106 protein-coding genes and 5 tRNA genes (2 of these 111 only partly in view) are annotated in these 114504 nt (G+C 58.6%); 51 read left to right on the top strand and 60 right to left on the bottom strand.

What is annotated here, in order from left to right; genetic code table 11:
• The 3 genes in view from gspM to D1224_RS15770 are tightly spaced (at most 6 nt apart) and all read left to right on the top strand, a layout consistent with a single transcriptional unit that may run on beyond the window.
• Positions 1 to 136, top strand: the 3' end of a protein-coding gene (gene gspM, locus D1224_RS15760) for a type II secretion system protein GspM (RefSeq protein WP_119380883.1). The gene continues 356 nt to the left of window position 1, outside the view; only the last 136 of its 492 coding nucleotides appear in the window; the start codon falls outside the window, past its left edge; it ends in the stop codon at positions 134 to 136.
• A gap of 6 nt (positions 137 to 142) precedes the next feature.
• Positions 143 to 892, top strand: a complete 750-nt coding sequence (gene gspN / locus D1224_RS15765; protein ID WP_119380884.1) for a type II secretion system protein N — start codon at positions 143 to 145, stop codon at positions 890 to 892.
• Positions 892 to 1419, top strand: a complete 528-nt coding sequence (locus D1224_RS15770; protein ID WP_119380885.1) for a hypothetical protein — start codon at positions 892 to 894, stop codon at positions 1417 to 1419. Before gspN ends, D1224_RS15770 begins: the two co-directional genes overlap by 1 nt.
• Before the next feature lie 41 nt (positions 1420 to 1460).
• Here the strand turns inward: D1224_RS15770 and D1224_RS15775 are convergent.
• The 5 genes from D1224_RS15775 to D1224_RS15795 form a co-directional block, all read right to left on the bottom strand.
• A tRNA-Asn gene (locus D1224_RS15775) sits at positions 1461 to 1536 on the bottom strand.
• Positions 1537 to 1935: 399 nt separating this feature from the next.
• The gene (locus D1224_RS15780; protein ID WP_119380886.1) at positions 1936 to 2730 is read right to left on the bottom strand and encodes an enoyl-CoA hydratase/isomerase family protein; all 795 of its coding nucleotides are present in this window, start codon (positions 2728 to 2730) and stop codon (positions 1936 to 1938) included.
• A gap of 19 nt (positions 2731 to 2749) precedes the next feature.
• Positions 2750 to 3523: an SDR family NAD(P)-dependent oxidoreductase gene (locus D1224_RS15785; protein WP_119380887.1), complete on the bottom strand. Its 774-nt coding sequence runs from the start codon at positions 3521 to 3523 to the stop codon at positions 2750 to 2752.
• Positions 3520 to 4779, bottom strand: a complete 1260-nt coding sequence (locus tag D1224_RS15790) for an acyl-CoA dehydrogenase family protein (protein WP_119380888.1) — start codon at positions 4777 to 4779, stop codon at positions 3520 to 3522. The genes D1224_RS15785 and D1224_RS15790 overlap by 4 nt, the downstream gene beginning before the upstream one ends.
• Before the next feature lie 18 nt (positions 4780 to 4797).
• Positions 4798 to 5919: an acyl-CoA dehydrogenase family protein gene (locus D1224_RS15795; protein WP_119380889.1), complete on the bottom strand. Its 1122-nt coding sequence runs from the start codon at positions 5917 to 5919 to the stop codon at positions 4798 to 4800.
• 203 nt (positions 5920 to 6122) lie between these two features.
• Between D1224_RS15795 and D1224_RS15800 the strand changes: the two genes are divergently transcribed.
• Positions 6123 to 7154, top strand: a complete 1032-nt coding sequence (locus D1224_RS15800; RefSeq protein WP_119380890.1) for a phosphotransferase family protein — start codon at positions 6123 to 6125, stop codon at positions 7152 to 7154.
• A 12-nt stretch (positions 7155 to 7166) separates the two neighbouring features.
• Here the strand turns inward: D1224_RS15800 and D1224_RS15805 are convergent.
• A tRNA-Cys gene (locus tag D1224_RS15805) sits at positions 7167 to 7240 on the bottom strand.
• A gap of 150 nt (positions 7241 to 7390) precedes the next feature.
• Between D1224_RS15805 and D1224_RS15810 the strand changes: the two genes are divergently transcribed.
• The 9 genes from D1224_RS15810 to D1224_RS15850 all read left to right on the top strand — a co-directional run bounded on the left by D1224_RS15810 (position 7391) and on the right by D1224_RS15850 (position 18073).
• On the top strand, positions 7391 to 8044 hold the full coding sequence (locus D1224_RS15810) for a protein-L-isoaspartate O-methyltransferase family protein (RefSeq protein WP_119380891.1): 654 nt from the start codon (positions 7391 to 7393) through the stop codon (positions 8042 to 8044).
• A gap of 127 nt (positions 8045 to 8171) precedes the next feature.
• Positions 8172 to 9467, top strand: coding sequence for a TolC family outer membrane protein (locus tag D1224_RS15815; protein ID WP_119380892.1), 1296 nt, complete (start codon positions 8172 to 8174; stop codon positions 9465 to 9467).
• Positions 9468 to 9585: 118 nt separating this feature from the next.
• Positions 9586 to 10683: a DUF2497 domain-containing protein gene (locus tag D1224_RS16805; RefSeq protein WP_325051438.1), complete on the top strand. Its 1098-nt coding sequence runs from the start codon at positions 9586 to 9588 to the stop codon at positions 10681 to 10683.
• Positions 10684 to 10774: 91 nt separating this feature from the next.
• Entirely contained in the window at positions 10775 to 13735 is a 2961-nt protein-coding gene (locus tag D1224_RS15830) for a valine--tRNA ligase (protein ID WP_119380893.1), read from the top strand.
• Positions 13736 to 13776: 41 nt separating this feature from the next.
• Entirely contained in the window at positions 13777 to 13908 is a 132-nt protein-coding gene (locus tag D1224_RS16785) for a hypothetical protein (RefSeq protein WP_267897104.1), read from the top strand.
• A 92-nt stretch (positions 13909 to 14000) separates the two neighbouring features.
• Positions 14001 to 15083, top strand: a complete 1083-nt coding sequence (locus D1224_RS15835) for an isoaspartyl peptidase/L-asparaginase family protein (RefSeq protein WP_119380894.1) — start codon at positions 14001 to 14003, stop codon at positions 15081 to 15083.
• Between the two features lie 77 nt (positions 15084 to 15160).
• Positions 15161 to 15697 carry a GNAT family N-acetyltransferase gene (locus tag D1224_RS15840; RefSeq protein ID WP_119380895.1) on the top strand — a complete coding sequence of 179 codons (537 nt, stop codon included), beginning with the start codon at positions 15161 to 15163 and terminating at the stop codon, positions 15695 to 15697.
• A gap of 186 nt (positions 15698 to 15883) precedes the next feature.
• A complete protein-coding gene (gene ilvD / locus D1224_RS15845) occupies positions 15884 to 17611 on the top strand; it encodes a dihydroxy-acid dehydratase (RefSeq protein ID WP_119380896.1) in 1728 nt (575 codons plus the stop codon).
• A gap of 93 nt (positions 17612 to 17704) precedes the next feature.
• Positions 17705 to 18073, top strand: coding sequence for a hypothetical protein (locus D1224_RS15850; protein WP_147372420.1), 369 nt, complete (start codon positions 17705 to 17707; stop codon positions 18071 to 18073).
• Between the two features lie 6 nt (positions 18074 to 18079).
• Here D1224_RS15850 and xth read toward each other — a convergent pair whose 3' ends face one another.
• Complete coding sequence (gene xth, locus D1224_RS15855; RefSeq protein WP_119381000.1) at positions 18080 to 18859, bottom strand: exodeoxyribonuclease III; 780 nt, start codon at positions 18857 to 18859, stop codon at positions 18080 to 18082.
• A 145-nt stretch (positions 18860 to 19004) separates the two neighbouring features.
• Between xth and D1224_RS15860 the strand changes: the two genes are divergently transcribed.
• Positions 19005 to 21734, top strand: a complete 2730-nt coding sequence (locus tag D1224_RS15860; RefSeq protein ID WP_182482337.1) for a M1 family metallopeptidase — start codon at positions 19005 to 19007, stop codon at positions 21732 to 21734.
• Here D1224_RS15860 and D1224_RS15865 read toward each other — a convergent pair.
• On the bottom strand, positions 21683 to 22903 hold the full coding sequence (locus D1224_RS15865) for a CaiB/BaiF CoA transferase family protein (RefSeq protein WP_119380899.1): 1221 nt from the start codon (positions 22901 to 22903) through the stop codon (positions 21683 to 21685). The two genes, D1224_RS15860 and D1224_RS15865, sit on opposite strands and share 52 nt — an antisense overlap.
• 115 nt (positions 22904 to 23018) lie before the next feature.
• Between D1224_RS15865 and D1224_RS15870 the strand changes: the two genes are divergently transcribed.
• Positions 23019 to 24191, top strand: a complete 1173-nt coding sequence (locus D1224_RS15870; protein ID WP_119380900.1) for a DUF2336 domain-containing protein — start codon at positions 23019 to 23021, stop codon at positions 24189 to 24191.
• On the opposite strand, the gene D1224_RS15875 is transcribed toward D1224_RS15870, so the two are convergent.
• Positions 24188 to 24877, bottom strand: a complete 690-nt coding sequence (locus tag D1224_RS15875) for an EAL domain-containing protein (RefSeq protein ID WP_119380901.1) — start codon at positions 24875 to 24877, stop codon at positions 24188 to 24190. The genes D1224_RS15870 and D1224_RS15875 overlap by 4 nt on opposite strands.
• A gap of 119 nt (positions 24878 to 24996) precedes the next feature.
• On the opposite strand from D1224_RS15875, the gene D1224_RS15880 reads away from it, so the two are divergent.
• Positions 24997 to 25803 (top strand): NUDIX hydrolase, encoded by an 807-nt coding sequence (locus tag D1224_RS15880; protein ID WP_119380902.1) that lies wholly within the window; start codon positions 24997 to 24999, stop codon positions 25801 to 25803.
• On the opposite strand, the gene D1224_RS15885 is transcribed toward D1224_RS15880, so the two are convergent.
• The 6 genes from D1224_RS15885 to D1224_RS15910 form a co-directional block, all read right to left on the bottom strand.
• Entirely contained in the window at positions 25804 to 27069 is a 1266-nt protein-coding gene (locus D1224_RS15885) for an amidohydrolase family protein (protein WP_119380903.1), read from the bottom strand.
• Complete coding sequence (locus D1224_RS15890) at positions 27066 to 28484, bottom strand: amidohydrolase (RefSeq protein ID WP_119380904.1); 1419 nt, start codon at positions 28482 to 28484, stop codon at positions 27066 to 27068. Before D1224_RS15890 ends, D1224_RS15885 begins: the two co-directional genes overlap by 4 nt.
• Before the next feature lie 118 nt (positions 28485 to 28602).
• Positions 28603 to 29508, bottom strand: coding sequence for a hypothetical protein (locus D1224_RS15895; protein ID WP_119380905.1), 906 nt, complete (start codon positions 29506 to 29508; stop codon positions 28603 to 28605).
• A 108-nt stretch (positions 29509 to 29616) separates the two neighbouring features.
• Entirely contained in the window at positions 29617 to 31614 is a 1998-nt protein-coding gene (parE, locus tag D1224_RS15900) for a DNA topoisomerase IV subunit B (protein WP_119380906.1), read from the bottom strand.
• Positions 31615 to 31709: 95 nt separating this feature from the next.
• Positions 31710 to 32369, bottom strand: coding sequence for a uracil-DNA glycosylase (locus tag D1224_RS15905; protein WP_119380907.1), 660 nt, complete (start codon positions 32367 to 32369; stop codon positions 31710 to 31712).
• A complete protein-coding gene (locus D1224_RS15910) occupies positions 32356 to 32934 on the bottom strand; it encodes a LabA-like NYN domain-containing protein (protein ID WP_119380908.1) in 579 nt (192 codons plus the stop codon). The genes D1224_RS15905 and D1224_RS15910 overlap by 14 nt, the downstream gene beginning before the upstream one ends.
• A gap of 130 nt (positions 32935 to 33064) precedes the next feature.
• Here D1224_RS15910 and rpoZ point away from each other — a divergent pair, with 130 nt between their 5' ends.
• Genes rpoZ through recO form a run of 7 tightly spaced genes read left to right on the top strand, consistent with a single transcriptional unit; the run spans position 33065 to position 39113 of the window.
• Positions 33065 to 33415 (top strand): DNA-directed RNA polymerase subunit omega, encoded by a 351-nt coding sequence (rpoZ, locus tag D1224_RS15915; RefSeq protein WP_119380909.1) that lies wholly within the window; start codon positions 33065 to 33067, stop codon positions 33413 to 33415.
• Between the two features lie 7 nt (positions 33416 to 33422).
• A complete protein-coding gene (locus D1224_RS15920) occupies positions 33423 to 35666 on the top strand; it encodes a RelA/SpoT family protein (RefSeq protein ID WP_233350585.1) in 2244 nt (747 codons plus the stop codon).
• Positions 35663 to 36244, top strand: coding sequence for an orotate phosphoribosyltransferase (gene pyrE, locus D1224_RS15925; protein WP_119380911.1), 582 nt, complete (start codon positions 35663 to 35665; stop codon positions 36242 to 36244). Before D1224_RS15920 ends, pyrE begins: the two co-directional genes overlap by 4 nt.
• Before the next feature lie 14 nt (positions 36245 to 36258).
• A complete protein-coding gene (acpS, locus tag D1224_RS15930; protein WP_119380912.1) occupies positions 36259 to 36672 on the top strand; it encodes a holo-ACP synthase in 414 nt (137 codons plus the stop codon).
• 47 nt (positions 36673 to 36719) lie between these two features.
• Entirely contained in the window at positions 36720 to 37439 is a 720-nt protein-coding gene (gene rnc, locus D1224_RS15935; RefSeq protein WP_182482339.1) for a ribonuclease III, read from the top strand.
• Positions 37429 to 38376: a GTPase Era gene (gene era / locus D1224_RS15940; RefSeq protein ID WP_119380914.1), complete on the top strand. Its 948-nt coding sequence runs from the start codon at positions 37429 to 37431 to the stop codon at positions 38374 to 38376. The genes rnc and era overlap by 11 nt, the downstream gene beginning before the upstream one ends.
• Entirely contained in the window at positions 38376 to 39113 is a 738-nt protein-coding gene (gene recO / locus D1224_RS15945) for a DNA repair protein RecO (protein ID WP_119380915.1), read from the top strand. The genes era and recO overlap by 1 nt, the downstream gene beginning before the upstream one ends.
• Here the strand turns inward: recO and D1224_RS15950 are convergent.
• A complete protein-coding gene (locus tag D1224_RS15950; RefSeq protein WP_119380916.1) occupies positions 39110 to 39808 on the bottom strand; it encodes an extensin-like domain-containing protein in 699 nt (232 codons plus the stop codon). The genes recO and D1224_RS15950 overlap by 4 nt on opposite strands.
• Before the next feature lie 78 nt (positions 39809 to 39886).
• On the opposite strand from D1224_RS15950, the gene parC reads away from it, so the two are divergent.
• Positions 39887 to 42121 (top strand): DNA topoisomerase IV subunit A, encoded by a 2235-nt coding sequence (gene parC / locus D1224_RS15955; protein ID WP_119380917.1) that lies wholly within the window; start codon positions 39887 to 39889, stop codon positions 42119 to 42121.
• 66 nt (positions 42122 to 42187) lie between these two features.
• Positions 42188 to 42748 carry a LemA family protein gene (locus tag D1224_RS15960; protein WP_119380918.1) on the top strand — a complete coding sequence of 187 codons (561 nt, stop codon included), beginning with the start codon at positions 42188 to 42190 and terminating at the stop codon, positions 42746 to 42748.
• Positions 42749 to 42828: 80 nt separating this feature from the next.
• On the opposite strand, the gene D1224_RS15965 is transcribed toward D1224_RS15960, so the two are convergent.
• The 6 genes from D1224_RS15965 to D1224_RS15990 are packed head-to-tail and all read right to left on the bottom strand — an operon-like array spanning position 42829 to position 49564.
• Positions 42829 to 44409 (bottom strand): TRAP transporter large permease, encoded by a 1581-nt coding sequence (locus tag D1224_RS15965; RefSeq protein ID WP_119380919.1) that lies wholly within the window; start codon positions 44407 to 44409, stop codon positions 42829 to 42831.
• Positions 44399 to 45064: a TRAP transporter small permease subunit gene (locus D1224_RS15970; RefSeq protein ID WP_119380920.1), complete on the bottom strand. Its 666-nt coding sequence runs from the start codon at positions 45062 to 45064 to the stop codon at positions 44399 to 44401. Before D1224_RS15970 ends, D1224_RS15965 begins: the two co-directional genes overlap by 11 nt.
• A gap of 9 nt (positions 45065 to 45073) precedes the next feature.
• Entirely contained in the window at positions 45074 to 46195 is a 1122-nt protein-coding gene (locus D1224_RS15975; RefSeq protein WP_119380921.1) for a TRAP transporter substrate-binding protein, read from the bottom strand.
• 57 nt (positions 46196 to 46252) lie between these two features.
• Complete coding sequence (locus tag D1224_RS15980; RefSeq protein WP_119380922.1) at positions 46253 to 47017, bottom strand: arginyltransferase; 765 nt, start codon at positions 47015 to 47017, stop codon at positions 46253 to 46255.
• Between the two features lie 12 nt (positions 47018 to 47029).
• On the bottom strand, positions 47030 to 48865 hold the full coding sequence (locus D1224_RS15985) for an SLC13 family permease (RefSeq protein WP_119380923.1): 1836 nt from the start codon (positions 48863 to 48865) through the stop codon (positions 47030 to 47032).
• A 45-nt stretch (positions 48866 to 48910) separates the two neighbouring features.
• Complete coding sequence (locus D1224_RS15990) at positions 48911 to 49564, bottom strand: OmpA/MotB family protein (protein WP_182482340.1); 654 nt, start codon at positions 49562 to 49564, stop codon at positions 48911 to 48913.
• 178 nt (positions 49565 to 49742) lie between these two features.
• Between D1224_RS15990 and D1224_RS15995 the strand changes: the two genes are divergently transcribed.
• From D1224_RS15995 to D1224_RS16005, 3 genes are read left to right on the top strand one after another with little or no spacing between them, the layout of a single operon-like run.
• On the top strand, positions 49743 to 50642 hold the full coding sequence (locus D1224_RS15995; RefSeq protein ID WP_407647477.1) for an NAD(P)-dependent oxidoreductase: 900 nt from the start codon (positions 49743 to 49745) through the stop codon (positions 50640 to 50642).
• Position 50643: 1 nt separating this feature from the next.
• Complete coding sequence (locus D1224_RS16000; RefSeq protein WP_119380926.1) at positions 50644 to 51645, top strand: TIGR00341 family protein; 1002 nt, start codon at positions 50644 to 50646, stop codon at positions 51643 to 51645.
• Positions 51646 to 51705: 60 nt separating this feature from the next.
• Positions 51706 to 52140, top strand: a complete 435-nt coding sequence (locus D1224_RS16005) for a DUF1801 domain-containing protein (RefSeq protein WP_119380927.1) — start codon at positions 51706 to 51708, stop codon at positions 52138 to 52140.
• Between the two features lie 30 nt (positions 52141 to 52170).
• Here the strand turns inward: D1224_RS16005 and dacB are convergent, their stop codons facing one another.
• From dacB to D1224_RS16025, 4 genes are read right to left on the bottom strand one after another with little or no spacing between them, the layout of a single operon-like run.
• Positions 52171 to 53649 (bottom strand): D-alanyl-D-alanine carboxypeptidase/D-alanyl-D-alanine endopeptidase, encoded by a 1479-nt coding sequence (gene dacB / locus D1224_RS16010; protein WP_119380928.1) that lies wholly within the window; start codon positions 53647 to 53649, stop codon positions 52171 to 52173.
• Positions 53642 to 54646, bottom strand: a complete 1005-nt coding sequence (gene hemB / locus D1224_RS16015; RefSeq protein WP_119380929.1) for a porphobilinogen synthase — start codon at positions 54644 to 54646, stop codon at positions 53642 to 53644. Before hemB ends, dacB begins: the two co-directional genes overlap by 8 nt.
• Positions 54647 to 54652: 6 nt before the next feature.
• Positions 54653 to 55201, bottom strand: coding sequence for a GNAT family N-acetyltransferase (locus D1224_RS16020; protein ID WP_119380930.1), 549 nt, complete (start codon positions 55199 to 55201; stop codon positions 54653 to 54655).
• Between the two features lie 36 nt (positions 55202 to 55237).
• Positions 55238 to 55522 carry a PilZ domain-containing protein gene (locus tag D1224_RS16025; protein ID WP_182482341.1) on the bottom strand — a complete coding sequence of 95 codons (285 nt, stop codon included), beginning with the start codon at positions 55520 to 55522 and terminating at the stop codon, positions 55238 to 55240.
• A gap of 293 nt (positions 55523 to 55815) precedes the next feature.
• On the opposite strand from D1224_RS16025, the gene D1224_RS16030 reads away from it, so the two are divergent.
• Together D1224_RS16030 and D1224_RS16035 are read left to right on the top strand one after the other, a co-directional pair.
• The gene (locus D1224_RS16030; protein WP_233350586.1) at positions 55816 to 56310 is read left to right on the top strand and encodes a MarR family winged helix-turn-helix transcriptional regulator; all 495 of its coding nucleotides are present in this window, start codon (positions 55816 to 55818) and stop codon (positions 56308 to 56310) included.
• A 44-nt stretch (positions 56311 to 56354) separates the two neighbouring features.
• Positions 56355 to 57053, top strand: a complete 699-nt coding sequence (locus D1224_RS16035) for a hypothetical protein (RefSeq protein ID WP_119380932.1) — start codon at positions 56355 to 56357, stop codon at positions 57051 to 57053.
• On the opposite strand, the gene D1224_RS16040 is transcribed toward D1224_RS16035, so the two are convergent.
• Positions 57024 to 57464, bottom strand: coding sequence for a c-type cytochrome (locus tag D1224_RS16040; protein WP_233350587.1), 441 nt, complete (start codon positions 57462 to 57464; stop codon positions 57024 to 57026). The genes D1224_RS16035 and D1224_RS16040 overlap by 30 nt on opposite strands.
• A 452-nt stretch (positions 57465 to 57916) precedes the next feature.
• Here D1224_RS16040 and D1224_RS16045 point away from each other — a divergent pair, with 452 nt between their 5' ends.
• A complete protein-coding gene (locus tag D1224_RS16045; RefSeq protein WP_147372421.1) occupies positions 57917 to 58879 on the top strand; it encodes a hypothetical protein in 963 nt (320 codons plus the stop codon).
• Positions 58880 to 58945: 66 nt separating this feature from the next.
• On the opposite strand, the gene tig is transcribed toward D1224_RS16045, so the two are convergent.
• The 6 genes from tig to D1224_RS16700 form a co-directional block, all read right to left on the bottom strand.
• Positions 58946 to 60280 (bottom strand): trigger factor, encoded by a 1335-nt coding sequence (tig, locus tag D1224_RS16050; RefSeq protein ID WP_119380935.1) that lies wholly within the window; start codon positions 60278 to 60280, stop codon positions 58946 to 58948.
• Between the two features lie 168 nt (positions 60281 to 60448).
• Positions 60449 to 60533 (bottom strand) — tRNA-Leu (locus D1224_RS16055).
• A 49-nt stretch (positions 60534 to 60582) separates the two neighbouring features.
• Complete coding sequence (locus D1224_RS16060) at positions 60583 to 61428, bottom strand: NAD(P)H-hydrate dehydratase (RefSeq protein ID WP_119380936.1); 846 nt, start codon at positions 61426 to 61428, stop codon at positions 60583 to 60585.
• Positions 61429 to 61529: 101 nt separating this feature from the next.
• Positions 61530 to 62126, bottom strand: a complete 597-nt coding sequence (locus D1224_RS16065; protein ID WP_233350588.1) for a histidine phosphatase family protein — start codon at positions 62124 to 62126, stop codon at positions 61530 to 61532.
• 45 nt (positions 62127 to 62171) lie between these two features.
• Positions 62172 to 62501, bottom strand: coding sequence for a hypothetical protein (locus D1224_RS16695; RefSeq protein WP_233350589.1), 330 nt, complete (start codon positions 62499 to 62501; stop codon positions 62172 to 62174).
• On the bottom strand, positions 62491 to 62943 hold the full coding sequence (locus tag D1224_RS16700; RefSeq protein WP_233350590.1) for a ubiquinone biosynthesis protein COQ4: 453 nt from the start codon (positions 62941 to 62943) through the stop codon (positions 62491 to 62493). Before D1224_RS16700 ends, D1224_RS16695 begins: the two co-directional genes overlap by 11 nt.
• A 236-nt stretch (positions 62944 to 63179) precedes the next feature.
• Between D1224_RS16700 and D1224_RS16075 the strand changes: the two genes are divergently transcribed.
• The 6 genes from D1224_RS16075 to D1224_RS16100 all read left to right on the top strand — a co-directional run bounded on the left by D1224_RS16075 (position 63180) and on the right by D1224_RS16100 (position 69912).
• Entirely contained in the window at positions 63180 to 63518 is a 339-nt protein-coding gene (locus D1224_RS16075) for a P-II family nitrogen regulator (protein ID WP_119380937.1), read from the top strand.
• 50 nt (positions 63519 to 63568) lie between these two features.
• Positions 63569 to 64972, top strand: a complete 1404-nt coding sequence (gene glnA, locus D1224_RS16080; protein WP_119380938.1) for a type I glutamate--ammonia ligase — start codon at positions 63569 to 63571, stop codon at positions 64970 to 64972.
• A 185-nt stretch (positions 64973 to 65157) separates the two neighbouring features.
• Positions 65158 to 65784, top strand: coding sequence for an ATP-dependent Clp protease proteolytic subunit (locus tag D1224_RS16085; protein ID WP_119380939.1), 627 nt, complete (start codon positions 65158 to 65160; stop codon positions 65782 to 65784).
• A 120-nt stretch (positions 65785 to 65904) separates the two neighbouring features.
• Positions 65905 to 67170 (top strand): ATP-dependent Clp protease ATP-binding subunit ClpX, encoded by a 1266-nt coding sequence (gene clpX, locus D1224_RS16090; protein WP_119380940.1) that lies wholly within the window; start codon positions 65905 to 65907, stop codon positions 67168 to 67170.
• Positions 67171 to 67333: 163 nt separating this feature from the next.
• On the top strand, positions 67334 to 69736 hold the full coding sequence (gene lon, locus D1224_RS16095; RefSeq protein WP_119380941.1) for an endopeptidase La: 2403 nt from the start codon (positions 67334 to 67336) through the stop codon (positions 69734 to 69736).
• 100 nt (positions 69737 to 69836) lie between these two features.
• Positions 69837 to 69912: transfer RNA gene (locus D1224_RS16100), tRNA-Val, on the top strand.
• A 181-nt stretch (positions 69913 to 70093) separates the two neighbouring features.
• Here D1224_RS16100 and D1224_RS16105 read toward each other — a convergent pair.
• Both D1224_RS16105 and D1224_RS16110 read right to left on the bottom strand, forming a co-directional pair.
• A complete protein-coding gene (locus D1224_RS16105) occupies positions 70094 to 70645 on the bottom strand; it encodes a thioesterase family protein (RefSeq protein WP_119380942.1) in 552 nt (183 codons plus the stop codon).
• A gap of 20 nt (positions 70646 to 70665) precedes the next feature.
• Positions 70666 to 71925: an FAD-dependent oxidoreductase gene (locus D1224_RS16110; protein ID WP_267897106.1), complete on the bottom strand. Its 1260-nt coding sequence runs from the start codon at positions 71923 to 71925 to the stop codon at positions 70666 to 70668.
• Positions 71926 to 72120: 195 nt separating this feature from the next.
• On the opposite strand from D1224_RS16110, the gene D1224_RS16115 reads away from it, so the two are divergent.
• Positions 72121 to 73815, top strand: a complete 1695-nt coding sequence (locus tag D1224_RS16115; RefSeq protein WP_182482343.1) for a sensor histidine kinase — start codon at positions 72121 to 72123, stop codon at positions 73813 to 73815.
• A gap of 11 nt (positions 73816 to 73826) precedes the next feature.
• Here the strand turns inward: D1224_RS16115 and rlmJ are convergent, their stop codons facing one another.
• Positions 73827 to 74606 (bottom strand): 23S rRNA (adenine(2030)-N(6))-methyltransferase RlmJ, encoded by a 780-nt coding sequence (rlmJ, locus tag D1224_RS16120; protein ID WP_119380945.1) that lies wholly within the window; start codon positions 74604 to 74606, stop codon positions 73827 to 73829.
• 3 nt (positions 74607 to 74609) lie between these two features.
• Positions 74610 to 77405 (bottom strand): M28 family peptidase, encoded by a 2796-nt coding sequence (locus tag D1224_RS16125; protein ID WP_119380946.1) that lies wholly within the window; start codon positions 77403 to 77405, stop codon positions 74610 to 74612.
• A gap of 110 nt (positions 77406 to 77515) precedes the next feature.
• On the opposite strand from D1224_RS16125, the gene D1224_RS16130 reads away from it, so the two are divergent.
• The 3 genes from D1224_RS16130 (at position 77516) to D1224_RS16140 (ending at position 80137) form a co-directional block, all read left to right on the top strand.
• Positions 77516 to 78040: a uracil-DNA glycosylase family protein gene (locus tag D1224_RS16130; protein ID WP_233350591.1), complete on the top strand. Its 525-nt coding sequence runs from the start codon at positions 77516 to 77518 to the stop codon at positions 78038 to 78040.
• A gap of 68 nt (positions 78041 to 78108) precedes the next feature.
• A complete protein-coding gene (locus tag D1224_RS16135; RefSeq protein WP_233350592.1) occupies positions 78109 to 79026 on the top strand; it encodes an alpha/beta fold hydrolase in 918 nt (305 codons plus the stop codon).
• Between the two features lie 64 nt (positions 79027 to 79090).
• Positions 79091 to 80137 (top strand): Glu/Leu/Phe/Val family dehydrogenase, encoded by a 1047-nt coding sequence (locus D1224_RS16140; protein WP_119380949.1) that lies wholly within the window; start codon positions 79091 to 79093, stop codon positions 80135 to 80137.
• A gap of 116 nt (positions 80138 to 80253) precedes the next feature.
• Here D1224_RS16140 and D1224_RS16145 read toward each other — a convergent pair whose 3' ends face one another.
• Positions 80254 to 82812: a ribonuclease E/G gene (locus D1224_RS16145; protein ID WP_119380950.1), complete on the bottom strand. Its 2559-nt coding sequence runs from the start codon at positions 82810 to 82812 to the stop codon at positions 80254 to 80256.
• A 444-nt stretch (positions 82813 to 83256) separates the two neighbouring features.
• On the opposite strand from D1224_RS16145, the gene D1224_RS16150 reads away from it, so the two are divergent.
• The 3 genes from D1224_RS16150 to prfB all read left to right on the top strand — a co-directional run bounded on the left by D1224_RS16150 (position 83257) and on the right by prfB (position 88253).
• On the top strand, positions 83257 to 84390 hold the full coding sequence (locus D1224_RS16150; protein WP_182482344.1) for an N-acetylmuramoyl-L-alanine amidase family protein: 1134 nt from the start codon (positions 83257 to 83259) through the stop codon (positions 84388 to 84390).
• A 104-nt stretch (positions 84391 to 84494) separates the two neighbouring features.
• Positions 84495 to 87077 carry a penicillin-binding protein 1A gene (locus D1224_RS16155; protein WP_119380952.1) on the top strand — a complete coding sequence of 861 codons (2583 nt, stop codon included), beginning with the start codon at positions 84495 to 84497 and terminating at the stop codon, positions 87075 to 87077.
• 62 nt (positions 87078 to 87139) lie between these two features.
• Positions 87140 to 88253, top strand: a protein-coding gene (gene prfB, locus D1224_RS16160) for a peptide chain release factor 2 (protein ID WP_119380953.1) whose coding sequence is annotated in 2 segments (ribosomal slippage) — positions 87140 to 87208 and positions 87210 to 88253 — 1113 coding nt in all. Because the reading frame shifts where the segments join, the coding sequence is not laid out codon by codon here.
• 53 nt (positions 88254 to 88306) lie between these two features.
• On the opposite strand, the gene D1224_RS16165 is transcribed toward prfB, so the two are convergent.
• The 3 genes from D1224_RS16165 to D1224_RS16175 form a co-directional block, all read right to left on the bottom strand.
• On the bottom strand, positions 88307 to 88852 hold the full coding sequence (locus D1224_RS16165; protein WP_119380954.1) for a bactofilin family protein: 546 nt from the start codon (positions 88850 to 88852) through the stop codon (positions 88307 to 88309).
• Positions 88836 to 90053 (bottom strand): peptidoglycan DD-metalloendopeptidase family protein, encoded by a 1218-nt coding sequence (locus tag D1224_RS16170; protein WP_119380955.1) that lies wholly within the window; start codon positions 90051 to 90053, stop codon positions 88836 to 88838. Before D1224_RS16170 ends, D1224_RS16165 begins: the two co-directional genes overlap by 17 nt.
• Before the next feature lie 192 nt (positions 90054 to 90245).
• Positions 90246 to 90704, bottom strand: coding sequence for a peroxiredoxin (locus D1224_RS16175; RefSeq protein ID WP_119380956.1), 459 nt, complete (start codon positions 90702 to 90704; stop codon positions 90246 to 90248).
• Between the two features lie 80 nt (positions 90705 to 90784).
• Between D1224_RS16175 and D1224_RS16180 the strand changes: the two genes are divergently transcribed.
• Positions 90785 to 94204, top strand: a complete 3420-nt coding sequence (locus D1224_RS16180; RefSeq protein ID WP_233350598.1) for a DUF3971 domain-containing protein — start codon at positions 90785 to 90787, stop codon at positions 94202 to 94204.
• Between the two features lie 12 nt (positions 94205 to 94216).
• Here D1224_RS16180 and mazG read toward each other — a convergent pair whose 3' ends face one another.
• The 8 genes from mazG to D1224_RS16810 form a co-directional block, all read right to left on the bottom strand.
• Positions 94217 to 95026 (bottom strand): nucleoside triphosphate pyrophosphohydrolase, encoded by an 810-nt coding sequence (mazG, locus tag D1224_RS16185; protein ID WP_119380958.1) that lies wholly within the window; start codon positions 95024 to 95026, stop codon positions 94217 to 94219.
• Positions 95027 to 95308: 282 nt separating this feature from the next.
• On the bottom strand, positions 95309 to 96121 hold the full coding sequence (locus D1224_RS16190; protein ID WP_119380959.1) for an MBL fold metallo-hydrolase: 813 nt from the start codon (positions 96119 to 96121) through the stop codon (positions 95309 to 95311).
• Complete coding sequence (locus D1224_RS16195; protein WP_119380960.1) at positions 96118 to 96891, bottom strand: TatD family hydrolase; 774 nt, start codon at positions 96889 to 96891, stop codon at positions 96118 to 96120. The genes D1224_RS16190 and D1224_RS16195 overlap by 4 nt, the downstream gene beginning before the upstream one ends.
• A 10-nt stretch (positions 96892 to 96901) precedes the next feature.
• A complete protein-coding gene (locus D1224_RS16200) occupies positions 96902 to 97852 on the bottom strand; it encodes a DNA polymerase III subunit delta' (protein WP_119380961.1) in 951 nt (316 codons plus the stop codon).
• Positions 97849 to 98472, bottom strand: coding sequence for a dTMP kinase (tmk, locus tag D1224_RS16205; protein WP_119380962.1), 624 nt, complete (start codon positions 98470 to 98472; stop codon positions 97849 to 97851). Before tmk ends, D1224_RS16200 begins: the two co-directional genes overlap by 4 nt.
• On the bottom strand, positions 98469 to 99626 hold the full coding sequence (locus D1224_RS16210) for a D-alanyl-D-alanine carboxypeptidase family protein (RefSeq protein WP_119380963.1): 1158 nt from the start codon (positions 99624 to 99626) through the stop codon (positions 98469 to 98471). Before D1224_RS16210 ends, tmk begins: the two co-directional genes overlap by 4 nt.
• A gap of 90 nt (positions 99627 to 99716) precedes the next feature.
• A complete protein-coding gene (locus D1224_RS16570; protein ID WP_182482345.1) occupies positions 99717 to 100343 on the bottom strand; it encodes an SPOR domain-containing protein in 627 nt (208 codons plus the stop codon).
• A 510-nt stretch (positions 100344 to 100853) separates the two neighbouring features.
• Positions 100854 to 101873 (bottom strand): septal ring lytic transglycosylase RlpA family protein, encoded by a 1020-nt coding sequence (locus D1224_RS16810; protein ID WP_119380965.1) that lies wholly within the window; start codon positions 101871 to 101873, stop codon positions 100854 to 100856.
• 280 nt (positions 101874 to 102153) lie between these two features.
• Here D1224_RS16810 and D1224_RS16225 point away from each other — a divergent pair.
• A tRNA-Ser gene (locus D1224_RS16225) sits at positions 102154 to 102243 on the top strand.
• Positions 102244 to 102595: 352 nt separating this feature from the next.
• Here the strand turns inward: D1224_RS16225 and D1224_RS16230 are convergent.
• The 7 genes from D1224_RS16230 to D1224_RS16250 all read right to left on the bottom strand — a co-directional run bounded on the left by D1224_RS16230 (position 102596) and on the right by D1224_RS16250 (position 105973).
• Complete coding sequence (locus D1224_RS16230) at positions 102596 to 103228, bottom strand: hypothetical protein (RefSeq protein ID WP_147372423.1); 633 nt, start codon at positions 103226 to 103228, stop codon at positions 102596 to 102598.
• A gap of 95 nt (positions 103229 to 103323) precedes the next feature.
• The gene (locus tag D1224_RS16790; RefSeq protein WP_267897107.1) at positions 103324 to 103449 is read right to left on the bottom strand and encodes a hypothetical protein; all 126 of its coding nucleotides are present in this window, start codon (positions 103447 to 103449) and stop codon (positions 103324 to 103326) included.
• Positions 103449 to 103688 (bottom strand): DUF3489 domain-containing protein, encoded by a 240-nt coding sequence (locus D1224_RS16355; protein ID WP_147372424.1) that lies wholly within the window; start codon positions 103686 to 103688, stop codon positions 103449 to 103451. Before D1224_RS16355 ends, D1224_RS16790 begins: the two co-directional genes overlap by 1 nt.
• A gap of 145 nt (positions 103689 to 103833) precedes the next feature.
• The gene (locus tag D1224_RS16360; protein ID WP_147372425.1) at positions 103834 to 104046 is read right to left on the bottom strand and encodes a hypothetical protein; all 213 of its coding nucleotides are present in this window, start codon (positions 104044 to 104046) and stop codon (positions 103834 to 103836) included.
• Between the two features lie 117 nt (positions 104047 to 104163).
• A complete protein-coding gene (locus D1224_RS16240) occupies positions 104164 to 104961 on the bottom strand; it encodes an ImmA/IrrE family metallo-endopeptidase (protein WP_119380968.1) in 798 nt (265 codons plus the stop codon).
• On the bottom strand, positions 104958 to 105377 hold the full coding sequence (locus D1224_RS16245) for a hypothetical protein (RefSeq protein ID WP_119380969.1): 420 nt from the start codon (positions 105375 to 105377) through the stop codon (positions 104958 to 104960). The genes D1224_RS16240 and D1224_RS16245 overlap by 4 nt, the downstream gene beginning before the upstream one ends.
• A complete protein-coding gene (locus D1224_RS16250) occupies positions 105374 to 105973 on the bottom strand; it encodes an RNA polymerase sigma factor (protein WP_119380970.1) in 600 nt (199 codons plus the stop codon). The genes D1224_RS16245 and D1224_RS16250 overlap by 4 nt, the downstream gene beginning before the upstream one ends.
• A gap of 162 nt (positions 105974 to 106135) precedes the next feature.
• Here D1224_RS16250 and D1224_RS16255 point away from each other — a divergent pair, with 162 nt between their 5' ends.
• The 3 genes from D1224_RS16255 to D1224_RS16900 are packed head-to-tail and all read left to right on the top strand — an operon-like array spanning position 106136 to position 108812.
• Positions 106136 to 107041 carry a multiubiquitin domain-containing protein gene (locus D1224_RS16255; protein WP_119380971.1) on the top strand — a complete coding sequence of 302 codons (906 nt, stop codon included), beginning with the start codon at positions 106136 to 106138 and terminating at the stop codon, positions 107039 to 107041.
• The gene (locus tag D1224_RS16260; RefSeq protein ID WP_119380972.1) at positions 107041 to 108429 is read left to right on the top strand and encodes a ThiF family adenylyltransferase; all 1389 of its coding nucleotides are present in this window, start codon (positions 107041 to 107043) and stop codon (positions 108427 to 108429) included. The genes D1224_RS16255 and D1224_RS16260 overlap by 1 nt, the downstream gene beginning before the upstream one ends.
• A 2-nt stretch (positions 108430 to 108431) precedes the next feature.
• Positions 108432 to 108812, top strand: a complete 381-nt coding sequence (locus D1224_RS16900) for a DUF6527 family protein (protein ID WP_407647474.1) — start codon at positions 108432 to 108434, stop codon at positions 108810 to 108812.
• A gap of 186 nt (positions 108813 to 108998) precedes the next feature.
• On the opposite strand, the gene D1224_RS16265 is transcribed toward D1224_RS16900, so the two are convergent.
• On the bottom strand, positions 108999 to 110126 hold the full coding sequence (locus tag D1224_RS16265; RefSeq protein WP_182482347.1) for a DUF3500 domain-containing protein: 1128 nt from the start codon (positions 110124 to 110126) through the stop codon (positions 108999 to 109001).
• A 96-nt stretch (positions 110127 to 110222) separates the two neighbouring features.
• Positions 110223 to 110858 carry a hypothetical protein gene (locus tag D1224_RS16270; RefSeq protein ID WP_119380974.1) on the bottom strand — a complete coding sequence of 212 codons (636 nt, stop codon included), beginning with the start codon at positions 110856 to 110858 and terminating at the stop codon, positions 110223 to 110225.
• Positions 110859 to 110976: 118 nt separating this feature from the next.
• Between D1224_RS16270 and D1224_RS16275 the strand changes: the two genes are divergently transcribed.
• Positions 110977 to 111189, top strand: a complete 213-nt coding sequence (locus tag D1224_RS16275; RefSeq protein ID WP_119380975.1) for a helix-turn-helix domain-containing protein — start codon at positions 110977 to 110979, stop codon at positions 111187 to 111189.
• A 95-nt stretch (positions 111190 to 111284) separates the two neighbouring features.
• Here D1224_RS16275 and D1224_RS16280 read toward each other — a convergent pair whose 3' ends face one another.
• Together D1224_RS16280 and D1224_RS16285 are read right to left on the bottom strand one after the other, a co-directional pair.
• Positions 111285 to 112403 (bottom strand): DUF5681 domain-containing protein, encoded by a 1119-nt coding sequence (locus tag D1224_RS16280; protein ID WP_119380976.1) that lies wholly within the window; start codon positions 112401 to 112403, stop codon positions 111285 to 111287.
• Positions 112400 to 113695, bottom strand: coding sequence for a site-specific DNA-methyltransferase (locus D1224_RS16285; protein WP_119380977.1), 1296 nt, complete (start codon positions 113693 to 113695; stop codon positions 112400 to 112402). The genes D1224_RS16280 and D1224_RS16285 overlap by 4 nt, the downstream gene beginning before the upstream one ends.
• A gap of 607 nt (positions 113696 to 114302) precedes the next feature.
• On the opposite strand from D1224_RS16285, the gene D1224_RS16290 reads away from it, so the two are divergent.
• Positions 114303 to 114504 carry the 5' portion of a DUF2946 family protein gene (locus tag D1224_RS16290; protein WP_119380978.1) on the top strand. 137 nt of this gene lie beyond the right edge of the window, so only the first 202 of its 339 coding nucleotides appear in the window; it begins with the start codon at positions 114303 to 114305; its stop codon lies off the right edge, out of view.

Consider the following 114504-nt stretch of genomic DNA (forward strand, 5'->3'; position numbering starts at 1 on the left):
AGCTGATGCGCGCCAGCTATATTACTGGATGAATGAAGTGGAAAACCGCCTCGGCGGACGGATAGATCGTATGAGTATTGAGCAGTCTTCAGATGATCGCGTGCGCGCGACAATCGATGTGGTGTCAGGAGGCTGAACACATATGCGGGTATTTCTTATCGTTGCTGCACTCATCGCGCTCATCTGGGCTGGCGTGTCTCAAATTCCGCTCGGCTTTGCGCTTCGCCAGCTTCCGTTGAACGCGATGGGCGTGAACTGGACCCAGTCTGAAGGCACCATCTGGAATGGCCGGATCATGGGGGTCTATCTCAACGGCCAGCCAGTCGGCGATATAGATGTCGCGCTCCAGCCGATGTCCCTTGTTACCCTTCATCCGAAGGTCGACTTTCAGTGGGGCGGCGCAGGCGGGCGCGGTGCCGGTACCGTCGGCATGAGCGGTGATACGATCAGCGCCTCCGACCTACGCATCGAGCAACGCATTTCAGCGATGGAGAGCCTGTCTCCGGAAGTGCGTGCGGCCGGCGGTGTTTTCCGACTCTCCCAGGGCGCTCTGCGTATCGAAGGCAACCAATGCATCTCGGCGACCGGGCGATTGAGTTCTGATACGCTATCCATTGCAGCCGAGCAGTTCGGCCGTGAGTTCTCCGACCTGTCAGGCACGCTGGATTGTGTCGACGGCGCGTTCAGCATCGACCTGAATGGCTCTGCGCCAACCGGCGATACTGTGGCTGTCGCTGCGGAGGCAACGCTCTACGGACGGTCTGAAATCAGGATCGTCGCGAACACCAATGATGATGAGATCGAATCGCTGCTCGCGAGTGCAGGCTTCAATCGCCGCGATGGCGTCTGGACCTTTATTCGCGAAACGAGCGCATCGGGGCAGGGGACATAATGAAACGAATCGTATCCTCCATCGTAGCTCTGGCAGCGCTTGCCGCATGCGAAAGCGTCGGCGCCGCGGACAGTACCAAGGTACCAGAAACGCCTCGAGCGGAGCGCTCCGCTGCTGACCAGGCGCTCGCCGCGCAGGGGCTCGCCCCTGCTGTCAGCGTTATCCCCCAGTCCGGTCTTCAGGCGCAGACGCTCGCAAGCAATGAGTGTGGCCTCTTCCTGTGGAGCAAGACCCAGCCAGACCGGCTCATCTTCTTCCAGCGCGCCGCGAGCGGTCAGGCACGCATGATCATCGCCAATGAAACCATCGATGCGGTGCAGACAGCGAATCGCGGTGGCATTTTCGGACAGTTCATGACCAAGCAGGTCTTTCTCACGCCGTCAGGCCAGCAAGTGCTTGTCAGTTTCGAGCCCGGCGAAGAGCTGCAGGGCGGCCAACGCATCGATAATGGGCGCCTGACCATCACGGCCGAAGAAGGCTGGCGCACGGTCATTCCAGTGCTCGGCGTAAGCGCCTGCAAGCCCTGAAGGGCGCTGCAACAACATCAACTTGATTGTCTGGGGGGAAGTGGCTCCGCGAGTAGGACTCGAACCTACGACCGGGCGATTAACAGTCGCCTGCTCTACCAACTGAGCTATCGCGGATCACTTGCGAGACGGCTCCAATACCAGAGCAAACGCGCGTGTCAAACACCCTGCTGCAGCGTCTGACAAAAAAAGGGCGGGAGACTGAAAATCTCCCGCCGAGGCGTTGGGTGATGGTGGGTGTCTCCAAAGAAGACGAGTGTAGATATGAGTCGGAATGGTTAATGCGCCGTAAAAGGATTAACGAAAATCCCGCTGGGATTCACAATAGACCAGTGACTATCGCCAAACCCTGTCTGCAGTGGGTTTTCGCAAGAGCGTTTCCGACTTCGACGGAAACGCGGAAGCGAGCAAGGCGAGCCCGGCGCGAATGCGCCGCCCCCGCGGAGCCGCCCGCATCAGCGGGCTGGCGTGAGCGCAAACACACCGACGACCGATCCCGCTGAAAGCGGAATTGGTCTAGGCGTCCTTGTAGACAGGCTTCCGCTTCTCGATGAAGGCCTGCATGCCTTCCTTGACGTCTTCAGTGCCGGCGCAGAGCACCTGATTCCGGTTCTCGATCGCCATCGCCGCCTCAAGGCTGGCAGCATCGACGGCCATGTTGAGCCCTTCCTTGGTGAGGCGGAGGCCCATAGGGGAAGTGGCCAGCATCTCTTCGACAAAGACCTCGCCCGCCGAATCAAGTTCGGCGTCCGGCACAATCTGGTTCACAAGGCCAACGGCCAGCGCGCGGTCTGCATGGATGAACCGGCCGGTCATCATCAGCTCTGACGCAATCGTCACCCCGACAAGGCGCGGCAGGAAATAGCTCACACCCATATCGCAGGCCGAGAGACCGAGTTTGATGAAAGCGGCGTTCATTTTCATGCTTTCACCGCCAATGCGGATGTCGGAGGCGAGCGCGAACGCAAATCCACCGCCGCAGGCTGCGCCCTGGACCAGCGAGATAATCGGCTGCGGACAACGGCGCATCTTGATGTAGACGTCCGCCAGATATCCCTGGAAGCCGAACCCGCCCCCGAAGGGCGTCTCGTTTTCGCCGCGCGCCTTGATGTCGAGACCGGCGCAGAATGCGCGCCCAGCGCCCTTCATCACCACGATCCGGCAATCGCGGTTGTGGAACAGGCCGCCGAAATAATCAGACAGCTCACCCACCATCTCTGTGTTGATGGCGTTCAGCATGTCCGGGCGGTTGAGCGTCAGGTAATGGACGCCGCCGCGCACCTCGACGCTGATCGTCTTGTAATCGTGCATGGAGTTTCTCCCTTTGGCCCTAGCGTGAACCCTGGCCGTCATCGACGCGGATGCAGGTGCCCGTGACGGCATCCGAAGACGGGCCGACCAGGAACAGGAGCGCGGCGTCGAGCTGAGCCGGGTTGCCGATTCGCTTGCGCGGGAAGTGCTGGGCAATGTCGCCCATCCGCTCCAGCATGCCGTCCATCATCTCGGACTCGAAGGCACCTGGGGCGATGGCGTTGACGTTGATGTGATTGCGGCTCCACTCCACCGACAGCGTCTCTGTAATCCGCACGACAGCGGATTTTGACACCGAATAGAGCGCGGCACCGTTGCCAGCATAGTGATAGGCTGCCGCGGATGCGATATTGACGATCCGACCGGGCTTGTCCGCAGCCATGAGGCGGCGAGCCACTTCACAGCTGAGCACGAACGGGGCGCGGACATTGATGTCCAGCACGCGGTCGATCAGCTCGATATCCATCTTGTGGGCGCGCTGGGCGTCGGGGATACCGGCATTGTTGACGAGGATCGTAACAGTGCCGAGGGCCTCTTCAGCCTTTGCAATTGCGGCAACCATCTGGTCGGCGTCTGTCGCATCCATCTGCACGGGCAGGGCGGTGCCGCCAGCGTCCTTGATTTCCTTCGCCAGTGTTTCCAACCGGTCCAGGCGCCGGGCCGCGATGGCGACCTTGGCGCCCTGACTGGCCAGAACCTTGGCGAAGCGAAGACCAAGCCCGGACGATGCGCCGGTGACCAGCGCGACTTGTCCGGAAAGGTCAGTCGAATTGTTGGGTAGGGGATAGCTCATGCTTTCGCCTTTCCGCTTGTCGGGATTTCCTTGAATGGCACGTCTTTGTCGACGCGGATATCGCCCGGCAGGCCAAGCACGCGCTCGCCAATGATGTTGCGCAGGATTTCGTCAGAGCCGCCCTCGATCCGGGTAGCAGGAGAGCGCATCAGCATGGCCTGGAAGCGGCCATTCTGTGGGCTGTCCTCATCCCAGACGACGCCAGCCTCGCCTTGCAGGTCGAGCGCATACATGGCGAGTTCCTGCATCGTTGCGCCAGCGACCAGCTTGCCGATGGAGTTCTCCGGTCCCGGCGTCTCACCTTTCGAAAGTGCCGAGATTGCGCGCATGCCGGTATATTTCAGGCCGCTTTGCTTGACAGCAAACTGGGCGAGCTTGGAGCGCACGCCAGAATCGGCCGTCGCCGCTTCGCCGTCGATTTCCATGTCCATGCAGAACTTGAACAGCTCTGGAAAGCCGGTCGACATGCCAGAGCCAATGGACAGGCGCTCATTCATCAGCGTTGTGAGCGAGACTTTCCAGCCATTCCCGACATCGCCAAGGCGCTGGTCATCAGGGATGCGGACATCATCGAAATAGACCTCATTGAAGCCCGATGCGCCGTTGGCCTGTTTGATCGGCACGACTTTCACGCCGGGGCTGTCCATGCGCAGGAAGAACATGGTGAGGCCCTTATGCTTCGGCACGTCCGGGTCTGTGCGGGTGATCAACAGACCCCAGTCGGAGTTCTGTGCGCCGCTGGTCCAGATCTTCTGGCCATTGATGATCCAGTCGCCGGAGCCGTCGTCGGCCTTCACCGCCTTGGTGCGTAGGCCAGCAAGGTCAGAGCCGCTGGCAGGCTCAGAGAAGAGCTGACACCAGACTTCCTCGCCGCTTGCGAGTGGGGGCAGCAGGCGCTCTTTCCATTCTTCATTGGCCCACTCCATAACAGTCGGGCCGCACATGCCGTGACCGATCGTGAAGAGGCCCGAAAGCACAGAATAGGGGCCTTCTTCCTGGCTCCAGATCACGCGCTCCATGGCAGAGCGTGCGCCGCCGCCATATTCCTTTGGCCAATGAAGACAGGCCCAGCCGGCTTCGGCTTTCTTCTTCTGCCATGCCTTGGACGCCTTGATCGGGTCTTCGCTTTCGAGGCCATTCGAGCCGAAGCTCGCACGCTTCAGTTCGGCTTCGAGGTGTTTCGGCGCATTCGCGTCCAGCCAGCTGCGGACCTCTTTGCGAAATTCAGCTTCTTGCGGTGTATCGTTGAAATCCATGATGTTTTCCCTTCCCTTCTAGGCGGCCGCTTCGACGTTGCCGGCGCTCATCCGTTCGATGAGCAGGCTCTCCCAGGTGGAAAGCGAGCCGATTGTCAGGGCCAATGCATTGGAGCGGCGGTAATAGAGGTGGCAGTCGAACGCCCAGGTGAAGCCCATGCCGCCATGGACCTGGATGTTGTTCTTGGCGCAGTGTTGGAAGGCATTCGTCGCCGAAACACGAGCGGTCGCCGCCGCAATCGGTAGCTCTGCCGCGCTGGAGGACAGCGCCCAGGCACCATAGTAGCAATTTGAACGCGCCAGCGTGGCCGACACGTACATATCTGCCAGCATGTGTTTGATCGCTTGGAATGAGCCGATCTGTCGACCAAAGGCCATACGCTCCAGCGCATAGTCGCGGCCGATCTCAAGCGCGCGGTCTGCGCCGCCCAGCTGTTCAAAACCAATCAGGATAGCCGCGCGGTCCATGACTTGCGTCGCAATATGCCAGCCATCACCGGCGCTGCCGATACGGGTCGCAGGCGTACCTTCGAAAGTGAGCTTTACCTGTCCGCGGGTCGGGTCAATCGAATCGAGCGTTTCGCGGCTGACACCACTACCGGACAGGTCGACGAGGCAGAGCGACAGGTCGCTGCCTTCGTTGGCCAGAACGATAGCGAAGTCTGCAATTCCGCCATCGGTAATCGGGGCCTTGGTGCCAGACACCGTCTTACCGTCAAAAGTCAGGGCGACTTTCGCAGGTTTCATCCTGCCAGTGCCTTCACTGATGGCCCAGCAACCAATTGCTTCACCGGCAGAGATCTTCGGCAGCCATTCCTGCTTCTGGTCTTCGCTGCCGGCCTGCATCAGGCATTCAGCGCCAAGATAGACCGTCGATGCGACGGGCACCGGCGCAAGGACGCGGCCGAGTTCTTCTGCGACGACGCAAAGCTCTAGATGGCCAAGGCCAACACCACCATATTCTTCCGGGATTGCCGCGCCCAGCACACCAAGGTCAGCCAGCCCCTGATACAGTTTGGCGTCATACTGGTCATCGCCTTCCAGGATCGCGCGAACCGCTGCCGGTGGGCAATTCTCCTTCAGGAAGCGTCGCACCTGATCGCGCAACTGTTTCTGTTCATCTGAAAAATCGAGATTCATCGGTGTTGTCCGTCCCTTTCTGGCCGCGGCTTTGGCGCACGCTGATTTGATTATGGACGGAAATGAGGGCCATGCGGCCGGGTCAGTCAATCATGCCGCCACGTTACGGGGCGCGGTGAGCTTCAAGCCTCCCGTGGGGAAGGCTTGTCATTCGGGTTTCTGACCGTCAGCGCTAGGAGGCAAACGGTTTAGGGAGAGGAAGCATGGACACAGGTGTAGACCTCGAGCGGCTCGAATCCTGGATGAATGAGCAATCGCTTGGAACCGGCCCAATCGAGAACGCCGTGCGCCTCGCGGGAGGTACGCAGAACATCCTCCTGAAGTTCGACAGGGCAGGGCGCACCTATGTCCTCCGCCGTCCGCCGCTGTCACTGCGTGGTAACTCCAATGAGACGATGCGGCGAGAAGCGCGCGTACTTGCGGCAATAGCCAATTCCGATGTTCCACATCCCGGTCTCATTGCGGCTTGCGGCGATGATAATGTGCTTGGCGCGGCGTTCTACCTGATGGAGCCCGTCGATGGGTACGCCCCATCACAAGGCCTGCCAGAGCCATTCGTCAGCTCACCAGACCTTCGCCACCAGATGGGGCTCTCTCTTGTCGATGGCATCGCGGCGCTCGGCGCAATCGACTATGAAGCGGTCGGCCTTACCGGCCTTGGCAAACCGGACAATTATCTTGAGCGTCAGGTCAGCCGCTGGAAGTCTCAACTCGAGAGTTATGCTGAGGTCCCCGAATGGGACGGGCGCAAGGACATAGAGGGCGTGAACCGCGTCGGCGACTGGCTGGAGGCGAACCGGCCAGGCACGTTCCAGCCCGGTATTATCCACGGTGACTACCACCTCAACAATGTCATGTACCGCTATGACCGCCCAGAGCTCGCCGCCATCGTCGACTGGGAACTGACCACGATTGGCGATCCGCTTCTTGACCTTGGCTGGTTGATGGCGACCTGGCCAGATGAAACCGACCTCGAAGAAGGTGGCACTGTCACTGTCCGGCCTTGGGACGGCTTTCCAACAGCAAACGAACTCATCGCCCATTATGAGGCGCAATCAGATCGCGACCTCTCTAACATCCATTGGTATGGCGTGCTGGCATGTTACAAGCTGGGTATCATTCTGGAAGGAACGTACGCACGGGCATGCGCAGGAAAGGCGCCGAAAGAAATTGGCGACGCACTTCATGCCAGCACAATCAGGCTGCTGAGGCGGGCGCTGCGCTGGATCGATTGAAACGGAAAACTCTGGAGGCCCCGGCCGGAATCGAACCGGCGTACACGGATTTGCAATCCGCTGCGTCACCACTCCGCCACAGGGCCGTGCCGAGAGAAGGAGCGTCGAATAGCAGTGCTCCGGGCAGCATGCAATGTGCGATTGCGGCGTTTCGCACATAGGCCCGCCGTTGCACCTTCAAGCGGGCTAAGATAAGGCGACTGCAAGCAGCACTTATTGCCTGAAAGGTTGCGCCAATGGACTTTGCGAAGATGCGCCGGATCATGGTGGATTCACAGATCCGCCCGAATGATGTGACCGACCCCGAGGTCGTCTCTGCCTTTCTGCGTACCCCGCGCGAAGCCTTCGTACCCAAGAGTGAGCAGGCAATTGCCTATGCCGAGTATGAGATCGAGACGAGCGAAGGCCGCTCGCTCTGGACCCCGCGTGACATCGGCAAGATGATCCGCTCGCTCGACCCTCAGCCGAACGACATCGCGCTCGTGATTGGTGCAGGTGCAGGCTATGAAACGGCCATTCTCTCCCATCTTTGCGAGACCGTGATCGCGCTTGAAGAAGACGAGGCTCTTGTTGATGAGCTGACATCGCGGCTCGCCAGCCTTGATTATGACCGCGCCGTCGCGGTTCAGGGCGATCTTCGTGACGGTCTTGCAGACCAGGCACCTTTCGACATCATCCTCGTCTGCGGCCTGATCGAGCAGGCCCCGGAAGCCTGGTTCAACCAGCTCGCAGAAGGTGGCCGTCTCGGCGCGCCGGTCCTGGCTGGCCGTGACCTTGGCCGCGCGCGCATCTGGACGAAGGCAGGTGAAACCGTCTCTTTCCGCGAGGTCTTTGACTGCTGCCCGCCGCGCCTTCCGGGTTTCGAAAAGCCGCAAAGCTTCGTTTTCTAGCGCCCCGAAAACACGGATCCGACCAGTGCTCGGCTTCCCTTGGGCGAACGTCGCTCAGGAAGTGAACACTGTTCACTTTTTCTGAAAAGACGTATAGGGTCATCCCTGCCGAGGGAGGGCACGACCGATGCGTCGCATAAGAAAAACGGCGTCACTACTGGTATCCGGACTGGCGATCGCCGCCTTGCCGGCTGGCGCAGAAACACTGCAGGACGCCTTGTCAGCGGCCTGGCTGAACAATCCGGCGCTGGAGGCCGAGCGCGACTCCACCGAAATCGCGAGTGAGCGGATCGAGCAGGCGCGTGCACAGAGAAAGCCGCGCGTCACGCTCTTCGGCAGCTATGTCTACGAATCGATCGATTCCAACAGGCCATTCGCTTTGAATCTCGGAGACCGCCCCGTCGCCTCGGCGCAGCTTGAGGCGCGGCTGCCAGTCTATACAGGCGGCCGCCTCAGCGCCGGGATCGCGCAGGCCGAGACCGGCGCGCTCGCCGCCGTCGCGCAGCTTGAATCCGCCAGTCAGTCCATCCTTCTCGATACGCTGATCGCCTATGTCGACATCATAAGGGCGCGGGAAGTCATCGCGATCCGGCTGAACAGTATCCGCCTTCTGGAAGGTCAGTTCACCGCTGCATCTGACCGGTTCGAAGTCGGTGACACCACCCGGACCGATGTGTCGCTCGCCCGCGCGCGGCTGGAGGGTGGCCGGGCCGCACTCGCATCGGCAGAAGCAGACCTCGAAGGCGCGCTTGCCCAGTACGCGCTGCTGACCGGACTGGAGGCGTCGGAGATGCTCGCACCGGTCCCGCCGCTGCCAGAGCTGCCGGACACATTCGAAGCCGCGCTCGCCCGCGCACTCGACGCCAATCCCGATATCGAAGCCGCTCGCCTTGGCGAACAGGCCGCCAGGCAGGGCATTGAGGTTGCCCGTGGCGCGCTAAAGCCCGAAGTCTCTGTCATCGCGCAGGCCGGCGTTCAGGAATACCACACGGACGGCTTCACCGATTCGAGTATCGTCGCCGGGGCCCAGGCCAGCGTGCCACTATTCACCGGTGGGCTGAACACATCGCTCGTCCGTGAAGCCCAGATCGCGCGCCGTCAGGCAAACAGCCAGATCGCGCTCAGTGAACGAATCGTTCGTACACAGGTCGCCCGCGCCTGGTACAGTTTTCAGGCGGCCGACCGCGCCGTCGACGCGTCCGCTCGTCAGGTCGAGGCGGCGGAACTGGCCTATGAAGGCGCGCAGGAAGAACTCAGCGTCGGCGTGCGCACAACGCTCGATGTGCTCGATCAGGAACAGCAACTTCTGGAGGCGCGGCTGTCACGCGTGACAGCAGAACGCGACCGCTATGTCGCCGCGCATGCGCTTCTCGCCGCGATGGGGGATTTGACACCCACCCGTCTTGGCCTCCAGCATGGTTAAGAGCTGATACGAAAGTTCGCCTGACCGGTGTAATCACGTTCGAATCCGTCATAACATCATGTTAACTGGCGCGGTATAGCCGGATCAGGGCATAAATTCTTTTCTGCGGGAGCTGAAAATGGCTGACAAAGCGCAATCCGAGCCGACGATGGAGGAAATTCTTGCGTCTATCCGCAAGATTATTGCCGACGATGGTCCTTCTTCGTCGACAGGTGATGGGGACGCGCCGCAGGCCGCCCGCTCGGTTGATGTAAACGTTTCAGATGATGATGATTTCGGTGACCTTTCGCTGGACGACGTCGTGGCCGAAACCGAATCGGATGAAGTCAACAATCCTGAGGACGATTTTTTCGCCCAGCAGGAGAAAGCCCACGGCGATGCTGACTTCGACCTGATGGAAGGTCAGGACGCGTCGGGCAGCCTTCTTTCAGACGCTGATGACGACATGTTCGAAGACCTGACGGCGGAAGTCGGCACATCGAGCGAGCCCGAATTCGCGCCGGAAGCGCCGCAGCCTTTCGAAGCCGAACACGACGACCTGGAAGATTTCGGTCTTGAGACGTTCGACGAAAAGCCAACTGTCGATGCGCCCGCCTTCGAGGAAGCCGCAAGGTCGCCCGGCGCCACCTGGTCGCCACAGGAACTGGCGGCGCCGCGGACAGAAGCCGATAGCTCGACATATGCCCGTGAAGAAAGCGGTCATGAGGTATCGAGCGAGGATGACGGCGACTGGTCGACGGAAGAAAGCTTTGAAGACAACTCGTTTGAGCCTGTCGCACCACTCGAAGGTGTCGCGCCACAGCCGGAACCGACCGAGCAGGGCTTGACGCCAGAGCCGCAGGCCGCCGAATTCACCGCCAGCTTCGATGCCGCGCCACCCGTCGAGGTGGAGCCGGAGACTGAGCCATCCATTGCTGATTTCAGCCCGCCACAACCAGAGCCGGAGCCTCAGATGACCGAACAGACAACTTCGTCAGACCCAACGGGCGGCGACGCGCTTACCGATGAGCGTATCGCTGGAGCGGCCGCGACGGCGCTCGGCAAGCTCATGGTCAAGCGCTCCGCTGAGGAAGAGGCCAACCCGAACACGCTCGATGGCCTGATGCGCGAACTTCTGCGCCCGATGATCAAGGAATGGCTCGACGCCAACCTGCCAACGATCGTTGAGCGCAAGGTCGAGGAAGAAGTACAGCGCATCGCCCGCATGGCGCGCTAGACCCTCGTTCTTACCCTGATATAGAGACGAGGCGCGCCCTGAACCGGCGCGCCTTTTCTTTTGTAAACTGACCTGATGATGGACCGACGACATGCTTGACCAACGCTTCGATCCCAAGAGCGCCGAAGGGCGCATCTATGAGCGCTGGGAAGAGGCGGGCTGCTTCCGCCCTTCCGGCGATACGAGTGCTCAGGCCTATTCGGTCGTCATCCCGCCGCCAAACGTCACCGGCGTCCTGCATATGGGCCACGCGCTCAACAATACGCTTCAGGACATCCTGATCCGGTTTGAGCGCATGCGCGGCAAGAATGTCCGCTGGCAGCCGGGCACCGACCATGCCGGTATCGCGACACAGATGGTGGTTGAGCGCCAGCTTGCAGAAGCCGGCAATGAAAGCCGTGCCAGCCTTGGCCGCGAAGCGTTTGTCGACCGCGTCTGGGAATGGAAAGAGAAATCCGGCGGCCAGATCATCCAGCAGCTGAAGCGTCTTGGCGCGTCCTGCGACTGGGAGAATGAACGCTTCACCATGGGCGACCGGGACAATCCCGACGACCAGATGCAGGAAGCGGTCCGCAAGGTCTTCGTCGACCTCTACAATCAGAAGCTCATTTACCGCGACAAGCGCCTCGTAAACTGGGATCCGCATTTCCAGACAGCCATCTCAGATCTCGAAGTCGAGCAGAAAGAAGTGCAGGGCGCTTTCTGGCACCTTCGCTATCCGCTCGCGGATGGCGTCACCTATGAACACCCGGTCAAGGACGAAGACGGCAATCCGGCTGGCACCGAGACGCGTGATTATATCGTCGTTGCGACAACGCGGCCCGAGACGATGCTCGGTGATACAGGCGTTGCCGTTCATCCCGATGATGAGCGCTATAAAGGCCTCATCGGCAAGTTCGTCGACCTGCCCATCGTCAACCGCCGCATCCCGATTGTTGCTGATGAACACGCCGACCCTGAAAAGGGCTCGGGCGCTGTGAAGATCACGCCAGCCCACGACTTCAACGACTTCCAGGTCGGCGAGCGCGCGGGCCTGCCGCGCCTCAATATCCTGACTAACATCGCGGCCATCGTCGATGGTGGCGAAGCCGATGCGGCCGGCGTCCCCGACGCCTATCGCGGTCTCGACCGTTATGAGGCGCGCAAGAAAATCGAGGAAGATTTCGACGCGCTCGGCCTTTTGGTCGAGATCGAGAAGAAAAAAGTCGAGCAGCCCTTCGGCGACCGCTCCGGCGTCGTCATTGAGCCGTGGCTGACGGACCAATGGTATGTGAATGCCGAAGAACTGGCCAAACCTGCGATCGCGGCTGTCCGCGAAGGCCGCACCAAATTCGTGCCCGAAAACTGGACCAAGACCTATTACAACTGGATGGACAACATCCAGCCATGGTGCATCTCCCGCCAGCTCTGGTGGGGGCACCGGATTCCGGTGTGGTACGGCATTGATCGGAAAATTGTCGGTGGCGAAGGCTCAGTGGGTGCCGTTGGTTGGGCTGAGGAATATATTGACGAAGAAGGCAAGACTTCAACTCGACCGGCGCTGTCTTACTTCGTGAAGTTGACCGAGGCAGAAGCCGTCGATGCTGCTTTAAATGCTGCGAAGTCAATGCACGCCGGCTTCGAAAGCGTTGTTTTAGTTTCTAGTCGTAAGGAAGCCGAAGAGATCTTTGAGCAGCAGGTTTCAAAAGTGAGAACTGAGGCTGATCCAACGCTTGTGTACCCGGTGTGGCAGGACGAAGACGTCCTCGACACCTGGTTCTCGTCCGCGCTCTGGCCATTCTCCACACAGGGCTGGCCGGAGAAGGCAGACGACCTGCAAACCTATTACCCGACCAGCGTGCTGATCACCGCGCATGACATCATCTTCTTCTGGGTCGCCCGGATGATGATGATGGGCATTCAGTTCATGGACGGCGAAATCCCGTTCCACGATGTCTATATCCACGCCCTCGTCCTCGACGAGAAGGGCCAGAAGATGTCGAAGTCCAAGGGCAATGCCATGGACCCGCTGGAGCTGATCGACCAGTACGGCGCCGACGCGCTCCGCTTCACCTTTGCCCGTCAGGCCGCACAGGGGCGCAATATCCGCCTCTCGCCGCAGGCGGTCGAAGGCTATCGCAACTTCACGACCAAGCTTTGGAACGCGGCCCGTTTCGCAGAGATGAACCAGTGCGAGTTCGGCCACGACCTCGAGCCGGGCGATCTCAAACTGCCGCTCAATCGCTGGATCGCGGCAGAGCTAGGCAAGGCGGCGGCGGCGGTCACCACGGCGCTTGAAGCCTACAAGTTCAATGAAGCCGCCGAAGCACTCTACCAGTTCATCTGGAACGTGCTCTGCGACTGGTACATCGAACTCATCAAACCGGTCATGAATGGCGAGGATGAAGCCGCCAAGGCCGAGACCCGCAAGGCCTGCGGCTGGGTCATCGACCAGACGCTGAAGCTGCTCCACCCGTTCACGCCTTTCGTCACCGAAGCTCTCTGGAGCCAGACCGAGCAGGAAGGCCGCAAGCGCCCTGACTTCCTCATGGTTCAGGACTGGCCGGCCTTTGCGGACGCGTGGGCCGACAGCGATGCCGAGGCAGAGCTTCAATGGGTGCTCGATACCGTGTCAGAGATTCGCTCCACGCGGGCCGTCCTCAACGTGCCGGCTGGCGCGCAGGTCGCTGCCTCGCTCATCGGCGCCTCCGACAAGGTGAAGGGCTGGGCCAAGGAGAACGAGACGCCGATCCGGCAACTCGCTCGCCTGTCTGCCTTCGTTATCGCTGCTGAAAAGCCCGCCGGCGCCGTCACCATCGCGTCTGGCGAAGAAACGATCGCGCTTGAAGTGCAGGAGTTCATCACCCTGTCTGATGAGGTTGCGCGTCTCGACAAGGAGATGGCGAAACTCTCCAAGGACATTGAGGGTACCGAAAAGAAACTCTCTAATCAGAACTTCGTCTCGAAGGCCCCGCCAGAGGTCGTCGAAGAAAACCGCGAACGGATTACTGAGTGGACGGCGACGCTTGCAAAGCTCCGGTCGGCCCGCGATCAGCTCGCTGATCTTTCTTGAGCATGAGGCCTGAGCTTGAGGCCAGAAGGTGAGGTAAGAGGATGAACTGGTTGATTTTCGTTGGCATCGCCGCCTTCGTAATCTTTGACATCGGCATTCTCTTTTACCTGCTTCGCAAGGCGAACCGGCCGGGCGGCCTCCACGGCCGGTCCGGTCCTGGGCCGCGCGAATAGGTCGAGCCCTTGGGGGCTGCCCTTGCCAATGGCCACCCGAAGCTTGCACATTGGCGACCAGAGAACGCCCCCAGTTTCAGCGAGGAATTGCCATGTACCGCGCCGCCGCCAGCTTTTGTCTTGGTCTCACACTTGTCGCCTGTGCGCCCGAAGCGCCAGAACAGTCAGAGCTGAATGCCGCTGTAGAAGCAGATTCCGAAGCGGCGACGGAGGCCACCCCGTCAGCGGATACGGAGACCGAAATGGCGGCAGCTGAGCGCCCAGACTGGCGGATCGTGATCCATGGCGGGGCAGGGGTCATCCTGCGAGAGAACCTCTCCGATGAGCAGGAAGCAGCCTATACCGCCGCCCTCGAAACCTCGCTCCGTGCTGGCGCCGACGTGCTCTCAAACGGTGGCAGCTCGCTTGATGCTGTCCAGGCTGCCGTCCTCACAATGGAAGACGATCCGCTCTTCAATGCGGGTTTCGGCGCGGTGATGACCGCCGACCGCATGCATGAGCTTGATGCCTCCATCATGGAAGGCAGCCAGCGTGATGCCGGCTCTGTCGCGGGCGTAACCCGGGTCAAGAACCCGATCCTCGCCGCCCGCGCTGTGATGGATCAGTCGGAACACGTCATGTTTGCAGGCGACGGCGCCGACAGCTTTGCTGAATCGGTTGGCCTCGACATGGTCGAGAATTCCCATTTCACCACGGACCGCCGCCGCGAAGCGCTTGAGCGCGTCCTCGACACACAGCAGCGCACCGACGCGGATCGCCACGGCACGGTCGGCGCCGTAGCTATTGATCAGAATGGTAATCTCGCTTCGGCCACGACAACAGGCGGCATGACCGCCAAGATGCACGGCCGCATCGGCGACTCGCCTCTCATCGGCGCGGCGACCTATGCCCAGAACGGCGTGTGCGCCGTTTCCGCCACCGGTCACGGCGAATACTTCATTCGGGTGGGCGTCGCCAAGACAATCTGTTCGCGCGTCGAACTGGCAGGCGAAGACATTCAATCAGCTTCAGAAAACACGCTCGGCCAGGTTGCTGATCTTGGCGGCGATGGCGGCGTGATCGTTATGGGCGGCGAAGGTGAGTATGCCTACGTCTTCAATTCCGCCGGCATGTATCGCGGCATGATGGACGCCGACGGCACACTGGAAACGGCTATCTTCGAGGCTGACGAGTAATTACGCTGCCGGGATGAGCTGTCCGCCAGTCAGCGCCGCAGCTTTGCAACGCAGCCTGTAAGGAGGGGACCGTAGGAATGGCAGCTGATCTCACAGGCGTTACCATCCGCGCTGCTGTGCCGGGTGACGCCGCCGCGCTGGAAGAACTTGGCCAGCGCACCTTTCTTGAAAAGTTTGGTCATCTTTATGCCAAGGCCGATCTCGACACCTATCTCGAAGAGGCTCATGCCCAGACGTTCTACGCTCATATGATCGACAGCCCGGACTACCTCGTCCGGCTCGCCGCTCTGCCAGATGGTGCGCTTGGGGCCTATCTCGTCTGCTCGCCGCTGGAGTTGCCCGCAGATGATGCGAAGGAGGGGGCGGTGGAGCTGATGCGGCTCTATGTTGATACGCCGTTGCAGGGCAGGGGGCTCGGTTCGCACTTTATTGGCGAGGCCGTGGACTGGGCGAAGATCTCTAGAGCGCCGGAACTCTATCTGAGCGTCTTTTCCGAAAACGAAGATGCGCGCAGGCTGTATGAGCGGCATGGCTTCGAGAAAGTGGGAGAGTTCGACTTCCCTGTCGGGAATCACCTCGATCTTGAATTCCTGATGCGCCTGAAATTGGAATAAAATTGCGCAGGGTATGCGCTGCATCGGCAAAAACACCGTCAGTACACCGTCACTGCACTGTGTTTTGAGGGCTAAGGGGCAGAATTTTTCGCACACTTTCCGGCGGAAATTCGTCGTCGCCCCCTAGCCTCAACCCGGCCGGGCTTCTATCAGATCAGCGAAGATCAAGCTTTAGGAGCCAGCGAAATGAGCAAGACCTGGGACAAGTCACGCCTGCCGTCGCGCCATGTGACCGAAGGCCCGGCCCGCGCCCCGCACCGCAGCTATTATTACGCGATGGGCCTCTCGACCAAGGACGTCAAAAAGCCCTTCGTCGGGGTCGCCTCCTGCTGGAATGAAGCGGCCCCCTGTAACACCGCCCTGATGCGCCAGGCGCATGCAGTGTCCGAAGGCGTAAAGGCCGGCGACGGCACCCCTCGCGAATTCTGTACGATCACCGTCACAGACGGCATCGCCATGGGCCATGAAGGCATGCGCTCATCGCTGGTTTCGCGCGAGGTTATTGCAGATTCCGTCGAGCTCACCATGCGCGGTCATGGCTACGACGCGCTGGTCGGCGTGGCTGGCTGCGACAAGTCTCTGCCTGGCATGATGATGGCTATGCTGCGCCTCAATGTTCCATCTGTTTTTCTCTATGGCGGCTCGATCCTGCCGGGCCGGTTCGAGGGCAAGGACGTCACGGTTCTTGACGTTTTCGAAGCTGTTGGCGCCCATGCGGCTGGAAATAATGACATGACCGAGGAGAAGCTCCACGCGCTGGAGAAGATTGCCTGTCCGGGTGATGGCGCCTGCGGCGGTCAATTTACCGCAAATACAATGGCTTGCGTGTCCGAGGCGATTGGTCTCGCGCTGCCGCTGTCATCGGCCCTGCCAGCGCCTTATGCCAACCGCGATGAGTACGCCGTTGCCTCTGGTGAGGCTGTCATGCGCCTCATCGAGAGCAATCTCCGCCCGCGCGATATCTGCACGCGCGAGGCGTTTGAGAACGCAGCCGTTGTGGTGGCGGCAACTGGCGGTTCGACCAATGCAGCCCTTCACCTTCCAGCCATGGCGAATGAGTGCGGCGTCGATTTCGAGTTGAAGGACGTCGCCCGAATCTTCGAGAAGACGCCATACATCGCCTCGCTCAAGCCGGGCGGTGAATACGTCGCCAAGGATTTTGGCGAGGCTGGCGGTGTACCGATGTTGATGAAAACCCTTCTGGAAGAAGGCCTTGTCCATGGGGACTGTATCACGGTCACGGGTAAGACCTGGGCGGAGAACCTCGAAGAAGTGACCTGGAACCCGGAGCAGAAAGTCATCTCACCTGCCAGCAAGCCGATCACCAAGACGGGTGGTGTAGTCGGCCTATGGGGCTCGCTCGCCCCGGATGGCGCGATCGTGAAGGTTGCAGGTCTCCATTCGCTCCAGTTCCGCGGCCCGGCGCGCGTCTTCGATGGCGAAGAAGCCTGCTTCAAGGCCGTCGAGTCGAGGGATTACAAGGAAGGCGACGTGCTGATCATCCGCTATGAAGGTGCCAAGGGCGGCCCCGGCATGCGTGAGATGCTGTCGACCACAGCTGCGATCTACGGGCAGGGCATGGGCGACAAGGTTGCGCTGATCACCGATGGCCGCTTCTCTGGCGCGACGCGCGGCTTCTGTATTGGCCATGTCGGCCCGGAAGCGCAGGAAGGCGGGCCGATCGGTCTCATCAAGGATGGCGACATGATCTCCATTGATGCGGCCAAAGGCACAATCGATCTCGAAGTCAGCGAAGCAGAGCTCGCAGAGCGCCGCAAAAGCTGGGCTCCGCGGGAGACGAAGTATGCGTCAGGCGCACTGGCCAAGTTCGCGAAGTTGGTCGGCCCGGCCTATCAGGGGGCTGTCACCCACGAAGGCTTCAAGGCCGAGCGCCATGTTTACGCAGATCTCTAAATCGTCGTAAAAGCTGCAGATTGCGGCCATGGAATGGTCACGCCGTTCACCGAGGCTTCAGGCTCGCACCTTTAGTCTCAGAGGATGATCAAGATGACCCACTCCCTGACTGTCGCTGCCCTGTCACTGACCGCTGTCGTGGCGGCGCCTTTCGCGGCCGCCTCTGAAAGCTGCGTTCAGCAAGCCAAGAGCATCCGAACAGCTCAACAAACTGTTCTTGAGTTGAAAGCCGAGCGCGACGCGCTCGTGCCGAAGGTCGAGGATGCGGGTGATAGCTGGCAGAATGATCAGGCCCTGCGCAATTTCAGTGCCGAGCAGGCCCAGCAAGCTGACAGGTCCAGGACGGCCTATGAAGACCTGAAAGCACGATTGCGGGCGGTCGAGGCTGACCTACAAGAGAAGGCAGCAAGCGCTAATGCACGCGTCAACGCCTATAACACCCACTGCGTCCCGAAAGACTAGGCCGGATTAGTCCGACAGGGTTGCGATTACCGGTACATGGTCTGACGGTTTTTCCAGCCCGCGCGCCTTCTTGTATATCTCGACACCAGTGAGCCGGTCTGCAGCCTGGGGCGACAGCAGAAGGTGATCGATACGGATGCCGTGACCCTTCTGCCAGGCGCCGGCCTGATAGTCCCAAAAGCTGTACTCATGTGCGCGGCCATCAGCGGCCTCATAAGCTTCTGTCAGGCCCAGCCACTTTAGCTCGCGGAAGGCCGCGCGCGTTGTCGGCAGCGCCAGCGCATCGTCGCGCCAGACAGCGATATCCCAGCAATCCTCGTCGCGTGGGATGACGTTGTAATCGCCCGCCAGCACGAAGGATTCTTCCAGCCTCAGCTGCGCCTCGGCATGGGCCTTGAGGTGTTTCATCCAGCCAAGCTTGTAGTCGTATTTTGGTCCTGGCGCCGGATTGCCATTGGGCAGGTACAGGCCGCCCACACGTACGGGCCTGTCAGCAAGGACGAGCGCTTCAATATAGCGGGCCTGATCATCGTCTTCGTTGCCGGGCAGGCCGGTTACAATGTCTTCAAGCGGATACCGCGAGAGGAGCGCCACGCCGTTATAGCTCTTCTGCCCGTGAACAGCGCAATTATAGCCGAGCTCTTCTATCTCCATATAAGGGAAGTTCTCGGTCTCGCATTTGATTTCCTGAAGGCAGATGACGTCTGCATCGATGGTTTTCAGGACATCAAGAACCGTCGCCATGCGGGCCTTGATGGAGTTCACATTCCAGGTCGCGATTTTCATGGCGTCCTTATAGGGTCGATTCAGGCCGTGCGCCATGCGCAGTCAGAGATCGGCGCGGCTCGAAATACAGCTGGCAGTCCAATTTCAGGGTGACGCCCAAGGCGGCTGGCTCATATGGATTGTTACACGTAATTCAGGGTTCTCCATGCAACGTCTTATTCTTGTTTGTGCACTCGTCGTCGGGCTTGCTGCCTGCGGGCCCACGCCGCGCCAGGAGCAACCCGAACTTGCCGACCTCTATGAGCGCGCACCTCGCGGGCCGCTGCCCGATGGGGTGCGGCCGACCGCTTATACGATGGATCTGGAAATCGACCCGCGCCGGAGCCGGTTTGGCGGCACTGTGATGATCGATGTCGAGTTCGATCAACCAGCACAAGGCTTCTGGTTGCACGGGCAGGGGCTGGAAATTCGTGAGGTCACCGTCACCAGTGACAATATGCAGGATGAAACAGCGACTTGGCGCGATGTCCTAAGCTCAGGCGTGGCCTGGATACATTTTCCACGCCGCACCGGCGCAGGGAATGTCAGGGTCGCGATTGATTACACGGCACCGTTCGATGCCAACCTCACAGGCCTGTTCAAAGTCGATGAGCAGGGTAACGCTTACGCGCTTGCCAAATCAGAAAGCATTCAGGCGCGCCGGTTCATGCCCGGTTTTGACGAGCCGCGCTTCAAGACCCCGTTTGATTTGACGCTGACCGTGCCGGGAACCGACACCGCGATAGCGAACACGTCCATTGCGATCGAAGAATATCTGGAGGAAGAGGGTCTCAAGCGGATCAGCTTTAAGCAGACCCGTCCACTCCCGACTTATCTCCTGTCGTTGGCAGTTGGACCTTTCGACCGGCTGGACGGTCCATCGCTTTCGCCAAACGAGGTCAGGGATTTTTCAGTGCCGCTCACGGGTTACACGCGCGCGGGCAAGTCAGATGAAATTTCTTATGCGTTGACGATGACCGAGCCGATGGTGGCCTTTTTCGAGAAGGAACTTGGCGTTCCATATCCATACGAAAAGCTGGACATCATTGCCGCGCCGCAATGGCCAAGCGGTGCAACGGAACTCGCCGCTGCGATCACATACCGTGAGAGCCGTATTCTTTATGGTCCCTCAAGCGGGCCGGCGATGCGCCGCGCGCTTCTTAACATTCACAGCCATGAGATCGCGCATATGTGGTTTGGCGATCTGGTAACGCCGCCATGGTGGGATGACCTCTGGCTGAAAGAAGCGTTCTCTAGCTGGGCCACCGGGATTGTACTTTCCGAAATGGAACCTGAAGGCGGTTATGAGCTGGACGCTGTCGCCGACAGTATCAGCGCCATGTCGCTCGACAGCCTGCGCAGCGCCCGGGCGGTGCGAGAGCCAATCACGCTCAATGAGGACATTCGCAACGCCTACGACTCCATCACGTATGACAAGGGCCTCGCCGTTATCGCGATGGTCGATTCCTATTTCGGCGCCGAGACATTCCGCCCTGCGCTGGGGCGTTATATTTCGCGCTTCGAAGACTCCGTAGCTGACAGCCCTGACTTCTTCGAGGTCATCGCCGATGAGACAGACGAGCCAGATCTGACCACAGCGTTCCGCAGTTTCGTAGAGCAATCAGGTCTGCCGCTTGTGAGCGCAGATTTGCAGTGCCGTGAAGGCCGCACGCCGGAAGTGTTGCTTTCGCAGAGCCGCTACCAGCCGCTGGGAAGTCCGATCGAAGAAGGCCGTCGCTGGACAATTCCCTATTGTCTCGTTGCTGCGAGCGGGGACAATCGTGAGCGCGTCTGCACCATGATGAGTGAGCAGACAGCTACGCTTGTGCTCGACCAGTTCGAGACCTGTCCTGACTGGATCATGCCGAATGCGCGTGGTGCCGGATACTGGCGGTTCACACTGCCAGATGCGCAATGGGCGCTACTGGCCATTAATTTCGGTTCGCTGGAGCCGGGCGAAGCGATGACAGCCGTCGACAGCGCGCGAGCAGGCTTCGAAGCAGGCGAGCTGGCCCTGCCGACCTTAATGGCGATTGCGAACGCCGCTGCCCGACATGAGGAACGACAAGTGGTCAATGGCGCGGTGCGTTCTTATTCTGCGCTCTACCGGACGGTATCCGGTAGCGCTGCAGCAAAAGCTGGCATGGAAGCGGAGATTGCCCGCGTGTTCGGGCCTCGCCTTGAACAGGCGCGAGCGTCAGAGCGAGAGAGCGATCTTATTCTGACCTCGAGACTTGAATCCTTCCTCGCCCGGACCGGGAATGATGCTGCGCTTCGCAGTGAATTCGCACGCGCGGCGAATGCCTATGTCGGTCTTCCCGTGAGCGGCGACGTGCGCGGGCTGACGAGTGATGACTTCTCAACAGCGCTTGCAATCGGCATGCAGGAGGGCGGTGAGCCGTTCCTCAACGCCATGATGGCTTCGCTTTCGGACATTGACGACCCCACCTTCGAGCAGGCCGTAGCTTATGCCATCGGCCAGAACAATGATCCTGAGCTTCTGCCGGTAATCATGGATCTGTCCATGTCTGGCCAGCTCGGCACCCGTGAGACCTATTCCATCATGTCCGGCCAGATGCGCCAGAGCGAGACCATGCAGGATGCCTGGACGTGGCTACAGGCTAATTACCCGGAATTCGTGCTCCGCATCCCCGGACAGCGCCCGCGCTCAACGCCGCGCCTGGCAGGGAATCTCTGTTCTCCGAAGGCCGAGGCCGAGCTCGAAGACCTGTTCGCTGAATATGGTGAACTGGCCCCCGGCTACGAACGTGCCTTGGCTGAAGCGCGCGAAAGCATTGGACTTTGCGTCGCGCTTGAAGCCGAACGGGGTGATGATATCCGCAGCTATTTCGCTGGTTTCGCACCGTCCGAGACGGCGCCCGACGACAGCAATTGAGCAATTTCGTCCTCGCTGCGCCCAAGCGATGCGAGGACTTCGCGGCTGTGCTGGCCAAATTGCGGTGACGGGCCTTTCGGGCCATCATTGGCGCCCGGGAACCGGACCGGCGAGGCGGGTGACTTGAATGATGTGCCATCGCCAGCGGCCGATGGAACATCGACGATGCCGCCAGCTGCCTGAACCTGCGGGTCGGCAGCTGCTTCGGCCATCGTCTGAACCGGCGCCCAGGCGATGGACTGCTCATCTAGACGTTTTGCAGCTTCGTCTTTCTTCATCTCGCCGAAGCCTGCGTCGAGAATACCAACACATTCGACGCTGTTCTTGCGACGCGCCTTTGGTGAAGAGAAGCGCTCATCTTCGATAAGGTCTTCGCGGCCAATAACCCGGCAGATCGGTGCCCAGTCGGAATTACCCTGTCGTGCAACGATGCAAAGCCAGTGGTCATCGCTGGTGCGGAAGAAGTTCATGATCGGCACGGTCTGCTCATGGCGCTGCTTGGTAGAGCCAAGCCGCCCGAAAAAGAGCTGGATCGCGAAGTCGGAGCCGAGCGTGAAGAGGGCGGTGCGAAGGAGCGAGGCCTCTACAAGGCGTCCCTTGCCAGTCTTGGTGGCTTCGACGAGTGCGGCGCAGATGCCGGCGGCTGCAGCAATACTGGTCGTATGGTCGCCAAAGGCAGTCCGGCAGGGGAATGGCTCTCCGCCTTTCGGGATCGTGGTACGGGCTGCGCCGGAGCGTGCCCAGAAGCTAGCCACGTCGAAGCCGGGCTTGTCCGCATCTGGGCCATCGAGGCCGTATCCGGTCAGGCTGCAATAGACGAGCTTCGGATTGACCGATTTCAGACCTTCATAGTCGAGACCAGAACGCGCGAGGCCGCCGGGGCGAACATTGGTCAGGAAGACGTCGGCGCTTTCGGCGAGTTCGCGGAGAATTTTGCGGCCTTCATCGGTCGTGGTGTCGAGCGCGATGGACTTCTTGCCGCGATTGTCGAAATCAAAGACCGGATTGTCCTGAATATCCGTGCCGATAGTTGCAAAGAATTTGCGGATCGGGTCGCCGCCGGGCGGTTCGACCTTGATCACTTCGGCGCCCCAGTCACTCAGGATACTGCCTGCGCCAGGGGCGGCCATATAAGTTGCGTATTCGATGACGCGAATGCCTTCGAGCATATCTACTCCCAGATTTATTTCAGGTCTGCTGCCGGACCCATTGGTAAACCGGACATTAACCGGCACAATACAATTCTCAGCAAATTGATTCCTCGGCTGAGGGAAGGCGCTATCGATGGGTATTTCAAGCATGCGGCCGCAATTGTCCGAAGGGGACATTGAGCGGCTCATGAAAGGTGAGACACCGGACGAACGGGCTGGCATTGCGCACAAGCTCTGCCGCCGCATTGCGACTGATCCGCTGACCGACACCGAACGCCGCCATGCAGAAGAGATTATCGCCATCCTCGCTCAGGATGCTGCTGAGCTTGTGCGTAAGACATTGGCTGTCGCGCTGCGCAATTCGCCGCGCCTGCCGCGCGATGTGGCACTGAAACTTGCAAGAGATGTCGAGACAGTCGCCCTGCCTGTGCTTCAGTATTCGCCATCGTTGACGGACCAGGACCTGATCGAACTGGTCCGCGCCGTGGAAGGCGCCAAGCAGATTGCGATTGCCTCTCGCGACCGGATTGCCGCTGAGCTCTGCGAAACCATCGCTGGCGAAGGCATCGCTGACGCTGTTGCCGCGCTGGCGCGCAATCGCGGCGCAAGCTGGACCAATAAGGCCTTCGACCGCTCCATCGACCGGTTTGCAGAAAATGAAGGCGTGAAGACCGCGCTCATCGCGCGCGAACACATCCCGGTCCATGTGGCAGAGAAGCTTGTCTCTCTCGTCTCAGGGCAGGCTTTCGACATGCTGGTGAACCGGCATGAGCTACCAGCTCAACTGGCCATCGACCTTGCCTCAGGCGCCCGGGAACGCGCGACTGTGGATCTGGTAGAGCAGGCGGACCGCAGCCAGGACATGGGCTACTTCGTGCACCAGCTGGACCTTAACGGCCGCCTGACCAACTCTCTCATCATGCGCGCGCTCTGCCTTGGGCAAATGAAGTTTGTCGAGCATGCTGTGGCAGAGCTGGCCGGGGTCACCCATGGCAAGGCTTGGCTGATGATCCATGATGCGGGCCCGCGCGGTCTGGCAGCGATCTTCGACCGGGCCGGCCTGCCGCGCAAGCTGCTGCCAGCCTTCAAGGCTGCCGTGAATGTCTTCCACGAAACCGAAGTCGATGGCGGGCCGAACGACAAGGCGCGGTTCCGGATGCGGATGATTGAGCGCGTGCTGACGCAGTTCCAGGCCATCCCGAAGGGCGACCTCGACTATCTGCTAGAGAAGCTGGATTTCTATTCAGAGCAGGCGCGCGCCATGGAAACGCCGCCGTCTGAAGAGGCGGCGCGCCGTTTCGGCTAGCCGTCGACTCGGGGGGCACGGGCAAGTTCAATGCCCACTGCGGCCAGCTTTTCACCATCGCGGTAGCGTGCATTTTCAGCGATGACGGCCATGCCGCAGGCGCTCGCCGCTTCGATGCGATTCAGAAGGTCTGCTTCGCTCCAGACTTTCAACGCGTCGATGCGAACCGAATCCAGCAGCAGGCGGAGATGCGTGTCGAGCGGGGTGCACCACGAACGGGTCGCATTCACGCCCACGCGGAAGCCGCGGCGGCGAAGCGCTTCGATGCTCTTCAGGATGTCAGACCGGGATTGAGACAGCGTCGCATCGTCGACCTCGATGCAGATTTCCTGCGGGCAGATACGGCTGCGGGCGGCTGCGGCCTCACAGGCGATTGGCGTGTCGGGATGCATCAGGGCTGCGATGGGCGCTTCGATGATGATCGGGCGCGCTGTGGCTTGCGGCATTTCGTTGGCGAGGCGGGCAACGCTCTCGACCTGATGTGCAAGCCAGAGAGCAGGGCTGATGCGGTTCACGAACAGGCTGCCGGCACCAAAGGACACGCGGTCGTCAAACGCAAACTGTGTTTCGGCAACCTGATTGACGATATCGCCAGTGACCAGATGGATGACAGGGGATAGCCGCAGCTCACCTTCGCCTGGAATAATTGATGGCTGAGCCGATGTGCGTGTCCGTACCTGTTGCATGCCGCATTCCTGTCTGTGAATGTACCGATACAAAAACAATGACAGACGCTCGTTGAGATCACGCGGATTGGAACGAGTGGATTTGCAGCAAATTTGCTGGATCTGAGGGAGAATTCGTTATGACCGATGCCGCGCCAAGACTTTCCGCTACCGTTCTCCTGCTGCGCGATGCACCGGACCTGCAGGTTTTGATGGTGAAGCGCCATTACCAGATCGACTTCGCTGCTGGCGCGCTGGTTTTCCCAGGCGGCAAGACCAATGAGGAAGATGCGTCCGACGCATGGGACGCGCTCAGCGATGGTGATTACGAAGGCAAGGCGCGGATTGCACGGGTTGCCGCGCTTCGGGAAGCCTTTGAAGAGTCGGGTATTATTCTGGCGCGCCCAGCTAGCGCGCGGGGTGAGGGCGCCGCGCTGGTTGGCGTCGATATCGCCGACAGACTAGCCCCGTTCCGGGAAGCCGTCGATCGTCGTGAAAAGAGCTTCGTCGAACTGGTGAAGGAGCATGATCTTGTTCTGGCGCTCGATACGCTTGTGCATTTCGGACACTGGATCACGCCCGACATGATGCCGAAGCGCTTCGACACGCATTTCTATCTGGCGCCGACCCCGCCGCAGCAGCTTGCGACCCATGACGGGCGCGAGACAACGGATGCTGTCTGGCTGTCGCCACAACTGGCCCTCGACATGGAAGCTTCGGGCGAAGCTACAATCATCTTCCCGACCAAGATGAACCTTGGAAAGCTCGCTGAAGCGCAAAGTGTGCCGACCGCCATCAACCGTTTCAGAGACGGAAATGTCGTCACGGTCCTGCCAGTTGTGGGCAAGGATCAGAATGGCAAACCTTGTCTGCATATCCCGGCTGAAGCAGGCTATCTGCAGACGATTGAACCACTCGAAAAGGTGGAGAATGTCGCCAAACGCTGATCAGCGTTTGTAGGCCGAAGGCCGTTCGCTCTCGTCGATAGTGAGGTAGCGGTCGCGCAGCTTTGTCTGCCGGCTCTCGAGCGGCTGTTCGACGCCATCAATGAAGATCCGGACGGGCGCACTTCTGACTTCAAGCGGATCGCCGTCCCAGATGACGAGGTCGCCGAGGCCGCCTGCGGTCAGACGACCAGCGCCATCAATGCCGAATATTTCAGCCGGCACGGATGTGATCGCGCGCAGGGCGTCGGTGTGATCAACACCGCTGCCGACGGCGTTGCCGGCACTTTGCAGCACGAGGCGTGCCTGATGGCTGCTGCTGTCCAGATGGGCGAAGGCTGTCGTGACGCCTGCATCAATAAGCCGTGCAGCGTTCTGTTGCGTCGCGCCCAGCTGGGCGAAGCTGCTGGGCAGGTTGTCATAGGGATCAATGATAACCGGGATGTTTGCTTCGGCCAACTCGTCAGCCGCCATCCAGCCTTCCTGAGCACCGACCAGCACGATCTGAAGATTGGACATCGTTTTTTTGAGCGAAATGACTTCGCGGATGTCGCTCTCACGGCTGACTGCAATCAGCATCAGCTGATCGCCGCGGGCCGCCCGTGTGAAGGCCTCGGCATCCATACGGCCGAGCGCGTCGCCTTCGCTATGCGCGAGATAGCGTGTCGGAAAGGCTCTGGCGTCACCGAAGGCCGCGCGGAGTGTCGCCCACGCTGCAGGCCGTGAGCCGCCAGACACGCTGGCACCGGCCTCACCGAGATTGATGAACGTGAAAGCGCGGCGGTCTATTACTGAGCCGGGCTCACCGGTTGTCGTCGCAATGAAGCCCTGGCCACCGAAGAGAGAGGCGCCAAGACTCGGTGCGACAGCCATTCGCGTGACGCCTTCGATACGGGTAATGTCGATACTTGTCGCACGGGGATTGAAGCCGTCGCTGAGATCAAGGGCAGCGCCGAAGCCCGACTGACCTGCTGAGGTATCGTTCGTTGAATCTTCTGCGCCAACCTCGACGATGCCAATCTGCGAAAAGGCAGAAAAGATACCGGGCGTAACCCACGCACCTTCTGCGTCGATGGTCTCAAGGCCCGATGGAAGCTGGTCTGCATCGGCCCAGGCAACGACCGTCCCGTCCCGGATGACGAGGGTCGCATTCTCGCGAACCGTCTCACCATCGAAAAGAGTGGCGTTCTGAATGGCGAGGTTCTGCGCAAGCGCACTAGCGCAGAGGAGCGAAGTGGAAGCGGCAATCGCTGCAAACTTGAAGATCATTTCAGGTCTCCTTCGCCGGGTTGGCCAAGCTCGAAATCGGTAACGGGGGTGAAGTCTGGCTTCTCTAGGTCAAACATGAGCGCGCCGTCGATATAGACACGCTCGGCATTCGAATAGGAGCTGAACGGGTCGCCATTCCACAGAACGACGTCTGCATCCTTGCCAATCTCAAGAGAGCCAGTCTGATCGAAGATACCGAGCGACTTGGCCGGATTGGCGGAGAGCCATGTCCACGCATCAGCGTCAGAAATCTCGATACCTGCGCGACGGCCGTCTGCGAGCGCCTTGGCGGCTTCCTGATTCAGCCGCTGGATGCCGATATCGCTGTCAGAGTGAACGATCGCGCAAGCGCCGGCCTGATGAACGAGCGGGATGTTCTCGCGGATGCCGTCATAGGCTTCCATCTTGAAGCCCCACCAGTCGGCCCACATGGAAGAGCAGATGTTCTTCTCGGCTAGCAGGTCGGCAATCTTGTAACTTTCCACCGCGTGGTGGAAGGAGGTGACGTCGTAGCCAAATTCCTCGGACATATCGATGACCTGCGCCATTTCGTCGGCGCGGTAGCAATGCATGTGGACGAGGATATCGCCTTCTAGCACGCCCGAAAGCGTATCAAGCTCAAGGTTACGGGTTGGCATGTCGCCGCCATCTGCTTCCCACGCGTTCCACTTTTCCTGATAGGCCTTGGCCTCGATCCATGAGTTTCGATAGCCGGCAACATTACCCATACGCGAGTAAGGGGCCCCGCCCGGAAAGCGGCCGCCGCCATAACCATAGACGCGCTTGGGGTTCTCGCCGCAGGCCATTTTGAGCGTGTAGGGCGCGTCCGGGAATTTCATCCCCTGTACCGTGCGGGACAGTACATTCTTCAGGGTAACACCCCGACCGCCAAACAGGTTCGCTGAACCGGGCAGGATCTGCATGGAGGTGACGCCGCCAGCAAGCGCGCGGGTAAAGCCCGGATCTTGCGGCCAGACGCCATGCTCGGCCCAGACTTCTGCAGTCACAGGGCCCGATATTTCGTTGCCGTCCTGATGGGCGCTAACGCCTGGCGACGGATAGACGCCGAGGTGGGAATGGTTGTCGATGATGCCTGGGGTCACGAACTTGCCCGACGCGTCGATTACTTCAACATCGTCGCCAGCGTCCAGATCCTCGCCCAAGCCAGCAATATTGCCGCCTTCCAGCAGGACGTCGTAGTTCTCAAAGACGTTCCCGACCCCGTCATAGACAGTTGCGTTCTGAAGAAGCACTGCACCGGACGGGTAGGGAGAGTAGGTAGATGGGTAAGGGTCGCGGTTGAAGGCTTCAGCCTTTTCGCCGGTGGTGTCATTCTCGCTGCTCTCTCCGCCGCCACACGCGGTAAGGAAGGTCGCAGCGGACAGAGCCACTGCCAGACGCATCGCAATTTTCATATCAGCCCCTCAGCCGGAATTTCCGTATCTGGAGACTATTGTGACCTGTTTGCATGTTCTTTCAATGCTGGCGAAAACATTGATCTGGAAATTCGCCCCATTGGGGATGGCATCCTGATCAGATCGGGCGGACAGCGCCCGGACAATTGGGATCAAGCGCAAAAGCAGGACGACGCGGCAGGGACACCGCTTCGGTGCGTTCAAACTTCTTGAGAACGCGGGCGAGCGCCACCTTTCCGAACGTCGCCGGAACGACGCCCTGCGGACGACCTGGCTTTGCCCCGAACGCGCGGCGCAAACGCCCATTGGCGTAAAGAGCGTTGGCCCGGAACAGGGCCGGCCATGTCATGAATTCACACGAAAGTGAAACATTCATCATGTCGCCATTCTGGACCCGGTGCGGCGCATTCTGAGGCCACGAGATGCCTTGGCCGGGTTTTAACTCAAATGGCTGGCCGTGCTGATCAAAACTGTTTTCGAAGTAGAGGCTTTCGTCGCCATCGCCGAGCGCAATTGCTTCCAGGCGTTCTGTCGGCGCGAAACTCTCTGTTTCGGGATAGAGATGAAGTGTCTTCGAGCCACGCACCTGAAGCAGCGCAACCAGCGGAATATCCAGATGATAATGAACGTGGATTTCGGGTGACGAGATCAGAACGCTCATATCGCGCTTGATGATACGCTGGCCCATACGCGATTGCAGGCTGTCGAAGATATTCTGCGCGGTGTCAGTATAGTCGGTGACAAGTTCGTTGGTGGCGCGAAGATTGAGCCAGATGCGCCCTTTCTTCACGGCCTCGAGAATGTCTTCGCCGCCAAGATCATTCGCAGTGCCGGATATGGGCTTTTGATCGCCTTCCGCATGCTCTCCAAAAGTCCAGATGCCGAGCTTGTCACGCGGATAGGCGTCGAGTAGCGCCGCAAGTGATGCGTCGCAGAACAGCGGCGACTGATGCAGGCTGTGTTCAGCCTCCAGAAGGTTCGCGTCCAGCTTGTCGTGCCGGACATACTGCCAGTGAATACTCATTTGCCTGCGTCCAAACCAGGGTCACCCATCGGTCCGGCCTATACCGGAGGGTCGTGAAGAAACCCTTGTCCGGCCCGCAAGATTTACGCCAGTCGGGCGCTGGACACGTCAGATATCGAGTTCAGAGGCGAACTGGGCATTGTCCTGAATGAACTTGAAGCGGTGCTCGGCCTTGCGTCCCATCAGAGTGTCGATGAGTTCCGCGGGCCTCATCTCTGTCAATTCGTCCATGGAATCTGGCAGGGTGATCCGCGCGAGTGTGCGTGATTTCGGATCCATGGTGGTCTCTTTAAGCTGTGAGGCATTCATCTCACCAAGACCCTTGAAGCGACCGATTTCGACCTTTTCGCTATTCTTGAATTCCGAGGCGATGAGCTCTGCCTTCTGCGCGTCGTCCATCGCATAGACGGACTTGCCCTTATGGCTGAGGCGGTAGAGCGGCGGCATCGCCATATAGAGACGACCGCTTTCGATGAGGCCCGGCGTCATCTGATAGAAGAAGGTGATGAGCAGCGAGGCAATGTGCGCCCCGTCGACATCAGCATCGGTCATGATGATGACGCGCTCATAGCGAAGGTCATCGAGACTGAAGCGCGTCTTGAGCCCCGTGCCGAGCGCCAGCATCAGGTCTGCGAGCTCTTGGTTCTTTTCCAGTTTGTCGACGGACGCGGACGCGACGTTGAGGATCTTGCCGCGCAGCGGAAGAATGGCCTGCATCTTCCGGTCGCGCGCCGTCTTTGCCGTGCCCCCAGCAGAATCGCCTTCGACGATGAAGAGCTCTGTATCGCCCGAATTTGCTGAACAGTCGGCGAGCTTGCCCGGAAGGCGAAGCCTGCGGGTCGCTGACTTGCGGGCGACTTCCTTGTCCTTGCGGCGCTTGGCGCGCTCATCGGCGCGCTCCATTGCCCAGTTAAGAAGCTTGTCCGCCTCTTTCGGGCTGCCTGCAAGCCAGTGATCGAACCGGTCGCGCACGGCGTTCTCGACCAGTCGGAAGGCCGCTGCGGTCGATAGTTTGTCCTTGGTCTGGCCGACGAATTCGGGCCCGCGAATAAACACCGATAACAGGATGCCAGCATAGGACATGACATCATCGGCGGTGATCGCAGTCGCCTTCTTCTGGCCCGTCAGTTCCCCGTAATTGCGCAGGCCCTTTGTAATAGCTGAGCGAAGGCCCGCTTCATGCGTGCCGCCATCCGGTGTCGGGATGGTATTGCAGTAGGAGCGCGAGAAGCCGTCGGCTTCGCCAAAGCCGGCAGCCGTCCAGGCGATCGCCCATTCGACCTTGCCTTCATCGGTCTCAACAAGGCCCGAGAAGGCTTCATTCGTAATGGTCGCCTTGCCCTTGAAGACCTCCTCCAGCTGGTCAGCGAGACCATTCGGATAGGTGAGGGTGGCTTCGGCCGGGATCTTGGAGTCCTCAGGCAGGAGCGACGGGTCGCAGGACCAGCGCACTTCGACACCGCGATAGAGATATGCCTTGGACCGGGCCATCTGGAACAGGCGGGACGGGCGGAAGCGGAGCTTGTCGCCGAAGATTTCGACGTCAGGGCGGAAGCGCACACTTGTGCCGCGACGGTTCGGTGCAGCACCTTTCAGCTCGACCGGAGACATGACCTGCCCACGCTCAAAGACCTGAACGTAGAGCTTGCGGTCACGGGCGACCTCGACCTCGACCCGCTCCGAGAGGGCGTTCACGACCGAGATGCCGACCCCGTGCAGGCCGCCAGCCGTCGCATAGGCCTTGTCAGAGAACTTGCCGCCCGCATGAAGCGTACACATGATGACCTCAAGAGCCGACTTCTCGGGGAACTTCGGATGCGGATCGATCGGGATGCCGCGACCATTGTCGGTGACCGTCAGGAAGCCGTCCGCATCGAGGCGTACCTCGATCCGGTTGGCGTGGCCGGCCACGGCCTCGTCCATCGAATTGTCGAGAACTTCGGCAAAGAGATGGTGGTAGGCGCGCTCATCCGTGCCGCCTATGTACATGCCCGGACGTTTGCGGACAGGTTCGAGCCCCTCAAGGACTTCGATATCCTTGGCTGAGTAGCCGGATGTGTCTGCTGGAACGTCGTCGAACAGTTGTGCTTGATTGGAGCCTGTCATGACCACCTCGTCTAGACCGAATCAGGCCGATCATACGAGGGCGAACATCAGCTCTCCTAGTCCTGCGCAGCGATTAGCTGTTGAAGGATTGCCACTTAGCGGGCGAGAAGCTCATTCGCCCGCGCAAAGACGGCTTCAAACATCTCTGTCGTCAACCGTCCGGTATTCGTGTTGTAGCGGGAGCAGTGGTAGCTCGACAGAATAATGCGATTGTCGGGAAGCCGATACTCGCTGCCATGGCCGAACGGATGATCTTTCAGCTTCAGATCAAAGGCGCGCAGTGTTGAGTCGTGCGAAATCTTGCCGAGGCAGAGCAGGACCTGCGCGTTTGGCAGCGCGTCGATGCGCGACGTCAGATAATTACGGCAGGTATTGATTTCAGCGCCGACGGGTTTGTTCTGCGGCGGTACGCACCTCACAGCATTGGTGATCATCGCACCTTTCAGGACCAGTCCATCATCTGGACGGGCCTGATACTCGCCTTCGCTGAAGCCGAACTTGTCGAGCGTCGCGTAGAGGAGGTCTCCAGCCCAGTCGCCAGTGAATGGGCGCCCCGTCTTGTTGGCGCCGGTCACGCCGGGGGCGAGACCAATAACGAGAAGACTCGCATTCTCATCCCCGAATGACGGCACGGGTGCATTGAACCAGCCGGGATGGTTGAGCCGGTTCTGTGAACGATAGGCCACAAGGCGCGGGCAAAGTTCGCAATTGGGTGGGGCTTCAGGCAGAACGGCGGTCTGATCAGTCATCGGCATCATCTGAATAAGCCACCGAGCGCTCAGACGTTCCAGAGCGCGGCCGGCCAATCAGGTCTGACAGGTCTTCAAGGTCGATGAAAACGTCGGCTTCGCGGCGGAGTTCATCCCCGATGGTCTGGGGTTGTGTCTTGGCGGACGAGACTACAGTGATGCGGCATCCCTGTGCCTTGGCCATTTCGACAAGCCTTCGAAAATCACTGTCTCCGGCAAAGAGAACGATATGGTCGACCGTGCTGGCGGCCGCCATCATATCGACGGCGATCTCGACATTCATGTTGCCACGAACCCGGCGACGCCCTTCGCGGTCCGTGAACTCACGCGCCGCCTTGTGAATGACATTGTAGCCATTGTAGCTAAGCCAGTCGACGAGCGGCCTGACAGGACTGTAGTCTTCGCCATCAACGATAGTCGTATAATAATTGGCACGAAGCAGCCGTCCGCGATTACGGAACTCTGCAAGTAGTTTACGGAAGTCAATTTCGATCTCGAGCGATCGCGCGGTGGTGTAGAGGCTTGCGCCATCAATGAACAACATCAGTCGTTCGTCTTTATAGAATGCCATTTTTAAACCAGAAATCAAAGTCATAAGGAAATAATTGCGAGGCTAGCGCTGGACTGCAGCGACCGCAAGTGACGGGTTGTATCGGTGTGCTGCAACGCATATAAAGAGCAGCTATCAGGAGATTTCCCATATGGCACGAGTAACTGTCGAAGATTGCATCGAGCAGGTCCCGAACCGGTTTGACCTGATCCTTCTGGCTGCGCAGCGCGCACGCATGATCCGCGAAGGTTCGCCGATCACTGTCGAGCGCGACAATGACAAGGATCCAGTCGTCTCTCTTCGTGAAATCGCTGATCGCTCCGTCAGTCTCGATGTGGTGCGCGAAGGCCTTATCGCCAACCTCCAGGAAGTCCGTCCTGGCGAGGAAGAAGAGCGTGAGGCAGACCGCGCAGCGCTTGAGACGGCGCCTGCAGCTACTGAAGAAGACGTGATGCGCGCCTACCAGGCCGAACTGGAGTCGGGCCGCGACGACCGTTTCTGATACTGCAATGAGCAGCGCGGCCGCCACTCACATTGATCGGTCGCCCCCAAATATGGAGCGGCGCGACGCTGGTGCGCGCGCCGTTATTCCAACCCGCGAAGATCTGATCGACGCGGTCCGGGCCTACTATCCTGAAGTAGACTCGAAGCGCCTTGGTGAGGCTTATGACTTTGCCAAGGAAAAGCACGGCGAACAGCTGCGTAAGTCAGGCGACCCATACTATTCCCATCCAGTGCAGGTCGCGATGCTTATTGCCGGCATCCAGCTCGACCAGTGCACAATCATGGCCGGGCTTCTGCACGACACGGTCGAAGACTGTGAAGTTTTGCTGGACGAGATCGAGACCCGGTTCGGCAGCGATGTTGCTGAACTGGTCGATGGCGTCACGAAACTCGGCAAGCTCGACTACAAGTCCGAGCAGTCCAAGCAGGCAGAGAACTTCCAGAAGTTCATTCTTGCGACGGTAAATGACATCCGCGTCTTGCTCGTGAAGCTGGCCGACCGGCTTCATAATATGCGCACGCTTCACTTCATCCCGAAGGAAGAATCACGGCGGCGGATTGCGGGCGAAACGCTGGAAATCTATGCGCCGCTGGCCCGCCGCGTGGGTCTTTACCAGGTTGCCTCCGAACTGGAAGATCTCGGCTTTCATCACGTAAATCCGGAAGCGCGCGCCAGTATCGTTGCAAAGCTCGAAGAGCTAATGTCGGAGAACGCCGACGACCTTGAACGCATTCGCTTTGCCATCAAGCAGGTCGTCGTTGAGCAAGGGCTTACTGCACGCGTGAAGGGCCGCCGCAAGCAACCCTATTCGATCTGGCGCAAGCTGGAGCGCAAGTCGATTTCATTTCGCGACGTCGCAGACATTTTCGGCTTCCGCGTAATCGTTCGCGAAACCGGCGAGTGCTATCAGCTATTGGGCGCATTTCACACGGTCTGGGCCTGTCTGTCTGATCGGTTCAGGGACTTCATTTCTGTTCCGAAGCCGAACGGTTACGCATCTATCCACACCACCGTCCGCGCCTCTGGCAACCGCCTCGTTGAGTTGCAAATCCGTACTGAGGAAATGGACCGGACCGCCGAGCATGGCGTTGCCGCGCACTGGACATACAAGAATAGCGAATACGGCTTCGATATTGAATCGTCAAAGGCTGCAGGCCTCGACCCCGGCGTGAACTTGCGCGCATTCGGTGAGCTTCTGGCCGATGGCGCAGAACCCGATGAATTCCTCGAGCACGCCAAGCTCGAAATGTACCGCGAGCATGTGTTCGTCTTCACGCCCAAGGGCCGGCTCATCATTTTGCCGAAGGGCGCGATGCCGCTCGACTTTGCGTATGCAGTTCATACGGCCGTCGGAGACACTTGCGACGGCGCAAAGATCAATGGTGTCGACCGTACGCTTCGTACGCAACTCAAGAATGGCGACGTTGTAGAAATCCTTCGGCGTTCTGACTCCCGGCCCACGGTCGGCTGGGAGGCGCTTACGGTAACCGGGCGTGCGCGATCTGCTATCCGCAGGCTGATCAGGGGGCGGGAACAGATTGAGTTTGTCCGCCTGGGCCGGGCGTTGATGGACAGGGACCTCAGACGTGCAGGCATCGAGCCGCTCGAAATTGACATGGTGCGTGTGGCCCGGCGCGCGGAGTTCGAAACCGCCGAGGATCTTGCCGAGGCGGTCGGGCGCGGTCGCTATGACACGGGGGACTTCATTCGCGCCGCATTCCCCGGTCATGAGCCGGTACACGCGAATGCCAATGATCGCACCTTGATCGATGACCAGCACGCCAGCCAGATGATCGCCGGCGAAGACCTGACGCCGGGTGTTACATTGCATCTCGGCGAATGCTGTCACCCGATCCCCGGTGACCGCATCATCGGTCTGCGGGAACCCGAGAAGGGCCTCGTCGTCCATACGATTTTTTGCCGTCAGGTTGCCGCGTTCGAGGACAGACCAGATCTCTGGGTTGATTTGCGCTGGAATGAGCTTGCCAAACAGGGCGTCGTTGCCGTTGGTCGGATTAGCGTTCAGGCGGTGAACAAGCCTGGCGTCATGGCGCTACAGTGCTCGGCGGTCGCACAGGCTGGCGGCAATATCACGCGTGTCGAGACCGGCGAACGCGCCTCTGACTTTCTTCAGCTTGTCTTCGATATCGAGGTTGAGGACTTGCGTCATCTCGAGCACATAAGGGCCGCATTGCGGGCGCTCGCCGTCGTGGAGAGTGTTGAGCGGATCGAGGAGACGACAAATTGACCAATGACGAGGTGCTGGACTGTTTTCGCGAAGCTGGTGCGTTGCTTGAAGGTCATTTCATTCTCTCCTCCGGACGCCGCAGCCCCGTCTTCCTGCAGAAGGCGCTCGTCTTCTCCCAGCCCGAACTGGCGGAGCGTCTCTGCAAGGCGCTCGCGAAGAAAGTCACCGAGACATTCGGCAAGATCGACGTCGTGGCCGGACCAGCTGTTGGCGGCATCATTCCGGGATATGAGCTCGCGCGTCAGCTTGGGTGCCGCTCCATCTTTGCAGAACGCGTCGATGGTGAGCTTCAGTTCCGGCGCGGCTTTTCCATTACCGAAGGTGAGAAGATCCTGATCGCCGAAGATATCGTGACGACAGGTCTGTCATTCCGTGAAACTGTAATCGCGCTCGGCAAACTGCCCGGCGAAGTCGTCGGCGGTTCATGCGTTATTGATCGGTCGAATGGCCGCGCCGATGTCGGCTGCAAGCTCGTTTCACTCGCCCAGGTCGACTTTCCGGACTATGATCCTGGCAACCTGCCGGACCACCTGAAAGCGATTCCGCCGGTCAAACCCGGTAGCCGCGGGCTTGCCTGAAGGAGTGATCGCTCATGATCATTGGTATGGGCAATGACCTCTGCAACATTGAGCGGATCGAGAAGTCGATCGAACGCTTCGGTGAGAGGTTCAAACAGCGCTGCTTCACTGAAACCGAAATCGCGCTGGCCGAACGTCGACGCCGCTCGGCTGAGACTTATGCGAAGCGGTTCGCGGCCAAGGAGGCCTGCGCAAAGGCGCTGGGCACAGGGGTGCCGCGCCGCGGTGTGCACTGGAAACATATGGGTGTCGTAAACCTGCCAACCGGTAAGCCGACCATGGCTCTGACCGGCGGCGCGGCAAAGCGGTTGGCTGAAATGCTGCCAGACGGACATGAGGCGGTGATCCATCTCACGATTACTGATGATCATCCATGGGCATCGGCTGTTGTCATTATTGAGGCGCTGCCTGTACAAGCGCGCTCATGAAACCCGCCCGGCCAAAACGTACAAGATTGCGCGCCTCCGGACGGACGGTGAAACGCAAGCGCCCCGAGCTGTCTGCCGACGACCGTATGGAGCTTGAAGCCCGGCTGGGATATACATTCAGGACGGTTGAGTGGCTGAACCGGGCGCTAACCCATCCAAGTCTCATCGACAATTATGACGGCGACGCGCAGTTCTCGAACCAGCGTCTTGAATTCCTTGGTGACCGGGTACTGGGCCTCATCATGGCCGAGTTGCTCATCGCCAAGTTTCCGTCCGAGCGTGAAGGCTATCTGACACGTATTTTCCACCAGCTTGTCAGCGGCGAAGCCTGCGCAGAGGTTGGCGAAGCCATGAAACTTCGACCCTTCCTGTTCCTAGATGCGTCCATGGAGAACAATAAGCGTGGCAGCTACGACAAATCAGTGGCCGATGCCGTCGAGGCCATCGTGGCGGCTATCTACCGCGATGGGGGACTGGAAGCGGCGCGTGCCTTTATCAGCCGACACTGGATCATGGAGCTTGTGGATCGGGAAATCTCGCAGCAGAACCCGAAAACAAGGCTGAGTGACTGGTGCGGCGCCAATCGCGCGCCCTATGCGACCTATGATATAATAGAGCGGTCCGGCCCGGATCACGAACCGGTTTTCCTGGTCGAAGCCAAGGTGGAAGGGCATGGGGCCGCACGAGACAAGGGCCGTTCGAGGCAGGAAGCTGAAATGGCTGCGGCCGACCGACTTTTAAGGGATCTGATCCGGAATGCAGGCTGACGACATCAAACGCGCGGGCTTTGTCGCCATTATCGGGGCGCCGAATGCGGGCAAGTCCACGCTGACCAATGCCATGGTCGGCACCAAGGTCGCGATCGTGACCCATAAGGTCCAGACGACCCGCTTTCCGGTACGCGGCGTCGCGCATACCGGCGATGCCCAACTCGTTATCGTCGATACACCCGGGATATTCGGGGCTAAGAAACGCCTTGACCGGGCTATGGTAAAATCGGCCTGGACAGGGGCCGAGGATGCGGATGCTGTCATTCACCTGATCGACGCCGCAGCATGGATCGCAGAGCGCAAAGGCAAGTCTGCACCAGCGCAGACCAAATCCGTCGAGGACGACCGCGATGTGATCCGCACGCTGAAGCGCAACGACCGCAAAGTCATCCTCGCGCTCAACAAGATTGACCTGTTTCCGCACGATGAAGTCCTGCCGCTCATTGCAGAGTTCAATGAAGAAGGGGCTTATAGCGACATCTTCATGATCTCTGCCGAGAATGGGGACGGGCTGGACCTGCTGATGGATAATCTCGCCGCGAAGATGCCGGAAGGCCCGGCCATGTTCCCGCCAGAACAGTCAGCAGACATTCCGATGCGCCTGCTGGCCGCTGAGATCACCCGCGAAAAGCTGATGCTGCGCCTGCACGAGGAGCTCCCATACCAGCTGACAGTCGAGACCGAGACCTGGGAAGACTTCAAGAATGGCGACGTGCGCATTGAGCAGGCCGTCATTGTCGGACGTGACAACCACAAGTCCATGGTCCTCGGCAAGAATGGCCAAACGATCAAATGGGTCAGCCGCGCCGCGCGCGAGGAGCTGGGCAAGCTGCTGGATACGCGCGTGCACCTCTTCCTCTTCGTGAAGGTGGACGAGAAGTGGCAGGAAAAGCGCGAAAGCTACGCCCATCTCGGACTGGAGTTCGATAGCTGATGCAGTGGCGCGATGAGGGCCTTGTCCTCGGCGGCCGCAAGTTCGGCGAAAGTGGACTGATCCTCGACGTGCTGACACGTGAACGCGGGCGCCGCTCTGGCCTCGTTTATGGCGGCGCCTCGCGCAAGAAGCGCGCTCAATATGAGCCTGGCAACACGGTCGACCTGTCCTGGTCGGGCCGTCTCGAAGAACAGCTTGGGCGCTTTGAGGTTGCGGAAAGTTCCCGCCAGCGCGCTTCGCGCCTGATTGACCTGCCATTGGCTCTGAATGCCGTCGCATCTATATGCGCGCTTCTGCGCGGCGCCCTGAATGAGGGCGACCATGCCGGCTCTTCACTGTTCGCGGCGACTGAGATGCTGCTGGATCAGCTCGATAGCGACGAGGTCTGGCCGGCCCTCTACGTGCGTTGGGAGCTTGGCCTCCTTGCAGCGCTCGGTTTCGGGCTTGATCTCGAAGCCTGTGCAGTGAGTGGCTCGAATGACGGCCTCACCCATGTCTCTCCGCGAACGGGGCGGGCCGTTAAGGGATCAGAGGCCGCAGAATATATTGATCGGCTATTCATGCTGCCGAACTTTCTCATCGATGCACGTTCTCCGGCGACCGACCAGGATATCGCTCATGGGCTGGAGCTGACGGGCCATTTTATCGAACGACGTCTGTTCAACACGATGAATCGAGACATGCCCGAACCTAGGCGCCGCCTTGTTGCGAAGCTGGCGCGTCCGCTCGCGCTCTAGCGGCAGATGCTCGAGCGGCCCATGTCGAAATGGAAATGATCTGCATGGGCGGCGTTATAGTCCGGTCCAAGCACGACAGAGAAGAGCTGACACGCGCCGCCATGCACCTCCTCAAGGAACGTCCCGAATTCACTATCCTCGCGCCAATGCTGGCGTACGTCGATGACGCGGCCGTCTGTCAGGCGAAACCCGCGAATATCAATGGCGTTCGCCCGTCCATGCTCACTCAAATTGCTTGAGCCAGCGATATTGCGGCAAGAAAAGGAGCCATAGGAGAGAATGCGGTCCACCTCTTCGCCGAGGATCTCTTCAGCCGCAGGTGCTACGATCTCGCGCTCCCAGACGAATAGGGATGCGGTCTGGGCGCAAGTCATCTTCAGCGGGGCAACAGAGTAGGGGTATGCCGACTGATCCAGTGTCAGGGGTCGTTCAAGCGGGCATCGTTCCGTGCCGCTGCCTTCCGGCAGGGCCGTGTAGCCGACATCCGCGCGGTCGAGCAGGGCGTAACACTGGTCGAAGTCACCCTTGAGCCGCGCTAGCTTGATGGGCGTCGCAAAACCGATGGGATCGGTCAGGCTGAGTGGTCGGAGCGGATTGTGCTGCACAGGAACGAATGCATTGAAGGCAATTGCAGCTAGAAGCAGTGCCGCAACGACACCAACCTGTTTAATTCCCCGCTCAAGCGTGCTGATCATTTCTTATATTCATCCGTCATTCTGATAGAGTCGGGGCCACGCCCGATTCCTGAGAAGGCAGAGCCCGAAGGAGCCACCATGTCCGACCTTCTGGACCCCGAAGATGGCAACATCATCAACGAGCCGCTGAGTGAGGCCCTCACCAAGCGCTACCTCGCCTATGCCTTGTCGACCATCACATCCCGCGCCCTGCCGGATGTGCGCGACGGCCTGAAGCCGGTCCAGCGCCGCATCCTTTATGGCATGCGGGAGCTTAAACTCGATCCGGAGTCCGGCTACCGCAAATGTGCAAAAATCGTCGGCGACGTGATGGGTAACTTCCACCCGCACGGGGATAGCGCGATCTACGATACGCTTGTCCGGCTCGCCCAGAATTTCTCCGTCCGTTATCCGCTGGTGGATGGCCAGGGCAACTTCGGTAATATCGATGGCGATAATGCGGCCGCGTACCGCTATACTGAAGCCCGAATGACCGAAGCGGCAAAGCTGCTTCTGGACGGGCTCAATGAAGACGCCGTCGACTTCAAGGACAACTATTCCGAAACCGAGCGCGAGCCGGTCGTCCTGCCTGCCGGATATCCGAACCTGCTGGCAAATGGCGCAACAGGCATCGCTGTGGGCATGGCGACCTCCATTCCGCCGCACAATGTCGCCGAAGTCATCGACGCGGCCCTCCTGCTGATCGAGGACCGCGACACGCCGATTACTGAACTCATGAACGTGATGCCGGGCCCGGACTTCCCAACTGGCGGCGTTATTGTTGAGCCTCGCAGCGCCATCCGCGAAGCGTATGAGACGGGACGGGGCGGTTTCAGGATCCGCGCACGCTGGGCCGTCGAGGATCTTGGCCGGGGCACCTGGCAGATCATCGTCACCGAAATCCCGTACCAGGTCCAGAAGTCACGCCTCATCGAAAAGCTTGCAGAGCTGATCGAGACCAAGAAAGCACCGCTGCTCAGCGATGTGCGCGATGAGAGCGCCGAAGATATTCGGATTGTGCTGGAGCCGAGGGCAAAAACGGTTGATCCAGACGTCCTGATGGAGAGCCTGTTCAAGCTGTGCGATCTGGAATCTCGCTTCTCCATGAATATGAACGTGCTTGATCGCGGCGCACCGAAGGTGATGAGCCTGCGCGAAGTGATCATCGCCTATCTCGATCACCGCCGCGAGGTGGTGGTGCGCCGGGCCCGCTTCCGTCTAGACAAGATCGAGAAGCGCCTGCACCTGCTCGAGGGCTACCTCAAGGCCTTCCTCAATATCGATGAAGTGATCCGCATAATCCGTGAGGAGGATGAGCCGAAACAGGAGCTCATCAAACGTTTCGAACTGACAGATATTCAGGCTGAAGCTGTCCTCAACCTCCGCCTGCGTGCGCTGCGCAAGCTCGAGGAAATGGAGATCCGCAAGGAGAATGACGCGCTTCAGGAAGAGCGCGCTGATATTGAATCCCTGCTCGGCTCGACACGCCGTCAGTGGACCAAGGTTGGCAAACAGCTGAAAGAGGCACGGAAGGTTTTTGATCCGGAAACCGAGCTCGGTCGCCGCCGCGCCACATTCGAGGATGCGCCAGAAATCGACCTCTCAGCGGCACTGGAAGCGTCCACACCGAAAGAGCCGATCACGGTCGTGCTGTCTTCCATGGGCTGGATTCGCGGCATGAAGGGGCACGGACTCGACCTTGAGACCACCAAGTTCAAAGAAGGCGACAGTCTCTATCTCAGCGAAGAAGTGCAGACCACTGACAAGATCGTCCTGCTGGCGAGCGATGGGCGCGCTTTCACGCTGACATGCGATAAGCTGCCGGGTGGTCGCGGCCATGGTGAACCCATCCGGCTGTCCATCGATCTGGAAGACAATATCGAGATTGTCGCCATGTTCCGGCTGAACCCTGATCGTAAACGCCTGATGGCCTCCGATGCCGGTTACGGCTTCATCGTCCCGGAAGGTGAGCTTGAATCGAACCGCAAGGCGGGCAAGTCGGTCGTCAATACGGGTGGCGGCACCCTGCTCGTCAGCCGGATTGTCGATGGTGACCAGATCGCGGTTATCGGTACGAACAGGAAGCTTCTGATCTTTCCGCTCGATGAACTGCCGGAAATGGCGCGCGGCAAGGGCGTGAAGCTGCAAGCCTATCGAGGCAAGGACAAGCTGGCTGATGCGATGGCGTTCAAAGCCGAGGAGGGCTTTGCGGTGACCGATGCTGCTGGTCGCTCCCGCACCTTCCCGGAGTGGGAAGAGTGGATCGGCAAACGCGCGCAGGCTGGCAAAGCGGCGCCACGTGGCTTTCCAAAGTCGGGCACATTCACGGGTTAGCTTGTCTTCCCGCAGGGGCGGGTCTACTGAGTCAGCCGGGACAAACTTCAAGGTGGAGGGACCTCCATGACTTTTCTTTACGTACTGATCGGTGCGCTGGCCATTCTGGTCGTTTTCCTGATCGGCATCTACAACTCGCTCGTCGCCAAGCGTCAGCGCTGCAATCAGGCGTTCGCCGATATCGATGTACAGCTGAAGCAGCGCCAGAACCTCATCCCCAATCTGGTTGAGACGGTGAAGGGCTATGCCAGCCATGAGCGTGAAACGCTCGATGCGGTCGTTCAGGCGCGCAACTCGGCCGTGGCGGCGCAATCGCCGGGTGAGATGGCGCAGGCAGAAGGCTTGCTTACGGGGGCTCTCGGCCGCCTGTTCGCACTTTCCGAAGCCTATCCAGACCTGAAGGCGAACGAGAATTTCAAGGATCTGCAGGACGAGCTGTCTGTAATTGAGGACAAGCTTGCTGCGGCTCGCCGTTTCTACAATGCGGCCGTTCAGGACTACAACACGTCCCGCGAGCAGTTCCCGAACTCCATCGTGGCAGGCATGTTCAACTTCGAAGAGCGCGAATTCTTCGACCTCGGCGGCGACCGTACCGCTCTGTCGAACGCCCCGGAAGTGAAGTTCTAGCCTTCAAGTTTTCTTGTGTATCACATGAATGTCCCGGTCTTTCTTGCTGAAAGTCCGGGACTTTTTTTGTGAAGGAACGATCAGTTCGCCTGCAACGATGGCAGCCAGGTGGCAAGCTGAGGCAGGAAAGCGACCGCCAGGATCATCAGAAGCTGCAACCCGATAAAGGGCAGGGCACCACGCCAGATCTCGATCGTCTGAACACTGTCCGGTGCTGCACCCCGTAGATAGAAAAGTGCAAATCCAAATGGCGGGGTCAGGAAGCTGGTCTGCAGGTTCAGCGCCATCAGAATGGCCAGCCAGACCGGGTCGAACCCCATGATAATCAGCGGCGGCGTCACCAGCGGCACAACCACGAAGACGATCTCGATGAAGTCGAGAAAGAAGCCGAGCACGAACATGACCAGCATGGCGCCGATCAGCGCGCCCCATCGACCGCCGGGCACGGCCTCAAGAAGGTCAGCGACCATGTCATCGCCGCCAAATCCCCGGAAGACGAGCGAGAACAGCGACGCCCCGATCAGGATCAGGAAAACCATCGATGTAATGTGAACGCCGCTTTTCAGAGCAAGCGAAAGAAAGCCGCGCCGATGCAGGATCAACATGCCGGCAGCTGTGCCAGCCAGGAGAATGAATGCTGATATTGCGATGATGGCGATACCGGCAAGCGTGATTGCGTCAGTGGTTGCAACGCCGAGGCGCAGGTCCATCACGTTTCGGATAATCAGAATCAGAATGAGGGAAACGAAGGCCGCCGCGATGACCCTCACCAGAAGCGCATCCTTTGTTTCCGAAAGGCGAAGGCCCGCTAGCAACAGAGCACCGGCCACGCCGATAGAGGCAGCTTCTGTTGGGGTTGCGATACCGGACAGGATGGCGCCAAGCACAGCGATGATCAGGAAGAGCGGTGCACCAAGGCCGAAAGCGACTTCCTTGCCTGTCAACGGCGGGCTGTCATCGTCGATGACGGGCGGGCAGGAGTCTGGTTTCAGGATGGCCATGATGGCGATCCAGCCAATGTAAAGCCCGACCAGAAGCAGGCCGGGAATAAGCGCGCCGGCGAACAGGTCACCTACCGACACCACAAAGCTGCCAATACCCATTTCATTGGCGGCCTGGCTTGCAGCGTTGGACACAGCGTCGGCAAGCAGGATGAGGACGATGCTCGGCGGAATGATCTGACCGAGCGTGCCTGAGGCAGCAATCGTGCCGGTGGCTAGTTTGGGATCATACTTGTGGGCCAGCATGGTCGGCAGGGCGATCAGCGTCATCGTGATGACAGTCGCGCCAACAATGCCGGTTGAGGCCGCAAGCAGGGCACCGACAAGGACGACGGCATAGCCAAGACCGCCGCGCATACGTCCGAGAAGCCGCCCAGCAATATGAAGCAGGTCTTCTGCCACGCGTGAGCGTTCAAGGATGACACCCATAAGCACGAAGAGTGGAACAGCGATCAGCGTTTCATTCTGCATGATCGACCCGCCCTGAATGCGGCTCGGAAGGGAGAGGAGAAGAGGTTCAGGAAAGACGCCCAGCGTAATGCCGAACAGGGCAAAGAGCAGGGCGACTCCGCCCAGCGTCAGCGCAACGGGATAGCCTGCAAGCAAGGCGCCGATGGCCGTCAGGAACATCAGGAGCGCGAGCAGGAGTTCAAGCTCCATAATGACGCTCCTGCGGTTTGACTTCTTCGACTTCAGAGGCAAACCCGGTCAGTCTGAGCGCCGCTTTCAAGGCTACTGACAGACCAGCGAGTATCAGGAGAATGGCAAAGATCGGCACCAGCGTCTTGAACAGGAACAGGATCGGGAGCCCGTCGCTCTCGCGCGAGCCTTCGAACAGCGTCCAGCTGCGTGTTAGCCCCTGTTCGCCAGCCATAAGGAGGCGGATGCAAATCGGGAAGAGGAGGAGATAGGTGCCCGCAAGTTCAATCCAGTTGCGGCCATTCTCGCCAAAGCGGGGGCGCAAGATGTCGACCCGTACATGCGCATCATCACGAAGCGCCGTCGACGCGCCCAGCATGAACATGGCGGCAAAGGCATATATGACCGACTCCGACAGCCAGGTCGCCGTCAGGGCGAGGGCGTAGCTGCAGATTACGACGACGAGCTGAAGCATGAAGAGCAGCACCGCCGCCAGCATGGCCGCGCGCAGGACCCAGTCGAGCGAACGGTCAAGCCCGTCTGCAAGCGTCTGCCCGGCTTTGAAAAGTGGCCCCGGGATCACTAGAATAAGCAGCGGTAGAAGAAGGAGTGGCGAGGCAACTATCCCGATCCATTTCAGGAAGCTGCCAAGGGTCAGGAAGACTTGCGGGTCCATGACGGGCGCCTAGCCTCCGGCTTTCCGGCCAAGCTCGCGGGCTGCATAGTATGGCCCGTCAGAGACCGCCGCCCAGCCTGCCATCTTGTTGAGCGACTTTTCGAAACTCTCATAGATACGCTTCTCGAGACCATCGCGGCCGGATGCGGCGCGCACGTCCCGGGCCGCCTCTGCCATCCGGGCAACAACCTCATCCGGGAATGACCGCAGCTGCACGCCGTGCTCGCGTACCAGAAGGTCGAGATAGACCGAGTTCTGATAGGTAAACTCGCCGAGCGAGAGATGATTGACGGACTCGCAGGCCGCCTTGATCAGCGCCTGCTCACCTGCCGTAAGGCTTTCCCAGAGCTTGAGATTGATGCCGACAGCTAGGCTCGCGCCCGGTTCATGGAAGCCGGGGCCGTAATAGTATGGCGCTTCACGGTAGAAACCGAGGGAGTAGTCATTCCAGGGGCCGACCCATTCGGTTGCGTCGATATTGCCGGTCTGGAGCGCCTGATAGATTTCGCCGCCGGGCAGGGATTTGGCTGATCCGCCTAGCGCGCGCAGGACGTCGCCGCCTTGGCCCGGGATACGCATCTGAAGGCCGACAAGGTCGTCGAGACTGTTGATCTCACGACGGAACCAGCCGCCCATCTGGTGACCGGTATTCGCGCCCTGTAGCGGCTTGATACCAAAGCCGGCCGACAGCTCATCCCAGAGCTCCTGACCACCGCCAAAATCGATCCAGCCCATGATTTCCTGCGCCGTCATGCCGAATGGCACGGCGGTGAAGAACGGATAGGCTGTAGACTTGGCCGTCCAGTAATATTCGGCGCCGTGATACATGTCGGCAGAGCCATTCGCGACCGCGTCGAAGCTTTCGAAAGCAGGGACCAGCTCGCCCGCGGCATAGACCTTCACTTCGATCAGGCCTTCGGACATTGCGAGAATGCGTTCAGCTACGCGTTCGGCCGCGCGGCCAAGGCCGGGCAGGCCTTTCGGCCAGGTGGTCACCATGTTGAGGCGTCGCCGGTTGCGGCTGATCGCAGGCGCGGCAAGGTTTGCCGCGTGGTCCGGGCTGCCAAAGGATGCGGCAGCACCGCCTATGCCAAGAAGACCTGCGCCAAGCAGGTTACGTCTTCGTATCATGTCCTCCCCCGGATCCTCTAGGGATCGCCCGGCCTTGCCCCTCTGACAGGTCGGGTTCTAGTCTTCCTCTTCAAGCGGACGCCAGACGGCCCCGTCAAGGACTTCGAGCGGTTGGAAGCGGCGTTTATAGTCCATCTTCGGGCTCTGCTTGATCCAGTAACCTAGATAGACGTGGGGCAAGCCATAGTCGTCGGCGCTCCGGATATGATCAAGGATTAGATACGTGCCAAGGCTGCGCTTGGGCTGGCGCGTGTCGAAGAAAGTGTAGACCATCGAGAAACCGTCGCGCAGCACATCTGTCAGGGATACTGCGACCAGCGGCGCATCCTCTTCAGGTCCTTCGCGGTACTCGAACATCAGGGTCTGTACGGGCGTTTCATTCACCATGCCGGCGAATTCTCGAAAACCCATATCCGACATGCCGCCGCCTTCATGACGCGAAACCAGGTAGCGCTTCAGCAGCCTGAACTGTTCACGTGTCGCTTTCGGCGCGACCGGGCGGCGTACCAGATCCGCATTGCGCTTAAGGATCCGGGCTTGGTTCCGGCTTGGCGAAAACCGAGAGGCGTCGACGCGCACACTGCGACAGGCATTGCAGGATGGGCAGGCCGGACGGTAGGCAACCGACTGGCTGCGACGAAAGCCTGCCTCGCTCAGCTGGTTGTGAAGCGTGTCAGGGGCCGACTGGTTGAGATGGGTAAAGGCTTTGCGCTCCATCTGGCCGTCCAGATAGGGGCAAGGCGTTGCACCGGTGACATAGAAACGTAGTCCGCGTCCGACACCCGGTACGGTAAATAGAGACTCATCCAGTTTCATAGTCATCGATTAAGGCACTCATAGATCAAAACGCCAAGGGGCCATTATGGTGAATGCGACCCACATCACAATCAAAAGTGGCCCACCAAACTTTATGAAGTCTGAAAATCGGTAATGGCCGGGGGCCATGATCAACATGTTGGTCTGATAGGCGATCGGCGAGGCGAAACTGCAGTTCGACGCGTAAATGACTGCAAGGATGTAAGGAAGCGGGTCAGCGCCCGCCGAATGGGCCGCCTCCAGGGCAACAGGGGCAAACAGTACGGCGGTCGCGGCATTGCTGAGAATATTCGTAAGTACGGCAACGCAGATAAAGATGGTCGAGAGGATAACGACGGGGCCAAATGGCGAGGCGAGTGTAACAACACCATCTGCGATCAGCGTCGCTGCGCCAGTTTTCTCCAGTGCCGTGCCCATGGCGAGAGCGGCGGCGATGACTAGGAATATCTTGAGATCAAGTGCCCGGCTCGCCTGCCGGGTGTTGAGGCACTGCGTAACGATCATGGCGAGAGCTGCGAGAACGGACGCCACGAGAATGCTGACAATGCCGGTCGCTGCCAGAACGACCATGCCAAGTGCGATAAGGCGGGCCGCAAGGCTATGCGCCGTCACCGGGATTTCCTTCTGCGACCACTCCAGCAGCAGGATGTCCCGGCTTGTTCGCAACTCCTGGAAGACGGTCGGCGGTGCACAGAGGAGGAGCGTATCGCCAGCTTCAAGCCTGATTTCACCAAGCTTGGTTCGGATCATCCGCGAGCGTCGCTGAATGCCCAGCACGACCGCCGAGGTCAGGCGGCGGAAACCAAGCATTTCTACGGTCCGGCCCGCCATGCGCGAACCCGGTGCGATAACGGCCTCGATCAGGCTGAGCTGCGGTACACTTGTATCGACCGCTTCGTTCTCATTTCCCTGCCAGATCTGTTGCAGCAGCCCAGGCTTTGAAGCGAGGAGGTCACTAATGGCTTTCCGCGTCGCCGCAACAATGACCAGATCGCCAGCGCGTAGTTCGACATCCTCGAACGGGGGAAGCATTGCTTTCTCGCCGCGCTGGATAAGGCGGACGGTCATATCCTTGAGATCCGGGAACATGCCTGCCAAAGGGGACTGGCCGATCAGGAAGTGCCCGTGCGTGACTTCTATCTGTGCCACGAACTGTTTCCCGCTAGGCACGATCTCCTGCGCGAACGTATCCCGGTTCGGCAGAAGATACCGCGAGAAGATCGCAATATAGGCAAGGCCGACCCCGGCAAGCATGAGTCCCATTGGCGTCTGCTCGAAGAAGTCGAGGGATATCCCTTCGGTGCGCCGATAGGCGTCTGCGGCCAGCAGGTTGGTTGATGTGCCGATCAGCGTCGTCATGCCAGCTAGTATCGAGACGAAACTGAGCGGCATCATCAGGCGAGAGGGAGACGCATTCATCCGCATCGCAATCGCGCTCATGATCGGAAGAAACATGATGACGACGGGTGTATTGTTCGTGAAAGCGCTGATGGCGAAGACAGCGAAGAACGTTACGCAAAGCGTATAGATCGGGCGTCTGCCATAAGAGCGCAGGAGCGCTTTCGTGGGGCCTTCGATGGCGCCCGTCTGGAACAGGCCCTGGCCGACAACAAGGAGCGCCATGATCGTGATCAGCGCCGGGTTGCCGAACCCTGAAAGCAGGTCCGCCGAGGTTATTGCCGTCCCGTCAAAGGCTGTCGCGCCGGGGATTGTGAACAACAGAAGAAGGGCCGCGACGACGCCGATGGAAACGGCTTCCATCGACCAGCGATCCATCACATAGGCGATGATCGCACAGAGGATGACGAACAGGCTGGCCCACATGGGCCAGTTTGCAACGAGGTCTGTTGCCATGAAGTCTCCCGGCCGCGAAAGGAACCGAAAGGTCCTTCCAGTAAATCAGTCTAGGTGGACGACTATGCTCAACCGGCGGTTCTGAGGCAAGTTGGTAGAGTTGGCGTTGAGCGGCCTGGTGTCGGCCAGACCGGCAACGCTGCGGACGCGTGCTGGTTTTATTCCGTGGGCCAACAGGGCACGACGGGCCGCGTTTGCCCGGTCGGCAGACAGATCCCAGTTGGAATAGTTGGTCCGGTGGATCGGGTCACTGTCTGTGTGGCCTTCGATGCTAAAAGGCATATCGATTAGTGCGAGGGCGCCGGCGGTCAGCGCGATCAGATCATCACCGCGTGCATTCAGCGACGCAGCACCTTTCTCAAATAGCGGCGCTAACTCGGGATCGAGAAGATCAATCCGCACGCCGTTCTCGATTTCGCTGATCGCGACGTGGCCCGCCGGTTCTGTGAGCAGAGCGGAATTGCGTAGAGTTTCGGCGAGCGCTGAGACTCCGGTTTGTGCGGGCGTCAGGGAGAGCGGCTTGAAAGCCTGCGCTGTCGTCAATCCAGGTGCGCCGAATTGCTCTGCCACGTTCTCTTTCTGCTCTGGCGTTGCGCCATGGACCAGCCAAAGAACGAGAAAGAGGGCGCAAAGAGCTGTGAGGAAGTCCGCATAGGCGAGCTTCCATCCGCCAGTCTGGCGGATCGGCGCCAGAGGCATTCTGCCTCCGGCACGCGACAAGGCGTGAACATTAGCCATAGTGTCCGATCTTTCTGATCCGTACACTCTGCCTACACGAACGTCCTTAGGGTGGAGTTTGGCGTAACCTTTGAATTTTAATCAAATCTGGCCAGAGTCCGGATGCCGTTCTGGTTGGCGGCCGCGGCAAACGGGTTATCTGGCGCGAAGCGGCAATGACGAGGTAATTATGAGCAAGTGTGCATTTCTGGGTCTGGGTGTCATGGGCTTTCCAATGGCAGGCCATCTCGTTTCGAAAGGCCATGACGTCACCGTCTGGAACCGGACCCAGTCCAAGGCGGATGACTGGGCCGCAAAGCATGACGGCGAGGCGGCTGCGACGCCGGAAGAAGCTGTTTCAGACGCAGAATATATCTGTCTCTGCGTCGGAGATGACCCCGACGTCGAAGCAGTTTTCGACCAGATCGAGGGAGCGCTCGCCAAAGGCGCAATTGTAATCGACCACACGACAGCCAGCGCGGGTCTCGCCCGAAAGCTGTATGAGCGTTGCAAGGCAAGGGGCGCTCAATTCGTCGACGCCCCAATATCAGGCGGCCAGGCTGGCGCCGAGGCTGGGCGGCTTACCATCATGTGCGGCGGCGATGACGACGCTATGTCGAAGGCACGGCCGATCATGGAGGCATATGGTGCGCGTATCACGCATATCGGCGAGAGCGGTGCCGGACAGCTTGCGAAATCAGTGAACCAGATATGCATCGCGGGTATCGTTCAGGGGCTCTCAGAAGGCATTCATTTCGCTGAAAGCAATGGCCTCGACGTGGCAAAGGTCATGGAAGCCATTTCTGGTGGTGCGGCACAAAGCTGGCAGATGGAAAACCGCTGGCAGACGATGGCAGAGCGTAAATTTGATCACGGTTTTGCCGTCGACTGGATGCGCAAGGATCTTCGAATTGCCCTGACTGCGGCCGACGAAAGCGGCGCGCGTCTGCCAGTCACAGCGTTGGTCGACCAGTTTTACGGCGACGTGCAGACCAATGGCGGCAGTCGTTGGGACACGTCGAGCCTGATTATCCGCTTCGACCCCCAGAGAAAGTCGTGAATTGAAACAGGTCGAAATTCACCTCAAGAAGCGTGACAGCGACATCATCGTCCGTGCGATCAAGGCATTTGAACCCATCGACTGGATCCAGTTCGACATTGAGCAGGCCGATAGAAAGATGATCCGCGTGCTCACACATGACGGCCGTTGCCAGCTTCTGATCGACGCGGTGTCCGAGGCGCTTGAGGACTGCCGTGACTGGCGGGTCACAATGATCCCGGTTGAAGCGAGCCTGCCGGAACCGCGTGAGCTTGAGAAGGATGAGGCGGCCAGCAATCTTCGTGTCCTGCGCGAGGAGCTTCTCGACGATGTGGTCAAGGATGCGACGCTCACGCGTGACTTTCTCATTCTGTCAGGGCTTTCGACGATTGTTGCTGCCATTGGCCTGAATTCTGACGGCGTTGCGGCGGTGATCGGTGCGATGGTCATCGCGCCCTTGCTGGGGCCAATACTCGGTTTCGCCCTTGGCGCCGGTCTTGGTAATATGGGGCTCATTCGCCAATCGGGTGGCACCCTTGCAGCCGGACTGGGCGTGGCCTTGCTCGTCGCCTTCCTCATCTCCTTCGCCTTGCCGCTCAACCTCGAGAGCGAAGAACTCATGGCGCGTACGCAGGTACGGCTCGACAGCGTCGCGCTGGCCCTTGCAGCAGGTGGCGCTGCCGCGCTGTCCATGGCTCAAGGCAAATCCGCTGTGCTGGTCGGCGTCATGGTCGCTGCGGCGCTCCTGCCACCCGGGGCTGCCTTCGGGCTGTTTATGGGATCTCAGGAATGGACGCTTGCTGCCAGGTCCGGAATGTTGCTTTTCCTGAATATTGTCTGCCTGCTTGTCTCGGCGCTGGCGGTCTTCCGCCTCAAGGGCATCAGACCCCGCGGATGGGTCGATCAACAGAACGCAACGCGCGCTTTCTGGATCAATGTTTCGCTTTCAGGCGCGCTACTCGTTGCCTTGATGGTGCTCATTGTCGTGCTGGACCTTGGCGAAAAAGTCACGCTCGGCGATTGAGTTTGCCGGCGACGCTCGTCCCTTCTAGTGTGTTTGCTGCGATATCGAAGGGGATGGACGATGGCCAGGGCTGAGAACAAGACCAGACAGACCGCGCAATCGCCGCAGGAATTTGTCGCCTCTGTCGAGCACCCTGTTCGCAGGGCAGACGCCGAACGTCTGCTCGAAATATTTCAGACGACAACCAACCTCGCGCCGCGCATGTGGGGCCCATCGCTGATTGGTTACGGTCGTTATGCCTATAAATATGAGAGCGGGCGTGAGGGTGAGTTCTTCATGACGGGTTTCTCGCCGCGCAAGGCGAACCTGGTCATCTACGTCATGCCTGGATATCTGGACCTTGAGGAAAAGCTCGCCCGGCTTGGAAAGCACAAGATCGGCAAGTCCTGCCTCTACATCAACAAGCTGGCCGACATTGACGAAGCCGTGCTTGCCGAGATTATCGACTTCGGCCTTCAGTACATGCGCGGCAAATATGAAACCTGGGAAGAGTAGTCTGCAAGGGTTTGATACCGGCGAAGTTCATCAATCGAGCTGGTCGATCACATCCTGAAGCAATTCGTCGATCCGTCTGCGCGTAGCCGATGAACGCAGCGACGAGTCGTTTGCGAACACCGCAAAGGCGAAACGTCTCCCGTCACGTGTTTCGAAGTAACCTGCCAGAGAGCCGGTCCCGGTCAGGCTGCCTGTTTTGGCGCGAAAACGATCGTCACGCCCCATCTCGGTAAACCGATATCGAAGCGTGCCGTCGACGCCCGCCTGTGACAGGTGTCCATACCAGGTGTCGAACCAGCTCTGGCGGCTGGCCCAGACGAGCAAGTCGGTCATCGCAGATGGCGTCAGACGGTTATACACAGAGAGCCCCGAACCGTCGGCGAGGCTGAACTCGCTTCTCGCGGCACCCGCATCGACCAGCATATCGCCCATCAGTTCAAGGCCTGCATCCTGCGATCGGTCTCGTGCCGTCAGCGAAATATGATGAAGCAGCACTTCGGTATAGAAATTATTGCTCTCGTGAAGGACTTCCTCAAGCAGCAGGGCAGGGTCTGGCCCGGGCAAAACAAAGTCGGGCAGGGGGCCTGTCGGGTCGCTGTCGGCTACTGGTTCATGAACGGTCGTGCCGCGAAAGACCTGGCCGTGGACGGTCACGCCGCGCTCCTCCAGCATGGCCTTGAGCACCTCGCCAGCATAGAGCGAGGGGTCGTCGAGCCCGAATTGAAGATGGACGGGCGGTGAGGCAAGCGGCAGGCGCCCAAGCAAATAGGCCTCCTCCGCGCCGGGACGACGAATAAGGTCGACACTGAACTGACGGGTCGAGACGGTTTCCGCCTCATCGGTATTGATCTCGAAGAACGGCACCCAGTTCCAGGTCACTTCCGGTGGCAAGCCGCGGCGACTGCCGGGCGTCAGCCGTGCGCGTGCCACGCCGCTGTCAACGCTCAGCGCAGAAATCGAGGTTGCGTAGCCAAAGCGGAAGTCCTCATGCGTCCAGCCGGACGGCCAATGAGGTGGCTGAAATAGCGAGTCGTCGACATCAACCGCATTGAGCTGCGTTACGCCACTTTCAACGACTGCGTCGGCCAGCGCCTGCAAACAGTTCGAATAGCACCGCGAGGAGGCTGAAAGTGTTGGGTCGCCAGCGCCAATGAGGACAATGTTCGGGTGAACCGAGTCTGCGGTCGCTTCCAGCCGGGCAGACGTGCCACTGGGCCAGCGTCCGCCCTCAAAATCGCCGAGCAGCCGGAAAGCGGCAGCCGACGTGACAAGTTTCAGGGTAGATGCAGGCGCAAATCTCTGGTCAGTGGCGACAGCGTACACTTCCCCGCCATCGAGCGAGACAACCGATACGCCCCATCTTCCACCTTCAAGGTCTGGCAACTCGACGTCTTCGGCAACAATCTGCTGCGCAGCCGCAGGAACGACGAGGCACATAGCAGCCAGCATACCGGCGCCAGCAGCGACGGAACGGCAAAGAGTGGTCAGGCCGGCGACACGTTCACGCATTCAGGATCTGAGCCGCCGCTTCGGCGAAGTAGGTGATGACGCCACAGGCGCCCGCCCGCTTGAAACAAAGCAGGGTCTCCATTATCACGCGCTCCTCATCAATCCAGCCGCGCTCACCTGCGGCCTTGATCTGGGCATACTCTCCTGACACCTGGAACGCGATTGTCGGAACCGCGAACGTGTCCGATACGCGCCGTATAATATCGAGATAGGGCAGCCCAGGCTTTACCATGACAAGGTCAGCGCCTTCATCAATGTCCATGGCGACCTCGCGCAGGGCTTCGTCGCTATTTGCCGGGTTCTGCTGATAGGTCTTCTTGTCGCCTTTAAGCGCAGAGGCCGAGCCGATGGCATCGCGATAGGGACCGTAAAAGCCGCTCGCATATTTTGCGGCGTAGGACATGATCATCGTGTTGACCTTGCCCGCCGATTCCAGGGCATCGCGGATTGCGCCAACGCGGCCATCCATCATGTCAGAAGGGGCCACGATGTCTGCGCCTGCCTCTGCCTGCATGACAGCCTGACGGCGAAGCAGTTCAACCGTCTGGTCATTCAGGACATAGCCGTCCGCATCTATAACGCCGTCATGTCCATGCGCCGTGAAAGGGTCGAGTGCCACGTCGCAGATAATGCCAACGTCGGGGGCGGCGTCTTTCATGGCCTTGATCACGGTTGGCACAAGACCGTCAGGATTGAGCGCCTCTGATCCTGCATCATCCTTACGGCCCGGATTGATATGCGGGAAAATCGCGATCGCGGGGATGCCAAGCTCGCTTGCGCGCCTGGCCGCCTTGGCGGCTTCCGCGACATTCAGCCGGAACAGGCCGGGCATGGAGCCGACTGGAATGGTCGGCTCATCGCCATCATGCACGACCATCGACCAGATAAGGTCATCGGGCGTCAGATAGTTTTCAGACGAAAGGTTTCGGACCCAGGCCGATTGACGAAGCCTGCGGAGCCGGGTGGACGGGTAGCTTTGCGGAAATGGCGAAGTCATGGGTCGCTACTTAACGCGCTTTGTGTGTTTGCGAACGGGTTTTCTCATGAAAACACGTTTCGAAATGTCCATGAAAGGGGCCTGCGAGGTTTCAATGGCCGTCATATAGGGGGCGTACTCTCTGCGCGGCAGCTCGATAAAACCTAGAGATGCATAGAACGGCGCATTCCATGCGAGGTCGCGAAATGTCGAAAGCGTGATCTGCGACGCCCCTGCATCGGCGGCCCTGCTGTCGAGTCGGGCCATAAGCCTGCGACCAATGCCGCGTTTGCCAAAGTCAGGGTGAACGGAGATCTGCTGAAGATAGATATCGCTGTCCACCTTGGTGAACTGGCTGAACCCAACGACGCCGTCGACAGACAGTTCGGCAACATCAAGTTGGTCCGCCTCGATCGAGGCGAGCAGATCGTCCTTTTCAACATGATCATCGAGAGCTTCTGGTGACAGTAAGCCAGTCGGCACAAACAGCGTCGAGGCGGCAATGTCGACGCGAATGACGGCATCGACGTCGCCAGCATTGGCAGATCTGATATTCAGGGCACAAGAAGCTGTCATTGAGTTGTCAGCTTCTACCTCGAAACGCTGCGAAAACTAAAGCCTGATCGTCTTCGCGCTCAACAGACGGATACCCACGAGGGGCCCTCGTTGCCATTGGCGTCTGGCTTCGCAGCGTTTGACCTTGGTGCGGTCAGGGCTAACGAACTCGACTGTGAAAGCTTCCGGTAGGATGGAGGTCTTGTTAAGCAGGATCTTCGCGCCGCGTTGCGACATGTCCTTTACGACGAAGTTCATCTTGAAACCCGTCTGCAGAATAAGTGTGCCTGAGGTATTCACCTCAAAGCGTGGAAAGTCGCGTTTATCTGAATGTTCCGACATAGGCATTTCGACGTTCGAGTGCATCATCGTGTCTCTAAATCAATCTATACTCTGTACTTCTCCTGCATTCACCCTCGCATACCATGCGTAGGTAAGAGAAAAGCTTCCTTTATAAGAGTTTACCAATCATTGAAGGCAGATGTCGGATTGCTTGCATCTCTAAACATTAACCATATTGCCGCATTTTGTTAACGAATACACCCTCCTGGGAGGGCATGATTAACGAAATATCAGGATGAAGGGCGTAACTCTATTCAAACTACAACAAAAGTTGAGTGATGATGGTGGTTACAATGAACAACGCTGCACAAGCAGTGGCCGGTGAAGATACGGTCGCAGAATCTTTCCTGAAATCCCTTTCGCTTCTCGAGCAGGCGCATCGTCGTCTGCACGATGTCGTCAAGGACGACCTTGAGCGGGGAGGTGAGCGTCACCTGACAGGTGTTCAGGCCCTTCTTCTTTATGAGATTGGCGAGAACGAGACCCCGGCGTCGGTGCTGCGTGCTCGCGGTGCCTTTGCGGGCACGAGCCTCTCTTACAATATCAAGAAACTTCAGGAAGGTGGATACCTCGTCCAGTCACGCTCGGAAGCTGACAAACGCACTGTGCACCTGCGCCTGACTGAGCGTGGCCACAAGGTCCGCAAGCGTGTCGAGGGTCTCTTCGCTAAGCAGGCTGACGCCCTTGAGCCGACCGCAAGCGTACGTCCAATGGACCTGACCCAACTCAACAAGACGGTTTCGCGTCTCGAGCGCTTCTGGTCCGACCAGATCCGCTTCCGTCTCTAGAAAAAGCTTCAACCTTTGGCGGAGAGCGTTATAGCTCTCCGCGAATGGTTCGATCTACGCTTTGTCTTGCGGCGTTCATCTTCGCGATGGACGCCGAAGCCGCTCCCTGGGGGCAGGCTGAGGAGGCCGCCTTCGTCCGCGCGGCGCTCAACCGCACCGAGGTTGAGGGGCTGCAGGGCTGGCGCACCGATCTTTACACCGAATATGGTCTGACGGACCGATGGACGGTGACCGCCAAGTATGAGCGCGTCACCTTTGATGATTTCGCTGAATTCGAAGCGAGCGGCTGGCGCACGACATTGCGCCGAAGCTTTGCTCTGTCTGAGGCCTGGGTTGTCTCCGCTGAGGCGGGCGTCCTGGAAGGGGAGGCGATCGGTGGCGCGTCCGGGTGCCAGTCAACTGGCGGCGAAGCGCGCGCCGGTCTCGCACATTCTTTCTCTCGAAAGACCAAGAAGGTTCAGCGCTATGGCTTCTGGTTCGCAGAAGCCGCCGTACGCGCTCATTCAGATGGTTGTCAGCGTTATCGGCTTGAGGCGGGGTATGGGCGAGAGATTGCGCGAAATATCTGGCTCGTGCACCAGTTCTGGCTCGATCAGGGCTCGGAGAATGCGCGCTCGCTCAAACATCAGTTTGAATATGTCCTGCGCCGCGGTGCGTATGATGTTTCGGCAGGCTCTTTGGTCGAACTCGGCGGCGAGTTTGAAGAAGTGGGGCTATTCGTTTCGCTCGCCCACCGGTTCTGAGCCAGGAGTGCCTTGGTTCTCGTCCGTTGCGGCCTTCTGGTCTGCGTTCTGCCCGGAACTGTAACCACTCTCGACCATGAGGTAGGCGATCACCGCATGGCGGTCGGCGGGCCGCCGCACGCCGGCAAATGTCATTCGGTTGCCCGGGAGGTAGTCACGCGGGTTGGCAAGCCATTCCTCCAGCCGCTCTGGCGTCCATTCGAAACTTTCTGCTTCCAGTGCTCTTGAATACTGGAACCCATCTGCTGTGCCGACGGTACGACCGAATACGCCGTGCAGGTTAGGGCCGACTAGGTTGCGGCCTCTCTCGGTAATCGTGTGGCAGGACTGGCAGTTTTTGAACGTCCGTCGGCCGAGATTGTAGTCCGCTTGCGAATATGGCGCGGGCAGCGCGTCGAATGATGACTGCAAGCTCGTGGTGGAAGTGTTTGCGATCGACGCCGACTCTTGCTCGGTAAAAGGTGCCGCGCCGGGCCCGTCCGCGGTCGTGCGATCGCACGATGCGAACACAGCGCAAGCAGCGCACGCCAGAAATATTCTTAAAACCATAGAGTTGAGGCCTTATTCTTAGAAGAGCGCCGCCCTATCGTGCGAAAGCACGAAAAAGCGTTTCCGAAGAAAATTCAGGCTAAGCCTGTCAAATTTCATCGTTCCCGGAGCGCAGCCTTAATCTTCCTTGCTTATTATAAGCAGATAACAGGCGGCTGTGTCTCTTTGAAATGGGACAGATTGAGGCATGTGCGCGTATGCGCGAACACCTCTTGCCGCCAGTGATTTGCGCGTGGGCGAACATGCATTTTCGGCAGCTATCCAGTGTCCTTATACTTTTGACGCTTTGCCTCTCGACAGGGTTGCTGCCAGCTATGGCCTATCCGTCGCTGCCGGATACACGCTCGCAGTTTCAGCCAGATCGAGACGACGGCTCTACGATTGTGATCGAAGAATCCGGTTTGTCGTCGCTCATGGTCAGCAAGGCCTCGCCTTCGAAAACCGCATTGATAGACACCGCGATGGCTCAGCTCTTTGGTGGAGCCCTCGCGCTACGGCATAGCGACCCCGCGACGATGCGTCCAAAGAGCCAGGCAAGTATGACGAATGCGCTTGAGCCCTCGGACTGGCGTAGTCGCGATGCATGGGGCGGTTTCCTGGTTGAAGCCCGCCAACGGGCCTCCGGCAGTGGCCACGCTCAGGATGTAGAGACCATAGAGCTCCAGCTTGCATCGCGCTCCATGCAGTCTCACAGATCGGCTTCGCCCGGGCATGGAGCACCAAGGAATATAAGGCAAGAGGATAGCCGGCCGGTCGCCAGGATGGTGCATTCACCAGAGTTGACCTCCTCCGATGCAGCGGCTCAGAAGGACAAAGCATTGGTGCGCGTCAGCGCTTCGGCGGTCGAGGTGCGCGCCGTCGAAATGATAGCACCTGTCAGCCCGGTTTCTGCCGCGCCAGACGGGGAAGGGCCGGGCGAAGCAATGAGCGTGGCCGGGCAGATTGTCGGCAGCGTTTTTATTGATGGAGACGGTGACGGCCAGCCGGGCAGGGGTGACACCCGTCTTGAGGGGCAGGCAATATACCTTACGCCGCTACAGCCTGACGTGCCACGTTTGGTGCATCGCTCAGTATCCTTTGGCCAGTACGCCTTCGAGGGTGTGAAACCCGGCGCCTACCTTCTGTCTGTTTCGATAGGTTGGGAGGACGTTTCGGTCCCCGTAAAGATCGAGCAGGGAAGCTTGGGGCAACGGATCGACATTGCCGTGCCACCAGAGATCGCCTGGCCGGACCCCATTGGCATCGCGTTGGCTGGCGGTATCGAGGCCGAAGGATAGCGGCCGCAAACAAAAAGCCCGACCTTGCAGGGCCGGGCTTTTCCAGAAATTATTCTCGAGTGAGGTCTATTCCTCGTCGTCGCTCATCAGCTCGTCGCGTGAGACTTTCTCCTCGTCAATCTTGACCGTCTCGAGCAGGTGATCGACCACCTTGTCTTCGTAGATAGGGGCGCGCAGCTGTGCCATGGCGTTCTCATTCTTCTGGAAGAATTCAATCACCTGACGCTCCTGACCCGGATAGCGCTGGGCTTCGCGGATGAGGGCCTGCTGGACCTCTTGCTCGGAGATCTTGATCTCCTGAATACGGCCGATTTCGGCGAGCACGAGGCCGAGGCGCACGCGACGCTCAGCGATCTTGCGGTACTCGTCTTTCAGCTCGTCTTCTGACTTTTCCTTGTCCTCATCACTGACACGGCCGGCGTCCATTTCGGACTGAAGCTGCTGCCAGATCTGGTCGAACTCCATGTCGACCATCTTTGGTGGAAGCTCAAAATCATGCTTCTCATCAAGGACATCAAGGAGGTGACGCTTCGCCTTGGCGCGGGCCGCATTGTCGAGCTCCTGCTGAAGCTGCGTTTTAAGCATGGTCTTCAGCTCTTCGAGCGACTCAATGCCGAGGCCTTTGGCGAACTCTTCATCGACGTCCGGCTTCTTGGGGGCGCGAACTTCGTTGACCTTCACTTCGAAGACCGCCGCTTTACCAGCAAGATGCTCTGCCTGGTACTCTTCCGGGAAGGTGACTTCGACGTCTTTTTCTTCGCCGGTCTTCAGACCGACCAGCTGTTCCTCAAAGCCCGGAATGAAGCTACCGGAACCGAGCACGAGCGTGTGCCCTTCAGCGGCGCCGCCTTCAAACGGCTCACCGTCGATCTTGCCCACAAAGTCGATGACGACAGCGTCGCCGTCTTTTGCCTTCGCGGTCTTGCCGCGCGGCTCATACTTCATGTTGTTCTCGGCAACCTGACCAAGTGTCTCTTCAAGTTGCGCATCGTCAACTTCGGCAACTGGCTTCTTGATGGTGATACCGGACATGTCAGCCGGTTCGAAGTCCGGCATGATGTCGACATGCATGTGGTAGGCGAGGTCTTCTGAGCCCTCGATAACCTTTTCCATGTCGCTTTCCATGTGCATGTCTGGCTGTGAAGCAGGGCGGATCTCGGCGTCCGTAATCGCCTTCTCGCTCGTTTCCTTCATCACGGCTTCAACGACTTCGCCCATCAGGGACTGGCCGAACATCTTGCGCACGTGGGAGGCAGGCACCTTGCCTGGGCGGAAGCCCTTGAGGCGCATCTGCGGCCGGATTTCCTCGATCCGCGCTTCCAGGCGTGCCTTGAGCTCGCTGGCAGGCACCTTGACCTTGTACATGCGGCTCAGGCCATCAGACGTTTCGGTGCATTCCATTTTGTCATTCCTTATGCCGTCTAGCCCTGTGGCTTCAGGCTTTGGCGTTGGTTTTTCCTAGAAGCGGCGGTGTATGTCACAGCGTGTCTGGACTGTCCATGCATGGCGCTGAAGCAATTTCACATGCGCTGAAGCTGCCTCGGAGGCGGCTTCGCGCTTGCTGTGAAGTGGTGCGGATGGAGGGACTTGAACCCCCACGCCTCGCGGCGCCAGAACCTAAATCTGGTGCGTCTACCAATTTCGCCACATCCGCATGTGGGGTTAACCCAGAGATGGTCTCCTACTGGCGTGCCCTCGGCCTATCAAGCGCGTCTTGCATAAAATTCGCTCAGCAGGGCAGGCAGCGCGTCGGCGAGGTCTTCCGAAATGAGCCCCGGTCCGATCCGGCGGGCGAGTTCTCCATGGCACCAGGCACCGGCGCAGGCGGCGCGGTAAGCGTCCATGCCTTGCGCCATGAGGCCTGCAATCATGCCAGCCAGAACGTCGCCGCTGCCTGCAGTTGCGAGGAATGGCGAGGCGTGCCTGTTTGCGGTGAGGCGGCCGTCGGGTGCTGCAATCAGGGTCTCGCTACCCTTCAGAAGGACAATTGAACCGGAACGGGCGGCCGCGATGACGGTGGCTTCGGGGCGGGTGTACTGGTCCAGCAGGCCGGGAAACACCCGTTCGAATTCGCCATCATGCGGCGTCAGGACTGACGGGCGGGTAATGGCGTTGAAAAGGTCGTCCGTGCGGTCCTTGAACACAGTCAGTGCATCAGCGTCGAGGACGCTGGTGCCTGCATGTCTGAGCACCGCTAATGTGTTTTCACGGGTTTCGGAGTTCACCCCGGCGGCGGGTCCGATCAGGACGCCTCTGGTGCCTTCGGCGAGTTCTGCCAGCGCGTCTGGTGTGCTGAACGGCTTGATCATCACAGCCGTCTCATGGGCGGCGTTCACAAGTGTCGCCGATGGCGGGCAGAAGAGAGTGGCGAGTCCAGCGCCGATGCGAAGGCCTGCGCGGGCAGCAAGCCGAGCGGCACCGGTTGAGGCGGCGGGCCCGGTCACGACGCCTAGCGCGCCGCGTTTGTGCTTGTGGCCATCGGGTTCCGGCCAGGGCCAGAGCGGTAGCCAGAGGTCAGGGTGGTTGGTCTCAGCGGTGGAGGACGTCATCTCGGCCCTTCTTGGATACCTTGCCGGGGGAAAGTGTAGCGCTTGTTCCGGAAAATCATGGTGCAGTGACGGTGTACTGGCGGTGTTTCTGAGAGTGCTTTTCAGAGCACCCTGGTCGCCGCTTCGCTTCCGCGCCGTTCAACGCTGAGCTTGTCGCCCTCGCGCTTGAGGACGGTGACCGAGCAATGACCTGGACGGAAGCTGGTGACGAGGTCGCTTCCTTCGAGGTGACCGACAATCGTGTTGATCGCGATGAAGTGAGAAAAGACGACTGTGTCGTTTTCGATCGTGGCTAGGCGTGAAATGAGATCGCTGCGCCAGTCGGCTACCACGGTCGGGGCTGCGTCCCAGTTGCCGCTCATGAAACCGCGAAGCCATTCGACCCGGTCGCTGAGGCCTTCAAGTGTCGGGATTTCACTGACAGCGGGGTCGGTGGCGACCTGAAGTCCGGACGTGCTTGCAAACGGGCGAGAGGTTTCCTGACATCGGCGCATCGGGCTCGCAATGATCTGGCTGGCCGATTGCTTGCCCAGTTCTGCGGCGACCGCTTTGGCCTGCTTCAGTCCGAGTGCAGAGAGACCCGGATCCGGCGCGGTGCCCCAGCCTGCTTCTGCTTCACCGTGCCTGACGAAATAGATCATGTATTGCCTCGAACTGATTGTCTGGGCTGGCTGGTCGCCAGCTATGGCAACAAGCATCCAATGAAATCAGTTCCAGAACAACCGGGCAGTCAGGGCTCTGGTCTAAAGACCGTCGGAATAGGGGTCGAGACCGTGCGTGCGCATCACTTCATGGGCGCGTTGGTAAGCGACAGGTGGCTTGATGTTCAGCTCTTCGCGAACCTCGGCCAGCGGACGGGGCAGGAGGGCGATGATGTCCTGTTCAATCAGGCGCTTGGCGGTCTTGCCGTTCCGCCTGCCTTCCTTGATCACGCTTGGTATGTCGGCGTCTCGCGGCGCATGTTTTGCGACCTGGCGTCCACCCATGAAACAAATGAAGCTCACGCCAAGTCCGCCATGCTGGCTGTGGGTGAAGCCAAGCAATGCTGCTTCGCCAAGCGCATCACGGGCCATAGCCCGTCAGGATATGGTACATGTCATGCGTGTCGCGAAGGCGATTGCCGTACCAGAGCAGATCGTCTTTATAACCGCGCAGCTTTCCTGGGCGCTTTTCGCTCTCGGCGACGAGGCCGGCAGCAGAGAGGCCCTCGCGCTCCATAAATTCGACATAGGTGCGCCCGACGCTTCCTTCGGGAAGTTCATGAAGTGGCTCGTGATTATCAAGGATTGGCGGGAGGTGAAGACGCTTGGCGTATTCAGCCTGACCTGCAGGTGTGGCCATGAATCGTTCGAAGTCACGATGGGTGGCCTTGCCGTTCAGGGCTTCGATAATCTCGAAAACCTGTTCGGTGTCTTCCTTGTCCGCGATGAGCTTCTTCATGTGACGCCAGGCCTTGAGAGGCTGCAGGCGTGGGATCTCTCGGGCCGGATCGATATAAACGCTGGTCGTGGTCATGGATCAGGATAGGTCGCTAATGAATGGAAGCCCTTCATACTATGGGAGGCCGCCAAAAACAATGACGCAGGCGTCACTTTTATTGATCTCGGGCAAGATCGATTTTTGTGCACCCGTGCCGCAGAATTGGGCAACCAAGGCTGGGGAGGCTGCTTGCGCGCGCACAGGCAATCGACCTTGGCGACGACACTGATAGGTGTGACGCAACCACCTGACAGGAAGGATAAGGCAAGGCGATGAAAAAGATCGAAGCGATCATCAAGCCGTTCAAGCTCGATGACGTAAAAGAAGCGCTCCACGGTGTCGGCATGCAGGGGATGACGGTTACCGAAGCCAAGGGTTTTGGGCGCCAGCGTGGACACACTGAGCTTTACCGGGGCGCAGAGTACGTCGTCGATTTCCTTCCCAAACTTAAGCTCGAACTCGTCGTATCGGATTCCAGCGTCGCAAATGCCATCGAGGCGATCACAAAGGCGGCGCAGACAGGAAAGATCGGCGACGGAAAGATTTTCGTTTCTGAGGTGACAGAAGCAGTGCGCATTCGTACGGGTGAAACAGGCGACGGCGCTCTCTAGCCAGGCGCTCGTTTCAACGCACAAGACAAACAAATCAACAGGAGGGCTTAATGGCCGACAATCTCGTTAAAATGATGAAGGAAAAGGACGTCGAGTTCGTCGATCTCCGTTTCACCGATCCGCGCGGCAAAATGCAACACGTCACCTTCGACAAGGGCATGGTCGACGAGGACTTCTTTGAAGAGGGCCAGATGTTCGATGGCTCTTCGGTTGCTGGCTGGAAGACGATCAACGAGTCCGACATGCTTCTCATGCCGGACACCAGCACCGCGATCATCGACCCATTCTTCCAGCAGACAACGCTGGCAGTGTTCTGTGACATTCTCGATCCGGTCTCGATGCAAGCTTATGGCCGCGACCCACGGACCACGGCGAAGAAGGCAGAGGCCTATCTGAAGCAGGCTGGCGTTGGCACGACGGCGTATTTCGGTCCGGAAGCGGAGTTTTTCGTTTTTGACGACGTTCGCTGGGATACGGCACCGAACAAGACCGGCTATTCCTTCGATTCGACCGAACTGCCTTTCAACACCGGCAAGGAATACCCGACCGGCAATATGGGGCACCGCCCGCACACGAAGGGTGGCTACTTCCCTGTCCCGCCGATCGACTCCGAGCAGGACATGCGTTCAGAAATGTTGGCAGTCATGGGTGAGATCGGCCTTGAGCCGGAGAAGCACCACCACGAAGTGGCGCCTGCCCAGCACGAGCTCGGCATGAAGTTCTCCACGCTGACCCAGATGGCTGACCGCCTGCAGCTCTATAAGTATGTCATCCACAATGTGGCGCACCAGTATGGCAAGTCGGCGACCTTCATGCCGAAGCCTTACTTCCAGGACAATGGCTCGGGCATGCACGTGCACCAGTCGATCTGGGACGGCGACAAGCCGACATTTGCAGGCGACGGCTATGCAGGCCTGTCTGAGAACTGCCTGTTCTATATTGGCGGTATCATCAAGCACGCAAAGGCGCTGAACGCGCTGACCAACCCGTCGACAAACTCCTACAAGCGACTGGTCCCGGGCTATGAAGCACCAGTGATGCTGGCCTATTCGGCCCGCAACCGGTCTGCTTCGATCCGTATTCCCTTCGGCTCCAACCCGAAAGCAAAGCGCATCGAAACCCGCTTCCCGGATCCGACGGCGAACCCGTACCTCGCTTTCGCAGCCCTGCTTATGGCTGGTCTCGACGGCATCGAGAACAAGATCCATCCGGGCGATGCGATGGACAAGGACCTTTACGACCTGCCGCCAGAAGAGGCGAAATCCATCCCGCAGGTGTGTGGTTCGCTGCGTGAGGCGCTTGAATGCCTCGATGCAGACCGCGACTTCCTGAAAAAGGGCAATGTCTTCGACGACGATCAGCTAGACGCCTACATCACGCTGAAAATGGAAGATGTGGAGCGCCTTCAGCTTCACCCGCACCCGGTCGAATTTGACATGTACTACAAGGTATAAGACGAACTTGTAGCGACGCGATCATGCCGGGGCAGAAATGTCCCGGCATTTTCTTTTCTGCCGAGCGAGCTGTTTACAGTCTCGCAAAGCACTTGTGTGTAGAGTGCAATGGACAAATATGGGACTCTCTGCGACCACAGAGTCCGGAAAATTCGACAGACTAAAGCCAGGCTGGAACGCGATATATGAACATCGACCCTTACAACACCGCTCTCAATCTCGTCCCCATGGTTGTCGAACAGACAAGCCGCGGCGAGCGTGCTTTCGACATTTTCTCGAGGCTGCTGAAAGAGCGGATCATCTTCGTGACGGGCGGTATCGACGATGGCATGGCCGCGCTGATCACCTCGCAGCTTCTGTTCCTCGAGTCCGAGAGCCCGAAAAAAGACATCTCGATGTATATCAACAGCCCGGGCGGATACGTCTCCTCTGGTCTGGCGATCTATGACACCATGCAGTACGTCCGCTGCCCGATCTCCACCATGTGCATTGGTCAGGCCGCCAGCATGGGTTCGCTCCTGCTTGCTGCAGGCGAAAAGGGCATGCGTTACGCGCTGCCGAATGCGCGAGTCATGGTGCATCAGCCGTCCGGCGGCTATCGCGGTGTTGCAACCGACATTGAGCGTCACGCCGAGGAGATCCTCGAGCTCAAGCGCCGTCTCAACAACATCTATGTGAAACATACCGGCCAGGACTATGACACGATCGAGCGCAAGCTGGACCGCGACACGTTCATGACGGCTGAGGAAGCCAAGGAATTCGGGCTGATCGATCAGGTCTATGAACGCCGCAAGGATGAAGACACGGCATAGGACAGGCGGCCTGTGCATCTGCACTTGCGCAACCGGGTTCACCAAATAAGATTATTGTCTAGAGGGATTTCTCGCGCGGCATAAATCGTGCGTTAAAGGCTCCCAAGCTAAGAGGTAGCCATGACAAAGCAAAACGGCTCCGGCGATTCAAAGAATACGCTCTATTGCTCTTTCTGTGGAAAGAGCCAGCACGAAGTCAAAAAACTGATCGCTGGCCCCACCGTGTTCATCTGCGATGAATGCGTGGAGCTCTGCATGGATATCATCCGTGAAGAGAGCAAGGCAGCAGGCTTCAAATCGAAAGAGGGCGTTCCGAGCCCGCGTGAAATCTGCGACGTGCTGGACGATTATGTGATCGGTCAGAAGTACGCAAAGCGCATTCTCTCGGTCGCCGTACACAACCATTACAAGCGTCTCTCGCACGCCTCCTCCTCTGACGGGGTGGAGCTGGCGAAATCGAACATCCTGCTTGTCGGACCCACGGGTTGCGGCAAGACGCTGCTGGCGCAGACGCTGGCGCGCATCCTGGATGTGCCATTCACCATGGCGGACGCAACAACGCTGACCGAAGCCGGCTATGTTGGCGAGGATGTCGAGAACATCGTGCTTAAGTTGCTCCAGTCTGCCGACTATAATGTCGAGCGGGCCCAGCGCGGCATCGTCTATATCGATGAGATCGACAAGATTTCACGTAAGTCCGACAATCCGTCGATAACGCGCGACGTGTCGGGTGAGGGTGTCCAGCAGGCGCTTCTGAAGATCATGGAAGGCACGGTTGCCGCTGTGCCGCCGCAGGGCGGACGCAAGCATCCGCAGCAGGAATTCCTTCAGGTCGACACGACGAACATCCTGTTCATCGTTGGCGGTGCATTTGCCGGTCTCGACAAGATCATCTCCTCGCGCGGTGAAGGTACACGCATCGGCTTTGGCGCCGATGTGAAAGATCCGGATGCGCGCGGCGTGGGCGAAGTGCTCCGCGATACCGAGCCTGAAGACCTTCAGCGTTACGGCCTCATACCTGAGTTCATCGGCCGCCTTCCCGTCATCGCGACGCTGGAAGACCTGGACGAGCCAGCGCTGATCGAGATTCTGACCCAGCCGAAGAACGCGCTGCTGAAGCAGTATCAGCGCCTTTTCGACATGGAAGACGTCGAGCTGACCTTTACCGAGGAAGCCCTCACGGCGGTTGCCCGCAAGGCGATTGCCCGCAAGACCGGCGCACGCGGTCTGCGGTCCATCATGGAGGGCATTCTGCTCGACACGATGTTCGACCTGCCGACGCTGCGCGGTGTCGACGAGGTCGTTGTTAATGGTGAAGTCGTAGAAGGACACGCCGCGCCACTTTACGTCCACGCCAAGCAGGCCAAGCCGAACGAAGCTTCCTGACGTCAGAATTACAGGAAATGCGACACGACGGCCTGTTCAACACTGCTTGAACAGGCCGTTTTTGTTGCCACATCATTCTCAGAAGGCCGGAATCGTCGAACTATATGTGACGCCCGGCCGGATCGCTGCTGAGCAGGATCCATTTTCCTTAGAGGAGGCATAAATGCCCAAGAAAACCCTCCCAGTACTGCCGCTCCGGGATATCGTGGTCTTCCCAGACATGGTCGCCCCGCTTTTTGTCGGCAGGGACAAGTCTGTTGCTGCGCTGGAAATGGTCGATGAAGGCGAGAACGAGATCATGCTCGTTGCGCAGAAAGACCCCTCCACCGATGAGCCGACCGGCGACGACGTTCACGCGCTTGGTACGGTCGCGACAATTCTGCAGCTCCTGAAACTGCCAGACGGCACGGTCAAAGTGCTCGTCGAAGGCTCTTCACGTGCGCGCATCGTTTCGTTCAATGATCGCGACACCTATTTCGACGCTGACGTTGAGCTCGTTGAGCCGGAAGAAGGCGATACGGGTGAAGTGCAGGCTCTGTCGCGCGCTGTGATCGACCAGTTCGAGAACTATGCGAAGCTGAACCGCAAGATCCCACCGGAGTCGGTTGCGACGGTTTCCCAGATCACGGAAGCCGGCAAGCTGGCCGATGCGGTTGCCTCACAGCTCCAGGTCAAACTCTCCGACAAGCAGGAACTGCTCGAACTTTCGAATGCGCGCGAGCGCCTCGAAAAGGTCTTCGCTCTCATGGAGGGCGAAATGGGCATGATGCAGATGGAGCGGAAGATCAAGAACCGCGTCAAGCGTCAGATGGAGAAGACCCAGCGCGAGTATTACCTGAATGAGCAGATGAAGGCCATTCAGCGCGAGCTTGGCGATGCGCCAGAGGGCGAGCGCGACGAGGTTTCAGAGCTCGAGGACAAGCTGCGGGAAGCCCCGCTCAGCGAGGAAGCCCGCACCAAGGTTGATCAGGAGCTGAAGAAGCTTCGTCAGATGAGTCCGATGTCGGCTGAGTCCACAGTTGTGCGTAACTATCTCGACTGGATGGTTTCGCTGCCATGGGGCAAGCGCACGGATATCTCAACCGATCTCGACAAGGCCGAGACCCAACTTGACGAGGACCATTATGGTCTCGAGAAGGTCAAGGAACGCATCATTGAGTATCTTGCCGTCCAGAAGCGGACCAAGAAGCTCAAGGGTCCGATCCTTTGCCTCGTCGGCCCTCCAGGTGTTGGTAAGACCTCGCTCGGCAAGTCGATCGCTGAGGCGACGGGCCGCGAATTTGTTCGTGTGTCGCTTGGCGGCGTGCGTGACGAGAGCGAGATCCGCGGTCACCGCCGAACCTATATCGGCTCCATGCCGGGCCGGATCATCCAGTCGATGAAAAAGGCCAAGACCGGCAATCCGCTCTTCCTGCTGGATGAGATAGACAAGATGGGGATGGACCATCGCGGCGATCCGGCCTCTGCGCTTCTCGAAGTGCTCGACCCGGCGCAGAACTCGACGTTCAACGACCACTATCTGGAGGTCGATTATGATCTTTCAGACGTCATGTTCGTGACGACGGCGAACTCGCTGAACATGCCGCAGCCACTTCTCGACCGTATGGAAGTGATCCGTATCGCGGGTTACACCGAGGACGAGAAGCTGGAGATCGCAAAGCGTCACCTCTTCACGAAGATCCGCAAGGATCACGGCCTCGCAGACAGCGAGTGGCAGGTGGACGACGGCGCGATCCGCGACCTCATTCGCTACTATACGCGTGAAGCCGGTGTCCGAAGCCTTGAACGCGAGCTGGCCAAGCTTGCCCGTAAGGCGGTGAGGCAAATCGCGCAGAGCGACAAGACGGTGATCAGCATCACGTCGGAAAACCTCCACGACTTCTCCGGTGTGCGCAAACACCGCTATGGCCTCGCAGACGATGAGGACCAGATTGGAGCGGTGACGGGCCTTGCCTGGACCGAAGCTGGCGGCGACCTGCTTACCATCGAAGCGGTCAAGATGCCGGGACGTGGAACCATGAAGGTCACCGGTAACCTCCGCGATGTGATGAAGGAGTCCATTCAGGCGGCGAGCTCGCTGGTGCGTTCGCGGGCGGTCATGGTCGGTATCAAGCCGAGCCAGTTCAACACGACCGACATCCACGTGCACGTTCCGGATGGCGCCACGCCAAAGGATGGCCCCTCTGCCGGTATCGCAATGACGACGGCGATCGTATCGTTGCTGACCGGCAACCCGGTACGGCGCGATGTGGCGATGACGGGTGAGGTGTCCTTGCGTGGACGAGTTCTGCCGATTGGTGGCCTCAAGGAAAAACTTCTCGCAGCCCTGCGCGGTGGCATCAAGAAGGTGCTGATCCCACAGGAAAACGAGAAGGACCTCGATGAGATCCCTGATGTGGTGAAGGAAGGCCTCGAGATCGTTCCGGTGACGGACATCAATGAGGTGTTCTCACACGCCCTCGTTCAGCCTCTGGCAGAAATCGAGTGGTCGGATGCCGATGAAGCGGCGCTGCAGGCTTCGCTTTCCGGCAAGCCGGGCGACGGCGAGGCGACGGTCCGCCACTAGGCAGAAACGCCCCGGATAGCACCTAATGAGACGGCCCCTGCAGAGATGCTACAGGGGCCGTCTTGCATTTCGGGCAAGGGTGAAGCAAAAGGCGCAAGAGGGGCGGTTAGCTCAGTTGGTAGAGCATCTCGTTTACACCGAGAGGGTCAGCGGTTCGAGCCCGTTACCGCCCACCATTTTCTCCTGTCACTTCTGGCGTCGCCAGGCGCGGTAAGCTGCGATCAGGCAGGCAATGCCAAGTCCGAGTGCGGCGAGGGCGAGAAAGTGCATGTCTGATCTCCGGACGAAGGCTTCAAAGCACCAATATAGAACGAGGAGCGGCGCTTTGCCTTGGCGAATTGTGCCGCAACCGCACTATCAGGCAGCAGCGCTGTCGCCATTGTGGCGCTGACGCGCCGACTCGACGTCTGCTACCATATTTTCAAACTCTGCCGGCAGGGCAGGCGAGGTCCTCTCTACACCGAGATAGGCGACAACGTCGTCCATGGTCACGCGGTCGCGTTTGCGGCTGGCAAATCGTGCGATGATCCGCACCATCGCGGTGGGTTTTCCGTCACGGATGAAGTCGTGCTGCAGACACATATAGGTATCCGTCCAGCCGATGAGACGTGTCTCAATCTCAAAGCGGTCGCGCCAGCTCAGCATCCTGGAAAATGTAACAGATTCAGCGCAGACGACGGGAAACCATCCGCGCTTCCTGAGCTTTGGCCACGTGCCTGTCCGGACGATATAGTTGATGACGGCAAGATCGCTGAAGGAGAAGTACCGGCTATTGGTCATGTGCGCGAACATGTCCTGATCGGTCAGCATCACGCGTGACCGCAGGCGTGTCGTATCGAACAGGCTGACGCGCGGCCGGGCGAAATTGGCGCGTAGAAAAACGGAAAGCAATCGAAAGAAAAGGTTCATGGCACAACCTGCAAAAGTTATTACAGGCGTCTATGCATTTTTTGAACCAGATCTGCGTTGAAATTGACGATGTGAGAGACCGCTTCGTGTGAGAAAATTGCGCCGGTATACCACGTTGAATTTTGCCCCTGGATGGCGCGCATGTCGGTTAGCAGGCCGCCAGAGATCGCCTCGGGACGGTACTGGGCGAAATACTTCCACATTTTCTGCAGGATAACGTTCGTTACGTTGGCACCGCGTTTCTGCACGCCGGCGCGAAGCAATTCCTGAAGTTCAGAAGAAGTATAGTCGCCTGTCAATTGTCCTGCGAGGTAGAGGTCTCCACCGAGTTCTGGCTCAAACCCGTCGTGTCTCGCTGAAAGGAGTTGGCCGCGCGCTGCGCCCGGCACGACAGAATCCTTGAACGCCTCGACATGAACGTCGGTGAACCAGTCGTCTGCCGCAAGCAGCGTTGTCGTGTACCCGTTCCAGTCGACCGACTGTGCGATTTTGATTTCGAGCTCAGTCGCGGTTGTCATGCGGCTGAACTCATCGAGTGGAATTGCACAGACAATCAAATCGAAATCATGTGTTGTCCCATCCTCAACGGTGAGAGCTGGCCGGGAACCTGACCGGTCTATAGCGCTGATCCTGGAGTTCAGTCGAACGTCAAGGTCGCGCGCAATCCGCCGCCAAAATTCTGTCCACCCTTCTATGGGCATCTTGAGCTGTTTCAACAGCCCCGTGAAAATCAGGTTCATGTCGTTCCAGCGCAGGGCCTGCACGGTTGGAACCTCGTCAATGAAGCCGTAGGCAATGTTCGTCGTGGAACGCAGCATGAAGTTCTCGATTTTCCCGAGCTTTCGTGCGCGCAGCCATTCCTGTATAGGCATCGCAGCCTCGTCGAGGGCAGCTTGCGTTGGCTCTTCTACATCAAGGGCTGCTTCGAGTTTCTGCTTGTCCCGCCAGTACCGCATGACCTGAAGGGTGAGAGCGGGGCCAGCGCCGGACTTCACGAATTTCATGAAATCATCGCCTTCGAACCGCTGGTCTCCAAGTGGAGACATCGGCATCCGAAGTTCTTTCATCCAGCGATTTGTGATTCGATGCGAGAACGTGGCGTAGCAAGTTCCCATCTCGACGACGTTCTGGCCGTGATAATAGGTAAAGGATTTGCCGCCCGGCTCACTGAGCGCTTCGAAGACAACGGGCTCAAATGCGCCTGTCTCTTTCAGCATTCGCGCAATGCTAAGGCCGGCCGGACCGCCTCCAATAATGCCGACGCTCTTCAAACTACTCACGCTTACTGGCCCACTCTTACAGAAGCTATACCCATAGCGGAAAGCAAGTCTTGGACGCGCGCAAGGGTAGAACTACAAATTCATTTCAAGATACGGGTCTTAGCGGAATTTTTGCCACAGTTTTGGGAGCGATTAACTAAATACCGTTACGACCGCTGTGTGATGCACAGATCCCAAGATCCGTCTGAGACCGTAATGGCACTATTTGGTCGCCTACCAAAGGGGACTGAGGGGCTGCAACAGCAGATCTATGCGCAACAGCAGGCCATGGTCATCAAGAACCAGCTTGCTATGGGTCTGATCAACATTGTGAACGGCCTTCTGGTCGCGGTCGGTGCCGCGTCGCATGCTCCATTGCGCAGCATTCTGATCTGGTATTTGCCGATCATGCTTATGGGGATCGTTCAGGTCTTTTCCTGGCTGAGCTTCAGAAAAAGGCCAAAACCAGAAACGGTGAGTGGTAGCTATCTGCGCAAGGCCGAACTGGCTGCCTTGGCGATTGGCACGATCTGGGGCGCGGCATCTCTGATGCTCGCAAGCAATGAGAGCGATGCGCACCTCCTCTTTGTATGGATGATGCAGGCAGGCATGGCCGCGGGTCTAACGAGCATTCTCGGCCCCGCACCACGAATAACGTCCCGCTTCGTTTTCGCCTGTCTGTTCCCTGTGACCGTAATGAATTTCGTGCGCGGGGGAGATTATGCTCTCACGATCGCTGTCCTGGGGACTATCTTCATGGCGGTTCTGGTGCATGGAAGCATCAATAGCTATCGACAGCTAAAGTCTCTCGTTTCGACAGTTCACGAAAGCAACGGTGCGCGCGAGCGGCTTGCTGATGCGATCGAGTCGTCGAATGACGCCTTTGCGTTCTACGATGCCGAAAACGATCTCCTGATCGCGAATGCGCGACACCGCGACTGGTTTGCCGGTGAAACGCCCGACTATTCAAAGGAGGGCGAGGACAGCGTTCCTGTTCTTCTCGACAGCGGGCGCTGGTTGATGCGTTCGACGCGCAAGACCAGCAAGGGCGGGGCGGTTGTCGTCCATACTGATATCACGGCATTGAAGACCCGCGAACGAGAACTGATCGAAGCGCAACGTGAGGCTGTTGAGGCGGATGAAGCCAAGAGCCGGTTCCTCTCCACGATGAGCCATGAGCTGCGCACGCCGATGAACATCATTCTCGGCTTCTCCAAGCTGATGAAGGGGGAGTCGAAGATATCGCTGTCACCGGAAGATGTGCGCGAATATTCGGACAATATTCATGCAAGCGGCACGCACCTTCTGAAGCTCATCAACGACATCATCGATTACTCAAAGGTTGGTCTGGAGCGGATGCCGGTTCACTCGGTGGAGCTTGATACGCGGGCGCTGCTCTCTGAAGCCATCACTCTCGCAGCGGGCTTTGAGGGCAAGGCTTCTACGGATGAATTCGATGTCAGTGTCTCAGCCAAGCTGAGTATGCTGTACGCAGATGAGACGGCAACGAAGCGGGTCCTCATCAATCTGGTGACGAATGCCATCCGGTTTAACGAGCCGGGCAAGAAGATTGTGATCCGGGCCGGTGTAGACCCAGATGGGGCGCCGTTTATTGCCGTACGCGATTTCGGTCAGGGCATTCCGGAAGGCAAGCTGGAGAAAGTGTTTGACGCGTTCTATCAGGCCGACAGCCATCTCGACCGCGACCATGGCGGGACCGGTCTTGGTCTTACGCTTTGCCGTCACCTGGCGCGTCTGATGTCCGGTGATGTTGTGCTCAAGTCCCGTATTGGTGTTGGTACGACGGCCATCCTGACCCTGCCGCCATCGGCAATTGGCAAGAACTCGTCACGTGCTGCGCCAAGCGAGGATGACGAGTGGATTGGACCGATCGAGCGCGACGTCGCCTGATTTTCAACTACCTACCAGTAGGCGTCCAGCTGTTCAGCAATCTCGAAGGCAGGCCGGCCCATTGCTGGAGACGTCCTAAGTCCAATCATGGCGGACCCATCCAGCGCTGAATCCTTGCCGCTATCCTCATGCCAGCGTGTGCCCGCCACGAATCCGAAATCCAGGCTGGACAGGAACTGACCGAACTCAAGTTCGCGCTCATCCTTGAAGAGTGGTAGCCAGACGAGGAAGACAGCCTTGGGCCAGCGCTTCATGGCGCGTGGTATCCAGGCTGCCAGTTCTTCCATGTCGCGCTCGGTCTCGTAACTTGGGTCGAGAAAGACGAATGCGCGCTCGTGGCTACGCGGCTGCAGCTTCAGAGCACCATTATAGCCGTCATCCTTGATTGCACGCGCACGCTTCTCGTCACCAAGGCTTTTCACAAGCTTATCGTATTCTGCCGGGTGGCGTTCAAAAAAGATCATGCGGTCATTGTCGCGAAGGCAGTGGCGCGCAATCTCTGGGGAGCCGGGATAGGCTGCCGGGGTCGCTTTGCGCACATGATCGAGCCATGGCCTCAACAGGGCAGGCGGGTTCTTGTCGGCCAGAAGACGCAACACGCCTTCATCTGCCTCAGCCGTCTTGCGAGAGAGCTTGTCAGAGAGATCATAAGTGCCGGCAGCCGAATGGGTTTCCATGTAAAGCCATGGATGGGTCGCTTGCCGAGCGATGTTCAGAATTGAAAACAGGACTGCGTGCTTGAACACGTCAGCCCTGTTTCCGGCATGATAGCCATGCTGATAGGAGAGCAAGGCTTACTCGCCGTCTGCTTCTGAGAGGGACGCCTCGCGGGCGGCCTCGAACTCATTGCCTTCATACCAGGTCGGCCAGTCATCGGAGTTGATGATTTCGAGCCCGACTTCGTAGAGCGCGGTCACGTCTTCAACCATGCCTTCGAGGTTCCAGTCTTCGGAATACTCATCCATCGGCTTGTGGTAGCGCTGCGCGGTGTAGGTATCGGCAGCGGCCCGTCCAGCAGCGATGCCGCCATCGCGCTTGTCGATCCCGCCATCAGCGTAGAGCATTGGCACGCCCTTCTTGGCGAAGGAAATGTGGTCAGAGCGGTAGAAAGAGCCAGCTTCGGGACGCGGATCCGGCTCGACGACGCGGTCCTGGGCTTCCAGCTTGGCTTCGAGGATATCCTCAAGCTCTGATGCGCCGTACCCGACCACGACCATTTCCCTGGTGCGACCGACTGGCAGCATGCCATCCATGTTGATGCCGGCGACGACCTTGTTCAGCGGAACGGTCGGGTTGTCAGCATAGTAGGCAGAGCCGAGCAGGCCCGATTCCTCGAGGGTTACGGCAACGAACAGTCCAGAGCGCGGATGTTCTTCAGCCGCCATGGCTTCCGCGATTTCGAGAAGCGCGGCAGAACCAGTCGCATTGTCGACAGCGCCGTTGAAGATGTCGTCTTGGTAGAAGTCCTCGGTTGGTGCGCCCGTGCGCTCCTCGGTCTTCTTGCCGAGGTGATCCCAGTGCGCGGTGAAGAGGACATACTCATCGGGGCGCTCGGTACCCGGCAGAACGCCGACCACATTGCGCGAATCCATCGTATCGACGGTCTGCACGATATTGCCGGTGACAGTGAGGTCGCCCATGTCGACGGCCTCAAAACCTGGCTCTTTCGCGGCGGATTTCATTTCTTCAAAGTCGAGACCGGCGTCGGTGAAAAGGGTCTCGGCAACGTCGCGTGTGATCCAGGATTCGAAGGTCGTGCGGCTGGCGCCGCCATCGCCGCGAACAAGATCTGCCTGTGCGCCGGACCAGGAGTTGCGGACGACTTCCCAAGGATAGGAAGCTGGCTCGGTTTCATGGATCACGATGGCGCCGGTCGCACCCTGGCGTGCCGCTTCCTCGAATTTGTAGGTCCAGCGGCCATAATAGGTCATCGCCTTGCCGTTGAAGAGATCATCGGTGTCACGCGCGAAGCCCGGATCGTTGACCAGCATTACGACCGTCTTGCCCTCGACATCGAGGTCTTCATAGTCGTTCCAGTCATATTCGGGGGCGACAACGCCATAGCCGACAAAGACCAGTTCGGAGTCATCAAAAGCGAATTCGGTCCCGTTCTGGCGCTTGGTCCAGAGGACGGCGTCTTCTTTCAGGGTGAGTTCCATCGGCTCACCCGAAGAGAGGCCGTTAATTGTCATGCCGGAAACAGATTCGTCGAGCGTTTGCTCGACCATGCCGACAGTCTGGAACCAGCCGCCATCCTCACCGCCTGGCTCAAGACCGACGCGTTCCATTTCGCGGGCGATCCAGAGGGCGGAGTTTTCACCGGCTTCGCTGCCAGGGCCGCGGCCTTCATAGGCGTCGTCTGCAAGCGTTGCGACACGCGTGCCGATATCTTCAGCGGTGATCTCTGTAGAGGTGTTTTCCGGAAGTGGAAGGATGAGCTCGGAGTCCTCGAAAGACGCTGACTGACCCATACCTTCAGCTTCCGCTTCGACGTTTGCGTCAGCCTGGTTGGTGTCTGTCTCGTCCGCAGGAGTGGCCGGGTCGGCGCACGCCGCAAGGGCGAGAAGCGAAACGGCAGGCCAGAATGTACGCATCATGAAAATCTCCTGATTCAGTATATGGCGGTGTTGTGACACAGGCGCGCGAGCCCCACAAGAAACGGCGTGGAGGCTGCTGCGCTTGTGTCGGTCTGCGCCCGGCAGGGGGATATACTCATCTTCTCCGTCGGGGAGCGAGAAGCGCGTGTCTCGCCAGTTACGCGCAATGGAGTCGGTCCATCCTGCACGCGCTTCATCGATCATGTCCTGCCGGCTAGCGACAAGGTTCCAGTCAATTATTCGCGGGCCGTCCATGGTCTGGCCACCGGCCAACATGAGTTGGCTATTGGGAGCAACGGCGACCTGAACAGTCTGGCCGGGTCTCAGGATAATCATGGAGCCGTCGCTATAGTTCTTGCCCGCGATGTCTACCGATCCGCCAGCGACATACACCGCGCGTTCGTCGGCAGCATCGGCCGGTATTTCGAAGTCAGCGCCGTCGGTCGCGGTCAGGCCTAGATACCAAATGCCCCACGGAAACTCGACAGGAGAACGATGCCCCCAGGCTTCGCCAGCAAGGAGCTGTGCACGCGCGCCGCCCAGGTCGAATTCAGGTAGCGTCTCCTTGGGGTGATGCGCGAAGGAAGGCGGGCAGTCCTCATGCGTTTTCGGCAAGGCGACCCAGGTCTGTATGCCGTGCATGCGCATGCCCGAGGCGCGCTCTTTATCAGGCGTGCGCTCTGAGTGGACGATACCGCGGCCAGCAACCATCCAGTTTACCGCGCCGGGCCGAATAGTGATGTCAGAACCGACGGTATCCTTGTGCGCGATGGCGCCTTCGAAGAGGTAGGTGACGGTGGCAAGACCAATATGTGGATGCGAGCGGACGTCAAAGCCCTTGCCCGGCGGATATTCTATCGGACCAAAGTGATCGAAGAAGATGAACGGGCCGACCATACGGCGTTTGTGAAAGGGCAGAACGCGCCTGACCTTGAATCCGCCGCCCAGGTCACGCGCTCGCGCTTCAATTACAAGGTCCACGGGATCAATCATGCGCGTACATCCTTGTCTTGCGGCGTCAGGTCTCCATCTTGGCGCAAGTGACCGCTGACCTGAATACCTATCTCGAAGAATTGAGGGCCTGTCGCATTTGCGCGGGTCAGATGCAGCGCTTTCCCAACCCGATCGTCCGGGCCGCGCCGGGTGCGCGCATTCTGATTGCAAGCCAGGCGCCCGGCAATCTGGCTGACCGTTCGTCAAAGCCATTCGCAGACCCCTCGGGCGTACGCCTGCGCAACTGGATGGGGGTGAGCGAGGCCGAATTTTACGACGAGTCTCGAATCGTTATTGCGCCGATGGGCTTCTGCTTCCCCGGTTACGACAGGAATGGTGGTGATCTGCCGCCGATGAAGGTCTGCGCACCGACCTGGCGACCCGGTTTGCTGGAACGTCTGCCTGACCTTGAACTGGTGTTAGCGATCGGCGGCTATGCTCAAAGGTGGCATCTTGGGGCAAACGCCTCGAAGACGCTCACTGAAACGGTTCGGAACTGGCGCACTCATCTAGAGACCGGTATTCTCCCAACACCTCATCCAAGCTGGCGCAACAATGCGTGGCTGAAGAAAAACCCGTGGTTCGAGACGGACATTCTGCCTGTCCTCCGTCAGAGAGTGAGAGATCTGCTTTGAGATGGCTGACTTATCTTTTCCTGCTTGGACTTTGCGCCTGCGCCACGCCGAAGATGCAGGGTGCGCTAATGTCTGATCAGCCAATTGAGGCGAAACTCATTCTGGACAAATCCACCTTCATCAGCTCAGATGGCGCTGAGCTCGGGCTTACAGTCTGGCCGGCCGAAGCTGCGTCCGAGAAGCCCGCGCATGTCATCATCGGCGTACACGGTATGAATGATTATGCCGAAGCGTTCCATATGGCCGCGCCCTGGTTCGCAGAGCGGGGCGTGACGACCTATGCCTATGACCAGCGTGGTTTTGGCCGGTCGCCACAGCGGGGAGTCTGGCCAGAGCCAGAGCTGATGCGTGAGGATCTGCGTCAGGCCATCCGACTGGTGCGAGAGCGTCATCCAGACGCAACTTTGACCCTTGTGGGCGTCTCCATGGGCGGCGCGATGTCGATGACTGCGTTTGCAGGGCACAATCCGCCGGTTGGCGTTGACCGGCTTATCCTGTCGGGGCCGGGCCTTCGCGGCTGGGGGGCCATGAACTGGCTCTATCGCGGTGCGCTCTGGGTATCTGCCCATAGCCGACCTGGCTGGGTCGTACGCCCGCCGCGCGGCGTGAAGATTGAGCCGTCGGACAATATCGAGATGCTACGCCGAATGTTGGAAGACCCTCTGCGCATGACAGATAATCGGATCGACCAGGTCTATGGCGTGGTGGCGCTTATGGAGGAGGCGCACCTTGCCGCGCCGGGGCTCCCGGCCGACATGCCGACCTTGCTAACCTATGGAGCCAGGGACATTGTGATCCCGCCTGCAGGCGTGAGACGCACGATTAAGACCTTACCACCCCACGTGCGTACGGCGTACTACCCCAATGGGTATCATATGCTGCTGAGAGACCTTCAGGCGGAAACAGTTTACGCGGATATGTGGGCGTTCATGCAAGATCCTTCTGCGCCTTTGCCGTCCGGCGTTGCAAGCATACCCACGAAGTGAACGAAGCAGTTGACCGCGCAATCAAGAGCGCTAAGGCCGGGGCGTGACAGTCAGGAGAATATCCATGTTCGACCATCCTTCCTTCGACGGCCATGAGAGTGTCCATATGTTCGAGGACAAGGCGAGCGGTCTGAAGGCCATTATCGCTGTTCATTCGACGGCGCTTGGCCCGGCTGCGGGTGGTTGCCGGATGTGGAATTACGCGACCGGCGAGGAAGCGCTGCGCGACGCCTTGCGTCTCTCAAAGGGCATGAGCTTCAAGAATGCCATGGCGGGGCTTCCGCTTGGTGGCGGCAAGTCCGTCATCTGGGGTAATTCAAAGACCGACAAGTCGCCGGCTCTGTTTGAAGCTTTTGGCCGCGCGATCCAGTCTCTGAACGGAAAATACTATACCGCCGAAGATGTCGGGATCAGTACCAGGGACATGGAGATCGTCGCGACGCAGACGAAGTATGTCGCGGGTCTCGATCAGGGCGAAGCCGCCAGCGGCGATCCATCGCCGATCACGGCACTCGGCGTCTATCGCGGTATCAAAGCCAGTGCCAAGCGCGCCTTTGGCAGTGATGACCTGTCGGGCCGCCGGATCGCGGTACAGGGTGTGGGCCATGTCGGCGGCTATCTCTGCGACCACCTCGCCGAGGAAGGCGCAGAGTTGATCATCGCAGATATTGATGAGGCGCTTCTGAAAGAGGTGTCTGAGCGTACTGGCGCTAAGATCGTTGCGACCGACGAAATCTATGACCAGCACGTCGACATTTTCTCTCCGAACGCGCTTGGCGCCGTCATCAATCCGGAAACGCTGCCGCGCCTGAAGGCGCGTGTCGTTGCAGGCGGTGCAAACAATCAGCTGTCCATTGCGGAGATGGATGTGGCGCTGCGTGACCGCGGCATTCTCTATGCGCCTGACTATGTCATCAATGGCGGCGGCATCATCAATGTGGCGGCCGAAATTTCAGGCGCGTATTCGCGTAACTGGGTGATGGGCAAGCTGAACGTGCTGATCGAGACGCTGGAAGAAGTGCTGGACGAAGCGCTAAAGCAGAATGCGCCGATCAATGAAGTGGCTGAGCAGATTGCACGTACACGGATCGCGAACGCAAAGTCAGCCTGATTAATCCATTCAGTTAAATGCCGAACAAATAAAAGCGTCAGTCCGCGGACTGACGCTTTTTTGTCGTATGGCCCGTACCGTAATGCTCTGGCCGGGCTATCGGTTACTTACCGGCATTAGCGGCGAAGGGACCACCAGCCGCGTCGCTTGGGCTTTTCGTCCTTTTTGGACGCTTCTTCTTTCTGTTGGTCTGCCGGCTTCTCGTCGGTCACCAGGACAGGTTCGCTTGCGATCGGCTTATCTTCTTCAAAGACGGCTGATGTTTTCGCAGGCGCGGGCTCTTCAGCTTTTTCTTCGGTGGCAGGCTCTGCGGCCACAGCTTCAGGCGTTTCTTCCTTCGGCTCAGGCTTCGCTTCGACCGGAGCTGGCGCTACGTCCGGCGTAGCCTTCGTCTCTGCAGCCTGCTCATCGCCGTTAGATGTTTCGGCTGTGGTCTCGGCTTCTGCTTCGGTGTTCTTCGGCTTCCCGTTGCGCTTGCCGCCTCTGCGGCGTGAACGTGACCGACGCGAACGAGGCTTCTCATCCTGTTTGTCGTCAGAACTTTCCGCGTCATTGCCATTATCGTCTGACGAACCATTGCTATCGGCTGCGTCCTGCTTGACCGCATCAAGTGCCACGGTCTTTGCTAGCTGCGGCTGGGATGCCGTGGCGCGGCTCGCCTCGTCCGGGTCGGGCAGGGCAGGCGGTGTTTCGTCCAGCATGGCCGGGGCGCTATGGGCAAGGCCATCGAGAAGCGCGCCGCCATCGAGAGGAACGATCGGGTTTGGCTCACGGCGTCTGCGGCGACCGCCGCGGCGGCCACGGCGTCTGCGCTTGCGCGATCCGCCAGACTGGTCGTCATTATCCGACTGATCGTCAGCGGCGGCTTCATTGTCGGCATCTTCTTCGCCGTCAATATCGGACGCGTCAGCCTCTTGGGTGTCGTCCTCAGCGCTGGCATCTTCTGCCTCATCTGGCAGTTGGTCGTCATCCTCATCACCGATGATGTGGCGGCTGCGATCCTGTTTACGATTGCGGCGCGACTTCTGGTTCGGGTCTTTTTCCGCATCAATGCGGAAGTCGCCCGGCAGAAGTTCGTCAGACGAGCTGATCGAGATCGCAAAACCGGCGACCTCCTCAATGTCGGTAACAGCTTCACGCTTGTTGTTCAGCAGGTAGAGCGCGACGTCAGTCGGTGCGTGAACGGTGATGGATGAAAGACCACCACCAGCCGCGCGTGCTTCGAGCGCGCGCAGGAGCTGCAGTGCTGCTGACGGGACGGAACGGCGACGGCCAGTACCGTTGCAAGCTTCGCATGGGTCGGATGTCGCCTGGAGCACACCTGCGCGGCGGCGCTGGCGCGAGATTTCCATAAGCCCGAACTGCGAGATCTTTCCGCACTGAACGCGCGCGCGGTCGATCTTTAGGCAATCCTTGAGCTTCTTCTCGACAGCCCGGTTGTTCTTGTTCTCCTCCATATCGATGAAGTCGATGACAACGAGGCCTGCAAGGTCACGCAGGCGCATCTGGCGACAGGCTTCCTCGGCCGCTTCCAGGTTGGTACGCAGAGCGGTCTGCTCGATATTGCGTTCCTTGGTCGCCTTGCCGGAGTTCACGTCGATAGCAACGAGCGCCTCGGTCTGGTTGATGACGAGGTAGCCGCCGGACTTCATCTGCACCGTGGGGGAGAAGATGGAATCAAGCTGGTCCTCGACCGATTCAGAGACGAAAAGCGGGGCAGCGGACTTCCACTGTTTCACCTTACGCGCCTGCGTCGGCATGATCATCTTCGAGAGGTCTTTTGCCTCGCGATAGGCCGATTGGCCCTGAATGATGACTTCCTCGATGTCCTTGTCGAACATGTCACGCATGGCGCGGTGAACGAGGCCGCCTTCTTCATGGATGATGCAGGGCGCAATCGATTCCATGGTCCGGTGACGGATATTGTCCCAGAGCTTCTGGAGATACTCATAGTCGCGGCGAATGTCGGTCTTGGTACGTTTGGCGCCAGCCGTCCGTACGATCAGCCCCATGCCGTTGGGCACGTCGAGGCTGGACATGATTTCCTTCAGGCGCTTGCGGTCTGCACCGTTTGTGATCTTGCGGGAGATGCCGCCGCCACGTGGGGTGTTCGGCATGAGGACGCTGTAGCGACCCGCGAGTGACAGGAAGGTGGTGAGGGCGGCGCCCTTGTTGCCGCGCTCTTCCTTGACGACCTGAACCAGCATGACCTGCCGGCGGCGGATTACTTCCTGGATCTTGTAGCGCTTCGAGCTCGATTGAGGCCTTGGCTTGGCAGCTGCTGCTTCGGCGGCCGCTTCATCGGCATCTGAATCTTCTTCGCCGTCATTGTCTTCATCATCGATGTCGCGTTCGTCGTCGACATCGTCTTCATCTTCCTCAGCGGCGGCGCGGGCCGCATCCTGAAGCAGCGCTTCGCGGTCTTCCTGAGGAAGCTGGTAGTAGTCGGGATGGATTTCGCTGAAGGCGAGGAAACCGTGGCGGTTGCCGCCATACTCGACGAAACAGGCCTGAAGGGATGGCTCTACGCGCGTGACTTTCGCGAGATAGATGTTGCCCCTTAGCTGTTCCTTGCCTGCGGTTTCGAAGTCAAAGTCGTCTACGCGTCCGTCCGAAACGAGCGCCACCCGGGTCTCTTCCGGGTGGACCGCATCGATCAGCATCAATTTGCTCATAGCTTATCGCCTTGTGATCTGGCGGCGCGGCGCGGTAATTGACCGTGCTGCAGCGAACGCCAGTTAAGTTGTGACGGGATATCCTGCGCCAGCGCGTCTGCGCGCCAGTAGGCGCTAGTCTCGACGATGCTTTCAGTGGCGAAAGATACATTACAAGTTGTTCCGTGTCCGATCAGGCCATGCACGGACTATTGATCCGTTCGCATACCATCTGGGAAATGGTCTTGGCCTCCAAATAGAGGTCTGTCCGACCATGCCGAAAGCTGAGCCTAAAGAAAAGCTATAAAATCAGAGAATAGCAAAATAGGCAGTGCCAGCAGCGACAGTAAACGCTTGATTAATGAAGGGTGTGCACATTTCCCGTCACGCAATAAAGTCAATTTCCAGCAGGCTGTGGGCGAGATGTTTCGAGCGTTTTTTCTACTCATCGGGTTCCTGGCGGGCATGATCAGTCATGCCTATGCAACCGAAATCAATGAGATACGGGTCGAGGGGGCAGGGGAGTATATCCGAATCACTCTCGCAGCCGATGGCGAGCTGGCGCACGGTATTTTTTCGCTCAGTGATACAGGAATGCGGTCCATCGCTGTTGATCTCCGTGACTTCCGTCTCGATGAAATGGCTGAAACGCCGCCTCCAGCGGGCGCTGTGACCACCTACGAGGTGTCGCCGCGTGGTATCGCTTTTCATCTTTCTCATGCTGTCACCGTGTCGCGCGCCCTGAATATCGGCCCGACCGTGTCAGATCCGCGTCATCGGCTTGTGATTGACCTCGTGCGGGTCTCTCCAGACCGCTTCGACAGGGACGCGGCCATCGACCTGGACCGCAGAGCCGCCTTCAGCGGCGGGCAAGTGCCCGGCGCCGAAGAGACGACGCTGGCATCGCTTTCGCCAGTGAAACAGGTAATCGTGATCGATCCGGGTCATGGCGGCCGCGACCCCGGCGCACTGGCTACTGATTCGACCCGCGAAAAAGATGTGGTCCTGAAAACAGCGCTTTCGCTCAAGAGTGCACTTGAGGCGAGTGGGCGCTATACCATCCACCTTACGCGCGATGACGATACCTATGTCGAACATGAAGACCGGGTGACGATGGCCCGCAACTGGGGCGCCGATCTCTTTATTTCGATACATGCCGACGCAGCGGCCAATCGCTCTGTCGCCGGGGCGACGGTCTATACGCTCAATTCCCGGGGGCAGAACCGTGTTGATCCGGTGGCGAACAAGTATGGGTGGCACCTGCCGGTCGAGGATGGGACATCGAACGAGGTTGCAAGCATCCTGACCGACCTCACCAAGCGCGAAACCAAGACCAATTCGGCCATCTTTGCCGAAATTCTTATTCCTGAGCTGGCTTCTGCCGGGCCGATCGTCCGAAACAGTCACCGGCAGGAAAACTTCTTCGTCCTTTTGGCGCCTGATGTGCCGGCCGTGCTGATCGAGGTGGGCTTCCTGACAAACCGCGCCGATGCGGCGAGACTGGCATCCGCTGATGGACGGGAGCGCTCGGCGAAAGCGATTGCACGTGCGATCGACGCCTATTTCGACCGTTCGGCGGCGCACACTGCAGTAAATTAGCGTCTTTCGACTTTCGTCTGCCGCCGGCACGCCTTACTCTCGTCATGGAATGATGCGAGGCGACGCTATCGCGAACGCAAATCTGGGCAGGGACGGAAATCTGAATGAGTGAACAGCCGGTCTGGAGACGCTATCTGACCTGGAAGCTGGCGCGCCGTGTCGCCATCGGTCTCGTCATTATAGGCGCGCTAGTCTTTATCGCCGTCATGATCTGGGTGGCATCGCTCGCGCGAGACCTTCCATCGCACGAGCGTCTCGCCGATTATGAGCCGCCCATCACGTCACGCGTTCACGCCGGTGACGGCACGCTCATCGCCGAGTTTGCGGACGAACACCGCGTCTTCGTGCCGATTGAATCCATCCCGGACCATGTGAAACAGGCCTTCGTCGCGGCAGAAGACAAGAAGTTCTTCGAGCATGGCGGCCTCGATTATGTCGGCATCATGCGTGGCGCGATCAATTCCGCGCAGATCAAGCTGTCGGGCAGCGATGGAAATCTTCAGGGCGGGTCGACCATAACCCAGCAGGTCGCCAAGAACATGCTACTCACCCGCGACCAGCGTATCGAACGCAAGGTGAAAGAGGCGATCATTGCGCGCCGCATGGAGAACACCTTCACCAAGGATGAGATACTCGAGCTTTACCTGAACGAAATCTATCTTGGCGTGCGGGCCTATGGGGTCGGTTCTGCCGCGCTGATCTACTTTAACAAGTCGCTGCCAGAGCTGAATTTGTCAGAGGCGGCGATTCTCGCCTCGCTAGCCAAGGCGCCATCCACGGTGAATCCCTATCGACGCCCGCAGCGCCTGCTTGCCCGTAGAGATTATGTTCTCAACCGCATGCTCGAAGACGGTTACATCACCGAAGAGCAGGCTGAAGAAGCGAAAGCCGAGCCGCTTGAAGTGGTCGAACGCTTGCGTGGGCCTGAATACGCTGCCGCAACCTATTTCGTGCAGGAACTTCGCCGTGACCTGATAAAGGAGTATGGCGAAGAAGCGCTCGAGCGTGGCGGTCTATCAATCCGCACGACGCTGGACTCCAAGATGCAGCTTGCAGCACAGACGGCCCTGCAGTCCGGTCTTGAAGCCTATGACCGCCGTCATTCCTATCGCGGCCCTTTTACGTCAATTGATGCATCAGGTGATGTTCCGGCGCAGCTTCAGGAAGTGGAGCGCCCGGCAGGCTATGGCGACTGGGAAGCCGGCATGGTGCGCGACGTGGCAAGCGATGCCGCTACCATTGTTCTGAATGACGGCCGTACGACACGCATGCCGGAAGAGGACGTTCGCTGGGCGAGCGGTTGGGACCGTCCGGAAGGCGGGGAAGGGCTCGCGCGCGGCGATGTAATCCTCGTCGATGTGGAGCGTACCGAAACGCTTCGCGATGGCGCAGAGCCTGCCGCAGAAGGCGAGCGCCGCAATGAGGATGACTGGATTTCCGTGCCGTCCGAAAGTGCGCGACTGAAACAGGTGCCCGAAGTCGAAGGCGCGATTATTGCGCTTGACCCGCATACCGGCCGCGTCCTGGCGATGGTGGGCGGATATTCATTCTTCAAGAGCCCGTTCAATCGTGTGACGCAGGGCATGCGCCAGCCGGGTTCTGCCTTCAAACCGTTTGTCTATGCGGCCGCTCTCGAGAACGGGTATACGCCTTCAACGCAGATGCTGGATTCGCCATTCGTCTATTATGATGAAGGGTCGGGGACGACCTGGAAGCCGCAAAACTATTCGGCTGGACGTAGTTATGGCGAAGTGACCATGCGCACCGCACTTGAGCGTTCGTTCAACCAGGTGACGGCACGCATCGCGGTTGATATCGGCATGGAAGATGTTTCCGGTCTCGCGGAACGGTTCGGTCTTTACGACCACCTGCCGCGTTTCCCGGCCATGGCACTGGGTTCTGGCGAAACCACCCCCTGGCGCATGGCGACCGGGTATGCCTCTTTCGTGAATGGCGGCAAGGACGTTACACCTACCATGCTCGACCGCGTTCAGGATCGTTATGGCGAGACGCTATATCGCAACGACCAGCGCGCCTGCGAGGACTGCCTTGCGGAGAGCTGGGAGGGCCAGGAGCCGCCGCAACTGGAAGACAATCGTGAGCAGTTGATTGACCCTGTCATCGCGTATCAGGTCACGCATATGCTGGAAGGTGTCGTCGAGCGCGGCACCGCACGCCGTGCCGCGCGCCTCAACAAGCCACTTGCTGGGAAGACCGGTACGACGAACGACTATTTCGATGCACTCTTCTATGGCTTTTCGCCTGACCTCGTTGTCGGCGTGTGGGTCGGCTTCGACCAGCCGCAGACCCTCGGTAATGGTGAGGCGGGTGGCTCTGTCGCTCTGCCTGTCTTCGTCAGCTTCATGGAAGAAGTGCTCGAAGATGCCCCGGCAATGCCATTCCGTATTCCACCAGGCGTGAGGCTTGTGTCCGTGGACCACGATACGGGCGGCCTGCCGACGGCCAGTTCCGGCGAAATCATCGTCGAAGCCTTCCGTCCTGGTACGGAACCGGGCGCGGTGTTCGATGAAGAGGACGACTTCTCTATCTCTGGCAATCAGGGCGCAACAAGCGGAATGTTTGGTGACCTTGCCGATCCGTCATCTGAAGGCTTCGGCCAGAACGGCATTTCGGAGGCTGAAGACCGCGACGATATTGCCGATGAAAACCTGGGTGGGATTTATTGACCGGGCGCTCAGATTTGTGCATTCGGGCCAGCCTGTAACCAACTGAAAACATAGAAGATCTTATGTCGACAGAAATTCTCTCGCTTATTGATGAAATTGAGCAGTCCTCCGCGCTGCTGAGGAGGCGTCTTTGACTGGGACGTTGCCCAGAAACGCCTAGACGAGCTCAACGCCCTCTCAGAACAACCAGACTTCTGGAACGATCCTGAAAAGGCCCGAAAGCTGATGGCCGAGCGCCAGCAGCTGGAGACCGGAATCAATACCGTTCAGGAGCTGGAGCAGGAAGCAGCTGACGGCCGCGAACTGCTCGAGCTTGCGGACGGAGATGATGACCTGATCCAGGATATCTCGGCCAATATGAAACGAGCGCGCGAGCGCGCTGCCAAGGCAGAGCTTCAGGCGCTGCTGTCCGGCGAAGCTGATTCCAATGACTGTTACCTTCAGATCAACGCCGGGGCAGGGGGCACCGAAAGCCAGGATTGGGCTTCGATGCTGCGTCGCATGTATGTGCGTTGGTCAGAAAGCAGCGGCTATAAGGTTGAGGAAGTCGATGCCCATGAGGGCGACGAGGCGGGTATCAAGTCAGCAACGCTGCTGATCTCTGGCCTTAATGCCTATGGTTGGCTGAAGTCGGAATCGGGGGTCCACCGGTTGGTGCGCATCTCACCTTACGATTCATCGGCCCGACGTCATACATCCTTCGCCTCAGTAACGGTGTCACCGGTGATCGATGAGACGATCGAAGTCGATATCGACCCGTCCGATGTGCGGACCGACACTTATCGGGCCTCCGGTGCAGGTGGTCAGCACGTCAACAAGACCGACTCCGCCGTCCGGCTGACGCATGACCCGACGGGCATTGTTGTGGCGTGTCAGGCCGGCCGATCGCAGCATCAGAACAGGGCCAAAGCCTGGGAGATGCTTCGTTCGAAGCTTTACGAGCTTGAGCTTCAGAGGCGCCGCGAAGCCGTGCAGGACAGCCACGATTCCAAGTCCGAAATCGGTTGGGGACATCAGATCCGTTCCTATGTGCTGCAGCCTTATCAGCTGATCAAGGATCTGCGGACCGGTCACGAAACGTCTGATACGGGCGGTGTGCTTGATGGAGATCTCGACGGCTTCCTGAGCGCCTCACTCGCGCACAATGTTTCTGCTGGAAACGACGAAGACGCATAAGAAAACGGCCGCGCAATTGCGCGGCCGTCTAATTTGATTAGTTCAGCGCCTGATCAGGAGAGAGCAGAGCCATGCGCACTGCTGGCGCTTGTGCTGGCCGACTTGTTGTCCGTCGCGGCTGGCTTGGCTGCGGATGAAGCCGCGTCGCCGCTGGCGGGACGTGCGGCTTTTGGAGCAGAGGTCTTTAGCGGGTCTTCGGCGTGTTTGACCTGGCCTTCGAAAATTGCGTTCGGTTGAATGCTGAGAGAGGCGTGCAGGATGTCGCCCTCGACGCGTGCGCCGGTCTCGAGCTCAACGCGGCGGCCACGAATGGAACCAAGGACTTCGCCCTTGACCTTCACTGCCTCGCCTTTGACTTCGCCGATAACTTTACCGGTTGCGCCAATTGTGATGTCACCCGCTGTTACGTCGCCATCGACAACACCGTCAATGTGAAGGGCGCCTTCTGAATTGATCGACCCTTTGATTTCCATGTCGTTGCAGATGATGGAAGCAACGCCGGTCGAGCGGGCTCCGGTCCGGCTTGCAGCCGATTTGCTTGCGTCAGCTGGCGGCACATAGCTCTGTGCGGATGCGCCGTCCTTATTCTTCGTAAACATGTTTACCTGCCCTCAGAAACTCAACTGGATCGTATGGTTTGTTATTAAACCAGACTTCGTAGTGAAGGTGTGGGCCGGTGCTCCGGCCGGTGGAGCCCATAGCGCCCACAACGTCGCCAATCGCGACTGTATCACCTTTATCGACATTAATGCGTCTTAAGTGTGCGTAACGAGACTTGAAGCCATGCCCGTGGTCGATCTCCACGATGCGACCATAGCCGGATTTGGTGCCGGCGAAGCTGACCGTACCTGGACCGGTTGCCGTGATCGGGGCGTTCCAGTAGGCGCCGACATCTACACCATTGTGCCAGCCAGGGCGCTGATTGAATGGGTCAACCCGAAGGCCATAATCGGAGGTCAGGCGCGACGGCACGCCGACCGGGTCCGCGAGTGGCAGTGTGGAAACGACTGACTGATAGAAGCGGGCTTCTTCCATGCGAGCGGCAACCTGCGAGACGCGCTCAGCGAACATGGCTTCTTCGGGCGTGTCGAAGTTACCGGATGCAAGATTTGCAAACGGGACGAGAGGACCACCCATTTCGCGGGTTTCGGCAATACGATTGGTGCCGACAGCTGTCAGGCGGAGGACGCCGCGTGCGGCTTCGGCGCGTTCGATTGCGATATCTTCGACTTCGTCGAGAAAGGCCTGTTGTTCGCGCTGGAGTTCGGCGATCTGGCCGCGGACACCGGGACTGGTCGCGCTGGCTTCCTGATATTGTGCATCCGTTCGGGCCTGGCGCCGGTCAGCTTCCTCAATAGATGCGTTGACGAGAAGGGCGCTGCCATCGCCGCGTAGCGCGGCGACTTCTAGCTCACCACCATTGCGAAGCGAATCGAGCATCACCTCAAGCGTGCGGTGACGCTGTTCAAAACTGACCGTGGCTTCCTGGAAGGCTTCGGTGCGTTCGACGAGCTGGGAGCGAGACAAAGCATCTCGCGCGCGCAGTTCCTGAACCCATCGCTCATATTTGTCGATCTGTTGCTGACCTTGCGCAGAAAGCGTGCTGTTCGGGATGAAGACGAGGCTGGCCGTAGCGTAGAGCGTCCAGCCGACGACGGCCGCGATCGCTATGGAGAGAACGGACTGCTGAAGAGGAGAGACAGTGAAATAGCGGACGGTACCACCGCTTCGATGGTAAATTTGCCGTTCGGGAAAAAGGCGACTGAAAAGCTCCCCGATTTTCATCGTCTTTCGCTTCATAGACGGCCCCGCCTCTGCTTTTACTCTTACACGCGCTGTGAATTTATCCACAGCTCACCCTCGCGGTAATGTTTAACGCAATTTGTTCGCTTCGGAAAAGGGCGAATCCAGAAAGTTGCCGCATTTTTCTCACAATCGATAAAAAATTTTACTAATTTCGCCTGAGTTTTGACTGTGTCGATGCAGAATTAGTTAAAGTACAGACAGCACTTTGTCTGCATGTCCTTTAACGCGTACCTTTCGCCAACCTTCAATAATCATGCCATCAGCGCTGATCGCGAAAGTAGAGCGTTCAATACCCATGAACTTGCGTCCATACATGTTCTTTTCCTTCCAGACCCCGAACGCCTCGCAGACAGACCCTTCCTCATCTGCGGCGAGTGGTATGGTAAGCGCCTGCTTTTCAATGAACTTTTCATGGGACTGAAGGCTGTCACGAGAGATGCCGACGACATCGAAACCTTTTGCGTCGAAGTCAGATTTCAGCGCCGAAAAATCCTTGGCCTCGTTCGTGCATCCCGGCGTGTTGTCCTTTGGATAGAAGAAAAGGATGAGGCCCCGGCCTCTGTCAGAGGGAATGGAAACGGTGCCGCTGGTTGTCTCAAGCTGAATGTGCGGAGCGGGATCGCCTGCAGATATTACTGATGACATCGCTGGATTGTCCTATTTCTGCTGTATTGAAAGATTAAGCCGAGCCTATCGGCTGGCGTAGAGGAGACAATCAGGCCTTGGTGCGACAGACTGCAGCTATTGTTACGCTAGAGATCATTGGCGGCATCCTGTTGCTGGCGATCGCGGGCGCCGTGGCGCTTGCCTACATGCTATCGCGCGGGCCTGTAGAACTCAGTCTTTTCAAAGGTGAAGTCGAAGATGCTCTCGTCGCCGCGCGCGACGGCCGGGACGTCAACATCGATCGGCTGGCGCTGCAATGGTCGCCGGCAGACCGGCGTGTCATCTTCGCAGCCAACGGCCTGAAACTCGCCGATAATGACGGCCAGCTGGCCGGCGAAGCAGAGCAGGCCGTCATCACACTGGACGCGGGCTCCCTGATTTTTGGGCGCGTTGAAGTGACCGAAACGCAGTTGCGTAATGGTTGGGCAGATGTGCGCAATATTTCACCAACTGAATGGACGTTTGCGGGCGAGCCGCTACCGGAATTCGAAGCGCGCACTTTGCCGAACACGCCGGAAGGGTGGCTCGCGCTTTCCAATTCGACTCTCGCCAACCTTCTGGATGCGCTGAAGGATAGCCGGTCGTCAAATACGCTGGAAGTTGCCGCATTCGAGAATATGGAGCTGCGCTTTTTTGATCAGGCCGGCGGCATCATGGCGGTCATGGACGAAGCAAACGGCCGGTATGATCAGACCGGCAGCGGCCTTGAAGCGACCTTGTCCGGAAGCGGGGAGGGGATGGGGCTTCCCGGGGATGTGACGACATCGCTTAGCGTCCCAGAAGGCTACACCGCGCTCGATTTCGAGGTCGGTATTACCAATTGGAGCATAGGGGACCTCGCAACCCGGATTGGCGCGGGGGGGTCTCTTGTCGCGGGTTTTCCGGCAGATATCACCATTGGCCTGACCTATGAGGAAGAGGCCGGTATTGCAGGTCTCGGCCTTGCCGCGGACGCAGATGAAGGCAGAGTTACGCTTGCTGGGCGTGATTTCGAATTTGAAACCTTGCGTTTCGACGCCGCCTATTCACCATCCGAAGACCGGCTGACTTTCAGCGATCTGGCAATAGAGACCGAACGGGCCGAAGGCATATTCAGCGGTTGGGTCGATGGCCTGGTGCGCCAGGATGGAACGATTGCGTTTGATCTTTCCTCTGAGCGTACATCACTCGATTTCACGCCATATTTTCCTGATGTCTGGGATCTTGATGGCGTTGCCCTGCAAGGCACGCTCGATTTGGGGACCACAGCGGTCGCGCTTTCTTCCTATGCGGTAGAAACGCTCGGCATTGAATTCGCCGGTGCGGCGGACATAGCGCCTGTAAATGATGCGGAAGAGGGGGAGCTGCCTTTTGAGATCGCCTCACAGGGCGAGGCAGTCGGGACAATCACCAAGGACCAGGTGCTGGCTTTCTGGCCTGAAACGCTCGGTGCAGGCGCACGTGTTTTCGCGCAGAATCGAGTCCTTGAAGGGCGCGTGACAGCAGCGAATTACAGGCTTGAGTTGCAGCGGGACAGTTTCGCCGAGGGCTTTCTGCGGGATGAAGACCTCACGGTTCGGTTTTTCATCGAAGATGCGGCTGTGAAGTTCCTTGAAGATCTGCCACCTGTCACGGACGCCATCGGTAGCGGTAGGCTGACCGGGAATGGCCTTCAGGTGCAGTTGAGCGAAGGGAATTATGACGGCTGGGTACTGAACGAAGGCAGCGTTCACTTTCCAAGGTTTAATCCGAAGGGGGAGCTGTTCCGCGTATCGGCGAAGGGGCAGGGGCCTCTCGTCAACGTCATGCGAAATATCGCGGGTTCGCGCCTGATGCGAGATAATCCCGACGCGCTCGATCCCGAACGTTTCTCCGGCGATGCGGTAGCGACAATTGAGCTGTTGCGTCCGGCGCTTGACGACGTTCCGGTTGAGGACATGCAGATTTCCGTCAAGGCGCAGGTCACCGATGGGATGCTCGCCGAGGCGCTGCCGGGGCTCGACCTCACCGATATGAGAGTAGACGTATCGCTGGAGAATATGCGCCTCGTTATAACCGGCTTCGGGGATCTTGGCCCTGCGCCCGTACAATTTACGTGGCGCGACGAATTCAATGATGGCGGCGATACAGCTGATCTATCGGCAAGCGCGTTCGTGTCGCCTGACTTCCTGAACCGTTTCGGAATTGTCGGGCGGGCCTACGTGTCTGAGGACATTCCGGTAGAGTTGCAGGCGCAAGTCGCTGCAGACGGCATTGCGGGTGTCGAGGTCGGTTTCGAGCTCCAGCAGTCACGCGTGGATATTTCCGAGATTGGCTACATCAAGCCGGTCGGAGAGTCCGCCCGCGCGACGCTCTCCTATGACGCGAAATCGGAAACGAACGCATCGACCTTTCGCTTTCTGAGCGAAAAGGCGCGCTTTGACGGGGACGTCATCCTGACCAAGGCCGGAAGGCTTCAGTCACTGGACGTTCGCGAGGCGTTCCATGACGGCTTCATGGATGTGAGCGGTAGCGTTCGCCGCGAACAGAATGGCAAGCTTGTCAGCGAACTGAACGGCGCGTTCCTAGATGCGAGTGCGTTCTTTGGCGACTTCGCATCCATGGGCGGCAATGCATCGGGTATCAGCCTGCCGATCGTGCTTTCGGCGAACCTTGATACGCTTCGTCTGCGCAGCGGTCTGGATCTTGAGGACGCGTCCTTGAGCTTCATCAGCTCGGAAACAGGCGTTCGCGAGGTTCGCGCAGATGGCACAATCGAAACAGGTGGCGAGATGAGCGCCGTCTATACAGGGCCGACGGCCGAAGAACCTGCGCGTATCAGCCTGGACAGCGATAATGCCGGCTTCTTCATGCGCGCCTTGCTGCAACAGGACTTCTTGACCGGTGGTTCTCTCAGCCTGAACGGTGATCTTGCGCGTGGCTCGGACCCAGCGCGTCTGCGGCTTGAGCTTTCGGACGTCCGCATGCGCGACGCGCCGTTCCTGACGCAAGTGCTGTCGCTGGCATCCCTGCGGGGACTGGCTGACACGCTGAGTGGGGAGGGGGTGCTGTTCACCGATATCAGCGTCCCTGTCGCCGTTCAGTCGGGACGGTTTGTAATTGAAGGTGCGCGCGCCAACGGCCCCGCATTGGGCCTCACACTCAATGGCTGGTTTGAACAGGAGAGCGATGAGATCCGTCTCAGCGGTGTCCTCGTGCCGAGTTTCGGAATGAACTCAATGTTGGGCGGCGTGCCTGTAATCGGCGACCTTTTCGTCGGCCGCGAAGGGGAAGGGATCTTCTCGTTGACCTATTCGGTGCGCGGTACGACTGATCGTGCTCAGGTGACTGTAAATCCGCTGTCAGCCGTTACGCCAGGGATCCTGCGCCGCATTTTCGAGAATCCAGCCGATACGTCGATCCCTGAGGGTATTCCTGTCGACCCCAACAAGATGCCACCGGCACCGCCTATGCCCGATGCCGAATTCATCGAGCCCGCACCGGGAACGGAGGCCAACTAGGCAGCCGAGCTGTCAGCCTTTTTCCAGGCGTTTGACCTCGTCCCAGAGATCGCCCTGATCATCAAGCGACAGCTCATTGAAGCTTTGCCCCTGAGCGGCTGCAAGTTCCTCCATGGTGCGAAACCGGCGTTCGAATTTGGCATTCGAACGGCGTAGCGCGATTTCAGGGTCAAGCTTGAAGCGCCGGGCGAGATTGGCTGCAACGAAAAGAAGATCGCCAATTTCATCCTCTATGGCGTCGAGGTCGCCGCTGTCGATCGCTTCTCGAACCTCGTCGCATTCCTCATCCAGTTTCATCAGGATATCGCGCGGCTCAGTCCAGTCGAAACCGGTGCGCGCTGCGCGCTTCTGGATTTTCTCTGCGCGCATAAGTGCAGGGAGCGCTTTCGCGACGCCGGCGAGCGCGGACGTGTCATCAGTGACCGTACCCTTGGCGGTACGTTCACGCGCCTTGATTGCTTCCCAGGCTTCGGTTTGCGTGTCGGCATCGCGTTCTTCATCGTCGCCGAACACATGTGGATGACGCCGGACCATCTTGTCATTGATGCTACGTGCAACGTCCTCAACATCGAATAGACCGGAATCCTGCGCGATCTGGCTGTGGAATACGACCTGAAGCAGAAGGTCGCCCAGTTCATCCTTCAGATCAACAAAATCGCCGCGCTCGATCGCGTCGGCAACCTCATAGGCTTCCTCAATCGTGTAAGGTGCGATCGTCTCGAAAGTCTGTTCCAGATCCCACGGGCAGCCACCATCGGGATTGCGCAATTGCTGCATGATGGATCTGAGACGTTCAAACTCGCTGTCGGAGGGTTTTGTCATGAAAAGCAGGCGCTCCGGTTTGATGATTGGCGGTTCGTACGAATATCCGAGACGTTAACTGGCCCCGTCGGACCAGTCGATTCAAAGCCCGATAGGGCGGTTTCTACATGAGACGGGGCAGAGCCGCACGCGCAAATCGTAACTGTCAGAGACGCTGGCGGCGTCTGCATGAGTGTCGCTGACAATCTGGCTCAACTAGCAGCAAAGACTAGCCGGGGGTGTGGCCCCGCCGCTCATAACAAAAGTCGCATAATCAATATTATGGGAAATAATGCGCTGCGGTCATAGCTCGAAATCTACGGTGAGGCCGTCATAGGCGGGCCGCACATGCGCTGGTAGTTCGTTGCATAGCGTCTGGTAGTCGAGATCGATATGAAGATTGGTAAGCCATGCTTTCTTCGGCGCGAGCTGTTCGATCCAACCCAGCGCCCGGTCAAGATGCGCGTGGCTTGGATGTTCGGTGTAGCGTAGCGCGTCGAGGATAAGGATATCGACGCCAGCAATCGCCTCGAGGGTCTCGGGCGGGAAATCATGAAGGTCATTGCAGTAAGCTAGATTTCCGATGCGAAAGCCGAGGCTCATGATCCGCCCGTGCATCTGTTCGACGGGCAGAAGACTTACCGTCCCTCCCTCTCCATCAATACTGAACGGCTCAAGCGGAACGATATCGTCCTGACGGTCGAGAATGGGTGGATAGCCGCCATGCCCCTCAAAACAATAGCCGAAGCGCTTTGTCAGCGTCTCAGCGGTGCGAGCATCGAGATAGGTCGGCACGCGGCGGCGCATGCGCAGTGCCAGCGCCCGGACATCGTCAATGCCGTGGGATTGGTCTGCATGGTCGTGGGTGTAGACGAGCGCGTCCAGATGACGGACCTCGGCATCGAGTAGCTGGTCTCTCAGCTCTGGCGACGAGTCGATCAGGATGCGCGTACAGTCGTCAGGTCTATCCAGGGGGCCTGCATCGACAAGCACGCAGCATCGTCTGCGCCTGTTTCTCGGCTCATTCGGGTCGCAAGCGCCCCAGTCATTACCGACGCGCGGCACACCACCCGATGAGCCGGTGCCGAGAAACGTAAAGCGTGCTGTTGCGATCATATACCTACTTTATTGAATAAAGTCAATGCGTTATCTTCGCATATTGAAGTGATGTCTTCGCGAGTTTTCCCATGGAGCCTTGCCAGCGCATCAGCGACATGTGGCAGATATGCTGGTTCATTCCTGCGGCCACGGTATGGCACGGGCGCGAGATACGGACAGTCGGTTTCGAGAATTACCCGGTTCAGTGGGATTGTGGAGATGACGGCACGCACATCTCTCGCATTCTTGAAGGACAGAATGCCGGAAACTGAAAAATACGCCCCAAGCGCCAAACCGCGATCTGCAAGCTCCTGACCGCCTGTGTAGCAATGGAGCAATATACCGAACGGTCCGTTCTGGTATTCTTCTTCAAGGATACGCGCGGTCAGGTCGTCAGCTTCACGTGTATGAACCACGAGCGGAAGTCCCGACCGCCGAGCCGCTTCGATATGGCGACGGAAATTGGCCACCTGCTCGGCTTCAGCAGAGTAGCCGTAATGGAAGTCCAGTCCGGTCTCACCAATCGCAACCGTGCGAGGGTCCCTTGCCGCGTGTAACAGGTCGTCGACTTTCAGATCGGGAAAATCCTTTGCGTGATGCGGGTGGACGCCAACCGTGTTCCAGATGTCGCTGTTCGCGTCCGCGATAGCTCTCACTTTCTGATAACTGTCGAAGCGGTCGCAAATCGCGAGAAACCGCCGAATCCCCGCCTCGCGGGCACGCGTGAGCACCTCCTCCAGGTCGTCCTCGAACGCCTCTGCATGCAGGTTTACGTGGGTGTCGAACATGGGTTGCGACTTAAACCTTCCCGGCGCTGGTTTGAAGGGTCGAAACCAGCTTCGACGCGGCCTGAATGGGGGTCATGTGCAAATTGCGTTGCGATGCCACGATATTGTGAAGCTGGAACCAGATATCTGCCCATGCTGGTGACTGCTCGGCCTTTTCGCTGACCCAACCCATCAGCTCTTCGGCGAAAACGCCGAAGGAGGCCTGATCCTCTGCGGCCGCCTGGATTGTCGTTGAAAGTACAGCGTCAGCAGGCTTCGGAAGAGCTTTGAGGAAACTTCGCGCGGCATGAGACGCGGCCAGCACTTTCTGTCCGGTCAGCGCTTCCGCGCGGCCGGGCCGACCGGCGACCAGGTCAGCGACTTGTTCGGGCGCCTCCACGGCTTGCGCCTTTAAAGCGGCGAGCGTTTCGTCCTTTGAAAGACTGGTCAGACGAAGCGTCTGGCAACGCGAGCGGATCGTCGCGAGTACGGGAACGGTTGCATGCGAGATCAGGAACAGGATCGCACGTGGCGGCGGTTCTTCGAGCGTTTTCAGCACCGCGTTGCGGCCGTTGGCATTCATCTCATCAAGTGAATCGAGGATGCCGATACGCCATCCGCCAAGGGCGGGTTTCAGGGAAAAGAACTGGTTCAGCTCCCGGATCTGATCAACGGCGATGTCCTGCTTCAGCTTGCCCTTGTCCCCGACCGCACGCTGCACGTGCTTCAGGTCCGGATGGCCCGATGACAGCACTTTCTGGATGACAGGATCGCTCTCGCTCGCGGCCGCCCTGTCATCATCATTTGCAGGTCGCGCGCCGAGCAGCATGGCGGCCAGGCGAAGTGCAAAGCGCGCCTTGCCGATGCCGGATGGCCCTTCGATGATCCAGGCGTGATGAAGCCGCCCACCATCCATTGCCTTCAGGAATTTCTCCTGAGGCGCCTTGTGACCGAATAGTGGAAGCGCGATCTCCTCACTCATATCATATCTTCAATTGCATTGAGTGCATCTGCCAGCACGATACCTGGAGGCTGGGTCGCGTCTATGATCGTGCATCGGTCGGGATGAGTCGCGGCCAGGTCCAGAAAGCCCTGTCGGACGTCTTTGTGAAATTCCAGCGGCATGGCCTCGAAAACGTCTGAGCCACCACGCGCCTTGCGCCGCGCCATCAAGTCCTCAACGGGGCCGTCGAGGACAAGTGTTAGGTCCGGCTGGTGGTCGGCCACTACGAGATCGTCCAGCATCTCGATAATAGCTGGGGCAAGACCGCCAAGGCGCTGATAGACCCTCGTTGAATCGGCGAACCTGTCGCAAATCACGTTCTGGCCCTCTGCGAGTGCGGGCTCAATCAGCTTCTCAAGATGATCCCGCCGCGCCGCATACACGAGAAGCGCTTCGCTCATCGCGCTCCAGCGTTCGTCGGAAGGTGGCGACAGAACAAGTCCGCGGAGCGCCTCGGCCAGCGGTGTGCCACCAGGCTCGCGCGTGACGGTCACACGCTGCCCATGATCCAGAAAGTGGTTTTCGAGGCCCGCAATCAGCGTAGACTTTCCAGTCCCCTCGCCGCCTTCAATCGTTATGAACCGCCCGCGACGGCTCATTGGTCACCGCCAGCCCCCATTTTAAGGCTGAGACCCGCAACTGCCTTGCCCATGAAGCCGAGCTTCTCCACTGATGAGGTCGCAATGAGCGGTGCGGTGATCGGCTCATCGCGCCCCTCCATCGTGATGACGAGAGTCGCAAGCTGTTGACCCTCTTCTATCGGTGCCGATATCGGACCGTCATAGACAATCTCTGTCGAGGATTGGTCGAAAGCGCGCTTATGGCCGGCAACGCGAAGTGGTTCTTCGAGACGAACACCGACCGTACTGGCCTCACCATTCCAGACCGGAAGCTCGGCAAATGCCTCTTCCGTCGGTTCGACAGTGCGGGTGTCGAACGCCGTGAAGGCCAGACGCATCAGACGCTCTGATTCTTCGGCCCGGGCTTGCGAGCTTGGAAGACCGTTCAGCACCATGACCATTCTCTGGCCATCGCGCTCAGCCGAAGCTGTAAGTCCGTATCCCGATACTTCGAGGTGGCCGGTTTTCAGGCCATCAGCCCCGTCCATGGAATAGAGAAGCGGATTGCGGTTGCCTTGTGTGATGCCATTCCAGGTCATCTCGAGTTCGGAATAATATTTGTAATACTGAGGGTATTTACGGATCTCAAGCGCCGCCAGCTTGGCAAGGTCGGCAGCAGAAATGACATGGCCATCGGCGGGAAGGCCGCTCGCATTCTCGAAATTTGCTGAAGTGAGGCCAAGCTCATGTGCGAGATCTGTCATGCGGTCGGCGAAGGCTTCTTCTGAACCTGCAAGACCCTCCGCCAGCACGATGCAGGCGTCATTGCCAGAAAGAACGATCACGCCGCGAAGCAATTGCTCGACAGTCGGCGTTTCGCCGATCTTGAGGCCCATTGTCGAGCCGCCCGTGGCCCAGCCGCCCTCGCGCCAGGCCCGTTCGCTGACCACAAGCTCATCATCTAGCGAGATTTCGCCGCGCTCGATGGCGTCATAGACGACATGGGCAGTCATGATCTTGGTCATGGACGCCGGTATCATGGCTTCACTGCCGCGCTTCGAGAACAGGATGTCGCCTGTCTCATAATCCATGATGACGGCATATTCCGCTTCAGTGTCGATATACTGTGCGGACGCCGGCAGCACCGCGGCTGCCAGGACTGAAAGGGTTGCAAGCAGGTTCTGACGAAGCATTTTCGGGTCTCCGGGAATAGGTAACGCGGTGAAGCGATAACCTAGACCACAGACGGCGTTTTGAAACCCGGGTCAATGCAGGTGTCTGTATCAGCCCGACGTTACAAAGCCATCTGCAAAGCCAAGCTGGCGAAGGCTCGCGCGGGCCCTGTCTGCTGCGTCGCGCGACTGGAACGGGCCGACCATCACCCGGTGGTAGGTCTGACCTCTCACATTCGCAGCCTGGACACCGCTCGATAGTCCGCCGCCTATACCGCCTGCGACACTGCTGGCTTTGCTCGGCTCCGTGAACGAACCAACCTGCACATATAGAGAGCCTGTTGCGGGTGTTGGGGTGGCTTGCCGCTCGACTGGGCCTGGTCGTTCCACTGGGGCTGGCCGTTCGAAGTCAGCCTCAAAAAGCTGAGGCGCTGGCTCAGCCTCTATCGGCGCCGAGGAACTGACGCCTAGATACTCGACCGCGACCTGCGCGCCGAATGGCCTCAATATCCCGAGCAGGTCGGCTGCGTCCGAAGAAAGCGTCAGCGTCTCCTCGCGCCGTGCGGCGGTCCGGCTCGTGATCTGCACCACGAGTTCGGCGTTGGTTTCCGGGTTGCGAACATGGGCAAGACTGTTGAGCGGTAAGGTCGGATGACCGGCAACCATGCGCCCATCAGAGCTAGAGAGCGCAGAAGAAATCGCGACATTATTCAGGATTGCGCCGTTCAGGTCGGGCAAAGCCGTTCCACTTACCTGAATGGGCTGTGCAGTAACTGGCGTGCGTACGCTTCCCGGGTAGGAGAAATGAATTCTGCGACGGACTGCGGGCAAGGCGCCAGACCCGGTGTGCGTGACAGGGCCGCGCCAAGTATCTTGAACGGCTTTCGGGTTCAGTCGAGGTGTGGTGGTCCCGACCCTGGCAATGTTCCGCGTCGGTCTTGCCTGTTCGACAGAGCTGATGCGGACAAAGTCTATCGGTGCGGCGTCCCGTGGTCCGGCCTGGGCAGAAAGCGGAAGTATGGACACTAGAAGTGTTGTCGCTGCGAGCGCACGCAGACCAGTATTGGCGTTCAAAGCCATGGCAACCTCGTTCTGAAGTCATATTTTCGTGTCCGACATTCTGCCGACGCACGGACCGATTTATTCGGTCATGGATGAAGCTAGCCCAGCAAGGTAGAAATCTCTTGAAGCCTAACTGAAAGTTCTGGCCTTTTGCGGTAGGGTTTTGATTACGAAATGGCCCCTGCTCTATCGGCTGACGATGAAGCCTTCACCGAGCCCGAGCGATTTCAGGTTCTGCCTCGCCAGCTCGCCTGCTTCGCGCGTTGCGAATGGGCCCGCGAAGACACGGAAATAATCGGCATTGTTGATCCGGACAGCTTCAATATCGGTCTCGAAACTTGATGCGATACGCTGCGAGACATCCTGGGCATTATTGATCCGAGTGAACGAGCCAACTTGCACATAAAGCTGCGGCCCGCTTGCAGGCATCGGCTCCGAGGCTTGTATCGGCGCTGATGGCGACGGCTCGGGAATGGCGGCGAGATCGCTCGCCTGAACCGGGCGCAGATCGCTTGGTTGAGGCTGGTAGCTGGCGAACTGGTCTGGTGCAGCGCTAGTTGGCGGCGTGGCGGGCGCTGGAGCAGACGCTGGGGCCGGATTGCTGAGATTAGCCGGCGTCGGAGCTGATTTGCCGGGATCAGGAACGCCCAGTGACGGCTCAACCCCGCCAAGGAGTGTGTCGTCGTAGAGCGTGGGCTGGTTTCCCCTGCCCTCCGGCTCAGGCCAGCTGCGGGTCGCGGCGTGGGCTGCGTATTGATCGGGTGCGTCGTACTGTACGGTCTGTTTCGTTGGCGCCGGACCGAGATAGTCAAGTGTGACGGTCGCTACCCCCTGCTCCAGCATGCCGAGTGTTTCTGCAGCGCGGCGCGACAGATCAATGATGCGTCCGCCTGTAAACGGACCACGATCATTGACGCGAACGACAATCTCCCTGCCATTTGACTGGTTTGTAACCTTTACGAGGCTTGGCAATGGGAGGCTTGGGTGAGCCGCTGTCAGCTGCGCCGCATCAAATATCTCGCCGCTCGCCGTTGGCCTGCCATTGAAGGCACGTCCATACCACGACGCCTTGCCGCTCTCCTTGGCAGCGACGAAAGACGATTTCGTACTTGCCGGGTTGAGGAGCGGCGCCGAAAGGTCCAGCGCACTGCCCCGCTGCGATATATCAAAATCTACGGCGTCTGCTGAAGATGGCAGCGCGGCCATACAAAGGGTGATGGCACTTGTAAAAAGGCGGGCTGACACAGGAATCGATGTCACTCTAGGACCTCGTTTGATGCGCGGGTTAAGCTCTGGCCGAAGCATGCTTGCGCAAACATCGGCTCAACTAGCCTCCCCAGTGGTTCAAATTACGGTGCAAATTCCAAACAAAGTGTTTCTTTGATCAGGATCCTGAGCAGTCAGGTCGCTTCAGATTACGGCGGAAATGAGGTTCAGCACTGCTATTGCATTTTGCGCCGTGATGCCCGAAACAGACGCCCGCCGCGGAGGGATGGCAGAGTGGTTGAATGCACTAGTCTTGAAAACTAGCGAGCGTGCAAGCGTTCCCGGGGTTCGAATCCCCGTCCCTCCGCCACACACATTCGAATTTGAAGACTAGATCTGGCAAATTCACGAAAAGCCCGCCACTGGCGGGCTTTTTCATGCCTTGCGGTCTCTACTTTCCGAGAAATCCCTGATCAGCCGCGGAATACTCTCCGAAGTCTCTACCCGGCAATTTCGCCAGATCTCTTAGCGGGCATTTTCGCTGTTATCGCCCAATTTACAGCGAAATTGCTCATGTTTACAGGGAAACGTAGACACTTAGGGCTGGAAAGCCGCGTGTTTACAGCGCTCTACAGCCAAATTCCCTGCGCGGAATAACAGGGAATTTTTCGACCCGTAACAGGGAAAATCGTTATCAATAACAGGGAATATCGGCGAGCGGATCAGGGAACCTCAAAGCCGAACTTTTCAGCCTGGCGATCCCAGTCCAGCGGAAGGTCAGATCGCAGGATTCTCTCCAGGCTCAGATCCGCAGGCTGCCGGCCATCAAGAATAGCTTTGGTGATCGCCGGCGACAGGAAGGCGAGCTTCAAACGCTGCCGAAGCGGCGACGGTGTCCAACCTATACTTTTTGCGATGTCGGATAGCGAAGAGCCGTCACGCCATGCCTTCATCCAGACATGCGCCTTAGCGATGGCATTGATGAGCGTTGTATCCCGCTGCGGCGCTGCAGCACCCAGCAGGAGCACGGTCTCAACGCCGCGCCTCTTCATCACGAACGCTTCGGTGTGGACCAGCGCCTCGTTCAACAGCTCGCTTGCATCAATGCCTATGTTCTTCGAGAGAGCTTGGGCATCTATCTTGAGCTCCAACTGACCTGCCCTGACCTCAATCCTATCGAGCAAACCAAAGCAGTGTTTCCAGGTCGAAGAGCTTGGCGGCTCAAGTTGCCCAAGCGCTGCAGACACTTTGGAGTAGCTATTTGCGCTCGGGTTGCGGAGCAGCTTGTCCGGCGCAGATGTCGCCCAGTTGTTGAAAGCCTTAGCGACCGCCTTCTCCAGTTTTGCAGCCGGCAACCGCCATCCATAGGATCCCTCACTCTTTTGCGCCATCAAACTTCGCGAGACATAATAGCGCCACCGGCGTCCTTTCGAACTGGCATAGGTCGGCGTCAGTCGGTCGCCATTCTCGTCTTTTTTGGAAGCTCATTCGAACTGACCTCTGCCCACAAGGCGAGGAGGTCCCCGCGGGTCAGATCCCGCAGGGCTTCCAGTTCACTTGGTATTGAAATCGCCATCAGGCCTTCTCCAGCCGGTAGCGGGCATACCGCCCGCCCTCCTCTGGTGGCAGCTTTTCCAACTTTCTATCGCCGGCGCGAACACGCGTCAGTGCCGCCCGTACTGTGTGAGGCAGCCAGTAAAGGGCTTCCGACATCTCGTTGACGGTGGCGCCCTCCGCTTTGTCGAGCAGCTGGATCAACTGCTCGCGCTTGGTGAGAGGTTTCTTCTTCGATTGGGTCTTGGTTGTTTTGGCCATTTGGCCCTCCTTCAGTTTCGCTGAGAGCGTCACTTCGCTCCCACCGACTGAAGGCCCGACCTTTCCGAAGGTTCGGGCAGCGCGCTCTTTCTGTTCTGGCGCTTGCACAATGACGCTCTGTTGCGCGCCGAAGTCCAGTCGAAAATCAGCTGTCCGGTCGATTTTTCCGATGAGCGTCCAGCGCGCTCTCTGCAAGCTCTACCGCCTTGCGGGCATTTGCGATTGAAAGCGCCGCCAGCTGCTCGAACATCAAACCGCAAAGTTTCGGCGATTGAGCCTGGACAGCCGCTTCATGCGCGTCTTCCAGTACCGTCGTCACATCTGCCATGAGCTTTTGCGGGAGGTCGTTTCGAGCCATGACCCGACGAATGCTCTAAATGGCGTGTCAGTCCAGACACTGTAAGACTGCTAGATCCCGGAAGCGGTCATTAGGCATCCCGTCCAGACCTATATTCTCAGCAACAGAAACGTTGGACTAGCAACGATTCGAGTCGAACATCGCCTCCGATTGTGGCCAGATCATCGTCAGCACTTCGCGAGAGAGGGGGGCGGCTGACGATCCTGATATCACCGAATGAGCGTAAACACCGTGCTGTTCGGCGTCGTACCGACCGAAGAAGGCGCTAGCCGGGCAAAGTGCGCGTCCCCGCGCTTCTTCCGCTTTTCCAAACAGGAGATCAAGAACGTCCGTGTCGGGATCGTGGTCCTTTTTGGGCGCCCAGCTATCCGGCCAGAGGCGAGATCCCCGATACCATTTGCGGCCATTCTGTCCCCAGCAGATCAACATCGACAATCCAGGATCGAGATTGACGTAGCGCAGAGCCGTCGCCTTCCGGCTCGCATCGAACGCTTCTGAAAGCTCTCCAATCGATTTGAACGACGGTTTGGAAAACGCGCGCAGGCGTGGTTCGAACATGTAGCGCGGCATCAAAAGTTCAGCCGCATACTGATCGGCTTGTCTTTCCTTCGACTTTGCCCGTCCATTGACCGCGCCGATATCCTGTTTGGCGCAATAAAGACGCTGATTGCGGTGATGGTGCCAATGCCCCAATTCATGACTGAGAGAAAATCGAGCGCGCTTTTCGCCATAGCGATCGTCGATTGTAATGACTGCGCGATCGCGAATGCCCGTGACCCGAGCTTCGCACGACTCCATGCGCTTGTACTTTACCTTCGCACCCACGGCGAAGGCCAGAACTTCAAGATCGATGTCGCCAGGATCAGTAATGCCATAGCGTTGCAGCAATTCTTCCGATGGCGACATACGCGTCATGCGTCATTATCTCCGGCAAGCTCATAACCAAGCTCCAATAAGTCGTTCGCGTAATCGATAACTTCGCTGTCAGGCATCGCGCCTGACTTGGCGTTGCGCGCCGCCTGCGTCAGCTCGGGCAGTTCTTTTGCGGCGCGCTCGACGAGTGCGCGCGCTTCCTCCGCGCTCAATGATGACCTTTGCGCTGATATGCGTTGCTGGGCTTTCATTTCAGCTCTGACCTTGGCCAGATCCTTCTGCCCGGCCTTCATGCGTGCGCTGTCAGCCAGGCTGTCAAACGCCTTGCCGGCATCTTCCGGCCGCACCCCTTCGGACTCCAGCTCCGCCAAAACCTCCTCATCACTCATATTGAGGATCGCATCAGCGACAGTGTCCGCAAGATCCAACAATTGATCGCGTTTCGATTTGGCTGTCATGAGTCCCTCCGTTGTTTTCCAAAGCGATCCATCATGCGCGAGATGCGCTTGTGGATCGTCGCAAGCTCCTTCTTTGTGACGCCCGCGAGATCGCACAGCTCCTGACCCCGAAGACCATCCATTGAACCCAGCAGGACGAGCTCCGTTTTCTCGCACTCGTTGCACTGTTCGCTGAGAAATACCTGGAAGGCGGCGTCGCGTTCAGCGCCAATCAATATGTCCTCAGGGGATGCGATATTCGGGTCTTCGACATTCGCTGCAAACAAATCGTATTTGGCGCTCGTCACTTCGAGCGCATGCGCTTCGTGCCGCCGTTTGCGCCATTCCGTGCGGTTGCTTGCAAGCGACCGCATTACATTCTTCATGAAGACCAGAGCATCCACATCTGCGGGGCAGGTCCGCCTGTGTTTCCCGTCGGTTTCGTGAACCTTCATGATGGCTTCCTGCAGCAAATCGTCTGCATCCATATCGCCGGCGACGGCAGCGTATTTGCGGGCGATCATGCGCAACTTTTGTTTGTCGACATCGCTCAGCGCGTCGAGTTCATCGAGAAGCTCCTGAGGCTCCTTTCTCTGTTTTGGCTCGGCTACGCTCAACGGATCGCCCTCCTTGATACAGCTCCATATGGGTAGGCGCGCCAATCACGCCAATTCGGACAGAATTGAGAAATAAATTTTCGTGTCCGAGTCCTCATGTCCCGCAAGCCTCTGTTGTTGTGAGCACACCTCGCCACAGCAACCAGGAAAGGCATTGCCGCCATGACAGACGAAAACCTTTATGTTGATCTTGAAGACTGCGCCCGCAGCGGCGCATCCGCCACTGGCGCGACCCATTTCCGGGTGCGCGTCGATGACGCCCGTCATAAGATTGATGATCCCAAGCCGACCGGACGGCAGCTCCTGAAACTGGCCAGCAAAACGCCAGTCGAAGAACACCTGCTGTTCCTCTTACTCCGCGGAGGCGGTCTTGAGGAAATCCAGCTGGACGAAACGGTCGATCTGACGCGTCCGGGCGCAGAACGCTTCCTCAGCTTCAATAGTGCAGCATCATTCAGGCTCGAACTTGATGGCGAGCGGTTTGAATGGGGCGCAAAACTGATCACGGGGTTGAAACTTAAACATCTGGCTGGCGTCGATCCCGCCTGCTACGCGCTCTGGCGCGAAGTCCGGGGCGGGGAGGACGAGCCGATCAATGACGATCAGATCATCGATCTCGGTGAAGACGGTCTGGAGCGTTTCTTCACCGTTATAGAAAAAACGACAGCGGGCGATTTCGCCAGCGGCGGAGTTCTGCCCCGCCGCGACGCTACCTATTTGGCCGACCATGATCTCGCTCACGAGGTTCGGGTGAGCGGCGATCAGACAGGCCTCATGCTGCTCAAACACTCATTGCCCAGCGGCGTTTTTGACGCCGACGCTGCGGACATTTTGATCGTGCTTCCGCCTGGTTATCCCGATACGTCGCCCGACATGTTCTACTGCAATCCATGGCTGCGGCTGGCTGGATCCGGGCGGTATCCGAAATGCGCCGATTACGCCCACCAGTTTGACGGCGTCTCTTGGCAGCGCTGGTCACGGCACAACAATAACTGGCGTCCTGGCAAGGATGGTATCTGGACCATGCTTAAACGCATCGAATGCGCCATCCGTGAGGCCGCACATTGATGACCACTAATATTGTTATTCCGGAGCGGCTGGCCGCAGCCCTGCGCTATGCGAGCTTCGATGGTGAAAATGAGTGTGGTGCGTGGGCGCTATTATCAAAATCACAGATTTCGTGCGATCCCTGGTCCCGTAAGCCGCGAGAAAAACTCATCCTGCGCCACTTGCGCCCCCTTGGTCCGCACGACATCGACTCCGCTTCGCCTGTCCATCTTACGGTTCGCACTGCCGCGTTCATGCACGTTTTGAAAGAAGCAGCCCAACAAGATCTGATGCCCGGATTCCTGCATGGTCATCCGAGCGGGTATGACGGATTTTCCGATACAGATGATCAGAATGAACGCGCCTTGCTACAGGCCGCGAAAAACCGTGTGGGATCCACAGCGCACCTCGTCAGCCTGCTCTGCCTCCCCGACGGTCCCATTCGCGCTCGGTTATGGCGGGGGCATAATGAGGTCGTTTCATGTCCTGTGACTGTCAGCGGAAAAGCCGTGGAGCGCTTCGACCACACACCCAAAAGCATCGACAAGACTCTCGACCGGCAATCCCGGGTCTTTGGTGAAACCTTCAATCAGGTGTTGCGATCTCTACGTGTCCTGGTCGTTGGTGCCGGCGGCACCGGATCGCCATTGACAATTATGCTTGCGCGCGCAGGCGTAAAACATCTCGTTACGATCGATCCGGACACCATAGAAGATACCAATCTGCATCGCCTTCACGGCGTTGGCGCCCCAGCGATTGGCGCCGCAAAATCCTTGGCGCTTGCCGGACACATTCGCTCCCTTGGTCTCGGTACTCATATTGTCGGCGTCCATGGCAATATCATCGACCCTCAGCATCGGGACCTGCTTAAATCTGCGGATATAGTCTTCTGTGCAACAGACGATCACGCCGGCCGCATGCTGTTGAACCGTTTCGCCTATTTTTACGATACTCCGGTCATCGATCTTGGACTTGCCATCTCGAAAGACGGCCCCCGCCGGGTGCGCGACATGACCGGCCGTGTTTCATTGCTTTATCCTGGAGCACCGTGCCTCCTGTGCCGAAACATTGTCGATCCCCGGCGCGCCCGCGAAGAGGAATTGAAACGGCGTGACCCCGAAAATTACGGGCGACAGGTTCAGGAAGGCTATATAATTGGCGGCGGTGATCCGGAACCTGCCTTTATCGCCATGACCACCTCGGTCGCCTGTATGGCTCTTGAAGAATTTACGCAGATGCTGAGCGGGTATCGCGGCGACAGCGGTAATGTCAGGCAACGATTGCGACGTTTCCAAATTCCTGAAGATCGCATTTCAGGAGGTAATCCAAACCCAGATTGTCCGCTATGCGCGCAATCTGACGATTGGGGCGTGGGCGACACAACACCGTTTTTGGACCGGGTGGCCTGATCATGAAGTTCACACCTGTTTTTCGATCTATTCTTGTCAGTCTGAGACTGGTTTCACGCCCGGACTTGACCGTGCGCCGAGCCGTTGAACAGCCCGCCAGCAAAGACCTTGTGGGCGGTGAAATTGTCATCGTTGGCGAAAAGACACAGCTAAAATGGGCGGTCCTGAAATGCCCCGGTGGATGCGGCAATATCATGCGTCTTCCTCTAAGGGATCGTGCCTCGCCGAGATGGTCAGTGACAGCAGACTGGCTGGGCCGTGCGACGGCGACACCGTCTGTGCATCAGAAGAACGCCTGCAGAGCTCATTACTGGATTAAGCGGGGACGGGTGGTCTGGTGCGAGGACTCTTGGTGCGGCCCATCGAACGGTACACATGCATAACTCAGGAAAGAAGCAAATTAACGTGAGAATGTCTGGTTATGCGCCCTGAGCAGCCGCTAAGCGGTCCAGATTGCATAAGGGCCAGTATGGGAAGTTCGTCGACGCACATCGCAGCCGACTTTCCCGTATTTCCACTTTTGGTCACGTCCACTCTGAGCGCAAGAGCAGACAACACACCGCCTATGATTAGTCTTGGTGTGCCTCCTCATAGTGCAACTCCAGCCACTTCGAACCGTAGTCATTGGACGGGTCCCGCACGATTGAATGGACGTGATTAAACCCACCGTCGGCCGACCTCTCTCGCACATAGTCAATAAGGATCGACGGGCCTCGAACACGGTACATGTAGCGGGCTGCCGGATCATCGGTCGGGCCCCACCACTCGAAATGAAGAGTCTCCGGGCCATCTGCTTCGATCGCAGAACGCTGGCGCGCAGATGCTTCGTGAGAGGCATCATCCAGGTATTCATCGATCAGGGCATCCAGCAGGCTTTCCTGAACCGGGTCCAGGTCAGACGCGCGAAGGCCTGCGGGTTGGCCGAAAGCCATTTCGCGTCCTTTTCCCATGAAGACTTCATCATCGACCTCTTCCGAGATGATCGCATCTTCGAGTTGTGTCGGCGAAAGCGATGCTAGCAATGCGAAGGCACGATCGGCTTCATGTTGCAGGATGCGCCATCCGGCGTATCGCCCCTTCTGGACGATCTGCGGACTCGCGCCTAGAAAGAGGGGTGTGAACGCAATCCGGCCATCCGCAACAGTAAAATTGGCTGCATAGTGATGCCCGCTCACCATCCATCCCCAGTTGTCATCATTCATATCCCCAAAAACGGATACGAAGAATTTCTCGGAATCGTAGTTTTCCGCGAAAGCGAATGCTTCTGGCTTTCGAGGATCGTCATCCCGCATCGATGCAATGAAAGCGGTAAAGCTGTCGTTCAGCACGTCCTCGTGCCACATAATCGTTGTCGTCTTCAGATACCCTTGGCTCGAAAATGCCGCTGCCATCATTGCATGAAGCGCTCGTCGCTGTTCGGCATTCATGTCGGAAACCGCCAGTCCAGAGCGCGGGGCCATGCTAACTGGCAGGTTCGACCAATTGGTGCGCACGTCTTTGTCGTCCAGCGCGGCTACGACTGCCTCTCTCTGTTCGCTCTCAAGCGTCTTAAGAAAGGCGCTGGTGGCCTGACGCATCGCCGCGACTCTTGAAGCTTCGAGTTTCTCAACTGACGCGCCATGTGAGTATGCTGGAGATGTCGAGTGTGATGCACCAGCAAGAAATGTTGCCGCGAGTCCGATAGCAAACCGTTTCATAGTTTCCGTCCCCCTCGACGGTTTGCTTAGGCCAGACAGCATCTGGTGGCAAATCTCCGCTTTCGGGATTTAGCGGACCCGCCGATTGCATCATTATCATTGTGAAGAGTCGGCCGATGACTTCTCATCTACCGCCGCCAAAAACCCGCGCAGATAGGACTGCGGTATCTCGACAATCATGTCATTACGCTGGCCTACAATCTTGAACGTGAGCACGGGGCGCTCTGCGAGCTCACGAAGCTGGGGCATAGTCATATCGATCCCGACGAGTTCCGTCTTCAGGCAATTCAGGCCGATGCAATCCACATCGCTGTCGATCCGCGTGACTTCAAATGCCTCACCTTGGCTATAGGCTGCGCGATAACCGGGCCAATCGCCTTGCGTCGATTGACGCACCCGGATCTGGACGTCGCTGAAGTCGGTCACGTCTGAGCCCGAGCGGCCGATATCGAAGGCGCGCACGTGATAAATGTTATAGCCGTCAGTCCATTTGTTTCGTTCAGGGTCGAGATAGCGGATCTCCGGGCCTGTCGCCGTTCGTGTGCCCATGTGTGGATCATCTTCGAACGTCACCGCAGCTCGTACAGCTTCGAAACTCGTCGCGCTCTCAGACGCCGCTGCCGCATTACCGCTTCCCCGCACACTTTCCGGCGTCGAGACATTTGTAGCGCAGGCGCCGAGTGAGGCTGCCAGTGCACCTGCCGCGATAGTGGTCAGAAGTCGGTGTGTCATGAAACTCTCCTTAGATGCTTATGAGTCTCACTACCACTCGTTTCGGCCGAGAGTTCAAGGAGAAAATGATACTTATAGGCTGTAGTCTCATCGTCTACGCCGCGCTCCTGTCCAGGGTATGGATGTACGGGTTCTCGTCGGCGCAAACACAAAGCGACTTCGCAGGCTCAAAGGCTGGTCGCAGGAAGAGCTTGCGCACCAGTCTGGTTTGCACCGGACCTACGTTTCCGGCGTGGAGAGAGGCGTACGTAACCCGACCGTAACGGTGCTGGCGGAGCTGGCGAAGGCGCTAGGCGCCTCACCAGGCGAGTTCTTTAAAGAGCCAGCTTAGCACACCAGCGAGCCGGTAGCGGAAGCACAGCCTGTCCCTCCATAAAACAAAGGCGGACTGACACGCAGCCCGCCTCGCTTTCGCAACAGGATTCATCACGCGGCTTTGTCCCAGCTCATATAGGCCTTGAAGAATTCAGGGTCCTTCAGTGCCTCTTTCTCCTCGTCTGAAAACTCATAATCGTCCGCGTCGAACTGGCCGATCTCATTCTTGTAGCGGATGAAGTCGAGCTCAACATCGCGTGGTTCGTGAACCTCTTTGTCGAGCCGCGTTTCCCATTTTTTGCCCATCTGTTTTTTGAGCTTCGTGCGCATGAAAGCCCTGAACTTTTTGTTCTCCGCCTTCCGACGGCTAAGCTCCCGTAGCGACCCTCGTGTTGGTCGAGGGCGGTTCTCGAAAATCGCTTTGAGTTGCTTTTCCGTTAGATCAACAAGCGCTGTCGGCAGGTCACCGTCCTCCGCGTAGTAAAAGCGCTCATCAATTATGACCTGGCGATATTTTGGCGCAAACTCCCGCCACATGGGGTCAGTCGTCGGTATGAGCTCCCTGAGTTTTGCAAGAAACCATCTTTGATCGGCAATGTCGCTGTCCTCATCATCAAGACCTTCGAACTCAGCCTCCTGGATATCGACCTCACATCTCACCATCTGCGCGATCATTCCAAGCCATGTTTGAAACTGCTCGGCATTTAGCGGGCCGTTTACCTCAACGGTTCCGGCCTCATAGTCGATCTTGATCTGCTCGGCGGAAAGGATCGGGAAGACATAATTGTCGCCGTATTTCGAGCGATCATTTTCGTATTTCGTGATCGCCGCTTTTATTTTTATAGCGGTCTCAAAAAGGTCCTCAGCCGCTGCGCGGCGCCTTTCCATCTCCTGAGCTGCCCAATCGAAAACCCGTTTCTGAGCATGAGGCTTTCCATCCAGAGCATCTTTGACGATCCGGCGTGGCAGGGCTTCTTCAAGCGTGATTTCTCTGGTCTTGCCGTTTTCCGTGATGGTGACCTTGCTCTTAAGCAGCTCTTCGAGTGATCCCATCAAGGCGCTCCCATGTGATTTCGGTGACGACGACTTCGACTTTTTACGCGGGCGTCCGTTTGGGTTGGGGCTGGGGCCTCCCTTCTTGAACTGGCTTGCCACCGGTGGGTCCGCAAACCCACCTTTCCCGGTCTTTGGTCCCTTGGGTTGCCGTTTCTGCTTCTTCTCCTTGCTCATGCCACGCCCTCCTCGAGAACGGCGTCCGAGCGAACCCGCTCAGCCTCGTCTTTGGCGTAGGTCTCCCACCGGTGAAGTATTACATCGCAGTAGAGCGGATCGATCTCAGCGAGATAAGCGCATCGCCCCGTCGTCTCGGCTGCCAGCAAAGTGCTGCCGGATCCCCCAAAGAGGTCCAGAACAATGCCATTGCGGGTCGAGACATCGCGAATGGCGTCTGCGATCATCTCGACCGGTTTGACGGTCGGGTGCATTGCGAGCTCTTCGGTGCGGTTAGCACCAGCCGAGTTCATGCCCCGATAGTGCCAGACATTCGTGCGGTAGCGCCCATGCTGACCGAGTTCGAAATTGTTGATGTGGGCACCAGTCCCGTTCTTGAAGGCGAAGATCAGCTCATGAGGGGAGCGATAGAACGTCCCCATGCCGCCATTATCCTTGACCCAGGCGATGACGTTCTTGAGCTCAGAATAGACGGCCTCACCCGCCGCAAGAATCTCGCCCATATGGCGCCAATCCATACAGACGAAGTGAATGGAGCCATCCGTGGTGTAACGCCTCTGGACTTCGAATGTATCGCGCAGGAAGCCGGTGAACTCCGCCTTGCTCATCTCGCCGGACGCCATCGCAAACTCGCGGTGCTTGACGGAGCCTGAGCCGCAGACATTGCCGTCGATCGCGACATTATAAGGCGGATCGGTGAAAACCATCTCGGCCTTCTTGCCAGCCATAAGCAGACGGATCGTCATCGGATTGCGGGCATCAGTGCACATGAGGCGATGCCGGCCGAGCTGCCAGATGTCTCCAGGCTCGCAGCGTCTAGGGACGCTGTCTAGTGCAGGAATCGCTTCTTCCTTTGGATCGGTCGCGGGCGCCTGGTCGGCGCCTTCGATGATGAAGTCGAGCTCATGGGTGTCGAAGCCCGTGATCTCCAGGTCGAAATCGAGATCAAGCTCGCTTAGAGCGCCTAGTTCCAGGCGCAGAAGGTCTTCATCCCAGCCCGCATTCAGGGCAAGCTTGTTATCGGCGATGACATAGGCGCGGCACTCGGCCTCGCTCAGATGCTCGATGCGAATACAAGGTACCGTGTCCATGCCGAGAGACTTCGCAGCCTCCACCCGTCCATGACCGGCAAGGATCCTATTATCATCATCGACAAGGACCGGGTTGGTAAATCCAAACTGCAGTATGCTCGATTCAAGCTGCTGGTGCTGTTTGCGAGAATGCGTCCTAGCGTTGTTTTTCCAGGGCGTCAGACTTCGCGGATCGAGATATTCGATATGTCTTTCTGTCATGAGATTTCTCCTTTCCTTGGAAACTCATGACTATCTCGTGTCTGCGAAGATGGTGAATTCTATCAAGCCCTTGAAAGAAAGCGCGAAATTTCGCGATTTCTTATAATTTCGCGATTGCAAACTGCATAAGCACTTGAAGAGTCAACAGAATTTGTTCTTTGTATGATCGCCTTATGCGCCACTCCTGTTCTCGTTACTTTTGGCGAGACGAAGAATTTTTCATTAAATTTCCGCAATAAAATGAATTTGTCTGACTTTTTTCTCCGTAAGCCGACAGCCCTCTTCACTCGCTCTATTCAGCATCTGTGCCCCGGTCGGCTCTGAACGAGGGCAAAGAAGCCGTCTGATTAGCTTATCGTTGAAAGCGATCGCCTGCGGCCTGGATCACATAATGCGCTTTCTGGGAAACAGATCAGCAGCTTTGTATCTGCCTCTCGCCATCATGAGCGATGTCTGGGTGAAAAGCATGCGGGCAAAAGGTCTGAAAGTGCCCCTTCAATACGGGGCTTGACCCTCTAGTTACTAGAGGTGCTATGGTAATGGGCTTGAAATAATTCACTCGCATCAACTCACTCGCATCTAAGCTTACAGTATGAGCCTACCCCCGATGACAAAGCACTTGCGAACGTTGATCGTCATGATGATGACGGTCGCTTTCGTGATTGCGCCCATGAGTGCGGCGGTAGATACGATGCATACAGGCGATCAGAGCGCAGCGATGTGCGCCGGCGCCGAGCTTTCGCAGGACGGGGCCCCCGAGGAGCCCTCGCATGACGGACACGAACATAAGGCCCATCATTGCGGCAGCT

Source organism: Henriciella barbarensis, assembly GCF_003576345.1.
Classification (GTDB): domain Bacteria; phylum Pseudomonadota; class Alphaproteobacteria; order Caulobacterales; family Hyphomonadaceae; genus Henriciella; species Henriciella barbarensis.

Bases quoted from the DNA above. Each gene is read 5' to 3' on its own strand.
- D1224_RS16045 (WP_147372421.1), top strand. From the start codon at position 57,917: ATGGCCTATCCGTCGCTGCCGGATACACGCTCGCAGTTTCAGCCAGAT.
- D1224_RS15795 (WP_119380889.1), bottom strand. From the start codon at position 5,919: ATGAATCTCGATTTTTCAGATGAACAGAAACAGTTGCGCGATCAGGTG.
- D1224_RS16700 (WP_233350590.1), bottom strand. From the start codon at position 62,943: ATGACCACGACCAGCGTTTATATCGATCCGGCCCGAGAGATCCCACGC.
- D1224_RS16360 (WP_147372425.1), bottom strand. From the start codon at position 104,046: ATGGCTCGAAACGACCTCCCGCAAAAGCTCATGGCAGATGTGACGACG.
- era (WP_119380914.1), top strand. From the start codon at position 37,429: ATGCAGGCTGACGACATCAAACGCGCGGGCTTTGTCGCCATTATCGGG.
- D1224_RS15975 (WP_119380921.1), bottom strand. From the start codon at position 46,195: ATGATACGAAGACGTAACCTGCTTGGCGCAGGTCTTCTTGGCATAGGC.
- D1224_RS16030 (WP_233350586.1), top strand. From the start codon at position 55,816: ATGAACAACGCTGCACAAGCAGTGGCCGGTGAAGATACGGTCGCAGAA.
- D1224_RS16240 (WP_119380968.1), bottom strand. From the start codon at position 104,961: ATGACGCGTATGTCGCCATCGGAAGAATTGCTGCAACGCTATGGCATT.
- D1224_RS15875 (WP_119380901.1), bottom strand. From the start codon at position 24,877: ATGCAACAGGTACGGACACGCACATCGGCTCAGCCATCAATTATTCCA.
- D1224_RS16175 (WP_119380956.1), bottom strand. From the start codon at position 90,704: ATGTCATCAGTAATATCTGCAGGCGATCCCGCTCCGCACATTCAGCTT.
- D1224_RS16280 (WP_119380976.1), bottom strand. From the start codon at position 112,403: ATGAGCAAGGAGAAGAAGCAGAAACGGCAACCCAAGGGACCAAAGACC.
- D1224_RS16020 (WP_119380930.1), bottom strand. From the start codon at position 55,201: ATGACAGCTTCTTGTGCCCTGAATATCAGATCTGCCAATGCTGGCGAC.
- parC (WP_119380917.1), top strand. From the start codon at position 39,887: ATGTCCGACCTTCTGGACCCCGAAGATGGCAACATCATCAACGAGCCG.
- mazG (WP_119380958.1), bottom strand. From the start codon at position 95,026: ATGACAAAACCCTCCGACAGCGAGTTTGAACGTCTCAGATCCATCATG.
- D1224_RS15910 (WP_119380908.1), bottom strand. From the start codon at position 32,934: ATGGCATTCTATAAAGACGAACGACTGATGTTGTTCATTGATGGCGCA.
- D1224_RS15815 (WP_119380892.1), top strand. From the start codon at position 8,172: ATGCGTCGCATAAGAAAAACGGCGTCACTACTGGTATCCGGACTGGCG.
- D1224_RS15905 (WP_119380907.1), bottom strand. From the start codon at position 32,369: ATGCCGATGACTGATCAGACCGCCGTTCTGCCTGAAGCCCCACCCAAT.
- rpoZ (WP_119380909.1), top strand. From the start codon at position 33,065: ATGGCACGAGTAACTGTCGAAGATTGCATCGAGCAGGTCCCGAACCGG.
- D1224_RS16260 (WP_119380972.1), top strand. From the start codon at position 107,041: ATGACCACTAATATTGTTATTCCGGAGCGGCTGGCCGCAGCCCTGCGC.
- tmk (WP_119380962.1), bottom strand. From the start codon at position 98,472: ATGAGCCGTCGCGGGCGGTTCATAACGATTGAAGGCGGCGAGGGGACT.
- D1224_RS16150 (WP_182482344.1), top strand. From the start codon at position 83,257: ATGATCAGTCATGCCTATGCAACCGAAATCAATGAGATACGGGTCGAG.
- D1224_RS16195 (WP_119380960.1), bottom strand. From the start codon at position 96,891: ATGTTCGACACCCACGTAAACCTGCATGCAGAGGCGTTCGAGGACGAC.
- D1224_RS16005 (WP_119380927.1), top strand. From the start codon at position 51,706: ATGGCCAGGGCTGAGAACAAGACCAGACAGACCGCGCAATCGCCGCAG.
- hemB (WP_119380929.1), bottom strand. From the start codon at position 54,646: ATGACTTCGCCATTTCCGCAAAGCTACCCGTCCACCCGGCTCCGCAGG.
- D1224_RS16125 (WP_119380946.1), bottom strand. From the start codon at position 77,405: ATGATTGATCCCGTGGACCTTGTAATTGAAGCGCGAGCGCGTGACCTG.
- D1224_RS15890 (WP_119380904.1), bottom strand. From the start codon at position 28,484: ATGAAAATTGCGATGCGTCTGGCAGTGGCTCTGTCCGCTGCGACCTTC.
- D1224_RS16085 (WP_119380939.1), top strand. From the start codon at position 65,158: ATGAACATCGACCCTTACAACACCGCTCTCAATCTCGTCCCCATGGTT.
- D1224_RS16285 (WP_119380977.1), bottom strand. From the start codon at position 113,695: ATGACAGAAAGACATATCGAATATCTCGATCCGCGAAGTCTGACGCCC.
- lon (WP_119380941.1), top strand. From the start codon at position 67,334: ATGCCCAAGAAAACCCTCCCAGTACTGCCGCTCCGGGATATCGTGGTC.
- xth (WP_119381000.1), bottom strand. From the start codon at position 18,859: ATGAAAATCGCGACCTGGAATGTGAACTCCATCAAGGCCCGCATGGCG.
- D1224_RS15960 (WP_119380918.1), top strand. From the start codon at position 42,188: ATGACTTTTCTTTACGTACTGATCGGTGCGCTGGCCATTCTGGTCGTT.
- D1224_RS15860 (WP_182482337.1), top strand. From the start codon at position 19,005: ATGCAACGTCTTATTCTTGTTTGTGCACTCGTCGTCGGGCTTGCTGCC.
- D1224_RS15785 (WP_119380887.1), bottom strand. From the start codon at position 3,523: ATGAGCTATCCCCTACCCAACAATTCGACTGACCTTTCCGGACAAGTC.
- D1224_RS16355 (WP_147372424.1), bottom strand. From the start codon at position 103,688: ATGGCCAAAACAACCAAGACCCAATCGAAGAAGAAACCTCTCACCAAG.
- D1224_RS15850 (WP_147372420.1), top strand. From the start codon at position 17,705: ATGACCCACTCCCTGACTGTCGCTGCCCTGTCACTGACCGCTGTCGTG.
- D1224_RS16805 (WP_325051438.1), top strand. From the start codon at position 9,586: ATGGCTGACAAAGCGCAATCCGAGCCGACGATGGAGGAAATTCTTGCG.
- D1224_RS16200 (WP_119380961.1), bottom strand. From the start codon at position 97,852: ATGAGTGAGGAGATCGCGCTTCCACTATTCGGTCACAAGGCGCCTCAG.
- D1224_RS16810 (WP_119380965.1), bottom strand. From the start codon at position 101,873: ATGGCCGCGCTGCCATCTTCAGCAGACGCCGTAGATTTTGATATATCG.
- D1224_RS16165 (WP_119380954.1), bottom strand. From the start codon at position 88,852: ATGTTTACGAAGAATAAGGACGGCGCATCCGCACAGAGCTATGTGCCG.
- D1224_RS16900 (WP_407647474.1), top strand. From the start codon at position 108,432: ATGAAGTTCACACCTGTTTTTCGATCTATTCTTGTCAGTCTGAGACTG.
- D1224_RS16275 (WP_119380975.1), top strand. From the start codon at position 110,977: ATGGATGTACGGGTTCTCGTCGGCGCAAACACAAAGCGACTTCGCAGG.
- D1224_RS15840 (WP_119380895.1), top strand. From the start codon at position 15,161: ATGGCAGCTGATCTCACAGGCGTTACCATCCGCGCTGCTGTGCCGGGT.
- acpS (WP_119380912.1), top strand. From the start codon at position 36,259: ATGATCATTGGTATGGGCAATGACCTCTGCAACATTGAGCGGATCGAG.
- D1224_RS15865 (WP_119380899.1), bottom strand. From the start codon at position 22,903: ATGCTCGAAGGCATTCGCGTCATCGAATACGCAACTTATATGGCCGCC.
- recO (WP_119380915.1), top strand. From the start codon at position 38,376: ATGCAGTGGCGCGATGAGGGCCTTGTCCTCGGCGGCCGCAAGTTCGGC.
- D1224_RS15970 (WP_119380920.1), bottom strand. From the start codon at position 45,064: ATGGACCCGCAAGTCTTCCTGACCCTTGGCAGCTTCCTGAAATGGATC.
- D1224_RS16140 (WP_119380949.1), top strand. From the start codon at position 79,091: ATGTTCGACCATCCTTCCTTCGACGGCCATGAGAGTGTCCATATGTTC.
- D1224_RS15830 (WP_119380893.1), top strand. From the start codon at position 10,775: ATGCTTGACCAACGCTTCGATCCCAAGAGCGCCGAAGGGCGCATCTAT.
- D1224_RS15950 (WP_119380916.1), bottom strand. From the start codon at position 39,808: ATGATCAGCACGCTTGAGCGGGGAATTAAACAGGTTGGTGTCGTTGCG.
- D1224_RS16265 (WP_182482347.1), bottom strand. From the start codon at position 110,126: ATGAAACGGTTTGCTATCGGACTCGCGGCAACATTTCTTGCTGGTGCA.
- gspN (WP_119380884.1), top strand. From the start codon at position 143: ATGCGGGTATTTCTTATCGTTGCTGCACTCATCGCGCTCATCTGGGCT.
- glnA (WP_119380938.1), top strand. From the start codon at position 63,569: ATGGCCGACAATCTCGTTAAAATGATGAAGGAAAAGGACGTCGAGTTC.
- D1224_RS16790 (WP_267897107.1), bottom strand. From the start codon at position 103,449: ATGGCGATTTCAATACCAAGTGAACTGGAAGCCCTGCGGGATCTGACC.
- D1224_RS15790 (WP_119380888.1), bottom strand. From the start codon at position 4,779: ATGGATTTCAACGATACACCGCAAGAAGCTGAATTTCGCAAAGAGGTC.
- D1224_RS16115 (WP_182482343.1), top strand. From the start codon at position 72,121: ATGGCACTATTTGGTCGCCTACCAAAGGGGACTGAGGGGCTGCAACAG.
- D1224_RS16170 (WP_119380955.1), bottom strand. From the start codon at position 90,053: ATGAAGCGAAAGACGATGAAAATCGGGGAGCTTTTCAGTCGCCTTTTT.
- D1224_RS15980 (WP_119380922.1), bottom strand. From the start codon at position 47,017: ATGACTATGAAACTGGATGAGTCTCTATTTACCGTACCGGGTGTCGGA.
- D1224_RS15895 (WP_119380905.1), bottom strand. From the start codon at position 29,508: ATGAGTATTCACTGGCAGTATGTCCGGCACGACAAGCTGGACGCGAAC.
- ilvD (WP_119380896.1), top strand. From the start codon at position 15,884: ATGAGCAAGACCTGGGACAAGTCACGCCTGCCGTCGCGCCATGTGACC.
- D1224_RS16255 (WP_119380971.1), top strand. From the start codon at position 106,136: ATGACAGACGAAAACCTTTATGTTGATCTTGAAGACTGCGCCCGCAGC.
- D1224_RS15985 (WP_119380923.1), bottom strand. From the start codon at position 48,865: ATGGCAACAGACCTCGTTGCAAACTGGCCCATGTGGGCCAGCCTGTTC.
- tig (WP_119380935.1), bottom strand. From the start codon at position 60,280: ATGGAATGCACCGAAACGTCTGATGGCCTGAGCCGCATGTACAAGGTC.
- D1224_RS15920 (WP_233350585.1), top strand. From the start codon at position 33,423: ATGAGCAGCGCGGCCGCCACTCACATTGATCGGTCGCCCCCAAATATG.
- D1224_RS16075 (WP_119380937.1), top strand. From the start codon at position 63,180: ATGAAAAAGATCGAAGCGATCATCAAGCCGTTCAAGCTCGATGACGTA.
- D1224_RS16060 (WP_119380936.1), bottom strand. From the start codon at position 61,428: ATGACGTCCTCCACCGCTGAGACCAACCACCCTGACCTCTGGCTACCG.
- D1224_RS16105 (WP_119380942.1), bottom strand. From the start codon at position 70,645: ATGAACCTTTTCTTTCGATTGCTTTCCGTTTTTCTACGCGCCAATTTC.
- D1224_RS15870 (WP_119380900.1), top strand. From the start codon at position 23,019: ATGGGTATTTCAAGCATGCGGCCGCAATTGTCCGAAGGGGACATTGAG.
- parE (WP_119380906.1), bottom strand. From the start codon at position 31,614: ATGACAGGCTCCAATCAAGCACAACTGTTCGACGACGTTCCAGCAGAC.
- D1224_RS16130 (WP_233350591.1), top strand. From the start codon at position 77,516: ATGCAGCGCTTTCCCAACCCGATCGTCCGGGCCGCGCCGGGTGCGCGC.
- D1224_RS16145 (WP_119380950.1), bottom strand. From the start codon at position 82,812: ATGAGCAAATTGATGCTGATCGATGCGGTCCACCCGGAAGAGACCCGG.
- D1224_RS15835 (WP_119380894.1), top strand. From the start codon at position 14,001: ATGTACCGCGCCGCCGCCAGCTTTTGTCTTGGTCTCACACTTGTCGCC.
- D1224_RS16035 (WP_119380932.1), top strand. From the start codon at position 56,355: ATGGTTCGATCTACGCTTTGTCTTGCGGCGTTCATCTTCGCGATGGAC.
- dacB (WP_119380928.1), bottom strand. From the start codon at position 53,649: ATGCGTGAACGTGTCGCCGGCCTGACCACTCTTTGCCGTTCCGTCGCT.
- D1224_RS16210 (WP_119380963.1), bottom strand. From the start codon at position 99,626: ATGCTTCGTCAGAACCTGCTTGCAACCCTTTCAGTCCTGGCAGCCGCG.
- D1224_RS16245 (WP_119380969.1), bottom strand. From the start codon at position 105,377: ATGACAGCCAAATCGAAACGCGATCAATTGTTGGATCTTGCGGACACT.
- D1224_RS15965 (WP_119380919.1), bottom strand. From the start codon at position 44,409: ATGGAGCTTGAACTCCTGCTCGCGCTCCTGATGTTCCTGACGGCCATC.
- D1224_RS16270 (WP_119380974.1), bottom strand. From the start codon at position 110,858: ATGACACACCGACTTCTGACCACTATCGCGGCAGGTGCACTGGCAGCC.
- D1224_RS15885 (WP_119380903.1), bottom strand. From the start codon at position 27,069: ATGATCTTCAAGTTTGCAGCGATTGCCGCTTCCACTTCGCTCCTCTGC.
- clpX (WP_119380940.1), top strand. From the start codon at position 65,905: ATGACAAAGCAAAACGGCTCCGGCGATTCAAAGAATACGCTCTATTGC.
- D1224_RS15990 (WP_182482340.1), bottom strand. From the start codon at position 49,564: ATGCCTCTGGCGCCGATCCGCCAGACTGGCGGATGGAAGCTCGCCTAT.
- D1224_RS16190 (WP_119380959.1), bottom strand. From the start codon at position 96,121: ATGATCGCAACAGCACGCTTTACGTTTCTCGGCACCGGCTCATCGGGT.
- D1224_RS15880 (WP_119380902.1), top strand. From the start codon at position 24,997: ATGACCGATGCCGCGCCAAGACTTTCCGCTACCGTTCTCCTGCTGCGC.
- D1224_RS16785 (WP_267897104.1), top strand. From the start codon at position 13,777: ATGAACTGGTTGATTTTCGTTGGCATCGCCGCCTTCGTAATCTTTGAC.
- D1224_RS15770 (WP_119380885.1), top strand. From the start codon at position 892: ATGAAACGAATCGTATCCTCCATCGTAGCTCTGGCAGCGCTTGCCGCA.
- D1224_RS16065 (WP_233350588.1), bottom strand. From the start codon at position 62,126: ATGCTTGTTGCCATAGCTGGCGACCAGCCAGCCCAGACAATCAGTTCG.
- D1224_RS15800 (WP_119380890.1), top strand. From the start codon at position 6,123: ATGGACACAGGTGTAGACCTCGAGCGGCTCGAATCCTGGATGAATGAG.
- D1224_RS16155 (WP_119380952.1), top strand. From the start codon at position 84,495: ATGAGTGAACAGCCGGTCTGGAGACGCTATCTGACCTGGAAGCTGGCG.
- D1224_RS15780 (WP_119380886.1), bottom strand. From the start codon at position 2,730: ATGCACGATTACAAGACGATCAGCGTCGAGGTGCGCGGCGGCGTCCAT.
- D1224_RS16695 (WP_233350589.1), bottom strand. From the start codon at position 62,501: ATGGCCCGTGATGCGCTTGGCGAAGCAGCATTGCTTGGCTTCACCCAC.
- D1224_RS16135 (WP_233350592.1), top strand. From the start codon at position 78,109: ATGTCTGATCAGCCAATTGAGGCGAAACTCATTCTGGACAAATCCACC.
- D1224_RS16025 (WP_182482341.1), bottom strand. From the start codon at position 55,522: ATGTCGGAACATTCAGATAAACGCGACTTTCCACGCTTTGAGGTGAAT.
- D1224_RS15810 (WP_119380891.1), top strand. From the start codon at position 7,391: ATGGACTTTGCGAAGATGCGCCGGATCATGGTGGATTCACAGATCCGC.